Annotated in this window: 48 protein-coding genes, 6 rRNA genes, 2 pseudogenes and 2 riboswitches (1 of these 58 only partly in view); of the genes and pseudogenes, 49 read left to right on the top strand and 7 right to left on the bottom strand. The window is 41.1% G+C overall.

Going from position 1 to position 84266, the window contains the following annotated elements:
• The 6 genes from QUF94_RS27260 to QUF94_RS27285 all read left to right on the top strand — a co-directional run.
• Nucleotides 1-719, top strand: the 3' portion of a protein-coding gene (locus tag QUF94_RS27260; RefSeq protein ID WP_289318786.1) for a HAMP domain-containing sensor histidine kinase. It extends 622 nt beyond the left edge of the window; only the last 719 of its 1341 coding nucleotides appear in the window; the start codon falls outside the window, past its left edge; the stop codon is at nt 717-719.
• Nucleotides 716-1351: a response regulator gene (locus QUF94_RS27265; RefSeq protein WP_289318787.1), complete on the top strand. Its 636-nt coding sequence runs from the start codon at nt 716-718 to the stop codon at nt 1349-1351. Before QUF94_RS27260 ends, QUF94_RS27265 begins: the two co-directional genes overlap by 4 nt.
• Nucleotides 1352-1735: 384 nt before the next feature.
• Nucleotides 1736-3067, top strand: a complete 1332-nt coding sequence (locus QUF94_RS27270; protein ID WP_289318788.1) for a peptide MFS transporter — start codon at nt 1736-1738, stop codon at nt 3065-3067.
• A 951-nt stretch (nt 3068-4018) separates the two neighbouring features.
• On the top strand, nt 4019-4726 hold the full coding sequence (locus tag QUF94_RS27275; protein ID WP_289318789.1) for an SH3 domain-containing protein: 708 nt from the start codon (nt 4019-4021) through the stop codon (nt 4724-4726).
• A 559-nt stretch (nt 4727-5285) separates the two neighbouring features.
• A complete protein-coding gene (locus QUF94_RS27280; protein ID WP_289318790.1) occupies nt 5286-5531 on the top strand; it encodes a hypothetical protein in 246 nt (81 codons plus the stop codon).
• Nucleotides 5532-6924: 1393 nt separating this feature from the next.
• Entirely contained in the window at nt 6925-7029 is a 105-nt protein-coding gene (locus QUF94_RS27285) for a carboxymuconolactone decarboxylase family protein (protein WP_289318791.1), read from the top strand.
• Between the two features lie 142 nt (nt 7030-7171).
• Here the strand turns inward: QUF94_RS27285 and QUF94_RS27290 are convergent.
• Together QUF94_RS27290 and QUF94_RS27295 are read right to left on the bottom strand one after the other, a co-directional pair.
• Nucleotides 7172-7333, bottom strand: a pseudogene (locus tag QUF94_RS27290) (tyrosine-type recombinase/integrase); the annotation flags it as partial.
• A gap of 316 nt (nt 7334-7649) precedes the next feature.
• Nucleotides 7650-10109 carry a SpoIID/LytB domain-containing protein gene (locus QUF94_RS27295; RefSeq protein ID WP_289318792.1) on the bottom strand — a complete coding sequence of 820 codons (2460 nt, stop codon included), beginning with the start codon at nt 10107-10109 and terminating at the stop codon, nt 7650-7652.
• Nucleotides 10110-10464: 355 nt separating this feature from the next.
• On the opposite strand from QUF94_RS27295, the gene QUF94_RS27300 reads away from it, so the two are divergent.
• The 4 genes from QUF94_RS27300 (at nt 10465) to gnd (ending at nt 15580) form a co-directional block, all read left to right on the top strand.
• Nucleotides 10465-11196, top strand: coding sequence for a GntR family transcriptional regulator (locus QUF94_RS27300; protein ID WP_289318793.1), 732 nt, complete (start codon nt 10465-10467; stop codon nt 11194-11196).
• Nucleotides 11189-12733: a gluconokinase gene (gene gntK / locus QUF94_RS27305; RefSeq protein WP_289318794.1), complete on the top strand. Its 1545-nt coding sequence runs from the start codon at nt 11189-11191 to the stop codon at nt 12731-12733. The genes QUF94_RS27300 and gntK overlap by 8 nt, the downstream gene beginning before the upstream one ends.
• 18 nt (nt 12734-12751) lie before the next feature.
• On the top strand, nt 12752-14098 hold the full coding sequence (locus QUF94_RS27310; RefSeq protein ID WP_289318795.1) for a GntP family permease: 1347 nt from the start codon (nt 12752-12754) through the stop codon (nt 14096-14098).
• 78 nt (nt 14099-14176) lie between these two features.
• Nucleotides 14177-15580: a decarboxylating NADP(+)-dependent phosphogluconate dehydrogenase gene (gene gnd / locus QUF94_RS27315; RefSeq protein WP_289318796.1), complete on the top strand. Its 1404-nt coding sequence runs from the start codon at nt 14177-14179 to the stop codon at nt 15578-15580.
• 685 nt (nt 15581-16265) lie between these two features.
• On the opposite strand, the gene QUF94_RS27320 is transcribed toward gnd, so the two are convergent.
• From QUF94_RS27320 to QUF94_RS27330, 3 genes are read right to left on the bottom strand one after another with little or no spacing between them, the layout of a single operon-like run.
• Complete coding sequence (locus tag QUF94_RS27320) at nt 16266-17480, bottom strand: Ger(x)C family spore germination protein (RefSeq protein ID WP_289318797.1); 1215 nt, start codon at nt 17478-17480, stop codon at nt 16266-16268.
• Nucleotides 17464-18567 carry a spore germination protein gene (locus QUF94_RS27325; RefSeq protein WP_289318798.1) on the bottom strand — a complete coding sequence of 368 codons (1104 nt, stop codon included), beginning with the start codon at nt 18565-18567 and terminating at the stop codon, nt 17464-17466. The genes QUF94_RS27320 and QUF94_RS27325 overlap by 17 nt, the downstream gene beginning before the upstream one ends.
• Before the next feature lie 26 nt (nt 18568-18593).
• Nucleotides 18594-20168 (bottom strand): spore germination protein, encoded by a 1575-nt coding sequence (locus tag QUF94_RS27330; RefSeq protein ID WP_289318799.1) that lies wholly within the window; start codon nt 20166-20168, stop codon nt 18594-18596.
• 976 nt (nt 20169-21144) lie between these two features.
• Here QUF94_RS27330 and pbp4b point away from each other — a divergent pair.
• The 14 genes and pseudogenes from pbp4b to cuyA all read left to right on the top strand — a co-directional run bounded on the left by pbp4b (nt 21145) and on the right by cuyA (nt 40700).
• Complete coding sequence (pbp4b, locus tag QUF94_RS27335; protein WP_289318800.1) at nt 21145-22515, top strand: penicillin binding protein PBP4B; 1371 nt, start codon at nt 21145-21147, stop codon at nt 22513-22515.
• 300 nt (nt 22516-22815) lie between these two features.
• Nucleotides 22816-23127: pseudogene (locus QUF94_RS27340) on the top strand (iron chelate uptake ABC transporter family permease subunit); the annotation flags it as partial.
• A gap of 287 nt (nt 23128-23414) precedes the next feature.
• Nucleotides 23415-23864, top strand: a complete 450-nt coding sequence (hutP, locus tag QUF94_RS27345) for a histidine utilization transcription antiterminator HutP (RefSeq protein WP_289318801.1) — start codon at nt 23415-23417, stop codon at nt 23862-23864.
• 113 nt (nt 23865-23977) lie between these two features.
• Nucleotides 23978-25495, top strand: coding sequence for a histidine ammonia-lyase (gene hutH, locus QUF94_RS27350; protein WP_289318802.1), 1518 nt, complete (start codon nt 23978-23980; stop codon nt 25493-25495).
• Nucleotides 25496-25821: 326 nt separating this feature from the next.
• Nucleotides 25822-27219, top strand: a complete 1398-nt coding sequence (locus tag QUF94_RS27355) for an amino acid permease (RefSeq protein ID WP_289318831.1) — start codon at nt 25822-25824, stop codon at nt 27217-27219.
• A gap of 1036 nt (nt 27220-28255) precedes the next feature.
• A complete protein-coding gene (locus QUF94_RS27360) occupies nt 28256-29461 on the top strand; it encodes a quaternary amine ABC transporter ATP-binding protein (protein WP_192207592.1) in 1206 nt (401 codons plus the stop codon).
• A gap of 4 nt (nt 29462-29465) precedes the next feature.
• Nucleotides 29466-31193: a glycine betaine ABC transporter substrate-binding protein gene (locus QUF94_RS27365; RefSeq protein ID WP_289318803.1), complete on the top strand. Its 1728-nt coding sequence runs from the start codon at nt 29466-29468 to the stop codon at nt 31191-31193.
• Between the two features lie 650 nt (nt 31194-31843).
• Nucleotides 31844-33052, top strand: coding sequence for an FAD/NAD(P)-binding oxidoreductase (locus QUF94_RS27370; RefSeq protein WP_289318804.1), 1209 nt, complete (start codon nt 31844-31846; stop codon nt 33050-33052).
• Between the two features lie 58 nt (nt 33053-33110).
• Nucleotides 33111-34523 carry an MBL fold metallo-hydrolase gene (locus tag QUF94_RS27375; RefSeq protein ID WP_289318805.1) on the top strand — a complete coding sequence of 471 codons (1413 nt, stop codon included), beginning with the start codon at nt 33111-33113 and terminating at the stop codon, nt 34521-34523.
• Nucleotides 34524-34764: 241 nt separating this feature from the next.
• A complete protein-coding gene (locus QUF94_RS27380) occupies nt 34765-35940 on the top strand; it encodes a MalY/PatB family protein (RefSeq protein WP_289318806.1) in 1176 nt (391 codons plus the stop codon).
• 63 nt (nt 35941-36003) lie between these two features.
• Nucleotides 36004-37449: a sigma-54 interaction domain-containing protein gene (locus QUF94_RS27385; RefSeq protein WP_289318807.1), complete on the top strand. Its 1446-nt coding sequence runs from the start codon at nt 36004-36006 to the stop codon at nt 37447-37449.
• Between the two features lie 213 nt (nt 37450-37662).
• Complete coding sequence (locus QUF94_RS27390; protein ID WP_289318808.1) at nt 37663-39141, top strand: amino acid permease; 1479 nt, start codon at nt 37663-37665, stop codon at nt 39139-39141.
• Between the two features lie 94 nt (nt 39142-39235).
• Nucleotides 39236-39613 (top strand): RidA family protein, encoded by a 378-nt coding sequence (locus QUF94_RS27395; RefSeq protein ID WP_289318809.1) that lies wholly within the window; start codon nt 39236-39238, stop codon nt 39611-39613.
• 91 nt (nt 39614-39704) lie between these two features.
• Complete coding sequence (gene cuyA, locus QUF94_RS27400) at nt 39705-40700, top strand: D-cysteate sulfo-lyase (protein ID WP_289318810.1); 996 nt, start codon at nt 39705-39707, stop codon at nt 40698-40700.
• Nucleotides 40701-41726: 1026 nt separating this feature from the next.
• Here cuyA and QUF94_RS27405 read toward each other — a convergent pair.
• A complete protein-coding gene (locus QUF94_RS27405) occupies nt 41727-41909 on the bottom strand; it encodes a hypothetical protein (protein ID WP_289318811.1) in 183 nt (60 codons plus the stop codon).
• Between the two features lie 361 nt (nt 41910-42270).
• Here QUF94_RS27405 and QUF94_RS27410 point away from each other — a divergent pair, with 361 nt between their 5' ends.
• The 25 genes from QUF94_RS27410 to QUF94_RS27530 all read left to right on the top strand — a co-directional run bounded on the left by QUF94_RS27410 (nt 42271) and on the right by QUF94_RS27530 (nt 82849).
• Entirely contained in the window at nt 42271-43185 is a 915-nt protein-coding gene (locus tag QUF94_RS27410; protein ID WP_289318812.1) for a nucleoside hydrolase, read from the top strand.
• Nucleotides 43186-43898: 713 nt separating this feature from the next.
• A complete protein-coding gene (locus QUF94_RS27415; RefSeq protein ID WP_034306171.1) occupies nt 43899-44189 on the top strand; it encodes a WXG100 family type VII secretion target in 291 nt (96 codons plus the stop codon).
• 95 nt (nt 44190-44284) lie between these two features.
• Nucleotides 44285-44524 carry an ESX secretion system protein YukD gene (gene yukD / locus QUF94_RS27420; protein WP_289318832.1) on the top strand — a complete coding sequence of 80 codons (240 nt, stop codon included), beginning with the start codon at nt 44285-44287 and terminating at the stop codon, nt 44522-44524.
• Nucleotides 44525-44595: 71 nt separating this feature from the next.
• A complete protein-coding gene (gene essB, locus QUF94_RS27425) occupies nt 44596-45942 on the top strand; it encodes a type VII secretion protein EssB (protein ID WP_289318813.1) in 1347 nt (448 codons plus the stop codon).
• 30 nt (nt 45943-45972) lie between these two features.
• Nucleotides 45973-50454, top strand: coding sequence for a type VII secretion protein EssC (gene essC, locus QUF94_RS27430; protein ID WP_289318814.1), 4482 nt, complete (start codon nt 45973-45975; stop codon nt 50452-50454).
• Entirely contained in the window at nt 50447-53374 is a 2928-nt protein-coding gene (esaA, locus tag QUF94_RS27435; protein ID WP_289318815.1) for a type VII secretion protein EsaA, read from the top strand. The genes essC and esaA overlap by 8 nt, the downstream gene beginning before the upstream one ends.
• Nucleotides 53361-53843 (top strand): type VII secretion protein EssA, encoded by a 483-nt coding sequence (essA, locus tag QUF94_RS27440; protein WP_289318816.1) that lies wholly within the window; start codon nt 53361-53363, stop codon nt 53841-53843. Before esaA ends, essA begins: the two co-directional genes overlap by 14 nt.
• 487 nt (nt 53844-54330) lie before the next feature.
• Nucleotides 54331-55287, top strand: a complete 957-nt coding sequence (locus QUF94_RS27445; RefSeq protein WP_289318817.1) for an AAA family ATPase — start codon at nt 54331-54333, stop codon at nt 55285-55287.
• A gap of 38 nt (nt 55288-55325) precedes the next feature.
• Complete coding sequence (locus QUF94_RS27450; protein ID WP_289318818.1) at nt 55326-56480, top strand: DUF58 domain-containing protein; 1155 nt, start codon at nt 55326-55328, stop codon at nt 56478-56480.
• Nucleotides 56477-58669, top strand: a complete 2193-nt coding sequence (locus tag QUF94_RS27455) for a DUF4129 domain-containing transglutaminase family protein (RefSeq protein WP_289318819.1) — start codon at nt 56477-56479, stop codon at nt 58667-58669. The genes QUF94_RS27450 and QUF94_RS27455 overlap by 4 nt, the downstream gene beginning before the upstream one ends.
• 36 nt (nt 58670-58705) lie before the next feature.
• A riboswitch (purine riboswitch) is annotated at nt 58706-58807 on the top strand.
• A gap of 178 nt (nt 58808-58985) precedes the next feature.
• The gene (gene guaA, locus QUF94_RS27460; protein ID WP_289318833.1) at nt 58986-60506 is read left to right on the top strand and encodes a glutamine-hydrolyzing GMP synthase; all 1521 of its coding nucleotides are present in this window, start codon (nt 58986-58988) and stop codon (nt 60504-60506) included.
• A 225-nt stretch (nt 60507-60731) separates the two neighbouring features.
• Nucleotides 60732-60833, top strand: a riboswitch (purine riboswitch).
• Between the two features lie 108 nt (nt 60834-60941).
• Nucleotides 60942-62273 carry an NCS2 family permease gene (locus QUF94_RS27465; RefSeq protein ID WP_289318820.1) on the top strand — a complete coding sequence of 444 codons (1332 nt, stop codon included), beginning with the start codon at nt 60942-60944 and terminating at the stop codon, nt 62271-62273.
• Between the two features lie 154 nt (nt 62274-62427).
• A complete protein-coding gene (gene glcT / locus QUF94_RS27470) occupies nt 62428-63270 on the top strand; it encodes a glucose PTS transporter transcription antiterminator GlcT (protein ID WP_289318821.1) in 843 nt (280 codons plus the stop codon).
• Nucleotides 63271-63482: 212 nt separating this feature from the next.
• A complete protein-coding gene (gene ptsG, locus QUF94_RS27475) occupies nt 63483-65552 on the top strand; it encodes a glucose-specific PTS transporter subunit IIBC (protein WP_289318822.1) in 2070 nt (689 codons plus the stop codon).
• A gap of 423 nt (nt 65553-65975) precedes the next feature.
• Nucleotides 65976-67526 (top strand): 16S ribosomal RNA (locus QUF94_RS27480).
• A 175-nt stretch (nt 67527-67701) separates the two neighbouring features.
• Nucleotides 67702-70634 (top strand): 23S ribosomal RNA (locus QUF94_RS27485).
• 64 nt (nt 70635-70698) lie between these two features.
• Nucleotides 70699-70814 (top strand): 5S ribosomal RNA (gene rrf / locus QUF94_RS27490).
• Nucleotides 70815-71365: 551 nt separating this feature from the next.
• Nucleotides 71366-72916: ribosomal RNA gene (locus QUF94_RS27495) — 16S ribosomal RNA — on the top strand.
• 175 nt (nt 72917-73091) lie between these two features.
• Nucleotides 73092-76024: ribosomal RNA gene (locus QUF94_RS27500) — 23S ribosomal RNA — on the top strand.
• A 64-nt stretch (nt 76025-76088) separates the two neighbouring features.
• Nucleotides 76089-76204: ribosomal RNA gene (gene rrf / locus QUF94_RS27505) — 5S ribosomal RNA — on the top strand.
• The 16S, 23S and 5S rRNA genes sit together here, the layout of an rRNA operon.
• A gap of 907 nt (nt 76205-77111) precedes the next feature.
• Nucleotides 77112-78317 carry an MFS transporter gene (locus QUF94_RS27510; RefSeq protein WP_289318823.1) on the top strand — a complete coding sequence of 402 codons (1206 nt, stop codon included), beginning with the start codon at nt 77112-77114 and terminating at the stop codon, nt 78315-78317.
• Nucleotides 78318-78374: 57 nt separating this feature from the next.
• Nucleotides 78375-79136 carry a type I 3-dehydroquinate dehydratase gene (aroD, locus tag QUF94_RS27515; RefSeq protein ID WP_289318824.1) on the top strand — a complete coding sequence of 254 codons (762 nt, stop codon included), beginning with the start codon at nt 78375-78377 and terminating at the stop codon, nt 79134-79136.
• Nucleotides 79137-79202: 66 nt separating this feature from the next.
• Nucleotides 79203-80087, top strand: coding sequence for a shikimate dehydrogenase (gene aroE, locus QUF94_RS27520; protein ID WP_289318825.1), 885 nt, complete (start codon nt 79203-79205; stop codon nt 80085-80087).
• Between the two features lie 313 nt (nt 80088-80400).
• The gene (locus tag QUF94_RS27525; protein WP_289318826.1) at nt 80401-81609 is read left to right on the top strand and encodes an MFS transporter; all 1209 of its coding nucleotides are present in this window, start codon (nt 80401-80403) and stop codon (nt 81607-81609) included.
• A gap of 226 nt (nt 81610-81835) precedes the next feature.
• On the top strand, nt 81836-82849 hold the full coding sequence (locus QUF94_RS27530) for a LacI family DNA-binding transcriptional regulator (RefSeq protein ID WP_289318827.1): 1014 nt from the start codon (nt 81836-81838) through the stop codon (nt 82847-82849).
• Nucleotides 82850-82970: 121 nt separating this feature from the next.
• On the opposite strand, the gene QUF94_RS27535 is transcribed toward QUF94_RS27530, so the two are convergent.
• Nucleotides 82971-83528 carry a shikimate kinase gene (locus tag QUF94_RS27535; protein WP_289318828.1) on the bottom strand — a complete coding sequence of 186 codons (558 nt, stop codon included), beginning with the start codon at nt 83526-83528 and terminating at the stop codon, nt 82971-82973.
• Between the last annotated feature and the right edge of the window lie 738 nt (nt 83529-84266).

Raw genomic sequence — 84266 nt, forward strand, 5'->3', positions numbered from 1 at the left:
TAGCTGTGTATTTTTCTTTAGCTGAACAAAAGTGGCGGATAAAGCAAGAGCTTCATTATGCGCAGTTAGAAGCAATGCAGTCAAGATCAGGACGAGAAGCACTATATCTGGTCCATGATTTAAAAACACCTCTCACAGCAATTGAGGGGCTAAATTCTTTAATTAGTTTGAAAGTGGACGATTCTAAGATTAAAGAATATTGTCAAAGGATTTCATCATCGATTCATTCCGTTAGCGACATGATTTCTGAGATTTTATATGATGATAAAAAACATTGGTGCCGTATAAAAGATTTAGTTGAATACGTCGAAGCAAGCAGACTGAGCGGGACAAATCTTAATCTGAAGGTAGACTTTCAAACAGATCCTGAAATTAAAATTTTAATTAATAAAATCCGAATGACAAGGGCATTAGTGAATTTAATTGACAATGCTTACGATGCAGTGAATGGAATAGAAGATTGCAAGATTTTGCTTAAGGTAAAAACCTATGAAAATGAACTTTGGTTGGGCGTATCAGATAATGGGAAAGGGATTTCACCTAAAGAGCAGTTGAAAATATGGAAAGCTGGGTTTAGTACAAAATCGCATCCAGGAATGGGATTAGCTTTCGTACGACAAGTTGCTGAAGGACATGGTGCATCTTTAGAAATTGACAGCAAGCTTGGGCACGGGACAATAATTTGGATTAAACTAGCTGAGAGGAGTGTGTCAAGATGAACATTTTAGTCATTGATGATGATGCATCAATTCAATATATGCTAAGTGAAATTTGTGAATTTGCCGGCTGGAATGTAGATACGGCTAACAACGGAAAAGAAGGGTTAAATGTGTTTGCAGAAAAAGGAGCAGATGTTGTTTTAGTTGATTATCATATGCCGGAAATGGACGGAATAAAAACAGTGGGTGAGCTTCGTAAACTTAATGCTGATGTTCCGATTCTTGTATTAACAGTAGATGAACGACAGGAAATTGCTGATCGCTTTCTTGAAGCAGGCGCAACAGATTTTGCATTAAAGCCTGTAAAAGCGCCTGATTTGATTTCAAGAATTCAACTGCATGCTCGCCTTGCAAAATTAACTCAATCAGCTCCGCAGCAAATACCCAGTGAAGTAAAGGATGTATTTGTAACAAAGGGAATTAGTAAGAGAACACTTTGTCACGTTAGTGATTTTCTACATTCTAATCGTGAACCTTTTTCTGTTGATACAATTTCTAAAGAAGTTGGTTTGGCTTATCCGACCGTCTATCGCTATATTATGCATTTACTTGATGAAGGAAAAGTGGAGATTATTGTTAGTTATCAAAAAATAGGAAGACCGAAAAATTTATATCAATGGATTGTTGACTAAGAAACTGCCTTAATACAAGGCAGTTTTTTATTATAATGGGGGTCTCCTTTGCTGCACAGACCGCTAATGCAGCAGGACTTTTTTTCTTTTTTTTCTGTGTTTTTATATTTTCTGATAATATAAAATTATTTTACAACACTAAATATTCTTTAAGATTTAAATGCCTTCATTGAATGTCTTTATAAGTTAATGCTCATTTAGATTTTGCTATCATATTCTTTTTGCACCAGAGCAAAGATTAAAAATGTAAACGCTTACTGATGGTGAGTTGGATGGCATGCGTGGCCATCATCGTACCAATCAATTGTCTATTAAAATAAAGACGATGCAATTATTTTTTGAATGTAACGATTGGTGGTTAACCATATTGAGGAGGACTTTATTATGCAAGCACTATTAAAAGAAGATGTTCAGCAGCCAAATCAGTCCAGGAAAAAGCATCCTCCAGGACTGTATATGCTGTTCGCTACTGAGGCATGGGAGCGCTTCAGCTATTACGGAATGAGAGCAATTCTTGTTCTTTATTTAACAGCAACTGTTGTAAATGGCGGGCTTGGAGTCGACAAATCTACGGCTATGGGCATATACGGATTCTTTACTGGTGCCGTTTATATTACGCCGATGATTGGCGGATACTTGACTGACCGTTTCATAGGCAGAAGATTGGCGATCACGATTGGCGGTATTTTAATGGCGCTTGGTAACTTTTCGCTATTCTCAAGTCAGAGTTTGACAGCGCTTTACATTGGTCTTGGTTTATTGATTATCGGTAATGGTTTCTTCAAGCCAAACATCTCGACAATTGTTGGTGATCTTTATGAAGACAACGATCCGCGTCGTGATGGAGCTTTCACCATCTTCTATATGGGTATTAACGTTGGGGCTTTCTTCGCACCATTAGTAGTTGGCCTTATGAGCTATAAATATGGGTTCTTGACAGCAGCAATTGGCATGATTGTAGGGCAGTTAGTTTTCAACTTCTTAGGCAATCGCTATTTAGGTGATATCGGTAAAGAACCTACTGGCAAACCGGAAGTTAAAGCTGGTCAAAAATCAGCTGCACCGTTAACGAAAAGAGAACAAAAACGTACAGCGGCTATCGTTATTTTGGCAGTCTTCGTTATTGCGTTCTGGGCCGCTTTCGAGCAGGCTGGAAGTTCATTGACATTGTATGCTAATGACCAAATTGATCGGAATGTATTTGGTTTTGAGGTTCCAACTGCCTGGTTCCAATCATTGAACCCGTTATTCATCGTGATTTTAGCGCCAATTATGTCTGCTTTATGGTACAAGCTTGGCAGCTCAAAACGCGGTGACTTAAAAACTCCAACGAAGATGGCTCTTGGTTTAGTCACTGTTGGTTTAGGTTTCTTAGTACTGCTTCCTGCTGTTATGTATACAGGAAACGATACTGCGCTGAAAGTAAACATCCTGTTCATGATTGTAACGTATTTCCTTCATACATTAGCTGAATTAATGATTTCACCAGTTGGTTTATCAATGGTAAGTAAAATTGCTCCAATCAAGCTTGCCTCTCTTCTAATGGGAGTATGGCTGGCAAGTTCCGCGGTAGCTAATATGGTAGCCGGCCAATTAGCTGCATATACGCAGTCTTTAGGTTACCTGGAAATCTTCAGTGTAATTGGTTTTGTAACAATTGGTTTAGGTATTGTTTTATTGCTTCTTTCGAAGCCAGTAGCAAAGCTGATGAAATAATGAGAAAAGGAGCTGACCCAAAAGGCATATAATGTGCCATTTGGGTCGAGCTTTTTTTAGTGTAAAAAAATAATAGAATCGGTCCAAACTGGTGTAAGAGGAGTCTCCACAACGGCCCAAACCAGAAAGGAACGATTTCTCTGAAGTTTTATTTCTTTTTGCTTAATCTTATTGTGTTTCAGCATTTTCACGAGTCTTTCATCAATTTGAATGATACGGAATGCTAATATAAGTAAACAAAAAACAAATCAATGGGAAGTTCTTATAGAACAAGTTAAAGCTATATTAGATAATAAACAATAATAAACACTTAGGTGGATTAATAGACTTAGTTTCAATAATCGGCCAGCCGCTTTTAGTAGAAAAGGACTCAGAGCTGGTTATGTAAAAGAGCCTATGAATTTAGGATGGAATTCTACTCTTTATTGAGCACTTCGAAAGAAAATATGCACAAAGTTTTTCAAGAAAGCCTGCGATGATAGAATATCATGTATCTAGTGATGGAAATCATCGAACGTTACGGGCTAAATTAGTGGCTGCAGACTATATTAGAGCTAGAGTATACACCTATAAGTTACAATCTTATCAAGAATGACAATTATAAGAGGGTTCAATCTAACTTAAGTGATTATACGAAATTTGTGCGAGTGTATAACTGGCAACAAAAAAGGGGGAATCTTGAGGATAAGGCTGGCCAGTTTTCTAAAGGCACGGGACCAAGCGCCAGGCCCAACCAGATGTAACATCCACAATGGATAAGGGTAGATAGAGGCTATGCAAGAGAAGGAAGGTAAGCGAATAGATGATCTAATCCTATATGGAAACAGAAGAAAGGAAAAGGAAATCTTATCGCTATCCCTAACGACTTCTGGATAGGCTATACTTATCTAGACAGAAAATTTAAGGTCAGGTAGACTACAGATACAACTAGTTATAGAAAAGAGGTCCGATATGCGACGTGATATACAATTGAATGAACGAGCTTTCTCTTCCAAGGAAGTGGCAGAAGAAGTGGGGATTGCAACTCCCACTGTTCGAAAGTATGGTCAAATCTTAGAGCGGAATGGATATGAGTTTTTGAAAGATGGAGATCGACGTATCTTTGTTAAATCTGACATCGGGGCGCTTATAGCGCTACGCGATACGGACAAGCCCCTAGACGATACAGCTAAAGACCTTGTATATCAACAAAAAGAAAGATTAGAAGGAACCAATGAAACACAGATAGCGATACCCGATACATATGAGAATTTACCCCACGACCCCAATCAATTAAACGAGGTCTTAATGTTTTTAGTCAATGAACTCGCAGCCACACGTGAAATGAATGTCCAACTGACAAACGATATGTCACAGCTTAAAACAAAGGTTTCCCGGCTCCAGCAAGATCATCATGTTATAAGTTCTAGTATTGGAAATTCAGCGCAAAGAACTAATTCTAAAATTGAACAATTAACTGAACAGCAAAATACCCATTACGAAACATTGCTGGAACAAGAAAAACAAAAAAGTGAACTCTTACAAAAAGAAATACAAAATATGCGGGACGAACAGAAAAAAGAATGGAGTTCACAAAATGAATTTAATAAACGCTTAGAAGAGGCTATACAAAAACGTTCCGAAAAATGGCGGGGGCTATTCTCCATATTCAGAAAATAAGGTGACTGTTAAGGTTTTTTGCCTATCTGTGTATTGATTTGTGGAAGCAAATTATTGATGAAGAATCATTTGATAAATATTTTTTAAATAAATAATGATGGATAAAAGCATTGAGATGCGAATCCACAAAACTTTAAAAAAATCATAGTGCCATATATGATTCGCGTAGTTGAAACACAGAATTAAGAAAGAATATTTCAATTTTACAGGATTTGGTACCTGTTATGTAAGAGCTCGGCGATACCAATGTATCGGACATTCTACCAAAGGCAAACTAAGGCTCAATTGAAATTCATTGGAGATTTGTTTAAGCGATATGCATCTAAAACAAGAGTCATCCTTACTAGAGTTGCTCCAGACAGGGGGGGATCGCTGGGCGATATAACTTGCAAATAAATTCGAAACCTTTAGGTTTAGTAGAAAAGTGGCGTTCGATATGCAAACATGATATACATCCGAATGAACGAGTATTCTTTTCTAAGGAAGTGGGGATGCAACACCCACTGTTCAAAAGTATGGTCAAAACTTACGAAACGGATATGAGTTTTTAAGATGGTAGTTGCCTATCTTTATTCAATCTGACATCGAAGCGCACATAGCGTTACGCGATACGGACAAGTCCCTAAAGGGTACAGCTAAAGACCTTGTGTATCTACAAAAAGATAGATTAGAAGGAACCAATGAAACAGAGATAGCGATACCCGATATATATGACAACTTAACCTATAATTCCAAACAAATAAATGAGATTTTAATTGTTTTAACCAATGAACTCGCAGCTACGCTTGAAATGAACGTCCACTGACAAATGATATGTCTCAGCTTAAACCAACGGTTTCCCAGCTCCAGCAAGATCTATGTACTCAATAGTGTTCCTCAAGAAAGGGCCTTATCGGTTCTTTTTTGTGTATCGTATCGCTGGGCGATATAACATGAAAATAAATCCACAGAACCTTCATCTTTAATCGAAAGGGAGGTCCGATATGCGACAGGATATACATCCGAATGAATGAGCATCCTCTTCCAAGGAAGTGGCAAAGAAGTGGAGATGAAAAATCAATGTTCGAAAATATGTTTAAAACTTAGAGCGAAATGGATAGTTATTGTTAAAATATGGAAACAGACACCCTTCGTTCAATCCGACATCGAAAAGCTTAAAGCGTTACGCGATACGAGCACCCCTCTAAACGATAGAGCTAAAGACCCTTGTATCAAGAAAAAGAAAGATTAGAAGGAACCAATGAAACAGAGATAGCGATACCCGATACATATGACAATTTATTTAACCCATGTTCTCATTCAATTAATAGAGAGCTTGATTTTTTAACCAATGAACTCGCAGCTACGCGTGAAATGAACATCTAACTGACAAACGATATGTCACAGCTTAAAACTGAACAACAAAAACCCCATTACGAAACATTACTTCAATAAGAAAAAGGTTTCATTACTTTTTTTTAGTCTCCTTTACGATATTCATGTGTTAATTTGCGTTAATAACTATTTAAACCTAAGGCAATCAAATCAAAAGTAGAAATTCCTTTGTTCCAACTATTCGGAATCACTATTTTCAAATTTCAACAATTTCCCGAGAAATATCTACAAATTCTGAGTAGATATCGACAAAATTAGAAGCTTCTAAAAGATGTAGTAAAACATAAGTACATCGAAAAGAGTAAATATGACTAAATTCTTAGCTAGACACACTTATTGGGTAAAAATGATATCTATGCAGTAATTATTGCAGGATTTTCAGATAAAGTTGCAAAGATATATTTTTATGATGGCTTGATTTTTTACGCATGTAAATAACGTATATGATGACGCTTTTTTAACTTATATACAAGTTGCAAAAGAGAGCTTCTTTATCGAGCATAACGAAGAGTTTAATATTAATGAAGTTAATACATTGGTGAAAATTATGACCAATTGAGCTGTTTTTTTATTAAAACTGCGGGATAATGGCTGTGGAAATGGAAAAAAATTAAATTGATGATTCACTTTATTAATTTTACATAATTTACCTTATCAGACTTTTGCAAAAAGCTAGTCTTAGCAATAATTACTGCATTTAGCTTCTATATTATCTAGCCTTACCAAGTGACGGGCATCCGAGCCTCTAGGGTATAAGTACTTTTCTTTCGCTTATTTCTTCGCCAGTAAAGTATTTAAACGCCAGTTAGGGTAAGTACACCATTATGGGATTAGCCGTATCAATAGTCAACCGCTGCGATGAATGCATTTGCTATCACATGGAAGGCTGCTTAAATGCCGGGGCAACCATCGATTACCAAAAGTGCTGATATTATTACCTTGTTACTTCCTATTAAATTATCAATTGAATGGGCTGCATGATGTAATCATCCTAAAACCCTTGGAATATAGGGGTATGTAAGGTGGTATTAGTGAAATGCTAACTTTCAGTTTTTGAAACAATTTAACCAATTTGAGAAGCACTTTCGTAAGTTCACTGAACTTATGGGAGGTCTTTTCTTCGATATTTTTTGTCATATGAGCGTAAATGTTCATAGTCGTATTTATATCTTAATGCCCTAATCTTTCTTGAATTTCTTTTACGCCTGCCCCAGCTTCAATGAGAAGTAATGTGTCTCCTCTTAAACCAACAGCAATTTTTATCCACCTTTTGTTTTCCAGAGGAACGATATTTTTTCACCAGCTGGGAAACTAATGTTACCATGCTAGGGGAATCGCTGAGAACGGGATCTGATGATAAAAGGACGGCTGAAGGACGTGTAAGAGCAAAGGACAAACTGTATAATAAATCACCAGAAAAGTTCCATTTTTATCATTACCACAGTACAGTATCGGAAATAAATTTATAAAAGAAGACCATGACTTATAAAAAATCATGGTCTTTTCAATGCTCTAAATTTTGATAAGCCCGTTTTACTGATCGAATTCGTTATCGGACGTTCGTTAGGTATTTTGCGTGTACATAACCTGTTCCCTTACCGGACTGGATTTTGTACCAAGAACCGCTCTTAGTAATTACGGTAACGATTTGGTTTTTCTTCAAAGAGCCAAGAACTTTCCCTGATGTGGATGGTTCGGAACGGACATTTAACTTCGTAGCATTGACCTTGCCAGTCAAATTCTTCGCTGCCGATTTGTTTATTGTATAGGAAGTGGTCGTTGTACGTTTATTCTTGCTTGGATCAATCGCTGTAATGGTAAATGTATACTTTCCGTTCGATACCTTTGTTACATTCCATGATGCACTTTGGATACCGGCATCTTTTGTAGCATTATTGATTAGTGTCGCCAAGATTTTTCCTTTTGCATCTTTTACTTGAACGGTAACCTTTGATTTTTCATTGATCTCATACTTTAAACCAACTTTACTCGTTTTTGAATCATATGAGGTTTTTAAATTCTTAATGGAAGGTGCCGTTGTATCGGGTTTTGTTAATGTAAATGGAACCGTTGCTGAGCCTTTATTTTGACTGCTGTCGATTGTTGCAATTTCATATGAGTATTTCCCGTTCGATACCTTCGACACATTCCATGATGTCCATTGGACACCGGAATTTTTCTCTGCATTATTGATCGGAGTAGCTATGATTTTTCCTTTTGCATCTTTTACTTGAACGGTAACCTTTGATTTTTCATTGATCTCATACTTCAGGAAAACTTTATTCGTTTTTGAGTCATATGAGGTATTTGTATTTTTAATAACTGGAGCCGCTGTGTCAGGCTTTGTTAATGAAAATGGAACAGATGCTGAACTTGCATTATTACTACTATCAATCGCTCTAACTTCAAAGGTGTATGAACCGTTACTTACCTCTGATGCATCCCAAATGGCTAATTGCGATCCTGACGGCTTTTGATCCCCTTTGACAAGAGAAGCGATGATTTGCTCTTTTTCATCCGTAACTTCCACTGTCACATTCGCTTTTTCATTTGTATCAAAGGTTACTTTGACTTGGTTTGTTTTAGCATCGTAATGGGCTTTTAAACTATTAATCATTGGTGCTGTTTCATCTTTAGGTGCGGGATCCGGAGCTGGTGTTGGAATTGGCGTTGGAATGATAGGTGCCGGTTCTGGCTTGACTGGTTCTACTTCTTCAGGCTCTGGCTGATAAGCTTGTTTTAAGCTTGTCCCTTCATAATAGAAAGCAAGAATCTCGCGATACGTATTTCCCTTTTCGCCAGCCTTTTTCGCGCCATACTGACTTAGTCCGACACCATGGCCGTAGCCCTTGCCTGAAACGTTAATCGCATCCCTTGCAGTATCCACTTTGTCTACTAAAAAGCTTTTCATGAAGCCCAGACCGATTATTTCTCTAATTTTCGAAGCCGTTACATCTTCTAATATTACACTTTGCTGTAGCGCATTCCCCTTTTCTTTCACCATAAATTCAATCTTTATACTTCCTTTACTTACCCTGCCGCTACTTGTTTGTGCGTGAAGGGATAGATGAGGGACGGCCGTTATTTTAATGTCTTTGTCGGTATATCCATTTTTCTGTAGCCATACTCTTATATTAGAAATTACTGGTGTTTGTTCAGCTTCCTTGGTATTAGCCCACCATGTATCTGCTTTTGTCAAATCTAAATTTGTAAGGTCTATTTGTTGCTTTTTTACACTAAAACTCCACACTGTTTGCGGATCATATGGATCTTCTTTGACCATTAAATATGGTAGCTCTGTACCAATCCAAACATTATTGTTCGACTCGGTTTTCCCTCCATTGCTAGAGGAAAAAAGAGCATCTGAACCTATGTGTAGTTTTTCACCATAACCGATGACCTGACCTTCTGTTGCTTTAACAGCCTTTGTTGAGTTTTCGTGCCAAGCATAGCCACCGTATACTTGGTAACTCATTGTGTCATCGGGCGTTTTGTTGATGTAGCTCATTGCATAGGTTCTCGCCGCAACAGCCTGTGCCTTTAAGGCTTCCTGATTCCATAAAGCCGGCATTTCAGCTGGAACAACCCCTTTTAAATAATCTTCAAGACCAATTGAGTTAAATGGACGGATGAATTTCCCATCTTCGATAATAAAACGAAAACTACCTAAGTATGTACGGCCATTAATCGAAAGTGGACCATTTCCTGTTTCGGGTTTCACTTCAATCTCAGAAGCTTTCCCAACTTCTTTTGAATCTGTTAGAACAACAATGTCCGTACCGCTGACCCTCAACGTATACTTCTTGTTCGATTCTAGTTTTACATTTGCTAGATTCGTAGTGTACGTGACTTCCGGTTCGACAGTAATCTCGGATTTGTTACCAAGATAGCCTTTTAATTTGACCTTAACGAATGGATCGGCTGCCGCCTTAACGAATGTTTCTGGAAGTAGAGAAAACATGAGAACGAGCGTAACAAACATCCACATTCCATACCGTACCTTTTTCATTGAATAACCTCCTCTGAATTTAGAAAAATACCTAAATAATAGTATATCATCCATAATTATGAAACGGACGATATTTTACTATTGTAGGAGTCCCACCCTCATAAACAGCCAAAGTCTGCCCAAAATGACGTTGGATTCATTCATAAGTTGTTCGGAGTAGCTGCTCTATCCCTTAGTTAACAGATATTACCACCCTGTGTTTCTTCTTTATTTCTGCCCCAGAACCTTCTAAACTCCCTATAAACTTTGACTAAATTAGCAAGAAGCTAGTTGAATTCAAAAAACTTGCATTATTAATTATTTTTATTATAATACTTGTATACAAGTGTACTTGAACTCTATTAGAGGTGAATTTATGGTTGAACCAAAGGAATTTCTTTATCCTGTAAAATGGCTTTCAAAAGCCTCAGCTGGTGATCGTGTAACATCCGAGCTTAGAATGCGTATTATTTCGGGGATGATTGAAAGCGGTACCATCCTTTCTGAAAATAAATTAGCTGCTGATTTTGGTGTTAGCCGCTCACCAGTTCGTGAAGCGTTAAAAATACTGGCATCTGAAAATATCATCCGATTAGAAAGAATGGGTGCGGTTGTCATTGGTTTAACAGAAAAAAAATATGCAGAAATTTATGATGTACGAATACTCATCGAGACGTTTGTATTTGAGCGTCTAGTAAGGGTTGACACGAATGAATTAGTAAGGGAGCTTAGTAAAATATTGGAAATGATGAAAATTTCCATAAAATACCGAGATGCTGATGAGTTTTCCTATCAGGATGTCCTGTTCCACGAAACAATTATTCGGTCCATTAATCATTCCTATATCCTGATGATCTGGGATAATTTAAAACCTGTGATGGAAAGTTTGATTCTTCTATCCATGCGTTGTCGTTTTAAAGAAAAGTATGAAGACTTTACACGGATCATTAATAATCATCAACTTTATATTGATGCGATCAGAACAAAGGATCGAGACCTCATGATTAAGTCGTTACATGTAAACTTTGATGATGTTCAAGGGGAAGTTGAAGACTTATGGATGGCCCAACAGATGCTTTCAAAAGGAGTCGAACAAGAAAATGACTAGCTATATGTTAGGTGTAGACATCGGTACAACTAGTACAAAAGCTGTTTTATTTACGAAAAAAGGCGATGTCATTCAGCAAGAGAATGTTGGTTATCCTCTTTACACACCGGATATGACAACAGCGGAACAAGACCCTGAGGAGATTTTCCAGGCTGTTCTGAAAGCCTTTTCAAATATAACGAAACAGCATCCAGATAAAAAGATATCATTTATTTCATTTAGCAGTGCGATGCATAGTGTTATAGCTATGGATGAAAATGACCAGCCGCTAACCCGTTGTATCACTTGGGCAGATAATCGCAGTGAAGCTTGGGCCCATAAAATTAAAGATGAATTAGATGGGCATGAAGTTTACAAACGAACCGGAACACCGATACACCCGATGTCTCCATTATCCAAAATCACCTGGATTGTGAATGATCACCCAGAGATCGCAACCAATGTTAAAAAGTATATTGGGATTAAAGAATATATCTTTAAAAAGTTCTTTGATCAATATGTTGTCGATTATTCCCTTGCTTCATCCATGGGCATGTTGAATCTCAAAAACTTGGATTGGGATGAGGAAGCCCTAAGAATTGCTGGAATAACTCGTGGTCAATTATCTGAAATCGTATCAACAACAAAGATCTTTAACAACTGTGACCCGGATTTAGCCAAACAGATTGGGATTGATCCACAAACCTCTTTTGTCATTGGGGCAAGTGATGGTGTCCTTTCAAATCTAGGTGTAAACGCTATCCGGAAAGGCGAAATCGCTGTCACGATTGGGACAAGCGGTGCGATTCGGACGATTATTGACGAGCCGAAAACAGACGAAAAAGGAAGAATCTTTTGCTATGCCTTAACGGAAAAGCATTGGGTGATTGGCGGGCCGGTAAACAATGGCGGGATGGTCCTTCGCTGGATTCGCGATGAATTTGCTTCTTCCGAGGTAGAAACAGCTAAAAGGCTCGGAATCGACGCTTATGAAGTCTTAACCAAGATTGCCGAACGTGTAAGACCGGGCGCTGATGGATTGTTATTCCATCCATATCTTGCAGGTGAACGTGCACCATTATGGAATCCGGACGTACGGGGTTCATTTTTCGGATTAACACTGTCGCATAAGAAAGAACATATGATTCGAGCGGCTCTAGAGGGAGTCATTTACAATTTATATACAGTATTTTTAGCCTTAACCGAATGTATGGACGGTCCCGTGACCCGAATTCAAGCTACGGGAGGCTTCGCAAGGTCGGCTGTTTGGCGGCAAATGATGTCCGATATCTTCGAATCGGAAGTCGTGGTTCCAGAAAGCTACGAAAGTTCGTGCCTGGGTGCTTGTATATTGGGATTATATGCCACTGGGGAAATTGAGTCCTTCGAAGTAGTTTCAGAAATGATAGGCAATACCCACAAGCACACACCGATAGATGATTCTGTAAAAGAATATAGGCAACTACTGCCGATTTTCATTAACCTTTCAAGGGTATTGGAAAACGAATATACACAGATTGCGAATTATCAAAGAAACTTAATAAGCGCTACAAAATAAAGACATGGAGGAATTACAATGCCATTAGTTATTGTCGCTTTAGGAATTGTCGCTTTATTAATTTTAATAATGGGCTTAAAATTAAACACCTTTATTTCCTTGATCATTGTTTCGTTTGGAGTGGCTTTAGCACTTGGGATGCCACTTGATGGAATTGTCAAAACCATTGAGGCTGGATTAGGCGGAACACTTGGTCACTTAGCGTTAATCTTTGGACTTGGAGCGATGTTGGGTAAGTTAATCGCGGATTCAGGCGGCGCGCAGCGCATTGCCATGACCCTTGTTAAAAAATTCGGTGAAAAGAATATTCAATGGGCAGTCGTAGCAGCATCATTTATTATCGGTGTCGCATTATTTTTTGAAGTGGGATTAGTATTATTAATTCCAATCGTATTTGCCATTTCAAGAGAATTAAAAGTTTCGATATTATATCTTGGTATTCCAATGGTAGCATCATTATCCGTAACTCACGGTTTCTTACCGCCGCATCCAGGACCAACCGTTATTGCTGGTGAATATGGTGCAGACATTGGTCAGGTTTTACTTTACGGCTTCATTATTGCGGTTCCAACAGTTATTTTAGCTGGACCAGTATTTACGAAGATAGCTAAAAGATTAGTACCTGCATCATTTACGAAAACAGGCAGCATTGCCTCTTTAGGAGAACAAAAATCTTTTAAACTTGAAGATACACCTGGATTTGGAATCAGTGTATTTACCGCTTTACTTCCGGTTATATTAATGTCAATTGCTACGATTATCACTTTGATGCAAAAAACAATCGGATTTGAAGATAATGGTTTACTAGCAGCTATCCGTTTTATTGGTGAAGCCGGTACTTCCATGTTGCTTTCCTTATTATTTGCGGTCTATTCAATGGGATTAGCAAGAAAGATTCCAATGAAAGATATTATGGAATCTTGTACATCAGCAATCTTGCATATCGGAATGATGCTCTTAATCATAGGGGGCGGCGGAGCCTTCAAGCAAGTATTGATCGACGGCGGTGTAGGTGACTATGTAGCTGAATTATTCAAAGGAACATCATTATCACCAATCTTGCTTGCTTGGATCATCGCGGCAATCCTGCGTATTTCCTTAGGATCTGCTACCGTCGCTGCCTTAACGACAGCTGGTTTAGTTATTCCGATGTTAGGTCAGACGGACGTTAACCTTGCTCTAGTTGTACTTGCTACAGGAGCGGGAAGTTTAATCGCTTCACACGTTAACGATGCTGGCTTCTGGATGTTTAAAGAGTATTTTGGTTTAAGCATGAAAGAAACATTTGCAACATGGACCTTGCTTGAGACGATTATTTCAGTAGCTGGATTAGGATTTATTCTATTACTAAGCTTATTTGTATAAGGCTTTCCCGGCAGTAAATCCCCCACTTATGAGAGGGGTTTACTGCTTATTATTCTTACATAAAAGGAGCAGAAATAAATGTTCAATACAATTGGTGTCATTGGTTTAGGGGTAATGGGCAGTAATATCGCTTTAAATATGGCTAGTAAAGGGGAACAAGTAGCTGTCTATAACTACACAAGAGATTTAACGGATCAGCTTGTTGCTAACTTGGACAGTCAGTTGCTCCATCCGTATTACGAAATCCAAGACTTTGTGCAGTCATTGGAAACTCCAAGAAAGATTTTTCTAATGGTGACGGCAGGTAAGGCGATTGACTCAGTGATCAATTCATTACTTCCTCATCTTGAATCAGGCGATATTATCATGGACGGCGGTAACTCCCATTACGAAGATACTGAACGCAGATATGATGAACTGAAATCTAAAGGAATCTGTTATTTAGGAATTGGTATCTCTGGTGGAGAAGTCGGGGCGTTAAAAGGACCTTCAATCATGCCAGGTGGAGATAAAGACGCCTATGAAAAGGTAGCTCCGATTTTGACAAAAATCGCAGCCAAAGTAAATGATGACCCCTGCTGTACCTATATCGGCCCAAAAGGAGCGGGTCATTTTGTGAAAATGGTCCATAACGGGATTGAATATGCAGATATGCAATTAATCGCCGAAGCCTATACGTTTTTAAGAGAAAAGTTGCATTTGGAAGTTAATGAAATAGCTGACATCTTTGAAACATGGAATCAAGGCGAACTGAAAAGTTATTTAATCGAAATCACAGCCGAAATTTTAAGGAAAAAAGATGAAGTAACGGGCTTACCCTTGATCGATGTGATTCTTGATAAAGCAGGACAAAAAGGCACAGGTAAATGGACCAGCATGCAAGCTATTGATAACGGAATCCCGGCATCGATTATTACAGAGTCTTTGTTTGCTCGTTACATTTCCGCTTTAAAAGATGAACGGGTCAATGCAGAAAATATTCTTACAGGCCCTGAGAACGATCAGCAAAAGTTAGATAAAAATGAGTGGATTGACTATATTAGAGAAGCATTATATATGGGAAAAGTTTGTGCGTACGCGCAAGGTTTCACTCAATATAAAATGACTTCTGAACTTTACGGCTGGAATTTGCCTTTAAAGGATATTGCGCTGATTTTCCGCGGTGGTTGCATCATTCGTGCAGAATTTTTAAACGTCATTAGCGAAGCCTATCAAGAGCAGCCGAATCTGGCCAATTTATTAATCTCACCATATTTTGCTGAAAAGGTTACAGGTTACCAGGTAGGATTGCGAAAGGTAGTCTGTGAGGGAATAAATTCTGGTATCTCGTTTCCATGTTTAGGCGCTTCACTCACTTATTACGATAGTTATCGAACAGGCATCTCAAATGCAAACCTTTTGCAAGCACAACGTGATTATTTTGGTGCACATACCTATGAACGACGTGATATAGCAGGATCCTTTCACACAAACTGGCAGTGATAGAAAGTGACAAAGTAACAGTCATTTTTCAATAACCGTTCAAGTTGAGATGAAGAAATTTGATCAGTGAAAAAGTATAATAATTTCTTAATTAATTTAAGCAGAAATATACATAGCCAATTCAATGACTTTGTATATTTCTGCTTTTCTTTACATCATAAAAACCTAATTTACTTATGATACGGTTCACCGAGCTTAATATTATACTTATCAATAAAGACAAAAATACTCCAATTAACGAAAAAGTCTATCTCCTTGCAATTCAAGGAAGTAGGCTTTTTTTTTGCACTACGTATATCAATATATTTTGGGTATCCAATAAATCGTCTTATAGGGGTACCACCAAAAAGGCCGGCCGATTGCTTGACCATAATACAGTCCTAGTTCTAAAAAAAGAATTCATTGCGTGTTTGTACATAGGAAAACTTAATTATGTGAAAAAGATACTATTCGATATATTTCCCTGAAATACGCGGTATGGAACAATTGATGACAGAGGCTAGTTTGAAATTCATGATAGCCCTATTAGCGCAAAGAATTACATTTTTACGTTGAAATGCCGGGTCATTTGAAAAGCAAGTTAACCGAAAAACTCTCTAAAAATTAAAATGGAGAAATAGTCGGGATATATCATAATGTTTACATGTATCACATTTGATGGAGGCTAGAAGGTCAATCTGAATGTTCACTTCTTTGATCCTCCTGATGCACCATAATCATTAATAGTTAATTTCACATCATAGTTTATAGTAGTTTCACTAAATCTTTGATCCCAATCCTTTTTGACTTTCTTCCATACTTTGGGGTGCTCAATTCTCAATCGATTTCCGAAGCCAGCAACGTCCACTTGGTATTCTTTTTGCATTTTTTCTAATACATTCCCCACCAAGCGTTTCACTTCTTTTTCAGATGATTTTTCTGCTTTTTTGAGAAATTCATTTTTAAAAGAATCTCCCGAAACCACCCAAGTTTCAGACAGTCTACCCACTGATTCAATGTTTACATCAAAAGAGATGTTGTCTCCTTTAACTCGAGGTACGATACTGCTTTTCATGGACTCTATTTCATATACAATCTGCTGACCGGTTTCTTTATCTAAGCTTTTCACTACACCGCCTTTCCCCTTACCTGTTATCCATGTCACGCCCTCCAGTTCTTCCTCATTCAAAAAACCAGACATTTTGTGTGTCTTTCCATCGATCACGGCAGCTCCCGCAAATTTGACTTGCCCATCCACTGATATAACTTTTTGTATTAGAAAACTAGATCCTGATTTGATCTTGCTTTCTATTTTAATATGCGACATGGGAGGTAAAATCCTCGTTGTTCGATATGCATTTTCTACAATGCCGGCCAGACGAAACGCAGGAATTTCTCCTGCTTTCTTTGTTTCCAGTGTCTTGCTTGCTCTCCCTTTACTTATGAGCACAAGACAGCTTGGTCTAATCTCACTTTCTCGAAAGTTTTGATCAAGTAATTGTTCCAATCTATACGATCTTGCAAGACCTTCACCGATAACAACCACTTTCATATGGTGAGCGGTTACGGGTTGTTCACTTCTCAATGATAATTCACGAACCATTTGATGGAGGGAATCTCCAGTTTCAGAAACGTTAATATAAGATTTTTGTTGTGGTCCTGATTGTTTCGTTGTTGAACTTGCTACTTGTGGAGTGATAAATTGATAGGTTGCAGTAATCAGGTCCTTTTTTGAATAACCATCCCCTTGTTCGTTTAACTTTTTCTCGATGGAGGACTGCTTGGCTTTATCGAATGCCAAACCTATACCTAGACTTTGCTCTTCAATTTCATGACTGCTCCAACATCCTGTAAGGGATAAGAACAAAAGAACGGAGAGGGAAATGAAGAGGGGGCGTATATTGTTATGTGATTGTTTCATATTTTCCTCCCTTTATTCTTGAGATGATAAGCAGGAGAAGCGGGAGTAAACCAAATAAAAACAATGCCATATGGCCGACGAAATCCCCTTGTTTAAATAGGTCATTCATATTTTTCGGAATCATGGCAATGATGTATAGAATCGGAAGCAAGCCATACATAAATGGGTGAATGCTCTTTTTCGTAAGTTGAGCCAGCCCTACAGCAGCTGCAAAGTATGAGATGGTAAATGTAGCAAATATTTGCATGATCCAAACCCCGAGCAATAAAGATTCAAACCGTTCAAAGATTAAACCGGAGATTTCAAAACTCCGTATAAGATCCAGTGTCGGCCATGTTCTCAGGACCACTCCATCAACAGATAATGCCCCGATAACCATTACGACCGTTATCAAATAAAAAATCAATGGAATGGAAACTCCAACAAGCAGGGCTTTTACTGCTTTTTTTGGCTGATTCATAAACGGAACAAGCAGTAACATGATTTCAGGCCCTGAAAAAGCGAGAGCCGTTGTTTTTACTCCTTTTAGTACAGGGATGACTCCGTCTCCTAATACAGGACGCAGATTATCGATCTCAAATATTTTGAAGCTCATAAAGATAACAACCAAAAAAAGGATAACTGACAAAGGTAATATAATCTCAAAAAGACGGGCGATGGGGTTAACTCCGCCGATGATGATATAAAGACTTACCCACATGAAAATCATGGTAATTGCCCATGTAGGCGTACCTTCAAGAAGTAAATACCTTACTACCTCAGCCATTGCTCGGAGCTGAAATCCGGAAGTCATAATAAAATAAAGTATTATAACTAAACTAAGTAAACTCCCCAACCATTTTCCTACAATTTCATTGATGTATTGATAAACGGTTTTTTCGGGAAACCGTTGGCTTAATTTGACCATGATCACCCCCGCGATTATCGCGATAATTCCGCCTAAAATAACGCTTATCCATACATCTGGTGTATGCACCTTCTCGGTAGCTGATCTGGGTAGGGTGAGTAATCCTGTGCCGAGTATAAAGTTGATGATAATGACAGCTGTTTGAGGAGTTGTAATTTGGTCTTTCGGACTGAGAATCATTCTTTAACCACCCTTTCACCGATAGGTTATCCTTTGCGTGTGGGATTTTTTGTATGCATCATCTTTGGACGGCGTTTCATCATCATAAGTGGCATGCGAACCATCAGGTCTTTCCACTCACTTAAGCGATAAGGAACGGCTGGACTCAAATAGGGCACACCAAAGCTTTTTAATTTAACTAAATGGCTGGCCATTAAAAGAAAAAAGAGAATGACCCCGTATAATCCAAATGTGGCAGCACATAGCATTGCGGGAAAACGAAGCATCCGTAATGTAATCCCAATACTATAGTGCGGAATGGAAAATGATGAAATAGCGGTTAAGGCTACTACAATTACCAAAACAGGGCTAACGATCCCTGCCTGTACAGCAGCTTCCCCAATGATTAAACCGCCGACAATTCCCATTGCGGGACCGATTGGCTTAGGTAAGCGCAGTCCTGCTTCCCTCAAAATTTCGATGGATATTTCCATGAATAATGCTTCGATAAGTGCCGGAAACGGAACCCCGGACCTGGTTCCTATAATGGAGATGGCCAGTTTGGTCGGAATCATCCCTGAATGAAATGAGATGAAAGCTATATACAAAGACGGTGTAAAAAGAGCCAGAATAGCTGCGAGGTAACGAAGCATACGGATGAATGTGCCAGGAATCCATCTTTCATAATAATCTTCCGGTGACTGCAACATCATGCTTAAGGTAACCGGAACAATCAAAGCGAATGGCGTCCCATCCAATAAGATGGCAACTCGACCTTCCATCAAAGCAGCGATTACTCGATCAGGACGCTCTGTATTCTGTACCTGCGGAAAAGGACTAAGGTAATTATCCTCGATAAGTTGCTCTACATAACCTGATTCCGGCACACTATCAATATCAATTTTCTTAATTCGGTTTTCTACCTCTTGAACTAATTCGGGATCAACAATATCTTTTATGTAAGCGACAACTAAGTCCTTTTTTGAACGCTTTCCTACTTGGAATTTTACTAACGATAAATTTTCAATTTCACCACTACCCCTTAAAAAGGATGTATTATCACTCAATGATTCAGTGAAACCGACCCGTGGACCTCTGACTAATGCCTCTGATACCGGTTCTTCAATCGACCTTGTTTTAAGTTTTGTCGTTCCGAGGATTAGTGCATCCACTGATCCCTCAATTAAAAGAGCGGTAGACCCCGATAATACTTTTGATGCTAAATCTTTAATGGAACCAACCTCTTCTATGCCACTAATAGATAACACTTCATTTTTTATGAATTCTTTTGAAAGGCTTCCTTTGGTATAAGGAAGGTTCTGTTTATATTCTGCTGAAAAATCAACCATCAATGATGGCATAATATGTTTATCAATGAGGTCTTTATCCGATAGTCCATCCACAAAAATGATAATTGACCGAATATCGGTTCGCCCTATATTAAATTCCCGAAAATGCACATCCCAATTATGGCCAATTTCTTGCCTAACCATTTCTAGATTAAAATTAAAATTATCTGTAAACTGACCAGTTGAATCTTGGGAGGAATACGCTTCTTGTTTGTCTTTATCGGTAACTTTTCCTTTTTTACTAATCTTTGATATCCACTCTTTCATTTTCATCACTCATCCTTTGAGGTACGAAGCCAATTAAACAATTTGCCGATTGAATACGGAATAACAAACGCAATAAAAGCTTGTATAAAGACCTGCCATTCTGGAAGGTAGGAAACAATCGTTTTCCACATTTTCATCACCCTATACTTGCCTAATATCAGCAGCTAAAATCTGTGAAATCTTCTGCAAAATTCCTTTATTTCTCAAATAGTATTATTATCTTCTACGTTTCTTATGCAATGAAGTTAAAAGCAATTGGCCATCACTATATATATGTATTAGCTATACGGCACAATAAATGTCATCCACAATCTCTTACATAACAGTGCAGATGATCCCAAGCTAATAGCTAATGGTCATTGGGAAAAGAGCGGTCATAAAAGTCTTCGATAGTGAAAATATGTAAGTAGAATAATACTAAGAGAAGCAAAAGGAACAGAAGTACTTTGATTTAGTTGAGGAGAGAACGAGGGAAAATCAATATCATCTGGAACTTAATAAACGATGAATGAAGGCGGAATCCCTATATATTAAAGTGAGGATCGAATGATTTTATTTTTCAATAATTGACTTTTCCTCATACATTAAAATTGAGAGGGTTTATGCTAATGATTGAAATATAATTTTGAAAATATAAATATCAAATTGAAATTATGTTTGAAGTGATATATACTGAAAATTGAGAATAATTAGTAATCATTATCCATTTTTGGAAAAATATCTACTTTTATCAACGATGGACTTAGTGAAAAAAGAATTGATAAATTAGCTCTTCAAAAGTTATCCCAATCGCTACTACTTTTCTCCCTGGAACGGATACACGGTTCTCGCTTTATAGGATTGTGAAGCCTGATGTAGATAAGAGTGAAAGGAAAGAATTTCGTCCGAATGAATGAGAGTTTTCTTTTGTTTCGACAATTGGTCAGAAGGTAAAGTTGTTCGTTTCTTGTTTTCTAAAGTACGATTTCATAGGGGGAATATGATGAATATATGGACAAGCTGCACACTAAGTTCAATTCTGACTCTCTCATTACTTGTTTCTCCTGTATCTTACGCTAAAGCAAATGCAAATCAGGAAGTTACTGTGAGTAAGGAGACTAGCCAGTACCCCGTGTTAACGAAGGCCAAAAAACCGGAAGAAGCGGGCTTTTCATCTGAAAAACTGGAAAAGGTAGATCAGCTAATTGAAATGGAAGTGGCTGCCGGTTTTCCTGGTGCTGCCCTGATTGTCATAAAGGACGGAAAGATCGTTAAAAGTGAAAGCTACGGGTACAAACAGAAATTTAATGAACATATACCTCTTAAGAAGTTTCGTAAAATGGAAAAAGACACTTTATTTGACCTTGCTTCAAATACGAAGATGTATGCAACTAATTTTGCCATTCAAAAATTAGTCAGTGAAGGCAAGTTGGATATCCATGCAAGAGTTCAGCAATATATTCCTGAATTCAAAGACACGGAGTCGGATGTGATCAAAGGGAAGGATAACCTGAGGATAATCGATGTTCTTCATCATACAGCAGGGTTTAAACCAGATCCGCAATACCATAATCCAAAGGTTTCGAAAGATCTTTATTCACAGGAACGGGATAAGACCATTGAGTTCATATCCAAAACACCGCTGACATATGTACCTGGAACACAGAATGTATACAGTGATGTCGACTATATGCTGCTCGGTACCATTGTTGAAAAAATCACGGGTCAGCAGCTTGACGCCTATGTTGAAAATAAATTGTACAAGCCGCTTAATTTGAAAGATACAAAGTTCAATCCTCTGCAAAAGGGCTTTAAGCCAAAGGATATTGCGGCAACTGAACTGCTTGGGAACACTCGGGATGGCGTGATAGATTTCCCTAACATTCGCAAATACACGCTTCAAGGTGAAGTTCATGATGAAAAAGCCTTTTATTCGATGGGAGGCGTTTCAGGTCATGCAGGTCTTTTCTCGACTACCAGCGATCTCGCTGTCCTTCTGCAGGTGATGCTGAATGGCGGGGGCTACGGTAAGCATATGTTGTTTGATAAAGACACAATCGATGAATTCGTTGCACCCTCCGAGATGAACCCTACCTATGGACTCGGATGGAGACGAAATGGCGATGCCAGCATGGAGTGGATGTTCAGTCCTTATGCGAGCGACAGTGCATACGGGCATACTGGATGGACTGGGACGGTCACGATCATTGATCCTGAAATAGACTTAGGGATTGTTTTACTTACAAATAAAAAGCATTCCCCGCTAGTTAACCCTGTAGCCAATTCGAATCAGTTTATTGGCGATCTCTTCAAAACAGGGAGCTATGGAAGTGTTGTAACTGCGATTTATGAAGCATTGGAAACGAATGAATAAGAGGAAAAGAATAAAATGATTAACAGCGGATGAAGCCGACGTGCTAAATCAAAAAAAGTCTGTGAATAAAGTTCTGCTGAGGGAGAATGGTTAATTACTGATAGGGGATAACCTTATGAATTCCGTTAGTGATTTATTTATATCTCTTTAAAGCTGAAGGCCTCCCATCGTTTATTTTGGGAGGCCGTTCTTCTTGTTGTCGGTTATGGTAGAGTGCCTTGACCGTTGTAGGATTTCTTTTATACAAAGGGAATTAAACTGTTTGAGCAAGGATTAGATTTTTATATGCTCCGTCTTGATGGAGTAGGTGTACAGGTGGAAAAGGAACGCAGGCTTTTATTACTGATTTCAGTGGCATTGGCAGCGGTTTCGGTGGGCGGAGGTATTACGTTTTTAGGCCTGATTGCACCGCATATAGCCAGGAGATTAGTGAGGGCGAGACATGCAAAACTATTACTATTACCACTGACTGCAATCTTAGGTTCATTATTGCTGTTATCCGCCGATACATTAGGACGAGTGATCATGGCCCCGATGGAATTGCCAGTGGGGATTATCGTTTCGATTTTAGGAGCGCCGTATTTTATCTACTTACTCGTGAAAAACATTTAATATATGTGAAGAAGTTCAGGAGAGATAAAGAAAGGTAGAAAAAGCACATTTTCCAGCTTGACGGAGGATGGGCTGTTTTTGCAATCAGGGGAATATGCCTTTTTGAGAACCTTTGATGATTTTCAAAGGATATTCATGACATGTACGATGGATAGGCTGGCATTGGGGGTGAAAAGTCATCCTCTAAAAGAAGTATTTAAAAAAATATGTTGACCAAATGGCTTGTATCCGCTTACAATGATACTTAGTTATTAGTGTATTTAGAAAATTGTAAAAGAGGTACCTGCATGACAAAGGAATTCGACAGAAGAATCGGGCGCCATGCAATCATGTACGCGTTTGCGGAAGAAGAGGAAGAAGTCATATTAACAACTGATCTAAAGCGGATGAATTGGCTTTATGGAAAAGGTAAAGTCGGTTCAATGGAGCTGCAGAAAATAGTTGCGGCCATTGAGACATCAGCGAAAAGACTAGGATTGGTCAATCCCGACATTTATCGTGAAATGCATGCGCTGTATCATGCAATCATCGAAGCACTCCAAGGAGTGACACGCGGCCAAGTCGAGCTTGGCGGTCTTTTGAGGACGGCAGGCCTTCGGTTTGCAATCGTTCGGGGCAGGCCGTTTAAAAACGGGGACGAAGGTGAATGGATTGCTGTCGCCGTGTATGGAACGATTGGAGCACCGGTTCGGGGATTTGAACATGAAGCGGTTGGATTGGGAATTAACCACATTTAAATAATTAAAAGCCTATAGTTATTTAGTGAAATAGGGGGCTGTATTGGAAGACTGGATAAGTCTGTCAATATGGCCTCCTTTTGTTTGTTTAAAAAAGAATAGGGGTGCAGGAAATGATTATGTTAACGGGCCAAACTTTAACGATTGATGAAGCGAAAAAAGTATTGTATGGGGAAGCATTTGTCACGGCTTCAGCCGAGAGTGTTAAGAAAGTGGAAAAAAGCCGGGAAGCGGTTGAAAATATCGTGAAACAAAAGAAGGTCGTTTATGGCATTACAACAGGTTTTGGAAAGTTCAGCGATGTTTTGATTGATGCAGAGGACGCAGAGCAGCTCCAGTGGAATTTGATTCATTCCCATGCATGCGGGGTGGGGGAACCGTTTCCTGAGGTGGTTTCAAGAGCTATGGTCCTTCTCCGTGCCAATGCTCTATTAAAAGGGTTTTCCGGCGTCCGTCCTGTTGTCATTGAACGTTTGATCGATCTTTTGAATGCCCATATCCATCCGGTCATTCCTCAGCAAGGTTCTCTTGGGGCAAGTGGGGACTTGGCGCCGCTTTCCCATTTGGCGCTAGTATTGATGGGAGAAGGGGAAGTGTTTTATAAAGGGGAGCGAATGGAGGCCATCGTAGCTTTATCGAAGGAAGGCATTCTTCCAGTGACACTTAAAGCAAAAGAAGGTCTTGCATTAATTAATGGTACACAGGCCATGACGGGGATGGGCCTCGTAAATTACATTGAAGCTGAACAGCTGGCCCATCAAACTGAAGCGATTGCTTCCCTGACGTTGGAAGGGTTACGCGGCATTGAAGATGCCTTTGATGCGGATGTTCATCTAGCACGCGGTTACCGCCAGCAAACAGAGGTCGCGGAACGGATTCGTCGAATGATCAATGGCAGCCAGCTAATCACCAAGCAAGGAGAACTGCGGGTACAGGATGCTTATTCGCTCCGCTGCATCCCGCAAGTGCATGGTGCATCATGGCAAACTCTTGATTATGTTAAAGAAAAATTGGAAATCGAAATGAATGCAGCGACGGATAATCCGCTTATCTTTGATGATGGGGAAAAGGTTATTTCAGGGGGGAACTTCCATGGTCAGCCGATTGCTTTTGCAATGGATTTCATGAAAATTGCTGTTGCCGAGCTTGCGAACATTTCAGAACGCCGGATTGAGCGACTCGTCAATCCACAGCTGAATGATTTACCGCCATTCTTAAGTCCGTCACCTGGCTTGCAGTCGGGAGCGATGATCATGCAGTATTGTGCAGCTTCACTCGTCTCTGAGAATAAAACACTCGCACATCCTGCAAGTGTTGATTCCATTCCATCTTCAGCGAACCAGGAAGATCATGTAAGCATGGGAACGATCGGGTCCCGACACGCCCATCAAATCATTCAAAACGTTCGCCGCGTTTTGGCGATTGAGCTCATTTGTGCCTTACAGGCGGTGGAATACCGTGGAACAGAAAAAATGGCTCCATTTACAAAAGAGTTTTATACGGAAGCAAGAAAACTCATTCCAAGCATCACCCAAGATCGTATATTCTCAAAAGATATTGAAGCAACGGCAAGCTGGTTACATCAAATTGATTGGAATTCATTTATTCACAGGAGTTTACCTACGACATAAAATTCCGGTGATTCTTTTTCAATAAACGTTAGGCTTATAGCCCTTTCACTTGGGTTTTTAAGCCTAACATAGTTGCGTAAATGCTACATAGATCCCTGAAATCCAAAAAAGGTCTCAGCATAGAGAAAATGACCTTTAAAATAGTAATAAGTGCAGGAAATAACTATTGATGGAATGATTGACTTTACTTATTCGTGCTAGAAAAAATATGCATTTTTGGAGGGGAATCTAATTTGGAAAATCGGCAATTGCAACCGTTTGTTAAAAATGAACAAAACCAGCCGTCAAATACTTTACAAAGAAAGCTAAAGGCGCGCCACCTTACGATGATTTCATTGGGCGGTGCAATTGGAACAGGGCTTTTCCTCGGAAGCGGGCCGGCCATTCACTCTGCAGGACCTGGCGGGGCCTTGGTCGCTTACGCCGTAATTGGTATAATGGTTTATTTTATTATGACAAGTCTCGGAGAACTAGCATCATTCATGCCAGTCAGCGGAGCTTTCAGTACCTATGCTACGCGTTTCATCGATCCAGCACTAGGGTTTGCACTTGGTTGGAACTATTGGTTCACTTGGGCGATGACTCTTGCCGCGGAACTATCTGCCGCAACGATGGTAATGAAGTTTTGGTTTCCTAATAGTCCTTCATTTTTATGGAGTTCTTTGTTTTTAGTTTTGATATTCTTATTGAATTACGTATCCGTTAAAGGGTATGGAGAAGGGGAATATTGGTTTTCGCTCATTAAAGTGGCGACCATCATCATTTTTATCGTTGTCGGTATTTTGATGATATTCGGGATTATGAACGGAGAGGCGATTGGTTTTAAGAATTTCACAGTTGGTGAAGCTCCTTTTGCCGGTGGATTTTTGGCAACATTGGGTATTTTCATTGCTGCTGGTTTTTCTTTTCAAGGTACGGAAATAGTAGGTGTGGCAGCCGGTGAAAGTGAAGACCCGGCAAAAAATGTACCTCGTGCAGTTCGCAGCATATTTTGGAGAATTTTCCTTTTTTACATCCTGGCGATACTTGTTATTGGATTGATCGTTCCTTATACGAATGGCAGTCTGCAGGGACACACGATCATGGTCAGCCCATTTACGATGGTGTTTGAAAAAGTGGGACTGGCATTTGCTGCTTCCGTGATGAATGCCATCATTTTAACAGCCGTATTATCCGCTGGTAATTCGAGCCTTTACGTGACAAGCCGAATGTTGTACTCAATGGCACACGAAGGATTGGCACCGCGTATTTTTGGAAAGCTCAATAAGCGCGGCGTTCCCATTTGGGGACTGGTTGTGACCTCACTTGTAGGGATGTTGGCATTTTTTGCTTCCGTTTTCGGTGATGGGGTCATTTATATTTGGCTGATGAATGCAGTCGGAGTCACTGGATTTATATTTTGGTTGGGAATAGCGGCAAGCCATTACCGGTTTAGAAAAGCCTATATTGCTCAAGGGTATTCACTGGACGATCTTCCCTATAAGTCAAAATGGTTTCCTTTCGGACCGATATTTTCCTTTGCTCTTTGTTTTTTCGTTTTATTGGCGCAAAACTATCAGGCCTTTATTGGCGATGACATTAACTGGGCTAGTGTGTTCGCTGCCTATCTTGGCATCCCATTCTTTCTGGTAATGTGGCTTGGATATAAGTTCATTAAGAAAACAAAAGTAACTCCGCTAGAGGAATGCCAAATTGATTTTGATGAACATAGGAATGCCAATTAGAATGTATCGATAATATGCATTAACCTTGAAATGAAATAGTTGTTTCAAGGTTTTTTTTGTATATGTAACACATTTCCATGTATGTCTGCATAAAACATAACCTATAAAAAAAGTATAAAATTCCAATCTTTCCAGATCCGGAACCGCTTAAATTTACCCGTTATTTATGACTGAAAATCGCATTTTTCGTTTTTTGGATCATTTTGGATTTTAAAAAAACTGAAAAAAATTTGTAGCTGATGATGGGCGTTTATGATTATAGGAAGCAAAAGTGTTGGTATATCAAGGTTTTTAGAGTCTTTAGGAACCTTAAGAATCGATGGCGTAAATGGGCTTTTTAGGCAAGAATTCCGTCCCACATCATTTGAACTTATATTCATTCTTTGTTAAGGTAATGAAGTACTTTAGGGATACAGGTTCCGTCCGTGTGTTGAGACTGAACAAAACTCTAAAATAAAAAACCATTATATTTCAGTTGGTATATGCTGTGCCTGTTAGTTTCCTCAGTTGTAGTGCACCTCTTTTCCCTGCAAAGCTCAAATTAGACACATTGGGAATCCCATAATCATATTTCAATGCGTTTTGGTGTTATACTGCACTGCAAGTATCATTCCACCTGGTTAAGGAAATGAAGTACTTTAGAGGGTAGTCGTAAGTCCACCATCTGGACAAAACTCTAAGTGGAAATCGTTTATATTACAGTTGGTATATGTTGTGCCTGCTAGTTTCCTCAGTTGTGATTGCACCCTCTTTTTTCCTACTTGAAATGCTCAATTTATCACACAAAATATAATCCAAGTAAAGAAGTGCTTCTTGGGAATAATAAATGTAGATTATTTTTCTATGCACGTTATGCCTTGTGCCACTGAATAAGTGTCACTTCCGCTTTTTTGAAGAAAAAGTAATGGGGTAGAATAGCTTTGTTAATTTCGGTTATTTCAAGATACTTGTGGATTAATAATCATCACTCGCATAAAACGGGGGAATTCAGCAAAACTGAATATCATATGGGCAACTATTAGAATGAGGTGACTTGATGAAGCCGTATGTAGAAGTCAGAAATGTCTCGAAAATTTTTGGCAAATCTCCAAAAGCAGCAACAGACTTATTGAAGCAAGGCAAGACGAAAAAAGAAATCTTGAAAGAAACGGGACAAACGGTCGGAGTGAATAATGTTAATTTCGAGATTTATCCCGGAGAGATTTTTGTCATCATGGGCCTATCAGGAAGCGGGAAATCCACTTTGATCCGCATGTTCAATCGTTTGATCGATCCCACTTTGGGTGAAATCTTAATTGATGATGAAGATATCGTGAAGATGAACGCTGCCAGATTAAGGGAAGTCAGACAAAAGAAAATAAGCATGGTCTTTCAGAATTTTGCTTTATTTCCGCATAAAACGATATTGGAAAACGCTGAATTTGGGCTCGAAATACAAAAAGTTGATCCAGCAAAACGTCATGAAAATGCGATGAAGGCTCTTGAGGCCGTTGGATTGAAAGGCTACGAAAATCAGCTGCCATCACAGCTTAGTGGTGGTATGCAGCAAAGGGTTGGGTTAGCCCGGGCACTCGCAAGTGATACGGATATCCTATTGATGGATGAAGCCTTCAGTGCCCTTGATCCATTGATTCGTAAGGATATGCAGGATGAACTGATTCAAATCCAAGATCAGTACAAAAAAACGATCATTTTCATTACCCATGATCTTGATGAAGCATTAAGAATCGGGGATAGAATTGCCCTTATGAAAGATGGAAGTGTCATTCAATTGGGAACCCCTGAACAAATCATGATGAATCCAGCCAATGAATTCGTCGAGAAGTTTGTGGAAGATGTTGATTTATCAAAAGTATTGACAGCATCTCATGTGATGATACGCCCAGAGAAGATTGCGGTGGACAGAGGCCCGAGGGTTGCCTTGGAAATCATGCGCAAACAAGGGTATTCCAGCATTTTTGTTGTGGATAGAAAGCAGAAGTTATTGGGGGCCGTGACTGCTGAACAAGCTCGTCAGGCAATGAGCAATAACCAATCAATATCTGAAGTGATGTCAACCGATATCCCCACTGTAAAAGAGGATGAATTACTTGGAAACCTCATGGATGTGATGGCGACTTCAAGTTTGCCAATCTCAGTCATCGATGATCAGAATAGAATTAAAGGAATTCTGCTTCGCGGTGCCGTTATCGGTGCTTTGGCCGGAAATAAAGATTCCTTGAATGAAATGGAGAGTGAATAATTCAATGAATATGCCGAAAATCCCACTAGGAGCTTGGGTCGATTCTTTAGTGGATTGGATAACTATTGTATTTGCTGGATTATTTACACTTATTACGAATGTGATCGAGGGACTACTGGATATCCTGGTCGATGTAATGAGTGCTGGACCTTCCATCGTGTTAATTATAGTCCTAACCCTTCTGGTTACCTATACAAGCAGATGGCCCTTAGGGATATTTACATTCATTAGCTTACTATTGATCGATAATCTTGGTTATTGGGAATCAAGCATCCAAACACTGGCAATCGTTATATTGTCAGGAGTCTTAACGATAGTGATCGGGATACCGATCGGAATATGGTGTGCCCAAAATAACACTGTGCGTAAGATTGTTACCCCGATCTTGGACTTCATGCAAACAATGCCTGCATTCGTTTATTTGATTCCTTCGATCTTATTCTTTGGAATAGGGGTAGTGCCGGGGATCATTGCGTCATTCATTTTCGCAATCGCACCGACAATCCGTATGACCAATCTTGGGATTCAAGAAGTGCCTAATGATCTGATCGAAGCATCGGATGCTTTTGGTTCAACCAGCAGCCAAAAGTTATTCAAGGTACAAATACCATTGGCTACTCCAACGATAATGGCAGGAGTTAACCAAAGTATCATGCTGGCACTATCCATGGTAGTTACAGCTTCATTGGTTGGAGCACCCGGACTTGGGGCGGATGTCTACCGGGCTGTCAGCCAAATAAATGTTGGGCAAGGATTTGAAGCAGGTTTATCCATCGTAATCATTGCAATCATTCTCGATCGTATCACGCAAAACCTACGTAAGCCAGCTTACGAGCATATCATTAGCAGAAAAATCATTTTTACAATATTGGCGATACTCGTTGTATGTACTGCACTATTCAGTGCTTTTACAAAAGATACGGCTGGGAACGGGGATGAAAACAGTCTAGCTGCCAAAGCCGATTATGAAATCATCGGAATTGAACCTGGAGCAGGAATAATGAAGTTGACTAAAACGGCTATAGATGATTATAAGCTGGATGATTGGAACGTGGTTGAAGGGTCATCGGCAGCGATGGTTGCAGAATTGAAAAAAGCAATTGATAAAAAAGAACCGATCGTCGTTACTGGATGGTCACCGCATTGGATGTTCTCGACATATGACTTGAAATATCTCGAAGATCCGAATGAATCCTTCGGCAAGGCTGAAAATATTAATTCGATTGCCAGAAAAGGCCTCGAGCAAGATGCCCCTGGCGCTTATAAAATTCTTGATCAATTCTTCTGGGATACTAAAGATATGGAAGATGTAATGGTCAAAGTTACTGAAGGTATGTCTCCTTCAGAAGCAGCAGAAAAATGGATAAGCGAAAATCAGGACAAAGTAACAGAATGGACCAAAGGTGCTAAATCAGGAAATGGTGAAAAAATCAAACTGGTTTATGTTGCTTGGGACACTGAAATTGCCAGTACAAATGTGATTGGCAAGGTACTGGAGCAGAATGGCTATGATGTAACATTAAGTCAGGTTGAAGTGGGGCCAATGTTTGCCGGCGTAGCAAACGGAAGTGCGGACGCAATGGTGGCTGCATGGCTCCCGGGAACACATCTTGAATACTATAATAAGTATAAAGATGATATGGTTGACCTTGGACCAAACTTAAAAGGAACAAAGCTTGGTCTGGTCGTACCGGATTACGTCGATATTGATTCGATTGAAGACTTAAAATAAGAAAAACGAGGCAATTTTGTATTGTCCCCTACAGGTAGACTGAGGAAAAAGAGAGCATGATAAAAATGTTCTTAACAGTTTAACCTGGGAGGGGATTTTTCTATGGCAAAAAAGGGGCAAAGAATTAATATCGTTTGATGTTGGATGAGGGTTAGTCGTATCGTCAGTTTCGTGAGCGATTTGGTTTAAAGGACGACAGTATACATCCAGTTTTAAATTCTATAATACCAGTAACGTTAAATCGCCTAAATAAATTGAGGGCGATTTTTTTCTTTCATCAGAATTAACACATTACCATTGTTTATGATCCTATTTCAGTTAAACGAGCCGGAAATAAAAATTCTTGTTAACCGATATGTTAAAGAACCATTTTATACAAGTTGATTTTATTACAGGTGCAAAAATAGTTCCTATTCCTAAGAAAGCTTCAAGCCTGATGAGAAAGTCTTTTTAATAAGAATGGTAGCAAAATTGAGAATTTATAAAGTGTGGGGTATGTAAACCAAGCCGTTTTACAGGAGAAATAAGTTGGCATGGTTTTTGCTGTATAAAATAGTGAGTAAAAGTTGGTAGCCATTTACATCCTAATCATTAATGCTGAAGCGTTAGATTGGTGAGCTACTTTATAAAATGGAAATGAGGTGCTTAGAATGGCAAAGCTGAAGAATGATACACATTACAAAATTTTGATTGTAGGAGGTGGCAGTGCCGGAATTACGGTCGCAGCTCGTCTCTTGCGTGAATCACGTACTCTGAGCGGAAACATTGCCATCATTGACCCTGCCACGAAACATTATTATCAGCCATTATGGACACTTGTAGGAGCTGGCGAAGCTGACAAAACTGTGACACAAAGGGAGGAAGCATCCGTTATTCCGAACGGAGCCGTGTGGGTACAGGATGCGGTTTCCACATTTGAGCCCGATGAAAATGTTGTTGTAACAGCATCCGGAAAGAAACTGCACTACGAATATCTAGTTGTCGCAGCCGGGATTCAAATTGACTGGCATAAAATCAAAGGTTTAAAAGAGAGTATAGGAAAGAATGGGGTATGTAGTAATTACTCTTATGATTATGTTGATAGCACCTGGGAGGCGATCAGAAACTTCAAGGGGGGGACTTCCATTTTCACCAATCCCAACACGCCGGTAAAATGCGGTGGGGCTCCTCAAAAAATTATGTATATAGCAGAAGACTATTTCAGAAAATCAGGAGTTCGCCAGCAATCTTCGGTTATTTTTGTTTCAGGTAGCCCATCCATATTCAATGTGAAAAAATATGAACAAGCACTAAATAAGATAATTGAACGAAAAGAAATAGAGACATATTTTATGCATCATCTTGTTGAAATTGATGGTGACAAGAAGCGAGCGACATTTGAAAACCTGAACACAGAAGAGCGCGTGAATATGAATTATGACATGATACATGTGGTACCACCGATGAGCGCCCCTGATATTATCAAGAATAGTTCGCTCGCGGCAAGTAATGGGTGGCTGAATGTGGACAAATATACGCTTCAGCATCAACACTATGACAATGTATTTGGCATAGGGGATTGCACAAACCTGCCTACGTCAAAAACGGGGGCTGCGATTCGCAAACAAGCGCCCGTGCTTGTGCAAAATTTGCTTCATCGGATGCGTGACAAACTTATGGTTCATAAATATGACGGCTATACATCATGTCCGCTTGTTACTGGATATGGGCGGCTTATACTGGCTGAATTCAATTATGATTTACAGCCGCAAGAAACCTTTCCAATCGATCAATCCCGTGAGAGATTAAGTATGTATTTATTGAAGAAGAACTTGCTTCCCGTTATGTATTGGAACGGGATGCTTAAAGGAATGATGTAATAACATTGATAGCCATAACAAAACAAAGTATCCGAGGTGCTTGAAAGGAGAAGGATTTATGCTATTAAAGTATTTTTATGATGAGAAACTGGCTCAAGCTTCATACCTTGTGGGATGTCAGGCTACCGGCGAAGCAATCATTGTTGATCCCTCACGTAATATAGAACCTTACATAAAAACTGCAAGAGCACATGGTGTGAGGATCGTGGGAGTAACGGAAACACACATCCATGCCGATTTTTTGTCTGGTTCACAGGAGCTGGCTTCAAGGCTTGATACCACATTGTATTTGTCTGATGAAGGAGGGCCGGACTGGAAATATGAGTACGCAACTGGGTATGAACACCGCTTTCTGAAAAATGGAGATGTATTTGCCATTGGAAATATCAATTTTGAGGTGGTACATACACCAGGACACACACCTGAACATATATCGCTGCTCGTAACAGATGGGGGTTCATCTACCAAGGATCCACTCGGTATATTTACCGGGGATTTTGTATTTGTCGGTGATGTTGGGCGGCCCGACTTATTAGAAAAAACAGCAGGGGTGCACGGGTCTTCGGAAAAAATGGCACGCATGATGTATCGGTCTTTACAGCAGTTTAAAAACCTTCCTGACTATCTGCAAGTATGGCCGGGGCATGGAGCGGGCAGTGCTTGTGGAAAAGCGCTAGGTGCAATCCCGTCGTCAACCATCGGCTATGAAAAACGGACAAATTGGGCACTGCAATATGATAATGAGGATCGCTTTATGGAAGCGCTATTGGCTGGACAGCCTGAGGCACCCCCTTATTTTTCAAAGATGAAGCGGTTGAATAAAGAGGGAGCGCAACAAATTCGAGGGATAGCAGCACCACTTACAATGGAGGATTCAATAGATATTGTGCAGGAATGGACGGAACAGGGAATTGTCTTAGATACGCGTCCAGCCTGTGAATTTGCCACCAAGCATATACGAGGCGTAATTAATATCCCATATAACAAATCATTTGTAACGTGGGCGGGATGGCTCTTGGATTATGACTTGCCTATATATCTTCTAGCAAGCAATGCAGATGTTGTAGATATTGTAAAAGATCTCCAGTCCATTGGATTGGATCGCGTCATTGCAACAATGGATCCATATATCATTGAGCACGCTGGTGAATCTGATTCACGCGTTATGAAATATGAAGAATTGACTATGGGTAAGATAGGTGACGCAATTCAAACAGAAAGCATATATGTGCTTGATGTCCGAAGCATGGCTGAATGGAAGGAAGGCCATATTCCAAAAGCTAATCATGTCATGCTGGGTCATTTACAAGAACAAGCACATAAACTTCCACATGATAAACCAATTTTGGTTTATTGCAAAACAGGAGGAAGATCAGCCATCGCTGCAAGCCTTCTACAAGTTCATGGTTTTAAAGAAGTACAAAGCCTTGTAGGCGGTTATGAGGAATGGAGAAAACAGAAGAAGTTGTGACCCACCGCAGATCTTTATGAAAATCTCTTAATTTTATCATCCATGCGAAAAAATTTCCTAAGATTGCAAAAGTGCTAATGCTTAGGATGAAACGTTTTTTTTAAAATGACCGTGTTATTAGGGACTTCAAACAAGATATTCTATGAAAATAAGGAGATTTTTAAAGAGAAATGAGTTGGCATGACAATTGCTTATATAAAAGTCAGGATACACAAGCAAACATGAGAAGGAGAGATACTCGATGAAATATAATTTTGACCAAGAAATCCGTCGACAGGGTACAGCCTGCGAAAAGTGGGATGATCTTGAAAATCATTTTGGAGTAAAGGATGTTATTCCGATGTGGGTGGCCGATATGGATTTTCAGTCTCCACAACCTGTCATCGAAGCATTAAAACAACGTGTGGAGCACGGTGTATATGGCTACATGCTTAGGCCTGACTCGTATATGGAATCCATTGTTGGTTGGCTAAAAAGAAGACATCGATGGTCCGTTGAGAAAGAATGGATTACCCACAGCCCAGGTGTGATCCCAGCCCTATCGTTGGCGATTCAGTCCTTCACGCAGAAAGGGGACAAAATTATTATCCAACCGCCTGTATACCATCATTTTGCCCGTGTGATCCAAGCGAACGGCCGTGAAATCGTAAACAACCCGCTTAAGCTTGAAAATGGGAGTTATTCCATAGATTTCGATGATCTAGAGGCAAAGATAGATTCAACGGTAAAAATGTTGATTCTGTGTAGTCCTCATAACCCAATCGGAAGGGTATGGAGCAGAGAAGAATTGACGAGATTGGGACAGATTTGTATGAAGCATAACATTCTCGTTGTGGCAGATGAAATTCATTTTGACTTTGTTTATAAGACACATACACACATTCCTTTTGCCTCTATTTCAGAAGAGTTTGCGAATCATTCTCTTACCTGCATTGCGCCAAGCAAAACTTTTAACCTGATGGGTGTACAGACGTCAAGTATCATTATTCCAAACCAGCAGCTGCGTGAAAGGTATGATCGAGAACTTAATGCATTATCCATTGGTTCGCCGAACATATTTGGTGTTGTTGCGTTAGAGGCTGCATACCGCTACGGAGAAGAATGGCTGGATCAGCTCCTTGAATATTTGCAGGGGAATTTGGAGTTCACTCTGAGTTACTTCAGCAAAAACATCCCGCAAATCAAAGTCATTCAGCCTGAAGGCTCATACCTTGTATGGCTTGATTGCCGGGAATTGGGAGTTGAAGAAATGGATCAATTTATGTTGCGCCGAGCAAGGGTTGCAATGAATGAAGGGCACATTTTCGGTATGGAAGGAGAAGGGTTTATGCGACTTAATATCGCTTGCCCGCGTTCGATGTTGAAAAATGCCTTGGGTGGCATAGAAAAAGCTGTTTCCTCTTTGTGCAAAGCGTAGAAATTTATTTTATAATAAAATTATTTTATTATTTCATATAGCGCTATAGCAGAGGAGGATAATATGGCAGGCTTTATCGGCATACAGCAGTTTATTCAAGATTACGCTGAGAACACAGCAGGAATCCTTGGTCTGGATATAACCGTGCTTGATGAAAAGGGCGTTCGCATTAGCGGAACCGGCTACTATAAAGATCTCATTGGCAAAACTGCTCCGGAAGGCTCCTTTTTCAGAATGATATTGGAAACAGGGGAGCCTGGAGTGGTTTACGATGTGAAAAGAGATGAGTCGCAGTGTAGGAGTTGTAAATTCGTAAATCAATGCAAAGAACTCGCTACCATCGGGTTTCCTATTGTAAAGCAAGACAAACCGGTTGGCGTAATCGGCATGATTGGTTTTTCCCATGAACAAAAGGAGAAAATGATTTTAGAATCAGAGAATCTGATACAGTTTTTACGCAATGTTAGTACATTGTTAGTCAATAAATTAGCAATGCTGGATCCTGGTAAAGAACCGGGTTGCAAAATTCAAGAAGATATCCCGATCCCCCCGAAATCTATTACTTTTGAAAACATTCTTGGTAAAGATTCCGGGCTTCAAGATGTTATTAAAAAAGCAAGACGGATTATAAACAGCCCATCCACTGTCCTGATTAGGGGAGATAGCGGTACGGGGAAGGAATTATTAGCCAAAGCGATTCATTTTGAAAGCAAGCGCCGGATGCATTCATTTGTAGCAGTTAATTGCGCTGCCATACCTGAGAGCTTGTTGGAAAGTGAGTTGTTTGGTTATGAGGGCGGATCATTTACCGGCTCAAGTCGGAATGGGAAAATGGGAAAATTCGAATTAGCGCACAACGGAACCATCTTTCTTGATGAAATTGGAGATATGCCGCTTTTCTTGCAGCCAAAGTTATTACGGGTTTTACAAGAAAGAGAGATTGAAAGAATCGGAGGAAAAAAAGCAATCGAGATTAATGTACGGGTGATTGCAGCCACTCATCAAAACTTGGAGGAAATGGTGCGAAACGGCACTTTTCGCGAGGATTTATATTATCGTCTCAATGTCATCCCTCTCCATACCAAACCCTTGCGAGAGCGACGTGATGATATCGCTTTGTATCTTGAACATTTCATGCATAAACATTGTAAGATCATGCAAAGGTACCCATTGAGACTTGACCCCATGCTGGAGCGATGGCTCATACGCTATGATTGGCCGGGGAATATACGGCAGTTGGAAAACGCTGTAGAATATATGGTCAATATGGCCGAATCAGATATTGCGGGCTTCCATGATTTACCTGACTATCTCTTTCAACAGGATCCTCTCTCTTTTGAGTGTAGTGGATTAAGTTTAGAACAAATGATTTCAGAATATGAAAAAGACATAATCCAGAGCTTTTTCCTGGCTGAAAAATATCGCGATGATAAAGAACAAATTGCCCGGGAACTAAAGATTAGCCTGTCTACTCTTTATCGCAAGTTGGAAAAGTATAAATTATGTTAACTTCATCTATTTCACTCAAGAATGCGGGAGAGTGCTTATAGCATTTTCTCGGCTGAATTTGAAAGGAGTGAAGACAAAAACAGAAGGTAGAGGTATTTTATGAGTTGACCGAAAATTATAAAAATATCTCAATAAAGAGATTTTTCAAAAGAACAACAAGATGAGCCTGCATGCCAATTGTATTGGAACTATGAGTAAACAGGGGGATACACTATGGGGAAATTAGAAGCAGAGATAAGCAACACCCTAGAAGAGCGAAATCCAAAAGCAACATTACAAAGGAAGCTTAAATCCAGACATTTAACGATGATGGCTATTGGTGGCGCTATTGGAACTGGATTGTTTGTATCCAGCGGATCGACGATTAGCACTGCGGGGCCGGGAGGAGCGCTTGCTGCATTCATTCTGGTCGGTATCATGGTCTATTTTGTAATGAATAGTTTAGGAGAGCTATCGGCCTTCTTACCGGTTCCAGGGGCCTTTGACATCTATGCCTCAAAGTATATTGATCCTGCGTTTGGCTTTGCGTTAGGTTGGAACTATTGGTATACGACCGCGATAACGGTTCCTGCAGATTTGGTGGCCTCTACTCTTATTATGAAGTATTGGTTTCCAGATGCACCTTCTATCTTGTGGAGCGCATTATTTCTGGGTCTGTTGATACTCTTAAATATTCTATCAGTCAAGGCTTATGGGGAAAGTGAATACTGGTTTGCTGGTATTAAGGTCATCTCGATCATCGTGTTTCTCGTTATAGGGGTTGCCATGATTTTTGGAATTATGGGAGGACATGAGGTCGGATTCAGTAACTTTACCCAAGGGGATGCTCCTTTCCATGGCGGGCTTATATCTATCTTTAGTGTAGTACTCATCGCCGGCTTTTCGTTCCAGGGAACTGAGGTGATTGCGACGGCTGCCGGTGAAACCGAAAATCCATCGAAAAACGTACCGAAAGCGATTAGGTCAATCTTCTGGCGAATCCTTATTTTCTACGTAATGACGATTTTTGTTATCGGTTTGATTATCCCTTATACGGATCCAAACCTGCTTAAATCCGGCGTTGAAAACGTATCTATCAGCCCCTTTACGCTTGTTCTTGAGAAAGCCGGGTTGGCATTTGCCGCTTCTGTAATGAATGCCGTGCTTCTTACATCTGTATTATCTGCAGCAAATTCAGCAATGTATGCTTCTTCACGCATGCTATGGGCTCTAGCAAAAGAAGGAAAGGCACCACGAATCTTTGCACGCCTCAACCGGAAGGGAATTCCCATGTTGGCCCTCTGTACAACAGCAATTATAGGACTAGTCTCTTTTTTAGCTTCCCTTTTTGGAAATGGTGCCGTTTTTATTTGGCTGATAAACGCTTCAGCCCTTACCGGATTTATCAAATGGTTCGGGATTGCCGCTAGTCATTACCGCTTCCGTAAAGCATATGTAGCCCAAGGCCGAGATCTAAATGAATTGCCGTTTAAGGCCAAATGGTACCCTCTGGGCCCGGTTATCACACTGTTATTTTTTGTGGTTTTCATTTTTGGACAGACTCTTTTTTTCGGACATCAGATTGGCTGGGCGGAAATACTGGCTACGTACATCGGTCTTCCTATTTTCTTGCTTCTCTGGTTGGGTTATAAAATCATTAAGAAAACAAAAATGGTGCCGCTAATGGAGTGTGATTTTGAGCGCAAAGAATAAGTGGGAAGATTGTGGAATGTAAGCGTTGTATTCAGAGGGATTTTAAATTGAATTCCGTTTTACCGGGATTACAAAAAAACAAGAGGTGGTTTATATGATAAAAGAAGCAATCATGACAAAAGCAGCCCCCAAGGCTATCGGTCCTTATTCACAAGGTATTAAGGCAGGAAATATAGTGTACACTTCAGGGCAGCTTCCAATTGATCCTGAAACTGGAGAAATGCCTGATAATATTGAGGAGCAAACAAGGATGTCATTGGAGAATCTTAAGAATGTTATAGAAGCGGCGGGAGCAAGCTTACAGCAGGTAATAAAAACAACGGTTTTTTTAAGCGATATGAATCACTTTGCTGTGATGAATCATGTATATGAAGAGTTTTTCTCTGATAATTATCCGGCAAGAAGTGCGATTGAAGTTGCTCGTTTACCTAAAGATGCCTTTATTGAAATCGAAGCCATTGCTATGATTTAATAATAAGAAAAGAGAATGTTAGAATGATATTCTCTTTTCTTTTATGTACATATGGTTAGTCTTAAACAGAGAAATATGGAGGAGATTTAATATGAATTTAGCACAATTCCCCAGACAACGATATACACCAACATATACACCTATTGAGAAATTAGATCATTTTTCTGAAGTTCTTGGGGGCCCATCCATTTATGTTAAACGAGATGATATGCTTGGTCTGACGGCTGGGGGAAATAAAACAAGAAAACTGGAATTCCTTGTTGCCGATGCGTTGGAAAAAGGCGCGGATACGTTGATTACATGTGGAGGCATTCAATCAAATCATTGCCGCTTGACACTAGCTGCTGCCGTTAAAGAGAAAATGAAGTGCATCCTGGTGTTGGAAGAGGGACTTTCAAAAAATTCAGAGCCGGATTTTAACGGTAACTATTTTCTCTATCATTTATTGGGCGCTGAAAATATCAAAGTTGTGCCTAATGGAGCGGACTTAATGCAAGAAATGCAGAAAGTAGCTAATGAGGTAACGGAGAAAGGAAATCGACCTTACGTAATACCAGTCGGGGGATCCAATGTGATTGGCGCAACAGGATATGTTGCTTGCGCTCAGGAGATTTTGGCACAATCATTTAATCAAGGAATCGATATGAAAGCAGTCATTTGTGTAAGTGGCAGTGGGGGAATGCATGCTGGTTTGGTGACCGGATTTCATGGAAAACAAAGTGGAATATCGGTAATTGGAATAAATGTAAGTAGAGGAAAAGCTGAACAAGAAGAGAAAGTTTTTCAACTTGTTAAAGAAACTTCAGCACACGTCGGCATTCCAAATTCAATCCCTCGTGAGGCTGTTACGTGTTTTGATGAGTATGTCGGACCGGGTTATGCTCTGCCTACACCTGAAATGGTGGAAGCAGTCAAGCTAATGGCAAGAACAGAAGGGATTTTGTTGGATCCGGTATATACGGGTAAAGCGGCAGCGGGACTCATTGATTTAATCCAAAAAGGCACCTTTAAGCCGGAGGATAACATCCTATTTGTTCACTCTGGTGGTGCTTCATCGCTATACGCGAATACTTCTCTCTTTTATTGAAATCTGATTATTATATGGCGATAGTGTGAATCAAAAAAAATAAAATAGAAGGCCCAGTAAATATCCGGTTCTGGTTCTAAGATGCCTTTATTTGAAAGAGGTATTTAGAATCAGTCTCATGCAGCCATACCAAATAGTTGATGAATGAACTTCATCTGATTTGGAATAGACTTGAAAAATGCTTTCTCCTGCTGTGGGATAGAATATGATGAAAATTATCCCGTAACTAGACTATTAAATGAGGTTTGTTTTTTTGCATTCGTCAAAAATGAGCTGGACGAAAATTTCCGGCTCATCAGAATCATGGTTTTTAAGAAAACATTCACCATAATGTACATGTCCTTTCCTTCCATATATTCAGTTTTAAGTCGCTGGTTCAATCCCATCGTCTTCCAAAAGAAAAGCTCCATTTTGCTAAGCGGCTTACAGCTTAACCAATGGGGCTTTTTAAAGTATATGTGAGATATCCTTTTTTAAAAATTATATTCAGCTGTTAAAAATATATAATCGATATACGTTTTTTCCTTGTTTGGCATTTTATCAACAAATGGAGAAGTTATTTTCTTTTCATCAAATTCTAAAAGTCTCATCCAGTAATTGATAAATGACAAGCATTAGAATGACATCGTTCCCTGTTGCTTTTTATTTAACTTGCTGTTCTATTCCAAAATAATGGCCATTAACCGTCATCAACATCTAATTGTAATCATTTACAAGTTCATCTCATAACAGTGGACCGCTAGACCCTACAGCAATAGATTTATTCTTTTGAACCTAAGGATAAATAATATGAGAAGCGATGATATAGGTTTATCTTATGGCGATTTAAAAATTCTTTTGACCATTCTGTTCGTTTGAAGTTTTTCCATATTCAACCATTAAAAATAAGTATTCATAGCTTCCCTGCCTTAACAGGTGCGTAAGAGCCAATTCCTTAGGCGAAGACCCATATTAGTTTATTCAGTCAAAACGAAATTCCCGCGTTTTTTCAGTTTTAATGGACAGCTGGGGTTTTAAAACTGAAGTTCAATGTATGGAAACGAACTTACTCCTTAATTCCTCTTCCGTTACTTCGATCTTTCCTTTCAAATCTTCAGCCAGTAATACATAACTTTTCACACCTATGAATTCTGAATGTGATATTAAAAAGAATTTTGTTCCCTTTTTATACGCAGAAGGATCATCTACAATCAACTTAAACATTTTCATCCTTTTTCCACCTTGGATATCATAAATTCGTAACGCATGCATTCATAACTACCTTTGGAGTAGACGTAATAGCATTGAACAAGTTGAAAAGGAATTAGGGCGCTACTAAGATACAACTTCTTCTTTTCACTTTTTATATCATTGATATTTATGAGCGGTCAACTATTTTTACTGGTAGATACAAGAACCAGCGGGCATTGTAATTTGTTTGCAAATTATGAGTATTCCTAACTTTCTGTGGAAGTGCCTATAATTGAATGTTAAAATTCAGTTGGAAAACAGTGTTTCATGATACATAAGAAAAAGAAAAGAGAGGCATTGAAAGAGCTCTCGAAAAGTGATTTTGGAAGGTGTGGAAATATTGAAACCAATCATATTCGATGTTGATACTGGAATTGATGATGCCATGGCGATGGCATATGCTTTAAATTCCCCAGAATTGGAAGTGCTCGGATTCACCACTTGCTTTGGTAACGTGCCCGTTGTTGAATCGACCCGCAATACACTTGCCGTTTTGGAGAAATTAAATAAGCGCATTCCGGTCTTTGAAGGAGCAGCCCAAACATTGGTCCGCGGAGAGAAGAAGAAATATCCCAAGCATGTTCATGGGGAAGACGGGTTAGGAAATACCCTTCAGTTTGAACCAACTATCAAGGCATCACAAGGAAATGCAGTAGACTTCATTATCGATCAAGTGAAAAGCCGACCGCATGAAATTACGATTATTGCAGTTGGACCACTGACTAACATCGCATTGGCGATTAAAAAAGCCCCAACGATCATGTCCTTGGTAAAAGAGGTCGTTATTATGGGCGGTGCCGTAAACGTACCAGGAAATGTAACGCCCTATGCTGAAGCGAACATAATATCAGATCCTGAGGCAGCTGATCAGGTATTTGCTTCAGGGCTGCCTATCACCCTAGTGGGGCTTGATGTGACACTGCAAACATACCTACTGAAATCGAAGCTTGATGATTGGCGTGCCACTGGGAAGGAAAGCGCCAAATTTTTAGCGAAAATGACCGATTATTATATGAAAGCATATGAAAACTCCCATCCAGGTTTAGGCGGTTGTGCCCTTCACGATCCGCTTGCTGTCGGGGTTGCGATTGATTCAAGTTTTGTGAGTACAGAATGGATGAACGTCAAGGTGGTGACCGGGGGTGAAGAAACAGGCAGGACAATCGGTCAACAGGATAGCGAACCTGGAATCCGTGTCTGTACGAAAGTGGAAAGTGATCGGTTTGTGAAACACTTTTTGGAACGGGTTATATGAGGGCTTGATCATTTGATAAGACTTTCATTGCCTAAGCAACGTAATTGAAATTAGGTATAAGGTATAAAGGCTATCACTTTTCCAAAAACCTTTGGGAAGAGATGGCCTGTTTCTGTTGAATTAGATTCACGCTATTTGACTTACTCCTGCTGCGAAAGCATAGCTGCAGTAAGTAGGAGTTCGAAATAATTGGAGATAGGCGAAAAAAGTTGGAGATACGGAAAAAGCGGAGATACGCTGATAGGTTGGAGGTAGGCCGAAAAAAGCCGGGTCAGGCCAAAAAATATTATATTTGCTTTGTAAAAAGGACCTCTGTCCATTCGGATGTCCCTTTTTGAATGGTTTGGAAAATCGTTCAATTATAAGACATTCTGTATGTAAACGCTGGATATTTCGAAAATTAATCAAACGTTTGATTAATTTTTAATGGAAAAGAGTCTAAAGTCACTGATGAAAATCATATATTTGAGTAATGGATCAGGAAAATTGGGTATAAGGAACTTTTTTTGCCATAAAAAGTAAAGTATTCAAAGTTAATTCAAAAAAAAGTTTAATTACTTGGGAAAACAGGTACATAGACTTTCATAATGCCATATATAGGTTTTTTTACATAATCATAATTTACCATTTTTCGACTTTGCACTTATTTATATGGCAGAAAATGTATGGTTCCATTAAAATGTACTATATAAGATATAAGGAGGAGTTTTTCTATGTCACAAATTCGCGTAACACCTTCAGAACTGAAAGATGTAGCTAGGCAATATGATAATGAAAGCCAACAGGTAACGGATATGATTGGTCGTTTAGATAGAATGAGAGATCATTTAACTGGTATTTGGGAAGGTTCTTCAAGTGAGGCTTTCGTCGGGCAGTACGAAGAATTGAAGCCTTCATTCATGGATATGGCTCGTTTGTTGAATGAAGTTTCTCAACAATTGAATAAATCAGCTCAAATCCTTGAAGACACAGATAATCAGATTGCTAGTCAAATTCGCGGATAATCAATAGTCAAAGAGATAAAGAATTTTCTAGGAAAAAGCGCCGCGACTCTTAATGAAGATCGTGGTGCTTTTTTGCTTTTAAAGAGGTGGTTTCCATATATATTCAACTTACGATCGATTTAAACAGGTACACAGGGGAAGTATTTGACTTGCAAGTGTCGAATTACCGATCCATCAAGAAGGTTGTGGAAATTGTATGGCAGGTAAAGGATATTGCCAGTGCACCTAAAGATGGCTATTGGGTGCGGGTCCAGAATAAGGAGTTTGTATGTTCAGGTTATGATACCCTGCTTGATAGCGGAATTACGACGGGGGACCGCCTTGAGATCCTCTAATGGATTAAGTGTGGGCTCGTTATAGGAATAAAGTCTAAAGCCCTTTTAGCAGGGGTAAAGGAGTACATAGAATGGATGAGAAAAAATCTTCATATCTGGAGAAAAAAACAGAAGCTGCAATTGTGAAGGGTGATAATGGGTATTCGTTCGTTTTCCAACGGGCAAAACTGTCGATGCAAGATCCATTGGAATTACAGCTTATTCATGAAGCCGATGATGCTCTCCAGAAACATATAGAAGTGACAGAGGACGAGGTGCAGATCAGAGTAAATCCACCAGCCTCTTTTTTTGTTTTTTCCAAAGCTAAAGATAAAAACCTGATAGGTCGATGGGTATCGTCCTATCAAATCGTGAAGAAAATCAGAAATCATGAATTGACTCGGCTGCAACTAGTCGTCTGTCCAGAAAATATCGTTTTTGATTCAAGCTTGGCCCCATATTTCCTGCATTATGGTGTAAAAGACAGTTTGCCTCCTTATGAACATAATCAAGATGAGCTATTTAAAGAAACGAAGGCAACGATTTCTGTACTTGTGGATGGGCAGTATACATTCGAAGAGTATTTGCTTTACCATAAAACACTAAAACTATCGAACGAATCACAAAGTATATTGGTATCGGGGACTTGGGATGAACTTTCCATGGTCATTCAAAACCGGATAGAAGCTTTAGAGAAGGAAGAAAAAGCATTTGTACATATACCTGAAAAGAAATGGAAAACGGGCCGTTATACACTTTGGGGTACGATGATCGTTCTAGTACCACTGCTGTTGTTTACGATTTACACACTATTCTTCTCCCAACCTAGGCAGGAGGCATATGTAGAAAGCGGTGAAAGCTTCTTAAAACAAAAATACAGTGAAGTCATTGACCGTTTGGAAAACTACGATCCAAAAAATATGCCGTATGTCGTTCAATATGAACTGGCTATGGCCTATGTCACTTATGAGCCGTTAGATGATGTCAGGAAGAAGAATGTAGAAAATGCAATCACTTTGCAAACGGATAGTCAGTATCTTCTATATTGGATTTATATAGGCAGGGGCATGAACGAGGACGCGATCGATTTGGCGAGAATCATGGAGGATCGCGAATTGATTACATATGGTCTGTTAAATCAGAAAGAACAGATTAAGCTGGACGATAACCTTTCAGGGGAAGAAAAGGAAACGCAAATTAAAGAAATCGATACAGAGTTGTCCCAATATGAAAAGGAAATAAAGGAATTGCAAAAGCAAATGGAGGAACAGCAAGATCAAAACCAGCCTGCAACAGAGTCCAATGATCAAGGTGAAGCGGAAGCAAAACCTGCTGTAAAAGAAGAAGTAGAGGAAAAGGAGCCTGCTTCTGGAGAAAAAGAAGAAAGTAAGGATTCCTCGAAAAAATCATCTGAAGAAAAAGAGAAAAGCAAAGAGTGAGCATTTGGCCTTTTGCGGAGGTGAGATTTAATGAGTTTATTATGGATTTATTCTAAGGGGACCTATCAGTCCTTCACGATCAAGGATGATCATAAAGGTCCGATCACGATTGGCCCATCAAAGCAGGATACGATCACCGTCTATTCCATTCCCTTTGAACATGGACCTATCAAGCTGAGAAAGCAAGATGGGCTTGATGGGTTTGAGGTGTTTAGAGAGGAAAAGAAGCTTGGCGATGTAAAGCCGTTTCAAAGCTTCACCTTTCATGAAGGAGAAGAAACGATCGAGATTTTTTATACGGCTAGGGAATTGGAAGAAAGCCTCTATTATATTGGCAATTTGAAAGAAATCACTATATCAGCCAAGCTGGGAGCGACTTTCCGTAAAGAAGGATCCGTTTCCGGCAATGGCTTTTCCTTTGTGCTTCATAAAGGGCAATGGCTTCTCGTGCCAAAGGAAAATAGCAGGATTTTCCTGAATGGTGAAAAGGTAACGAAGGCTGTTCCTGTTCAAAATGGCGATCTGATTTGCTGGCCAAATATGGTGCTGAGGTTGATTGAAGGCGACTTATTGATGATTCATAGTGCCGAGAGTTATGAAACATCTTTATCTAAAATGAAGAAGCCGATCTCTGAAATGAAGAAAAGCTATCCACAATATCGCCGTACACCAAGGATGATCTATGAATTACCGGATGAGAAAGTGACGATATCATTTCCGAGCCAAGAATCGGAAGATAATAATAGAGGTTTATGGCTAATCCTTATGCCACCGTTAATGATGCTTATTGTCATGGGGGTCATCACGATCATTCAACCTCGGGGCATTTTCATCATCATATCGATCGTGATGTTCACAACGACTTTAGTTACCTCGACGGTACAATACTTTAAAGACAAAAAGAAGCAAAAATTCAGAGAAGAAAAACGTCAACGTGTGTATACCAGGTATCTAGAGCAGAAGAGGGAAGAACTGCAAGAGCTGTCTGAAAGGCAAAAGAATGTGCTGTTGTATCATTACCCTTCTTTTGAAAGGATGAAGCATCTGACCGATAGTATCAGCGACCGTATTTGGGAGCGAACATTGGATAGTGAAGACGCTCTCCACTTTAAGATAGGAACGGCGGCCATACCCTCAAGTTATGAGGTGTCGGTAAATAGTAACGATATGTCCAATCGTGATATAGATGATTTACTTGAGCAGTCGCAGGAACTTGTGGAGGTATACAAAAACCTGGATGATCTTCCGTTATCCATTGATTTATCAAGCGGATCGATGGGTCTGGTCGGAAAGGAATCGATTGTTAAACGTGAGTTGCAACAATTGATTGGGCAACTGGCCTTTTTTCATAGTTATCATGATGTACGATTTGTGGCCATTTTTCCGGAAAAGGATTACCAAGAATGGGAATGGATGAAATGGCTCCCTCATTTTCAATTGCCGCATGCCTATGCAAAAGGCCTTATATACAATGAGCAATCACGCGACCAGCTACTTACTTCGATTTATCAGCTATTGAGGGAAAGAGATTTGGATGAGAACAAAGGGAAAGTAAGATTCACTCCCCATTTTGTCTTTATTGTCACGGATCGCAATTTAATTGCAGAGCATGTCATATTGGAATATTTAGAGGGTAAAACAGAAGATTTAGGTATCTCGACGATTTTTGCTGCGGATGCAAAAGAGAGTTTGACGGAAAATGTCCATACGCTTGTTAAGTATATAAATGATCGCGATGGTGAGATTCTCATCCAACAAACGAAGGCTGTTCATACTCCTTTTACACTTGATACACATACAAAAGAAGGCAATGAGCGTTATGCACGTACGCTGCGTTCACTGGATCATCAAAAGGGGATGAACAATTCAATACCAGAAACGGTTTCATTTCTGGAGTTATTGAAAGCTCGTGAAGTGGAAGATCTGCCTATCAGCCAAAACTGGCAGACCAATCAGTCTTCCAAATCCCTGGCAGTACCCATTGGATTGAAAGGGAAAACGGATAGGGTTGAATTGAACTTGCATGAAAAGGCGCATGGCCCCCATGGTTTGGTTGCTGGGACGACAGGATCGGGGAAAAGTGAATTACTGCAAACTTACATCCTATCATTAGCCGTTCATTATCATCCGCATGAAGTTGCCTTTTTGCTCATTGATTATAAAGGTGGGGGAATGGCACAGCCATTCAGACAGATTCCGCATCTGCTGGGAGTCATTACGAATATCGAAGGAAGCAAGAACTTCAGTGCCAGGGCACTGGCCTCCATTAATAGTGAATTAAAGAAACGTCAGCGCATGTTTGATCGATATGAAGTCAACCATATCAACGATTACACGGATTTATACAAAGAAGGCAAAGCGGATGAACCGTTACCGCATTTATTTTTGATATCAGATGAGTTTGCGGAACTTAAAAACGAAGAACCCGATTTCATCAGGGAATTAGTGAGTACGGCAAGAATTGGACGGAGCTTGGGTGTTCATTTAATTCTTGCTACACAAAAGCCTGGCGGTGTTATCGATAACCAGATTTGGAGTAATGCCCGTTTTAAAATTTCCTTAAAAGTGCAGGATGCCAATGATAGTAAGGAAATTCTTAAAAATAGCGATGCGGCAAATATTACTGTCACCGGACGGGGATATTTGCAGGTGGGAAATAACGAGGTTTATGAATTGTTCCAGTCTGCATGGAGCGGTGCACCCTATTTAGAGGATACGGTTGGATCTGAGGATGAAGTGGCACTTGTCACAGACCTCGGTCTTGTTCAAATCTCAAATGTATCGGAACAGATCAATAATAAGAGGAAAGAAAAGATTAGTGAAATTGAAGCCGTGGCGGATCGAATTGTGGCGACACAGGAAGAAATGGAGATTAAGAAGTTGGCAAGCCCGTGGCTACCGCCTCTTTCAGATCGTTTATCGAGAAACGCTGAAAGAAGCTTGGCGAGCAATCAATTCCACCTTGGAATGAAGGATGAGCCCGAATTGCAGAGCCAGACAAATTATGTCTATAACTGGATTGAAGATGGGAATGTTGGGGTTTTTGGTTCTTCCGGATACGGCAAGTCAACCACCGTTTTGACACTTCTCTTTAGTTTTGCAGATCAATTCAGTCCTGAAGAACTGCATTATTATATTTTCGATTTCGGGAATAGCGCTTTACTGCCAATACGCCAGCTGCCTCATACTGGGGAATACTTTAGGTTCGATGAGTTAAGGAAAATTGAAAAATTCATGTTATTCATGAAGTCGGAGATGGAAAGGCGTAAGCAGCTTTTTTCAGAAAAGGAGCTTAGTAACATAAAGCTTTATAATGCATTAGTGGAAGATAAATTGCCGATTATTTATATCGTGGTCGACAATTTTGACTTAGTGAAGGATGAGATGCAAGACCAGGAAGCGCAATTCGTTCAGTTTGCACGTGATGGACAATCACTTGGAATATTCATGATATTAACGGCAACGAGAATCAATGCGATTCGCCAGCCGTTAATGAATAGTCTTAAGACAAAGGTCGTCCATTACTTAATGGACAGTTCGGAGCAATATTCAGTTTTGGGGAGGACCCTTTATGAAAATGAACCTGTTCCGGGTAGGGCGTTGGTGAAAAAGGACCAGACCTATCTCACGCAGGTTTATTTACCAGCCGATGGAGCGGATGATATAGCCGTTTTGGAAGAAATGAAACAAGCGGTGGCAGAACATAAGGTTAAATATAAGGAAATAGCCAAACCGCCGGCGATTCCGATGTTACCGACACGTCTTGATTCCAGCAGCTTCAAGAGTTACTGCTCACAAGCCATTAAGAAGGATTCCATTCCAATTGGGCTTTCAGAGGAAAGCGTTACACCTGTTCTCGTGGAGTTGAATTCCAATCCATTCCTGCTTGTCGTAGGACAGTCACGTAAAGGGAAAACGAATGTCCTTAAAGTGCTCTTGGAATCGTTGCTTACACAGACGATAGGGGAAATTGGTTTATTTGACGGAGTTGATCGTGGCCTATCTTCATATGCGTTAGAGGAGAAGGTACGCTATGTGGAAACAAAAGATCAGATAACCGAATGGCTTGATCATATCACTGGAATATTTGAAGAACGTGAACGACGTTATCTAGAGGCATTGGAAATGAAACCGATGAAGCAACTGGAATTCCCAACGATCATGTTTGTCATAGATAGCATTTCAAGAATCCAACAAACGATCGACGGCAGGATTCAGGATAGGATCAGTGGTTTGATGAAACTGTACAGCCATCTCGGGTTTAGTTTGATTGTCGCTGGAAATGCCAACGACTTCACCAAGGGGTATGATTCGTTGACAACCGAACTGAAACAAGTCAGACAGGCTGTTTTGCTTCTTAAAAAATCGGACCAAAGCTTGTACACCCTCTCCTATTCCAGAAAAGAAGAAGAAATACAGCCGGGTTACGGATACTTTGTGCTGAATGGCCAGGAGAGTAAAATCCAAATTCCACTAAGTGAAGAAAGAAGGAGAGTGCAAGAGAGTGTCTGAAAAAATAAAACCGATGCTATTAATCGGTAAAATACTGGTGATCTTAGCGCTGCCAATCTTATTTTTTTCCTATATTGGCCAAAATCCAATGAAAAAGACAGAAACGGCTTCTCGTGAAATCGCCATTGTAAATGAAGATAATGGCACTGAATTTAACAAAAAACCCATTTACATGGGCTCAGAGCTTGTTACTACATTGGACAAGGATTCTGAATATGAGTGGTTTGTGGTTAATAGAAGTACGGCGGAAAGTGGACTTGCAAATGAAAAGTATGATGCAGTTATATATTTTCCATCCGATTTTTCAGAGAATATTTATACGTTCGATGATGAACAGCCTGTCAAGGCGGGGATGAAATACAAGGTACAACCTAGTTTGAATGCAGAGAATATGGAAAAGGTACAAAAGGAATTAGAGAAGACAAAGAGCAAAATGAATAAGCATATTTCCACACAGTATTGGAGCTATGTTTCCCAATCAGTCGAGGACATTCGTAAGAAGTTCGATAATGTCCTAGCTAAAGAAATCGCTTTTCAAAACACGATGTATGAGTTTTATACTCCAAGCTCGGAAAGCCTTGCTGGCGAAATCAAGCAGCATAAGGACATGCTTGAAGGAGTCTTTGCCCAGACGAAGGATGCAGGGAAAACGAGTACTGAAACAATGGGTGAAATTGGGGACACTAAGGCCCAAATGGCTTCCTTTGTGAAGGATGTTGTTTCTTTTGAGGAGTATCAAAAAGCTCAAAGTAACCTTTTTGAGAAGGCATCGACCCAAAATCAGCAGCTTGTCAAGGAGAGTATTCAATCATATGACAAGGTGTTGAATGAAGGGAACCAATCTGTACCAGAGATTCAGCAAGGGATGAATACGAAATTCAGTCTTAATGACCAAGGCATTAGTGAGAATGTTGGAATCATGCAGCAGAAACTTGATTCTAGTAATAATGAATTGGAACAGTTTTCAACAAGCATGAAAGACAAACAAGTAGAACAAATCACGAAAATCACCCAAGATCAACAAAGCTCGATTGAACAATTGAAACAATCTGAAGAGGGGGGTCTTGATAACCTTCAATCCACTTTACTAATGCAAAGGGGAAATCTTGCAAGCAGCTCTGGTGATGGGGAAATTATCGATGAAGAAACGACCTCTATAGAAGAAATTGAAACGGAAACGGGTAAAGGTGAATCGGATGCTGCTCCTTCAAAGAAGGATCCGATTGATGAACTATCACTCCAGGTACTGCTGGATCAAATAAATGGCATCAACACGGCACTTGAAAGTTTGGTGCCGGCAGAGGGAAGTGAAGGAACTGCCGAACAAATCAATATTCTTACAGCAGAGCTCCAAGCAGAAATCAATAATCTTAGCGGCACGGTGAACGGCAGAACGGGAAATTATAATCAAGTGATTACGGAGTTTAATACACTGGTAGATTCATATAGTGATCTGCTCGCTCAGTTTACGCAATTACAGACTGATTATAATGAACTCGGCACGAATTATAAGGATTTAGGTGACCAATGGAAAAAGTCACAGGAAGATATTCAAAAATTACAGGACATCCAGAGTATGACAATTGACGAGGCCATCGCAGAGATCAAGAATCTCGAACAGTCACTCCTTGAAAAAGTGGGGGGAGAAAGGCGGGCAATGTTGGTGAAGGCCTTTGATAATCCTATCACTAACCGGGATTCAACTACCCTCCTTGCCTATTACGGTTCGCTCTCATCTTATGGTGAGTTGGCTGAAAGAGTCACGGAAGCAAATGTAGATAAGGTATTTGCAGCCAATATAAAAGAATTGGAAAACTTGAAAAATGGGGTTTCCGGAAACGTAGATGAAGAAGCAAAGCTCGTCAAGGCGAGTTTAGCGGGAGTAAATGAAGACTTTGGAATGTTCTCCGACTCCATTATGGGTTATATGCAGGAATATGATGCAAACGTCGAATCAGGGCAGAAAGCAACTTTAGCTGTATTAGCGGCAATTACCGAAAGGGCTCAAGGAGTGTCTGCCAATTTGTCAGATCATATGGAAGCTCCTGAATTAGAGACGGAACCGCCAGTAAACCTTGATGGCGAAATGTTTGTATCACTTCAAGACAATACGGCAACAACTGTCGGCCTCATTTCCGACCTTGTCAACTCTGTAGCGGAACGACAAGACACGGTTACGAAGGATACAGCAGACCTGCAAGCGAAAGTGGGGTCCGTACAGGAAAGGGCCGATCAGCTTAATGATAATTGGTCCCAAAATGTAGACTCAACCGTAAAAATCAAGACAGACGTATATAGTGTCTTGAATAACACTCTGGTCGATGATCAGCAGAACGGGTATGTGTATGAATATTTAGCGAATCCCGTTCAAATAAGCGGTGAAGTCCTTCATCAGGAAAAGGTTAATATCCCGCCAATCGTCATGTTGGTGATCATACTCATTTCTGGGTTATTGATCGGTTTCTTCATGCATCATTATGAAACCATTCCAATGATGGTCCATGCGGCCTTGTTTACCTTATTGAATCTGATCGTAGGTTTAATAATCAGTATATATGGTTTGAAGATTTATCCACTGGGAGATATGCAGGAGATTAAATGGACTGTTTTCACTGTCCTGCTTTTATTCTTCTGTTCAGCGTTTACACGACTTGCCTTCTCAATTGGTCCGTTTGTCGGTGCTATCCTTGTGATTGGTTTGATCAGTTTCTTTACCATTCCATTATTGGATTTAATCATGCCGAATTTCAATGTTGAACACCCGGTTGCAGACGTATACATGTCCATTCAATTCGGTAATCAGTCTGCATTCATTCCGGCTATCATCATCTTGATTGTACTGACGCTTATCGGAACGGTCATTCCATATATAGTGAAGCGTCTGACAGAAAGAAGAGAAATGGCCCATGAAGTGGAGTAAATTCGTAATGCCAGTCTTGTTCATCCTGTTCTTTAGCTATACAGCGCATGCCGGGGCAGAAGAGGAACCCATGGTGGAGCCCAATGAGTATCAAGAAAAGGATATTGATATTCAAACGGAGTATTTCCATGAGGAAGGATTGTTGGAACAGAAGCAAGAACTGCCTGAAGAACTAAAAGACCTTACTTTTGAAAGAGGTAAATATGATGTCATTGACTCGGTGAAGGACTCACTGTTTCTGTCTCCGGTAACGGAGAATCAAAATAATACCATCGCTTCAAAAGCAGAACAGCTTGGATTATTCTCGGAAGTCAGCATTCGAACGAGAAGTGAAGAAGAAACGGAGCCTACCCTTAATTTTGACCTGACGATATTGCTCGGAATTGTTTTGGCACTTTTGGTCGGTTGTTTGTTTTTTATCCTTATTCCGAAAATGGGGAAGCTGAATGGTGAGGTTAAACGAAAATGAAAAAAGCCCGATTTCTGGCATATGTCAGGAATTGGGCTTTTTTGCTACATATCCATAATCGTTTTAAGAAGCCCTAAAAGAAGGGCAACTGCGAAAATCAAAATGAAGAATCTTTTATACATGATCAGTACCTCTTATATCTTTGAGTGGATTGCATCCATTTTAGCATAATTAAGAAAGAAAGGAAGTTGGTTCATTTTTAATTCCTTAAGAATGCATTCCAGATGATCGTAGCTCTATTGCCCTGATGAGCGAGCGGGAAATGGAAAGGATGCGCCAATATATTGGTGCATCCTTCTTCGTGTTATTTGAACAAGTTATGATAACATTAAGCAGCATTAATATTTTTAGAGAAATTCGTTTATGGTTTACTGAATATCTAGTAAACTTACAATGTAAGGTTTAATTGGATCTTAATGTAAAAAAAGTCGGGTTTTGATATAGAAAAGATATGAAATATTGATAGGGTGATCTCAGGAGGTAGAGAATGATTTATAAGCAGATCAATCAAAAGCTGGAAATGATTCTAGGGAATATCGAAAAGGTGATTATCGGAAAACGGGATATAGCAGAACTAAGCATCGTGGCACTTCTTTCCGGCGGGCATGTCTTATTGGAGGATGTTCCGGGTGTGGGAAAGACAGTCATGGTAAGGGCACTGGCAAAATCAATAGGTGCAAGCTTTAAACGTATACAATTCACGCCTGATTTACTGCCTTCTGATGTAACTGGTGTTTCGATCTTTAATCCTAAGGAACAAGAATTCATTTTTAGACCGGGACCGATAATGGGACATATTATTTTAGCCGATGAAATTAACCGGACCTCGCCGAAAACGCAGTCTGCCTTGCTTGAAGCCATGGAAGAGGCAAGTGTGACGATAGATGGTGTCACAAGAGGATTGGAGAAGCCCTTTTTCGTAATGGCAACACAAAATCCGATCGAGTACGAGGGAACATATCCGCTTCCAGAGGCTCAATTGGATAGATTCCTATTAAAAATGAAAATGGGCTATCCAAGTGTGGAAGACGAGATGGAGGTACTTCATAGGGCTCAACATATGGCACCGCTTGAGGAGCTGGAATCCGTCATCACCATAGATGAATTGATAGCATTACAGGCAGAGGTAAAAGCGGTGATAGTGGATGACACAATAAAACGTTATATCGTTGAGTTGGCGAATCGAACCCGTACTCATGAAGGGGTCTATTTGGGGGTAAGCCCGCGTGGATCGATAGCCTTGATGAAAGCAGCTCAAGCTTACGCACTGATTCAGGGAAGGGACTATGTTCTACCGGACGATATTCAATATTTAGTTCCATTCGTATTCTCCCACCGGCTCATTTTGAAACCTGAAGCGAATTATGATGGATTCGATGCAGGAATGGTGATACATGAAATTGTCGCGACAACTCAAGTGCCTGTGAAGCGGGCTGTGACCTGATGCGCAAATTCATCAACTTTTTAAGGGGAAATATGAGTGTGATCGGACTGGTATTACTCATGGCCATTTCCTTTTGCTTTGCAATGTTTCAAGGCGGTTTTGTCAGTTGGTTTATTTTTTATTCGTTTTTTCCATTTTCTGCGTACGCTGCGATTCTGCTGTTTTATCCGATGCATGCCTTTACCGTTGAGAGAAAGGTCAATAAACGGGAATGCCAGGCCGGGGAATCCGTTCAAATAGCCGTGACGTTTACCCGTAAAAACCGGCTGCCCCTATTATTTATGGTGGTAGAGGAGGAATTGCCTCAGGAGATGGAAGATAGGGGATTCCAAAGGAAAATACTTATCTTTCCGGGATTCAAGCGTACCTTCAGCATGTCATATACCTTGGAAAACTTGCCTCGTGGAGAGCACTCGTTTCAATCGATCCGCTTCAGGATAGGGGACTTTTTCGGGCTCGCTGAAAGGGAGGCGATATATAGTTCACCTTTGAAGATAACTGTTTTCCCTCAATATCATGAACTTGCCTACAGTGATCTTGATCGAGTGTTCAATCAGGGGGCAGTGGGTTCAACAAAGAAAACTAAACGGGAACATTCAGTGGTCTCCGGGGTAAGAGAGTATCAGCCAGGCGATCAGTTGTCATGGATTAATTGGAAGGCGACGGCCAGAACGAATGAAATCATGACGAAAGAATTCGAAGTGCAGAAAAACAGGGATGTATTCATCATGCTTGATAATAATCCATCGGATTTATTTGAAGAATCAGTTGTAATCACGGCTTCCATTGCACACGCCATGTTAAAAAAAGGCATGGAGATTGGGTATGCAAGTATGGGATCGAGACTAATCATACCGACAGGAGCAGGAAATAACCAGAGACGAAAGATTTTTTACCGACTTGCTAAAGAAGAACATAGTGTTGTGAATGCATTGGAAGAAAATGTAAGTAAGGGCAGACTTCCGGCAAACGCTGCTGTGATATTCATAGTTTCAGACTTAACCTTAGAAAAGGTGGACTTATTGAGTGCTTTCCGCGCTAATCAGGGATTAATGTTATGTGTAAAGAAACAGGCCGATCTTACTGATGAGGAAAAGATGTCAAGTTCTACAGCTGTCTCGAGGGGGATAAAGGTTAGCTTTTTTGAACATGGCCAACTAAAGTTTGACAGATCAGGGGTGATGGCAAAATGAATGTCACTACCGAAAAGTTGGAAAGGTTCATGCATGTCCTCTTATATATATTTGGTCTGTTGTTGATTACTGAATGGTTAAGGCCTGTCGATAAACTCACCGATACAGGTAATATCATCATTTTTGTCCTATTTTTGATTTATTCCCTACTACTGCATTATTTCCGCATTCATTGGTCAATCCGAATTATTCTCATTATTGCTTATATTATGATTTCATTACAGTTCCTTCATTCCAAAAGCGCTTTATTTCAATTATCATGGTTGAAAGGATTTCTAGTGGATTTTACGGGCAACCTTGGGTATATGTACGATGGGAATTGGGAGTCGATCACCAATCCATTTCGAACATTTCTATTTTTTGTTCTTCTTTGGCTAGTAACATATTTGATCCATTACTGGGTGATGGTGAGGCAAAGCATCTTTTTCTTTTTTATGTTAACGGTGATTTTTATCTCTGTACTTGATACTTTCACTCCCTATGTGGGGGATAAGGCAATGGTAAGAATCATCATCATCGGGTTCTTGATGCTCGGTCTACTATCCCTGCTGCGTCTAACGATACAGGAGAGAATACGGTTTCCTATGACTGCCATCAATAAGTGGATCTTGATGCTAACCGGTATGATATTGGTAAGTGTCCTTGTTGGATTCGGTGCCCCAAAGCTCTCTCCGCAGTGGGCGGACCCAGTTCCTTATATTACTTCTTATTCTGATAAAGCGGTTAAAGAAGACGGTGGTTCGAAGGGTAAAAGTGTCGGATATGATGAAGACGATTCGGATCTTGGCGGTTCGATAGAGCCAGATAGTTCCATCGTTTTTTACAATAATGCACCTGCAGGACATTATTGGAAAGTCGAGAACAAAGATATTTATACCGGTAAAGGATGGGTTTCCATACCGGAAACGGACTTTCATTCTTTTTCCAACGGGCAGGATATGACATCTTTAGATATTAAGGTTCCTGAAGTAGAGAAAACAGAAGAAATGACGGCAAAAGTAACCATGACGGAAACATATTCGCATATACTCCATCCGCAGTCCGGATATTTAAAAAAGATTGAGGCCAAAAACGGAATGGATTTTAAATATTATCAGGGTATCGACAAAATCATTTCTGAACGGGAAAATGGAGAAAGACTGGTCATGGAAGAGTATGAGCTGGTCTATGATATGCCGAGTTTTGATATAGCTGAGTTAAGAAAGATCACAGAACCTGACGAAACGATGGATTTGTTAATGGAAAAAAACACACAGCTTCCTGAGGGATTGCCAAACCGGATCTATGAATTGGGATCCCAACTTACAAGAAATGAAACGAATTGGTACGATAAAGCAAAAGCCATTGAGGATTACTTCGACGGTCCTGAATTCATTTATTCAAAAGACGATATTCCGTATCCGGGGACAAATCAAGATTATGTCGATCAATTTTTATTCGAGACACAGATAGGGTATTGTGATAATTTTTCAAGTGCAATGGTCGTTTTACTCCGTGCCGCCAATATACCTGCCAGGTGGGTAAAGGGCTACACGGAAGGTGAAAAGTCAATCCATGATGGTGAATCCGTTTATAAGGTGACCAATAATAATGCACATTCCTGGGCCGAGGTTTATTTTTCTGGGATAGGTTGGGTCCCCTTCGAGCCGACAAAGGGATTCAACGGGGAAGTTGAATTTTACGATTCGGAATTGAAACAGGAAAAGATTAAGAGCCCCGGCCCAACTAATGAAGAGCAAACAAAAAAAGAGACCAGGGAACGTCAGGATACACCCGATAGGGAAACCCAATCATCAGGGGAAACTGGTATAGGGGGCTCTGAAGTTCTCTTTAAATGGACTGCCATCACGCTGTTAGGTGTAATGATTCTCGCTTCAATTGGTTATTTCTCCAGAAGGAAGTGGATTCCACATCTGCAGATTCTTCGTTATAAAAATAAAACCGGTGCTCATTTCACGAAAGCCTATTTAATATTATTGAAACAATTAAAGCGAGCTGGTTTAGTTCGTCCGGAGGGGCAAACTTTAAGGGAGTACGCCGCCTATGTGGATGCAGTGTACGATACGGATGAGATGAGTGAATTGACGGCTGGATACGAGTTAATGATATATCGTGGAGACGTGGAAGATAGCGAATGGGAGCACTTTCAAAACGGTTGGGAAAGCTTAATGAAAAAAACTAGCTCTTGACCAGGTTTTTATTATATTGATACAATAACAAAAACTAACTTAAACTAATATATCCTTCATATATCCTCGATAATATGGATCGAAAGTTTCTACCGAATCACCGTAAATGATTTGACTATGAAGGCGGATTTTAACAGGAAAGCTGAAAATCTGCCTTCGTCTATACTTTTTGTGTATTTTTGAGGGTGGATTTTTAGTTTTTCTTTTTTTATGATAATATTTTTTATAAGAAAGTATCACTCGATTTTATGAGTGAATTACATTGATAGAGGTGACGTTTGTGCCGGGGAAAACAGAATTGCAAAAAAACCAGGAAATGATCGTAGTACTTGATTTCGGAAGCCAATATAACCAATTGATCACTCGTCGTATCCGTGAATTTGGTGTGTACAGTGAGCTTCATCCTCATACAATTACTGTAGAAGAAATCGAGAAAATGAACCCAACGGGAATTATTTTCTCAGGTGGTCCGAACAGTGTTTATGATGCAACTGCATTTGGTTGTGATGAACGCATATTCGAAATGGGCCTACCGATTTTTGGTATTTGTTATGGCATGCAGCTTATGACCAAACATTTTGGGGGGAAAGTGGAACCAGCTAAAAACCGTGAATACGGAAAAGCGACACTTGCCATCCAAAATGAGTCCAAGTTATTCAGTGACTTGCCAAAAGAACAAATCGTTTGGATGAGCCATGGTGATTTAGTAGTGGAAACGCCTGAAGGTTTCACGATTGATGGAACGAACCCGTCTTGCCCAATTTCGGCTATGAGTGACGAGTCACGTAAATTGTATGCCGTACAATTCCATCCTGAAGTCCGTCATTCAGTTTACGGAAATGACATTTTGAAAAATTTCGTATTCGGCGTTTGTGGTTGCAAAGGTGACTGGTCAATGGAGAACTTCATTGAAATCGAGATGGAGAAAATCCGTCAAACGGTCGGAGATAAAAAAGTGTTATGCGCATTGAGCGGCGGAGTGGATTCATCCGTTGTGGCTGTATTGATCCATAAAGCGATTGGCGATCAGCTAACATGTATTTTCGTTGATCATGGATTACTTCGTAAAGGGGAAGCCGAAGGTGTAATGGAAACATTCAGGGAAGGCTTCAATATGAACGTAATCAAGGTCGATGCATCGGAACGCTTCCTATCGAAACTTGCTGGCGTTTCAGATCCGGAACAAAAACGGAAAATCATCGGTAACGAGTTTATCTACGTATTTGATGACGAAGCAACAAAGCTTGAAGGTATTGAATTCCTTGCACAAGGGACACTGTACACAGACATTATTGAAAGTGGTACGGCTACTGCACAAACAATTAAATCGCATCATAACGTTGGTGGTCTGCCGGAAGATATGCAATTTAAATTGATCGAGCCATTGAATACTCTATTCAAGGATGAAGTGCGTGCACTTGGAAGTGAAATGGGCATTCCGGATGAAATCGTTTGGCGTCAACCATTCCCAGGTCCAGGTTTAGGCATTCGTGTATTAGGTGAAATTTCAGATGAAAAACTTGAAATCGTTCGTGAATCTGACCATATCTTACGTGAAGAAATTAAAAATAATGGTTTGGAACGTGAAATTTGGCAGTACTTTACGGTGCTTCCTAATATTCGTAGTGTAGGGGTAATGGGCGACGCCCGTACGTATGATTACACAATCGGGATCCGTGCTGTAACATCCATTGACGGAATGACTTCCGATTGGGCGAGAATCCCATGGGATGTACTTGAAATCATCTCAACGAGAATCGTTAATGAAGTTAATCATGTTAACCGCGTCGTGTATGACATTACTTCCAAGCCACCTGCAACTATCGAGTGGGAATAGAAGATTAAATCATCCAATCAGTGAAGGAATTAACCTTCACTGATTTTTTTGTTAAAAAAATTATAGATAATATGTTGAATACTTACATTTCACGTATGTTGATGAAGATATAGCCATAATAAGTAAGGGAAATATAGCGAAACGCGAACAATGCCTAAAATTACATAAAAAATATTCGTTTGGCGTATTGACGGTTATTTTAGTGACTGGTACACTATACCTATAATAATAAAAAAACATAATTGTCGTATAATATTGGGGATATGGCCCAAAAGTTTCTACCAAGCTGCCGTGAACGGCTTGACTACGATGTGAATGGATTGGCGCGAGCAAGGATAAACCGCCACTTCTTTACATGATCTAGTCAAGCCCCCTTCGGAAGCGAATGGGGCATTTGTCTGTTGGCTTACGATCTTATGATAGGGGAGACTCATAATGAAAAATTATTTTCGGTTTAATGAGCTGGGAACTAATTATCGCCGTGAAATACTTGGCGGACTAACTACGTTCCTTTCGATGGCATATATCCTGGTTGTTAACCCTGTGATGCTGACTTTACAAAGCATCGAGGACTATCCAGATGAATTGAGAATGGACTACGGAGCAGTTTTTGCAGCGACTGCCTTAGCAGCTGCGATTGGCTCGATATTGATGGGGCTCATAGCCAGGTATCCAATATCGCTGGCGCCAGGTATGGGATTGAATGCTTTCTTCGCTTTCACCGTTGTACTTGGTTTTGGAATTCCTTGGCAGACTGCTTTAACAGGGGTATTGATTTCAGGGATTATCTTCGTTTTGCTTTCCCTATCGGGAATACGGGAGAAAATCATTAATGCAATTCCAGTCGAACTTAAATACGCAGTTGGAGCTGGTATCGGCTTATTCATTACTTTTGTAGGGTTTCAAAATGCTGGAATCATCACGAATGATGACAGCGTCCTTGTCGGATTGGGTGACTTAACCTCAGGAAATACTTTATTGGCTGTTTTTGGAATTGTTGTAACCGTCATTTTGATGACGAGAGGCGTTAAAAGCGGCGTGTTCATAGGAATGGTCATTACAGCCATTGCAGGAATGATCTTTGGGCAAGTGCCGGTGCCGGAGAAAATAATCGGTGCCGTTCCTAGCATTGCTCCTACTTTCGGAGTTGCATTCGATGCCTTCGGAAATCCCGGTGATCTTTTCACTGGTCAAATGTTAATCGTGATATTGACTTTTCTGTTCGTAGCTTTCTTTGATACAGCCGGTACGTTGGTGGCTGTTGCGCAACAAGCTGGACTGATGAAGGATAATGTACTTCCTAGAGTGGGAAAAGGATTACTTGCCGATTCATTATCCATCGTTTCAGGTGCAATTCTTGGTACTTCCACCACTACATCTTATGTAGAGTCAACATCGGGTGTTGCTGCTGGTGCTCGAAGCGGTTTTGCAGCTGTAGTAACAGGTTTGCTGTTTGTCCTATCCCTTTTCTTCTTCCCGCTTCTTTCAGTGGTGACATCTGCGGTGACTGCGCCGGCATTGGTTATAGTCGGAGTATTAATGGCATCTTCACTTAAAAATATTGACTGGCAGAAGTTCGAAATTGCTGTTCCAGCCTTCTTTACCGTTATTATGATGCCCATGACATATTCAATTGCGACAGGGATAGCTTGTGGATTCATCTTCTATCCGATCACGATGTCGATGAAAGGAAGGGCTAAAGAAGTTCACCCGATCATGTGGGGTCTTGGAGTCGTCTTCCTTCTATATTTCATTTTCTTGAAGTAATAATGCGAGTAAGTAAGAAGAGCCCTGACTTTTGGGGCTCTTCTTTCATGTTGTAAGAGAAAGCTCATATCGTGTATAGTAAAAGTACTAAGTACTAAGCACTTTATCCTGTATGGGGCATAGGGATGACTTTGAGAAAAAATGAGGGAGAAAAATGAATGGTTTTATCGTTGAAAAGGTTTTGAACAATAACGTGGTGATAGCCACGCATCCGACGTATGGTGAAGTCGTCTCTATTGGAAAGGGCTTGGGCTTCAACCGAAAGAAAGGTGAAGAGTTAAGTCCGGAACTTGCGGAGAAAACGTTCGTTCTGAAAAATGTTAAGGAACAGGAAAGTTACAAAAAACTTTTGCCGCAGATCGATCAAAATCTTCAAGCTGCCATTATAGAATCCATTCATCTCATTAACGATCGAGTAACCGGAAAACTCAATGAACATATACATGTCGGTTTAACAGATCATTTACTGTTCGCCCTTCAGCGTGTTTCACAAGGAATGACTATCAAAAACCCATTCTTGAAAGAAACGATAACCCTTTATCCTTTTGAACATGATATTGCTGTTGATGTAATCGATTTAATTCAAGATAAGACAGGCATAGGCCTACCCCAAGGGGAAATCGGTTTCATTACCCTTCATATTCATAGTGCAATAGCAAATAAAGACTTATCGGAAGTCAATCAGCATTCGCAGTTAATCTATCATCTTATCCAAGTCGTTGAAGAACAGCTAAACGTAAAAATTAATAAGGAAAGCATTGATTATACACGTTTGGTCCGTCATTTAAGATTTATGATAGACAGGGTTTTGGCTGGCGAAATGGTCGATGAACCTGAAAAAATTGCATTGCTATTGAAAGAAGAATATCCTTTGTGTTACAATATCTCATGGAAGCTAATAAAAATTATGCAGCAGAAATTAGGCAGACCGGTTTGTGATGCGGAAGCTGTCTATCTAACGATGCATATCCAACGATTACAAAAGAAAATCAAATAAAAATACATTAACTTACGTGTTACTGATTCGATCAGGCATAAGTGAGGAGAATGATTGTTATGAAAGAGGGTATTATATACCTGAACTTCTTTTCAATCCTATCTTTGCTTATGCCTTTTTTGTATTGAATTCTGTTGCGTGGGAAGATGAACTCCATCGTTAAATGTAACCGTTTTATTAGCGTGGAAAAACAGTAAAGAGGAGGAAAACCTATGTTTAAGAAGTTGTTTGGTGTTTTGCAAAAAATCGGAAAAGCTTTGATGCTTCCTGTAGCCATTTTACCAGCGGCGGGAATTTTACTTGCTTTTGGTAATGCATTGCAAAACGAAACTTTGTTGGATATCGCCCCGTTTCTTGCGAGTGGCGGAGTCGAAATGGTCGCATCGGTCATGGAGAATGCTGGGAATATTATTTTTGGGAATCTTCCCTTATTGTTTGCTGTGGGGGTCGCGATTGGTCTAGCTGGCGGAGATGGTGTTGCCGGGCTGGCTGCGATTATCGGGTTCTTAATTATGAATGTAACAATGGGAACTGTTCTTGGAATTGACGCTGCCGACATTGCGAAAAATGGAGCGGTGTATAGCAATGTTTTGGGAATCCCAACGTTGGGAACAGGCGTGTTCGGCGGTATTATTGTCGGTGTCATGGCTGCTGTTATGTATAATAAATTTTATGAAATTGAACTGCCTTCATATTTAGGATTCTTTGCAGGTAAACGTTTTGTACCCATTGTAACGGCTGCAAGCGCAGTTATTCTTGGGTTGTTGATGATTTTAGTTTGGCCGACGATTCAATCGGGGCTAAATTCATTTTCTGAAAATATGTTGGGGGCTAACCTGACTCTGGGAGCTTTAGTGTTCGGGATTGTAGAACGTGCGTTAATTCCGTTTGGACTGCATCATATCTTCTATTCACCATTCTGGTTTGAATTTGGCAGCTATATCCCTCAAGGTGGGGGAACGCCAGTCAGGGGTGACCAAGCCATCTTCATGGCGCAAATTAAAGATGGCGTACAGAATTTAACGGCAGGTACCTTCATGACTGGTAAATATCCGTTCATGATGTTCGGATTGCCAGCTGCAGCTTTGGCCATTTATCATGAAGCAAGACCGGAACGAAAGAAAATTGTCGGTGGCTTGATGGCTTCGGCGGCGCTTACATCTTTCTTGACGGGGATTACTGAGCCTCTTGAATTTGCCTTCTTATTTGTTGCACCGGTACTTTTCGGGATTCACTGTCTGTTTGCAGGTCTATCTTTCATGACTATGCATTTACTGGATGTGAAAATCGGGATGACGTTTTCGGGTGGTTTGATCGATTACGTACTGTTTGGTTTAATTAATCCTCAAACCAATGCTTGGATCGTTATCCCAGTCGGTTTAGTCTTTGCGGTTATCTATTACTTTGGATTCCGATTTGCGATAAGGAAGTTTAACCTTAAAACTCCTGGCCGTGAAGTGGAAGAGGACGAGGAAACTGAAGGGTCTGCAAGTACAGCCGGAAGTCTACCTGGGGATATCTTGGAAGCAATGGGTGGGAAAGAAAATATTTCTCACTTAGATGCTTGCATTACTCGCCTTCGTGTATCAGTGAATGATATCGGTAACGTTGATAAGAATAGGTTGAAGAAACTTGGTGCCGCTGGAGTTCTGGAAGTGGGCAATAACATTCAGGCAATTTTCGGACCTCGTTCAGAAACAATCAAAGGGCAAATGAAAGATATCATCGATGGAAAAAGGCCTCGTAAAGTAGAAGCGTCTCCTGAAGTAGGCGTGGAAAAACAAATCGAGGATATCGTCCCGAAACCTTTAAGGACGGATGAAGTTTCCGAACGCTTTATTTCACCTATTAAAGGGGAATTAAAACCGATTACGGAAGTGCCTGATCCAGTCTTTGCTGAAAAAATGATGGGTGATGGGTTTGCCATTTTACCGGAGGAAGGTTTGGTCGTTTCTCCTGTAGATGGTACGATCGTTAACCTATTCCCGACTAAACATGCAATAGGTATCGTTTCCGATGCTGGACGTGAAATCTTAATACATGTCGGGATCGATACAGTGAAGTTAGAAGGCAAAGGCTTCGAAGCTCTTGTCGCTCAAGGAGATAAAGTGACAAGCGGACAGCCGTTGCTTAAAGTCGATTTAGAGTATGTCAAAAACAATGCCACCTCTATCATTACGCCAATCGTCTTTACCAATCTTTCCGAGGGTGAAAGTGTGAAGATTGAGAAGGCCGGAAATGTAGATAGAGAAGAAGCGGACGTAATTGCTATCAATAAATAAACTTTCAAAAACAGGAGGGTAGCTATAATTAGCTGCACTCCTGTTTTTTGTTTATTCATTAGCAAGGTCGGGAATTAGGGACATTAAATTCTCTATGCTTCGAAATACCATTAATAGAAAGAAGGAGTATATATATAGAAGGAGGTGGTAGTTTTAAAAAAAGAAGGAATTTTTTTGAGAATTAAATTGACTTGTCTATATGCAAGTGCTAATATATTAAATACACCGCTTGAGACATTAAATGCAGCAAGAGAAAATGAAAACTTGTTGTTGACATGATGTTTGAAAGGTGTTACACTAATTAAGTCGCTGAAGAAGCGATACAAAATATTGCTCTTTGAAAACTGAACAAAACAAAGCGCCAACGTTAAATTTTAAGTGAGCACACACTATCAAAAAAGCAAAATGAGCAAGTCAAACATTTCTTCGGAGAGTTTGATCCTGGCTCAGGACGAACGCTGGCGGCGTGCCTAATACATGCAAGTCGAGCGAATCGATGGGAGCTTGCTCCCTGAGATTAGCGGCGGACGGGTGAGTAACACGTGGGCAACCTGCCTATAAGACTGGGATAACTTCGGGAAACCGGAGCTAATACCGGATACGTTCTTTTCTCGCATGAGAGAAGATGGAAAGACGGTTTCGGCTGTCACTTATAGATGGGCCCGCGGCGCATTAGCTAGTTGGTGAGGTAATGGCTCACCAAGGCGACGATGCGTAGCCGACCTGAGAGGGTGATCGGCCACACTGGGACTGAGACACGGCCCAGACTCCTACGGGAGGCAGCAGTAGGGAATCTTCCGCAATGGACGAAAGTCTGACGGAGCAACGCCGCGTGAACGAAGAAGGCCTTCGGGTCGTAAAGTTCTGTTGTTAGGGAAGAACAAGTACCAGAGTAACTGCTGGTACCTTGACGGTACCTAACCAGAAAGCCACGGCTAACTACGTGCCAGCAGCCGCGGTAATACGTAGGTGGCAAGCGTTGTCCGGAATTATTGGGCGTAAAGCGCGCGCAGGTGGTTCCTTAAGTCTGATGTGAAAGCCCACGGCTCAACCGTGGAGGGTCATTGGAAACTGGGGAACTTGAGTGCAGAAGAGGAAAGTGGAATTCCAAGTGTAGCGGTGAAATGCGTAGAGATTTGGAGGAACACCAGTGGCGAAGGCGACTTTCTGGTCTGTAACTGACACTGAGGCGCGAAAGCGTGGGGAGCAAACAGGATTAGATACCCTGGTAGTCCACGCCGTAAACGATGAGTGCTAAGTGTTAGAGGGTTTCCGCCCTTTAGTGCTGCAGCTAACGCATTAAGCACTCCGCCTGGGGAGTACGGCCGCAAGGCTGAAACTCAAAGGAATTGACGGGGGCCCGCACAAGCGGTGGAGCATGTGGTTTAATTCGAAGCAACGCGAAGAACCTTACCAGGTCTTGACATCCTCTGACAACCCTAGAGATAGGGCTTTCCCCTTCGGGGGACAGAGTGACAGGTGGTGCATGGTTGTCGTCAGCTCGTGTCGTGAGATGTTGGGTTAAGTCCCGCAACGAGCGCAACCCTTGATCTTAGTTGCCAGCATTCAGTTGGGCACTCTAAGGTGACTGCCGGTGACAAACCGGAGGAAGGTGGGGATGACGTCAAATCATCATGCCCCTTATGACCTGGGCTACACACGTGCTACAATGGATGGTACAAAGGGCTGCAAACCTGCGAAGGTAAGCGAATCCCATAAAGCCATTCTCAGTTCGGATTGTAGGCTGCAACTCGCCTACATGAAGCCGGAATCGCTAGTAATCGCGGATCAGCATGCCGCGGTGAATACGTTCCCGGGCCTTGTACACACCGCCCGTCACACCACGAGAGTTTGTAACACCCGAAGTCGGTGAGGTAACCTTTATGGAGCCAGCCGCCTAAGGTGGGACAGATGATTGGGGTGAAGTCGTAACAAGGTAGCCGTATCGGAAGGTGCGGCTGGATCACCTCCTTTCTAAGGATAATTACGAGAGCGCTTTTGTTTTGTTCAGTTTTGAATGAGTAATTCATTCAAATAGGAAAGACAAGCATCACGATGTGATGGATTCTTTCTGCTTTGTTCCTTGAAAACTAGATAATAGATAGAAGGCAATTAATTTTTTTCAAAGCATCTGTAAGATCTTTTTAACGGTTAAGTTAGAAAGGGCGCACGGTGGATGCCTTGGCACTAGGAGCCGATGAAGGACGGGACTAACACCGATATGCTTCGGGGAGCTGTAAGTAAGCTTTGATCCGGAGATTTCCGAATGGGGAAACCCACTGTTCGTAATGGAACAGTATCTTTACCTGAATACATAGGGTACTGAAGGCAGACCCGGGGAACTGAAACATCTAAGTACCCGGAGGAAGAGAAAGCAAATGCGATTTCCTGAGTAGCGGCGAGCGAAACGGAATTAGCCCAAACCAAGAGGCTTGCCTCTTGGGGTTGTAGGACACTCAACATGGAGTTACAAAGGAACGGGGTAAATGAAGTGATCTGGAAAGGTCCGTCAAAGAAGGTAAAAACCCTGTAGTTGAAACTTCGTTCCCTCCTGAGTGGATCCTGAGTACGGCGGGACACGAGAAATCCCGTCGGAAGCAGGGAGGACCATCTCCCAAGGCTAAATACTCCCTAGTGACCGATAGTGAACCAGTACCGTGAGGGAAAGGTGAAAAGCACCCCGGAAGGGGAGTGAAATAGATCCTGAAACCGTGTGCCTACAAGTAGTCAAAGCCCGTTAATGGGTAATGGCGTGCCTTTTGTAGAATGAACCGGCGAGTTACGATTTCATGCGAGGTTAAGTTGATAAGACGGAGCCGCAGCGAAAGCGAGTCTGAATAGGGCGAATGAGTATGAGGTCGTAGACCCGAAACCAGGTGATCTACCCATGTCCAGGGTGAAGTTCAGGTAACACTGAATGGAGGCCCGAACCCACGCACGTTGAAAAGTGCGGGGATGAGGTGTGGGTAGCGGAGAAATTCCAATCGAACCTGGAGATAGCTGGTTCTCTCCGAAATAGCTTTAGGGCTAGCCTCAAGATGAGAGTATTGGAGGTAGAGCACTGATTGGACTAGGGGCCCCCAACGGGTTACCGAATTCAGTCAAACTCCGAATGCCAAATACTTATTCTTGGGAGTCAGACTGCGAGTGATAAGATCCGTAGTCGAAAGGGAAACAGCCCAGACCACCAGCTAAGGTCCCAAAGTATACGTTAAGTGGAAAAGGATGTGGAGTTGCTTAGACAACCAGGATGTTGGCTCAGAAGCAGCCACCATTTAAAGAGTGCGTAATAGCTCACTGGTCGAGTGACTCCGCGCCGAAAATGTACCGGGGCTAAACGTATCACCGAAGCTGTGGATTGACACCATTAGGTGTCGATGGTAGGAGAGCGTTCTAAGGGCGTTGAAGTCAGACCGGAAGGACTGGTGGAGCGCTTAGAAGTGAGAATGCCGGTATGAGTAGCGAAAGAAGGGTGAGAATCCCTTCCACCGAATGCCTAAGGTTTCCTGAGGAAGGCTCGTCCGCTCAGGGTTAGTCGGGACCTAAGCCGAGGCCGAAAGGCGTAGGCGATGGACAACAGGTTGATATTCCTGTACCACCTATACATCGTTTGAACGATGGGGGGACGCAGAAGGATAGGGTAAGCGCGCTGTTGGATATGCGCGTCCAAGCAGTTAGGCCGGAAACGAGGCAAATCCCGTTTCCATTAAGGCGGAGCTGTGATGGCGAGGGAAATATAGTACCGAAGTTCCTGATTCCACGCTGCCAAGAAAAGCCTCTAGTGAGATGTAAGGTGCCCGTACCGCAAACCGACACAGGTAGGCGAGGAGAGAATCCTAAGGTGTGCGAGAGAACTCTCGTTAAGGAACTCGGCAAAATGACCCCGTAACTTCGGGAGAAGGGGTGCTTTTTAGGGTGAATAGCCCGGAAAAGCCGCAGTGAATAGGCCCAGGCGACTGTTTAGCAAAAACACAGGTCTCTGCGAAGCCGCAAGGCGAAGTATAGGGGCTGACACCTGCCCGGTGCTGGAAGGTTAAGGGGAGAGGTTAGCGCAAGCGAAGCTTTGAACCGAAGCCCCAGTAAACGGCGGCCGTAACTATAACGGTCCTAAGGTAGCGAAATTCCTTGTCGGGTAAGTTCCGACCCGCACGAAAGGTGTAACGATCTGGGCACTGTCTCAACGAGAGACTCGGTGAAATTATAGTACCTGTGAAGATGCAGGTTACCCGCGACAGGACGGAAAGACCCCGTGGAGCTTTACTGCAGCCTGATATTGAATTTTGGTACAGCTTGTACAGGATAGGTAGGAGCCTGAGAAGCCGGAGCGCTAGCTTCGGTGGAGGCGTTGGTGGGATACTACCCTGGCTGTATTGAAATTCTAACCCGCGCCCCTTATCGGGGTGGGAGACAGTGTCAGGTGGGCAGTTTGACTGGGGCGGTCGCCTCCTAAAGAGTAACGGAGGCGCCCAAAGGTTCCCTCAGAATGGTTGGAAATCATTCGTAGAGTGTAAAGGCACAAGGGAGCTTGACTGCGAGACCTACAAGTCGAGCAGGGACGAAAGTCGGGCTTAGTGATCCGGTGGTTCCGCATGGAAGGGCCATCGCTCAACGGATAAAAGCTACCCCGGGGATAACAGGCTTATCTCCCCCAAGAGTCCACATCGACGGGGAGGTTTGGCACCTCGATGTCGGCTCATCGCATCCTGGGGCTGTAGTCGGTCCCAAGGGTTGGGCTGTTCGCCCATTAAAGCGGTACGCGAGCTGGGTTCAGAACGTCGTGAGACAGTTCGGTCCCTATCCGTCGCGGGCGCAGGAAATTTGAGAGGAGCTGTCCTTAGTACGAGAGGACCGGGATGGACGCACCGCTGGTGTACCAGTTGTCTTGCCAAAGGCATAGCTGGGTAGCTACGTGCGGACGGGATAAGTGCTGAAAGCATCTAAGCATGAAGCCCCCCTCAAGATGAGATTTCCCATGGCGCAAGCTAGTAAGATCCCTGAAAGATGATCAGGTTGATAGGTCAGAGGTGGAAGCGTGGCGACATGTGGAGCTGACTGATACTAATAGATCGAGGACTTAACCAACGCTTTTTAAAAAATGAAATACCTTCTTATTATCTAGTTTTGAAGGAACAACGTTCCTTTATTGTTTGGTGGCGATAGCGAAGAGGTCACACCCGTTCCCATTCCGAACACGGCAGTTAAGCTCTTCAGCGCCGATGGTAGTTGGGGGTTTCCCCCTGTGAGAGTAGGACGCCGCCAAGCCATTTCAAAGACCAGCCATCCGGCTGGTCTTTTTTGCATTTATAAGGACGTGTACAATATATGAAGACTTATAAGGTTTTTTTAGGATACCTTGGAGTTCTGTCTGAATTATATTTATTAAAGTCGTGTTTTTTATCCTTAAGCCAACGGGAATCAGATGGATATAGACCCTTCATTCAGAAAAGGAATTATTTATTTTGAAATGTGTTGACTTTAAAGTGAAATTGGATTAATATAAATAAGCACCAACTAAGACAAACGAACAACTTCATCCGCTTTTGGTAATCTACCAAAAGAAAAATAATAACTATTGACTTCTTACTATGAAAATGATAAGATGAAATGGTCGCTGAAAAACACAGCGATTTAAAATAAGTTTAAAACTTCGCAGAAGTTGACAACTAATCAATAAGATGTTATGATGAATAAACAAGCCGTTCGAAAGAACGATTGTGAAATTGCTCTTTGAAAACTGAACAAAACAAAGCGCCAACGTTAAATTTTAAGTGAGCACACACTATCAAAAAAGCAAAATGAGCAAGTCAAACATTTCTTCGGAGAGTTTGATCCTGGCTCAGGACGAACGCTGGCGGCGTGCCTAATACATGCAAGTCGAGCGAATCGATGGGAGCTTGCTCCCTGAGATTAGCGGCGGACGGGTGAGTAACACGTGGGCAACCTGCCTATAAGACTGGGATAACTTCGGGAAACCGGAGCTAATACCGGATACGTTCTTTTCTCGCATGAGAGAAGATGGAAAGACGGTTTCGGCTGTCACTTATAGATGGGCCCGCGGCGCATTAGCTAGTTGGTGAGGTAATGGCTCACCAAGGCGACGATGCGTAGCCGACCTGAGAGGGTGATCGGCCACACTGGGACTGAGACACGGCCCAGACTCCTACGGGAGGCAGCAGTAGGGAATCTTCCGCAATGGACGAAAGTCTGACGGAGCAACGCCGCGTGAACGAAGAAGGCCTTCGGGTCGTAAAGTTCTGTTGTTAGGGAAGAACAAGTACCAGAGTAACTGCTGGTACCTTGACGGTACCTAACCAGAAAGCCACGGCTAACTACGTGCCAGCAGCCGCGGTAATACGTAGGTGGCAAGCGTTGTCCGGAATTATTGGGCGTAAAGCGCGCGCAGGTGGTTCCTTAAGTCTGATGTGAAAGCCCACGGCTCAACCGTGGAGGGTCATTGGAAACTGGGGAACTTGAGTGCAGAAGAGGAAAGTGGAATTCCAAGTGTAGCGGTGAAATGCGTAGAGATTTGGAGGAACACCAGTGGCGAAGGCGACTTTCTGGTCTGTAACTGACACTGAGGCGCGAAAGCGTGGGGAGCAAACAGGATTAGATACCCTGGTAGTCCACGCCGTAAACGATGAGTGCTAAGTGTTAGAGGGTTTCCGCCCTTTAGTGCTGCAGCTAACGCATTAAGCACTCCGCCTGGGGAGTACGGCCGCAAGGCTGAAACTCAAAGGAATTGACGGGGGCCCGCACAAGCGGTGGAGCATGTGGTTTAATTCGAAGCAACGCGAAGAACCTTACCAGGTCTTGACATCCTCTGACAACCCTAGAGATAGGGCTTTCCCCTTCGGGGGACAGAGTGACAGGTGGTGCATGGTTGTCGTCAGCTCGTGTCGTGAGATGTTGGGTTAAGTCCCGCAACGAGCGCAACCCTTGATCTTAGTTGCCAGCATTCAGTTGGGCACTCTAAGGTGACTGCCGGTGACAAACCGGAGGAAGGTGGGGATGACGTCAAATCATCATGCCCCTTATGACCTGGGCTACACACGTGCTACAATGGATGGTACAAAGGGCTGCAAACCTGCGAAGGTAAGCGAATCCCATAAAGCCATTCTCAGTTCGGATTGTAGGCTGCAACTCGCCTACATGAAGCCGGAATCGCTAGTAATCGCGGATCAGCATGCCGCGGTGAATACGTTCCCGGGCCTTGTACACACCGCCCGTCACACCACGAGAGTTTGTAACACCCGAAGTCGGTGAGGTAACCTTTATGGAGCCAGCCGCCTAAGGTGGGACAGATGATTGGGGTGAAGTCGTAACAAGGTAGCCGTATCGGAAGGTGCGGCTGGATCACCTCCTTTCTAAGGATAATTACGAGAGCGCTTTTGTTTTGTTCAGTTTTGAATGAGTAATTCATTCAAATAGGAAAGACAAGCATCACGATGTGATGGATTCTTTCTGCTTTGTTCCTTGAAAACTAGATAATAGATAGAAGGCAATTAATTTTTTTCAAAGCATCTGTAAGATCTTTTTAACGGTTAAGTTAGAAAGGGCGCACGGTGGATGCCTTGGCACTAGGAGCCGATGAAGGACGGGACTAACACCGATATGCTTCGGGGAGCTGTAAGTAAGCTTTGATCCGGAGATTTCCGAATGGGGAAACCCACTGTTCGTAATGGAACAGTATCTTTACCTGAATACATAGGGTACTGAAGGCAGACCCGGGGAACTGAAACATCTAAGTACCCGGAGGAAGAGAAAGCAAATGCGATTTCCTGAGTAGCGGCGAGCGAAACGGAATTAGCCCAAACCAAGAGGCTTGCCTCTTGGGGTTGTAGGACACTCAACATGGAGTTACAAAGGAACGGGGTAAATGAAGTGATCTGGAAAGGTCCGTCAAAGAAGGTAAAAACCCTGTAGTTGAAACTTCGTTCCCTCCTGAGTGGATCCTGAGTACGGCGGGACACGAGAAATCCCGTCGGAAGCAGGGAGGACCATCTCCCAAGGCTAAATACTCCCTAGTGACCGATAGTGAACCAGTACCGTGAGGGAAAGGTGAAAAGCACCCCGGAAGGGGAGTGAAATAGATCCTGAAACCGTGTGCCTACAAGTAGTCAAAGCCCGTTAATGGGTAATGGCGTGCCTTTTGTAGAATGAACCGGCGAGTTACGATTTCATGCGAGGTTAAGTTGATAAGACGGAGCCGCAGCGAAAGCGAGTCTGAATAGGGCGAATGAGTATGAGGTCGTAGACCCGAAACCAGGTGATCTACCCATGTCCAGGGTGAAGTTCAGGTAACACTGAATGGAGGCCCGAACCCACGCACGTTGAAAAGTGCGGGGATGAGGTGTGGGTAGCGGAGAAATTCCAATCGAACCTGGAGATAGCTGGTTCTCTCCGAAATAGCTTTAGGGCTAGCCTCAAGATGAGAGTATTGGAGGTAGAGCACTGATTGGACTAGGGGCCCCCAACGGGTTACCGAATTCAGTCAAACTCCGAATGCCAAATACTTATTCTTGGGAGTCAGACTGCGAGTGATAAGATCCGTAGTCGAAAGGGAAACAGCCCAGACCACCAGCTAAGGTCCCAAAGTATACGTTAAGTGGAAAAGGATGTGGAGTTGCTTAGACAACCAGGATGTTGGCTCAGAAGCAGCCACCATTTAAAGAGTGCGTAATAGCTCACTGGTCGAGTGACTCCGCGCCGAAAATGTACCGGGGCTAAACGTATCACCGAAGCTGTGGATTGACACCATTAGGTGTCGATGGTAGGAGAGCGTTCTAAGGGCGTTGAAGTCAGACCGGAAGGACTGGTGGAGCGCTTAGAAGTGAGAATGCCGGTATGAGTAGCGAAAGAAGGGTGAGAATCCCTTCCACCGAATGCCTAAGGTTTCCTGAGGAAGGCTCGTCCGCTCAGGGTTAGTCGGGACCTAAGCCGAGGCCGAAAGGCGTAGGCGATGGACAACAGGTTGATATTCCTGTACCACCTATACATCGTTTGAACGATGGGGGGACGCAGAAGGATAGGGTAAGCGCGCTGTTGGATATGCGCGTCCAAGCAGTTAGGCCGGAAACGAGGCAAATCCCGTTTCCATTAAGGCGGAGCTGTGATGGCGAGGGAAATATAGTACCGAAGTTCCTGATTCCACGCTGCCAAGAAAAGCCTCTAGTGAGATGTAAGGTGCCCGTACCGCAAACCGACACAGGTAGGCGAGGAGAGAATCCTAAGGTGTGCGAGAGAACTCTCGTTAAGGAACTCGGCAAAATGACCCCGTAACTTCGGGAGAAGGGGTGCTTTTTAGGGTGAATAGCCCGGAAAAGCCGCAGTGAATAGGCCCAGGCGACTGTTTAGCAAAAACACAGGTCTCTGCGAAGCCGCAAGGCGAAGTATAGGGGCTGACACCTGCCCGGTGCTGGAAGGTTAAGGGGAGAGGTTAGCGCAAGCGAAGCTTTGAACCGAAGCCCCAGTAAACGGCGGCCGTAACTATAACGGTCCTAAGGTAGCGAAATTCCTTGTCGGGTAAGTTCCGACCCGCACGAAAGGTGTAACGATCTGGGCACTGTCTCAACGAGAGACTCGGTGAAATTATAGTACCTGTGAAGATGCAGGTTACCCGCGACAGGACGGAAAGACCCCGTGGAGCTTTACTGCAGCCTGATATTGAATTTTGGTACAGCTTGTACAGGATAGGTAGGAGCCTGAGAAGCCGGAGCGCTAGCTTCGGTGGAGGCGTTGGTGGGATACTACCCTGGCTGTATTGAAATTCTAACCCGCGCCCCTTATCGGGGTGGGAGACAGTGTCAGGTGGGCAGTTTGACTGGGGCGGTCGCCTCCTAAAGAGTAACGGAGGCGCCCAAAGGTTCCCTCAGAATGGTTGGAAATCATTCGTAGAGTGTAAAGGCACAAGGGAGCTTGACTGCGAGACCTACAAGTCGAGCAGGGACGAAAGTCGGGCTTAGTGATCCGGTGGTTCCGCATGGAAGGGCCATCGCTCAACGGATAAAAGCTACCCCGGGGATAACAGGCTTATCTCCCCCAAGAGTCCACATCGACGGGGAGGTTTGGCACCTCGATGTCGGCTCATCGCATCCTGGGGCTGTAGTCGGTCCCAAGGGTTGGGCTGTTCGCCCATTAAAGCGGTACGCGAGCTGGGTTCAGAACGTCGTGAGACAGTTCGGTCCCTATCCGTCGCGGGCGCAGGAAATTTGAGAGGAGCTGTCCTTAGTACGAGAGGACCGGGATGGACGCACCGCTGGTGTACCAGTTGTCTTGCCAAAGGCATAGCTGGGTAGCTACGTGCGGACGGGATAAGTGCTGAAAGCATCTAAGCATGAAGCCCCCCTCAAGATGAGATTTCCCATGGCGCAAGCTAGTAAGATCCCTGAAAGATGATCAGGTTGATAGGTCAGAGGTGGAAGCGTGGCGACATGTGGAGCTGACTGATACTAATAGATCGAGGACTTAACCAACGCTTTTTAAAAAATGAAATACCTTCTTATTATCTAGTTTTGAAGGAACAACGTTCCTTTATTGTTTGGTGGCGATAGCGAAGAGGTCACACCCGTTCCCATTCCGAACACGGCAGTTAAGCTCTTCAGCGCCGATGGTAGTTGGGGGTTTCCCCCTGTGAGAGTAGGACGCCGCCAAGCCATTTCAAAGACCAGCCATCCGGCTGGTCTTTTTTTTGTGTTGTGGATAGAAGACCGAATATGATCATTAGGCTTTATGAAAAGAAAAAAATATGAGTTCCATTTATCATCCTTATAGGAAATAAGAAGATCAAGGAAGTTGAAAATAAGGGCAAATGTGTTACAGCATTACTTAGCCAGAGATTGAACAAAGTAATTTATAATAATTTAGAAGACAGATGATTAACTCGAGTGAAAAATTCAACTTTATAACTTCAATTACAAAAAGTTGCAACATTGGATTTAAATCAGAAGCACTTCATTTATTTTAGCTAAAAAGAAATTTATTCAGAAACTGGTAACTAAAAAAGTAAGGAATATCGAAATAGAAGAAACTAATTTTAAGAGATAATATGCCTTGTGCCATATTAAATAAAAACATTCATCATCATGTATGAACAGTACCAAAAACAAGTTATGGCTGAACTATTAAGATAAGGATGATATTTGGTGAGCACTTCAAAATTCAGAGATGGTTAATAAGGAACAGTGTTTCGGGTCTGCTTCATGAGTTTGACACAATGAAATTAGCGCAGTATAATAATTCGAGTAGAACGATATACTAAAAAAGTTAACTAAATTACTTCAGCATAAGCGCTAAAATTCAATACTATTGGATTTATAATCTTCTTGATAAGAATTGTGTTAGTAGAACGATATACTAACTATTAGTGAGAATTAGTAGAACGATATACTAGATTAAAATCTAGTAGAACGATGTACTAACTGGAGTCGGTTACTTAGAGGTTTATTGTTTTTTATTTGAACGTAATTTGTTTCTTTTATGATATGGGGCAAGGGGGATACTTCTGAAAGGCTAAAGAATCAAATTGAATTTCGATCATTAATAACTATAGGGGTGTGTTTCATGAAAAATCCATTTATAAAAATGGCAACAGGTTTATATATTAGCTATTTTATTTTAGGCATGATCAATATTATCATTGGATCGAATATGGAAAATTTATCCGAACAATTAAACACAAGTGCATCGGGGATAAGCTACTTGGTCTCTGCTATAGGAATCGGTAAGTTAGTTTCTTTGTTTTTCGCCGGTAGACTGTCAGATAAATTAGGAAGGAAGCCATTTGTCGTTTCAGCATCTTTTATCTACCTGATCTTCCTCATAGGTATACCTTTGGCTCCTAACTATACATTGGCATTTATATTTGCTGTCTGTGCTGGTATTGCAAACTCATTTTTGGACGCTGGTACGTATCCTGCGCTTATTGAGGCTTTTCAAAAGAAAGCAGGTTCCGCTACCGTATTAATAAAAGCGTTCGTTTCAGTCGGTGCCGCACTTTTCCCATTTATCATGGCATTCTTTATAGCTAGAGATATGTTTTACGGGTATACATTCTTCTTAATGGCTGCTGTTTACCTTGTTAACGGATTCTTCTTGCTCAAGGTTTCATTCCCGAATCATAAAGCTCCTAGTGATGTCCAAGATGACGAACAAGCTGCAACGGTTCAACACCAATTCCTATCAAAACCGAAGTTTGCTCAGGAAGGATTAGCCGTCATACTTTTAGGCTTCACATCAACTGCTTTATTCATGCTGGTTCAAGTCTGGCTCCCGAACTTTGGACAAGAGGTATTGGGGCTAACCCAGGCTAAGGCTGTTCAATTGCTTAGTTACTATAGCATTGGCTCACTTGTTTCTGTCATTTTACTGGCGGTACTATTGAATAAGGTAATTAAGCCTATTACCGTCATGATCATCTATCCAATCATTGCAGCACTATCTTTATTGTCACTCATATATATCCAGCAACCATTTATGACTGTTTTGAGCGCTTTCTTCATTGGACTTTCAACTGCAGGAGTGTTCCAATTAGCCATGACAATAATTACCGAATTCTTCCCAGCCAATAAAGGGACAATTACTTCATATGTAAACATTGCAGCTAGTTCAGCTTTTATCATCATACCTTTCGTTACAGGTATCATTTCTAAGAGTGCCGGTTTAACTGCAGTCTTCTTGTTTGATGTGGCAATTGCAATAGTCAGTATTTTATTGGCCGTTTTCGTTGCCTATCGATATAAAAAGGTAATTAAGATTTCATCCAATTAAGTGGTAGAAGCGAACATCAATCACCACTGATGATAATGATAAAAGGGGGAAACATCCATGCAAACAATCACGATCAAAGACGTAACGATCGGAGAAGGGGTTCCAAAGATCATCGTTCCGCTTATGGGGACCACTGAAAAAGAACTACTGAAAGAAGTTGAAACGGTAAATGCTTTAGAGCCGGATATCATTGAATGGCGAGTGGATGTCTTTGAAAAAGTTGAGAGCTTAGAAGCCGTTTCGGAAATGATTTCAAAACTTAGACGTGCTGTACCTAGTACATTGCTGCTTTTCACTTTTAGGAGCCATAAAGAAGGCGGGAACAAGAAAATCACCGATGAACATTATTTTCAACTGCTTCATACAGCAATTAGAACGAAGAATATTGATCTTGTCGATGTAGAGTTATTTTTTGAAGAGTCGTCAGTGAAGGAGACTGTAAAAGTAGCTGAGGAAAATGGCGTATACGTAGTGATGTGTAACCATGATTTCGATAAGACACCAGAAAAAGAAGAAATCATATACCGTTTGCGTAAAATGCAGGAATTAGGAGCTCATATTCCAAAAATCGCTGTAATGCCCCAAAGTGTTGGTGATTTACTCATTTTATTAGATGCAACCCATACGATGAAAACAAAGTATGCCGATCGTCCGTTCATTACGATGTCAATGTCGGGTACAGGTCTGGTAAGTAGATTATCAGGCGCGGTGTTTGGATCTGCTTGTACATTCGGTGCCGGAAAAGAAGCATCTGCCCCAGGACAAATTCCTGTTAATCAATTAAGAAGTGTATTGGAGATCATTGATCAAAATATTTAATTAGAAATTTCTTCTAAGAAGGAATTTATATAAAATTTTCAAATTAACCACCAGGGGGAATAGAACATGGAAAATCTAGGACGTATCAATGGAAAAACAGAATTGGTAGGGTTGCTGGCAACACCTATCGGACATTCTTTGTCACCAGCCATGCATAATTTAGCTTTTGATAAATTAGGATTGAATTGCGCCTATTTAGCATTTGAAGTCGGAAATGAACAATTGGAAGATGCAGTCAAAGGGATGCGTGCATTAAATGTAAAAGGATTTAACGTATCCATGCCTAATAAAATGAAAATACTTCCTTATCTTGACGAGTTGGCAGACAGTGCTAAATTTTCTGGGGCCGTTAATACAGTTGTCAATGTCGATGGGAAATTCGTGGGTCACAGTACCGATGGAATGGGTTATACTCGGAACCTAAAAGAACATGGTATAAATATTAAAGGTAAGAAAATGACTCTTATCGGTTCTGGTGGGGCTGCTACTCCTATCGCTATTCAATCCGCTCTAGAAGGTGTGGCGGAAATTAGCATTTTTGCTCGTGATGATGCTTTCTACCCGCAAGCAGAAGAAAATGTACGAATCATCAATGAAGATATGAAGCACTTAAACGTGAAAGCAAATGTATACCCTCTTGAAAATGTTGAACAATTAAGGGCTGAAATCGCAACTAGTGATATTTTGGCAAATGGAACTGGCGTTGGCATGAAACCACTTGAAGGCTTAAGTGTCATTCAAGATGAATCCATGCTACGTCCTGATTTAATCGTAACAGACGTTGTTTACATTCCCCGCAAATCGAAACTAATGGAACAAGCTGAGGCTGCGGGTGCTACAGCAATTAATGGTCTTGGGATGATGCTATGGCAAGGTGCATTGGCCTTTGAATTATGGACAGGTCAACAGATGCCTGTAGATTACATCAAAGAGCAAATGTTTGCAGAATAATATGATTCACTCTCGAGATTATTCTCCATGTTATCGTAATAGAGGTTTTTTCATACTTGAAGTGCATCATTGTTAAAGGATAAAAGTACTTACAAATGAGTGTAGAAAACCTCGGAGCTAAGAAATGCAGGGAGTGAAGTCCCTTGTTTTTCTTAGCGTTTTTTTTTGAAAAGTGGTTTTCATTTAAATGGATAACATAAAGGGGAGACTTTAATTCAAAATGTATTTATAGAAAAATATTTTATTACTGTATTTTTGAATTATAAGGTCAAGGGAGAAACATCACATCGTGACTTATTATAGGGGTGTAATAATGAAAAATCAGTATTTTAAAGCGGCATCAGGCATGTATATTAACTATTTTCTGCTGGGTATGGTCAATATAATCCTCGCCTCAAACATGTCCTCCTTAACAAAGCAATGGGATACGGATTCTACTGGCATCAGTTATCTCATTGCCGCAATAGGAATAGGGAGATTACTCACGTATGGTCTCACGGGAGTATTATCAGATAAATTTGGAAGAAAGCCTTTAATTATTGTCTCCTCAATTGTAATGGGAGTTTTTTTAATTGGGATTCCATTTTCCTCCACATATGAAATGGCCTTTGTATTTGCTTTACTTGCGGGTATTTCCAACTCAGCCATGGATGCTGGTACATATCCAGCGCTAACTGAAATGTTTCCTAATTCTGCAGGTTCCGCCAGTGTTATGGTTAAGGCTTTTGGTTCACTTGGTGCAACCATCTTACCATTCATCATCTTGTTCCTTTCCAAGAACCAATTATTTTACGGATTTGCATTTATATTACCGGCTGTCATCTATTTCGTTAATATGTTTTTTGTGATGTCGGTTTCATTTCCAAAAAGCAAGTCCGGTCCTGTCAGTAATGAGGATGATTTGCAATTGAACAGGTTCATAACTGAACCTAAATTTTGGAGCGAAGGACTGGCGCTAATCATAATTGGATTTACATCAACTGCGTTATTTACAGTTTCGCAAATCTGGTTACCGAGTTTCGGACATGAAGTTGCAGGGATGTCCACATCAGGTTCGATTAAATTACTGAGCTATTATGGTGTTGGATCACTCATTTCCGTCCTGCTACTATCCGTCTTATTAAACAAATGGATTAAGCCCGTGACGGTGATATTGCTTTATCCAATGATTACTTTACTGACAGTAATCATCATATTAACGGTTCATTCACCTATGGTCTTAAGTATTGCCTCCTTTTTCCTTGGAGCCTCGACAGCTGGGATATTTCAATTAACCATTGCAATAATGACTGAACTTTTCTGGAGGAAAAAAGGAACTGTAACAGGGATCGTTGCGACGGCCTCAAGTTTGGCGAGCGTCATTTTACCAATTGCAACGGGTTTGATCGCCAAGAGTGGGGATATATCTCACATTTTTCTATTCGATTGTTTTATTGCAACATTAGGAATCCTAGCTGCAGCATTTGTTAATTATCGGTATAAAAAATTGACACAGCACCAGACTATATTTAACCAAGGATAAGGAATGGTGACGGATTAGTTAAAACTCCATCTACTAGAACTAGGGTGGCGTTTTTTTTTTGGTCAAATGAATATGGTATATAGATGTATTGGAGAGATTATTGACCGATGAAATAACCTTGTCCCAAAAGCAAGGGTATAATAATGACAGTAACTATATTATTATTATAGTAAGAACATGATAATAAAAAATACATCAAAAATACATTCAAGATGGTGATTGAACTATGAAACAATCCAAAAAAGGTCGAGTTACGCTGCAAGAGGTAGCGAAACATGCTGGGGTATCTACTTCCACTGCTTCCCTAATAGTTCGTAATAACCCGCGAATTTCGGAAGCGACGCGAAAAAAGGTATTAAAATCCATGCATGAATTGGGTTATGTTTACGATAGAATTGCAGCAAACCTAAGATCGCAGAGTTCTGATACTGTAGGAATCATTATTACTGATATATCAAATACCTTTTTTTCTGAATTCCTGATAGGCGTTCACGACGCATTGGATGAGGTCGGTTATACGGTGTTACTGGGGACTACATTCGACTCGGTTACCAAGCAAGACCATCTTCTTTCAACCATGTTGGAACATAGGGTTGGAGGCTTGATTCTTTGTCCTGTCTCTGAAAGTACACAAGAAACCATTGAGCGATTAAATGAAATTGACACGCCGATGGTCCTTGCTGTTAGAGAACTACCGGAAGTGAATAGTGACTATGTAGGCATCGATTATCCAGAAGGAGCCCGAATTGCTGTTGACCATCTTATTGAAAAGGGACATAAAAGAATTGCGCTACTTGGTGGAATCAGGGAATCTTCTACTTGGATCGAGAGAATGGAGGGGTATCGGGAAGCCCTTTCAAGAGCGGGCTTGGAAGTGGATGAATCGTTAATGATAGATAGTGCCCCGACACGGGAGGGCGGGCTAGAGGCTGTATTGAAAGTACTTGAGAATCCCAATCCGCCAACTGCAATCTTTTGCTTTAGCGACTTAATTGCCTTCGGTGTTATGCAAGGATTAAGGATGAAAGGATTTACTCCTGGAAAAGATATAGATATCGTAGGGTTCGATAACGTTCCAGTTGCAGAAATCTATCATCCTCCGTTAACGACCATTTCTTCATTTCCTAGACGTATCGGAAAAGAGGCAGCGAATCTCTTGTACCAGCAAATGGAGAAAATCGAACGTGAACAACAGCGAATCATATTAAACCCAGAACTGATAATTAGAGAGTCTTCCTAATAAAGAAAAATAAAAAGGTGATTAGTTTACAGGAGGCTTGGTATCCTTACCTCTGTATCCTTTTCATCTTTTCTATTATTCTTTTATCGGGGGCATTGGTTAAATATAAAAGGAATGGGGCTTACTTAAGCGGTTCATAAATATCCCAGGCCACTTTCAATGAATCGACTATAAAGTCTGCCACTTCATCAACATCAAGATCGTTGGTATTCACTTTCGAATGATGATAGGAGTATATCTCCTGTCTGGTGTAAAAGAGCTCTTCGATTTCCTCTAGGGTCCGACTTTGTAAAACAGGTCTACTATCAATAAGTAAGCCAATTCTTTCTTTCCAATATTCCCAAGACAAATCAAGGTAGAAGACAATGCAATTAGATAAACAGATATTGCGTATATCCTCTTGTAAGAATGCCCCGCCTCCAACTGAAATGATTTTCAATTGTTGTTGACTAAGGCTTTCAATCACATTTTTTTCTTTTTCGCGAAATGCTTTTTCACCAAACTTCTTGAATATTTCTGTAGTGGGCATATTGAATTCCTTTTCAATTTCTTGGTCTATATCAATAAAGTCCCTATATAATTTTCTGGCTACTTTCTGTCCGATTGTCGTCTTTCCAACTCCCATAAAGCCAATAAAAACGATACTTTGCATCCTCAAAGATGTGTTTTTATTAATCATTTATAAATCCCTCTCCCAACTATTTTTATAATGATTAAAAGTCTATCCTGAAATTTTTAAAATAACTTTATTATAGTACAAGAAAGTAAAATTGTAAAAAAATTTTTTAATATTTGGACAATGGAAATGCGTAATATAAGCAGTTTATTTCTAAAATCACTTATCCCATTCTTAAAGGAACAATCAATTTTTTTATATTCGATTTACACCTTTCATTTATTTGGGTGAATGGTCTATTGAGAATGAAGATAGTAATTGATCTGGATAATATAGTTTTTATGGATTTTGCCAAAAGAGTTACTAATCGGAAGGGGAGTGTGTTTCAAAAAGGTCTTCGATTTAATAAAATGGATGTTGATCGAAGGGGACCTTAGATTTAATGAACAAGAATACAAGAAGGTTTTGGTGGATTATAGTCATGTTGTAATAGGCACATATAATGCTCCTATATAAATGGATAAATCACTTAACAAAGAATTGCATAAAATGTGTTGACTTTATGGTACGAAAGGATTAATATAAATAAGCACCAACTAAGACAAACGAACAACTTCATCCGCTTTTGGTAGATTCCAAAAGAAAAATAATAACTATTGACTTCTTACTATGAAAATGATAAGATGAAATGGTCGCTGAAAAACGCAGCGATTTAAAATAAGTTTAAAACTTCGCAGAAGTTGACAACTAATCAATAAGATGTTATGATGTATAAACAAGCCGTTCGAAAGAACGATTGTG

The sequence above is a fragment of the Peribacillus sp. NJ4 genome, from assembly GCF_030348345.1.
Taxonomy (GTDB): domain Bacteria; phylum Bacillota; class Bacilli; order Bacillales; family DSM-1321; genus Peribacillus.

What these genes read in the sequence shown, in the direction of transcription:
- QUF94_RS27265 (WP_289318787.1), top strand. Translation starts at nt 716, where the DNA reads ATGAACATTTTAGTCATTGATGATGATGCATCAATTCAATATATGCTA.
- QUF94_RS27270 (WP_289318788.1), top strand. Translation starts at nt 1,736, where the DNA reads ATGCAAGCACTATTAAAAGAAGATGTTCAGCAGCCAAATCAGTCCAGG.
- QUF94_RS27275 (WP_289318789.1), top strand. Translation starts at nt 4,019, where the DNA reads ATGCGACGTGATATACAATTGAATGAACGAGCTTTCTCTTCCAAGGAA.
- QUF94_RS27285 (WP_289318791.1), top strand. Translation starts at nt 6,925, where the DNA reads ATGGGATTAGCCGTATCAATAGTCAACCGCTGCGATGAATGCATTTGC.
- QUF94_RS27295 (WP_289318792.1), bottom strand. Translation starts at nt 10,109, where the DNA reads ATGAAAAAGGTACGGTATGGAATGTGGATGTTTGTTACGCTCGTTCTC.
- QUF94_RS27300 (WP_289318793.1), top strand. Translation starts at nt 10,465, where the DNA reads ATGGTTGAACCAAAGGAATTTCTTTATCCTGTAAAATGGCTTTCAAAA.
- gntK (WP_289318794.1), top strand. Translation starts at nt 11,189, where the DNA reads ATGACTAGCTATATGTTAGGTGTAGACATCGGTACAACTAGTACAAAA.
- QUF94_RS27310 (WP_289318795.1), top strand. Translation starts at nt 12,752, where the DNA reads ATGCCATTAGTTATTGTCGCTTTAGGAATTGTCGCTTTATTAATTTTA.
- gnd (WP_289318796.1), top strand. Translation starts at nt 14,177, where the DNA reads ATGTTCAATACAATTGGTGTCATTGGTTTAGGGGTAATGGGCAGTAAT.
- QUF94_RS27320 (WP_289318797.1), bottom strand. Translation starts at nt 17,480, where the DNA reads ATGAAACAATCACATAACAATATACGCCCCCTCTTCATTTCCCTCTCC.
- QUF94_RS27325 (WP_289318798.1), bottom strand. Translation starts at nt 18,567, where the DNA reads ATGATTCTCAGTCCGAAAGACCAAATTACAACTCCTCAAACAGCTGTC.
- QUF94_RS27330 (WP_289318799.1), bottom strand. Translation starts at nt 20,168, where the DNA reads ATGAAAATGAAAGAGTGGATATCAAAGATTAGTAAAAAAGGAAAAGTT.
- pbp4b (WP_289318800.1), top strand. Translation starts at nt 21,145, where the DNA reads ATGAATATATGGACAAGCTGCACACTAAGTTCAATTCTGACTCTCTCA.
- hutP (WP_289318801.1), top strand. Translation starts at nt 23,415, where the DNA reads ATGACAAAGGAATTCGACAGAAGAATCGGGCGCCATGCAATCATGTAC.
- hutH (WP_289318802.1), top strand. Translation starts at nt 23,978, where the DNA reads ATGATTATGTTAACGGGCCAAACTTTAACGATTGATGAAGCGAAAAAA.
- QUF94_RS27355 (WP_289318831.1), top strand. Translation starts at nt 25,822, where the DNA reads ATGATTTCATTGGGCGGTGCAATTGGAACAGGGCTTTTCCTCGGAAGC.
- QUF94_RS27360 (WP_192207592.1), top strand. Translation starts at nt 28,256, where the DNA reads ATGAAGCCGTATGTAGAAGTCAGAAATGTCTCGAAAATTTTTGGCAAA.
- QUF94_RS27365 (WP_289318803.1), top strand. Translation starts at nt 29,466, where the DNA reads ATGAATATGCCGAAAATCCCACTAGGAGCTTGGGTCGATTCTTTAGTG.
- QUF94_RS27370 (WP_289318804.1), top strand. Translation starts at nt 31,844, where the DNA reads ATGGCAAAGCTGAAGAATGATACACATTACAAAATTTTGATTGTAGGA.
- QUF94_RS27375 (WP_289318805.1), top strand. Translation starts at nt 33,111, where the DNA reads ATGCTATTAAAGTATTTTTATGATGAGAAACTGGCTCAAGCTTCATAC.
- QUF94_RS27380 (WP_289318806.1), top strand. Translation starts at nt 34,765, where the DNA reads ATGAAATATAATTTTGACCAAGAAATCCGTCGACAGGGTACAGCCTGC.
- QUF94_RS27385 (WP_289318807.1), top strand. Translation starts at nt 36,004, where the DNA reads ATGGCAGGCTTTATCGGCATACAGCAGTTTATTCAAGATTACGCTGAG.
- QUF94_RS27390 (WP_289318808.1), top strand. Translation starts at nt 37,663, where the DNA reads ATGGGGAAATTAGAAGCAGAGATAAGCAACACCCTAGAAGAGCGAAAT.
- QUF94_RS27395 (WP_289318809.1), top strand. Translation starts at nt 39,236, where the DNA reads ATGATAAAAGAAGCAATCATGACAAAAGCAGCCCCCAAGGCTATCGGT.
- cuyA (WP_289318810.1), top strand. Translation starts at nt 39,705, where the DNA reads ATGAATTTAGCACAATTCCCCAGACAACGATATACACCAACATATACA.
- QUF94_RS27405 (WP_289318811.1), bottom strand. Translation starts at nt 41,909, where the DNA reads ATGAAAATGTTTAAGTTGATTGTAGATGATCCTTCTGCGTATAAAAAG.
- QUF94_RS27415 (WP_034306171.1), top strand. Translation starts at nt 43,899, where the DNA reads ATGTCACAAATTCGCGTAACACCTTCAGAACTGAAAGATGTAGCTAGG.
- essB (WP_289318813.1), top strand. Translation starts at nt 44,596, where the DNA reads ATGGATGAGAAAAAATCTTCATATCTGGAGAAAAAAACAGAAGCTGCA.
- essC (WP_289318814.1), top strand. Translation starts at nt 45,973, where the DNA reads ATGAGTTTATTATGGATTTATTCTAAGGGGACCTATCAGTCCTTCACG.
- essA (WP_289318816.1), top strand. Translation starts at nt 53,361, where the DNA reads ATGAAGTGGAGTAAATTCGTAATGCCAGTCTTGTTCATCCTGTTCTTT.
- QUF94_RS27445 (WP_289318817.1), top strand. Translation starts at nt 54,331, where the DNA reads ATGATTTATAAGCAGATCAATCAAAAGCTGGAAATGATTCTAGGGAAT.
- QUF94_RS27455 (WP_289318819.1), top strand. Translation starts at nt 56,477, where the DNA reads ATGAATGTCACTACCGAAAAGTTGGAAAGGTTCATGCATGTCCTCTTA.
- guaA (WP_289318833.1), top strand. Translation starts at nt 58,986, where the DNA reads ATGATCGTAGTACTTGATTTCGGAAGCCAATATAACCAATTGATCACT.
- QUF94_RS27465 (WP_289318820.1), top strand. Translation starts at nt 60,942, where the DNA reads ATGAAAAATTATTTTCGGTTTAATGAGCTGGGAACTAATTATCGCCGT.
- glcT (WP_289318821.1), top strand. Translation starts at nt 62,428, where the DNA reads ATGAATGGTTTTATCGTTGAAAAGGTTTTGAACAATAACGTGGTGATA.
- ptsG (WP_289318822.1), top strand. Translation starts at nt 63,483, where the DNA reads ATGTTTAAGAAGTTGTTTGGTGTTTTGCAAAAAATCGGAAAAGCTTTG.
- QUF94_RS27510 (WP_289318823.1), top strand. Translation starts at nt 77,112, where the DNA reads ATGAAAAATCCATTTATAAAAATGGCAACAGGTTTATATATTAGCTAT.
- aroD (WP_289318824.1), top strand. Translation starts at nt 78,375, where the DNA reads ATGCAAACAATCACGATCAAAGACGTAACGATCGGAGAAGGGGTTCCA.
- aroE (WP_289318825.1), top strand. Translation starts at nt 79,203, where the DNA reads ATGGAAAATCTAGGACGTATCAATGGAAAAACAGAATTGGTAGGGTTG.
- QUF94_RS27525 (WP_289318826.1), top strand. Translation starts at nt 80,401, where the DNA reads ATGAAAAATCAGTATTTTAAAGCGGCATCAGGCATGTATATTAACTAT.
- QUF94_RS27530 (WP_289318827.1), top strand. Translation starts at nt 81,836, where the DNA reads ATGAAACAATCCAAAAAAGGTCGAGTTACGCTGCAAGAGGTAGCGAAA.
- QUF94_RS27535 (WP_289318828.1), bottom strand. Translation starts at nt 83,528, where the DNA reads ATGATTAATAAAAACACATCTTTGAGGATGCAAAGTATCGTTTTTATT.